The organism is Pantoea phytobeneficialis (assembly GCF_009728735.1).
GTDB lineage: Bacteria > Pseudomonadota > Gammaproteobacteria > Enterobacterales > Enterobacteriaceae > Pantoea > Pantoea phytobeneficialis.
Window position 1 is genome coordinate 57672 of the sequence record NZ_CP024639.1, and the last position, 115343, is coordinate 173014.

The window sequence follows — 115343 nt, forward strand, 5'->3', positions numbered from 1 at the left end:
AAGAGTGCGACCCCTGCCAATCCTCTGCGTTTACACATTTTTCTTCCTTATCAGACTCAGTGCTGCAACCGGCTGCCCGCGGTGCAGGCAGCACAAATCCCCCGGCATTCCGCCGGAGGTAAAGTGGAGGGTTACCAGTTATAAGCGACACCAAACCAGAACTGCCGTCCGGTTTTGTAGGTCACTGTTTTGGAGGTAGAACCGGTGGTTTGCGTCGCTTCAATGACGTTATCAAGAACGTTCAGTACATCGAGCGTCAGCTCAATTGATTGATTCTGGAACGTGGGCTGAGACCAGGCGAAGCGCCAGTCGTAGGTGATGTAGTCTTTGTATTTGGTTTTCTCATACAGACTGGCGCTGCCTTCGTAACTGCCGCAGGCGCTGTTGTCACCCGGACAAGCCACAGTACTGATGCTGTAACCGGAGTAACCTGCCGTGTACCCGAGATTCTGGCTCCAGTTAAGATTAACTGCCGGAAAGAAGGTATTGACGTTAATAAAGGCAGTCCACGGCGTGTTGAAGTCCAGCGCATCCATCTCGCCTTTTTCCATCAACTTGCCGTTAAAGATCACCATATTCTCGTCAGAGGTGGACTGATCGTAATACGTCTGCGAGCTGGATTTATTTTTAACGATGCTGGCACCCAGCTCCCAGCTAATGTCGGCTACTGCGAAGTGATACGGACTGATTGGCTGAGCGGTCAGAGACCAGGTGTTACCTTCTGTTTTCGCGCTGTTCGTGAGGATGTAGTAGTTATTACCGTTCGTATCCGTGTATCTGTCACGACCAAACTGGTCACGTCCTTTACGGTTAACCCATTTCACGGTCCACACGGTATCCATCAGACGCTGAGAAATGCCGAGAGAGAGTTCATCGCTGTAAGGCGTTTTCAGATCGGAGATGTCGTAATCGTAAGTGCTGTATTTGGTAGTATCACCGACCCACGGGCTGTTGGCATCCGTACGGGTCTGGACAATATTGGCACTGATCCCTGAGCGCAGTTTGTATGTCAGCAGGTTCTGACCGTAGTAACGGTTGGCACCACCAAACAGGCGGGTGCTGCGGTCACCAAACACATCCAGTGAGGTGGCAAAGCGTGGTGCGACAGTCAGGTTTTTCAGGAAGTCATCATACTGAAGTCGTACCCCAGGGGTAACTTCAAGTCGCTTGTAAAGCATACTGTCCTGAAGATAGAGCGCATAGTTGGTGTAGTTCCCCTCAACCGTGCGCGCCGGGTAGACCGTTCTGCTTTTGAAATATTGCTCACCATCAATACAAAAGTCATCACCTGCCTGGCAGACAACGCTGGTGTCTATCGTCGCGACTCCACGGCTCAACGCGGCATCACCAAAACGACGATATCTCGCCTGATAGAGATCGGTTTGCCAGCCTGCATCGAGTTGATGAGTGATCCCAAGAGCAGAGAATGGCGTGAACTCAGCATCTTGTTTGAGGGTCGTCGTCGTTTTATCGGTACCAAAGGTACCGTAGCCGCCCAGATAACCTAACTGAGTACTTGAACCTGAAGTACTCCCCCAGGTAATCGCATCCGAGGTAAAGTTTCTACTGTTATTAAAATGGTACCAGCTTTGATAAGTACTGGCTTCTTGTTCGATTTTGTTTTGTTCAAACTGATAACCTGCCAGACTGGTAATTTTACCCCACGGGGCAAAATGCTCCCATTCTAAATTGGCACGATAACCACCACCATTGTTAGTAAAGCCACCATTCTTTACATCAACTTTATAATAAGTTGACTTATGCGGCGCATACATTCCGGTCATGCGGAAAATATCACCATTATCCGCAAACCAGGTACCTTTTAATAAATAGGTTTCCGAAATTCGCTCCTGGTTAGTCCACATATCCAGGTTGGAATGGTACATCGGAATCTTTGATTCCTGACGGTTGTAGGAAAAGATCAAACCTGCACTGTCATTCAGGGGCTGATTAACACTGACAGAATAAAAGTTCTTGGTGAACTTAGGTTGATTAGCTTGCGAAGTCGCTTCCTCAAAACTTTCACGTTTTGACTCATCAATATGATAACGCGTCCAGCTATCTCGGGTGCTGCGCCAGGACACACGACCAGATGCCCGTTCAAGGTTGGCATCTTTAAGACGTGCATCCACCACTCCTCCGGTGAAATCACCGTATTTGGCAGCGACGTTGCTGTCAAATACCTCGAGTTTGTCCACCAGCTCCGAGTTTATCCAGAATGATTGTGTACCACCCGATGGCAGGTCAATTGGGCTGTAACCATCTGGATCATCACTGAGGTCGCCGTTTTTGTTGCCGGGATTGACAGTGTTGTTGTTGGAAAGACCGTCAATCATAAAATTGTTGTTGTAAAACTTCTCGCCGTGAAATGAGACATTTTCGGGAGCAATTTCGCCAGGGTTATTACTGGAATCCGTATTATTGGCGAATCGTACATTCGGATTATGTTTCAGTAACTCGGTGATGGTGCCATTACCCGTGGGATAACGCGCGATCTGTGCGGCGTTAATAACCTGCGTCCCCATCGTCTGACTGGTAGGTGCAGAACGAACAATAATCGTATCACCGGAATCATCTATCTGCTCAGCAGCTGATTCTTCTGTGGTGGTGTTTACGTCCTGAATTACGGTATTGGTGTCCGCTACCGTTGGCATAGCAAAAATGCTAAGCGGTATAATTATACAGCCTGTTATTTTCATGATTTTCCCAGAAGTGAAATTCAGTTTATGACCTGAATACGCCCATCTAACTTATAAATAACGGTAACAATCTGGTTTTTAACTTCACCAGTAATGTCATATCGCCAGCGTGTAATATCCCGCCGCAGATCGCTGCTAAATACACCCGCAGGATCTTCAGCCAGAATTTGAATATTTTTTATTGTTCCGGACGCGCTAATGTCAAATTGCACCTTCACTCTGCCCTCAACCCCCATAGAGCGGGCACGAGCGGGATAATTGACGCGACGGTTCAGCGCCCGCACCCTTGGTGTCGTTTCATTCCCTGCACCCTTCGCGGCGTGACCAGAAGTACTCTCTCCACCAAGAGCCGCATTTCCACCGCTGCCAGCGTTAACAGGAGCGGAAGAAGAACTGGATAATGTTGTTTGTTGCGCATGTTCAGTCTGCTGAAGCTTATCGGGAGATACTGGCAGCAAGACTGGTTTAACCACCGGACGTGGCCTGACAGGTTGGCTGTCAGCCGTGGTCGCTTTTGTTACCGGCGGCTTCTGCGAGGTGACTTTCTTCCTTTCAACAACAATATCTGCCTTGTCGACGACGATCGTTTTGGGCAATACCCCTTGCTCTTCCGGCGATGAAGATACAGGCACCGCAACCGGCAGCATCGGCTGATTTAAATTTACGACAGAGATTTCATTTCCTGTCTTACCTGCCTCGTTAGTGAGCGGCAAGGGCGTATTTCGGAAACTCGCCAGTAACACCAACAGCAGGAGATGAACAGCAACAGAGAAGCAAACAGGGAATGTTTTGCGATACAAGGACCAGGGAGACTGAGTTACAAATCCAGCCATCCCTGTAGACTTCGCAGAGGATCCAAATGTAAGCAAAACCCTTCCCCACCCTTAAATGTACGGCGTTTACACCTGCCTCAGACAGTTTTTAACCGGTGACTCAATGCCAGGATCCCCGATACGTCCCCAGTTGCACTATGGCAGATGAAAGTTGTAAAAATTTGATACGAACACTAACAATAATGAGAGTGATTTACAATTTCATTATCAATTAAGTGTGAACATTTTCTGATTCTTACGATTTTTGGGTAATGGTATCGCTCAGAACTGCCTGACTGGCGTCCATGCCCACATAACGTGCAGGGAAAGCTGAATGGTGGTCGAGCATCAGAAAAGTAGTAAAAGTGAGTTTTGGAGTAAATGAGTATTCACCCAATCAGGATGGGGCACAGATGAAAAACAGGCACCTTTTACGGTGCTTTTTTGTCGCTGATTCGTAGCGGCGCGATTTATCGCGCAACTGCCCAGTCTCCAGATGCGAAAAAGGCCGCCTTGCGGCGACCTCTTCCGGCACGTCCCTGTACGACCATCCGTTATTTGTACAGTTCTGCGGTCATGTGAACACGGTTATTGGTGTTCGCTTCGGTGATTTTGTACTGTGCACCCTGCTGTGCGGCCTGCGCGGCGATTTTCGCTTCTGCACCGTCCAGGGTTGAAGAGGTAACAGAGATGCTCTGCGCGAAGCTGGCTGCTGACATCAGGGAAAGAGCGGCTACAGCGGCGATTGACAGTGCTTTGATAGTTTTCATGGTCTTAATCCTTAATGGGTCTGTTTGGAAGGCTGTGTGCCTTCGATGAAAGTAATAATAACCATAGTTATCGTTTCATGATTGATAATTAGTGCTATAACTGTGATCTTGCTAATTATCACCTTATTTGGTCAGTTCAGCTGACAGGTAAGCACCGTTGTCCACGCGTGCGCCGGTGATTTTGTATGACGCACCTGCCTGTTTGGCCTGTGCCGCAATTTTGGCTTCTGCGCCATCAAGGGTAGAAGCGGAAGCAGTGATGCTCTGCGCAAAGCTACCGAAAGAAACCAGTGACAGGGTAGAAACTGCAACGAAAGTTTTGATAGATTTCATGGTCATTTCCTCAGAAGTTTATTTAATCGGTGAGGCGTTGTGCCTCGATGTGAGAGAGAATAGACCTGTCGGCGGGTGAGGAAAAGCTGAGGGATTTGCTGAAAGAATTCAAATATTTTGAATAAAAATCAAACAACCAGTCTGCTTCATCACATTAACGTTGCCAGGACTCAACGTAATCCCTCTGAACCCAATACTCCCACCAGCCATTCATCAAATACACGTATTTGGGTACATAGATGACGGTGAGATGAGTAGATGATGAAGATAAGATTTCAGTCTTCAAGTAGGAGAGCCTTGGCAGAGCCTGATTAGTCAACGAGATGAGCTGGATCAACCAATTGAGTCATTTCCCCCTGAGAAGGTTTTCAATCGATTGAATAGGCATGGTCACAACCCATCGTTGTCTGACATACAGCCAAGTCGTGGCATAGATCACCACGACCAATATGCAATTACCAAATTCGTTACTGTATCTTGGCAAGAGAGACGACTGCGGATTGAATGTATTTGTTCTTTGTCAGCTATGGGCAATCAGTAATTTGCACAAGGGCTCGTTGATGTAATAGTTAGCCCTACCAACTTTCTGTTTAATTAAAAATTTATGTTCAACCAGTTGTTCAAGATACTTAGTAGCCGTTATTCGTGTCACACCCAACTCTTCAACAATAAATTCAATTTTAGTATAGGGGTGATTGAAAAGATTGTTGAGTAAATCCTGACTGTATATTTTAGGCAACTGATCGCGGATGCCATGTTTCACACTCGCCATCAAGGATTTCATTTGCGTAATAAGGGATATAGTGTTTTTGGCCGTATCAATAACGCCCTCAAGCATAAATAGCAGCCAAGGTTCCCAATTACCTGTATTTCTTACCTCTTGTAAATTAGAATAATATGCAGCCTTATGATAAATAATGAAGCGACTCAGGTATAAAACAGGTAGGTTGAGCAAGTCCTTGATCACTAAGTACAGGATATTTAAGATACGTCCTGTCCTGCCATTACCATCGTAGAACGGATGTATACTTTCAAACTGATGGTGAATGATAGCCATCTTGACCAGAGGATCGGCATCACAAATGCTGTCATCATTGATAAAGGTGATGAGGTTGTCCATTAGCGATGAAATTTCATCAGCATGCTGGGGCGGCGTATAGATGATTTCACCAGTACTTGCGTTCTTCAGGTCTGTCCCAGGAAGCCTGCGAAGACCAGCATTATTACGCTCCAATTGCTGTTGCACGGCAAGAATGTCACCAAGACGAATCAGCTTGTTTTTACGGGCCATATGGAAGCCTTGCTTCAGAGCAAACGCATAGTCCTGCACCTCTTTAGTGGCTGGGTTTGTAATGGCTTCCTGAAACAAACTGGCCTTGTATAGTTCATCGTGCGTAGTGACGATGTTCTCTACTTCAGAACTGTCTTTAGCCTCTTGTAATGAGAGGGTATTAATCAAAATGGCTTCATTTGGGATACTGGCCGCAACGCCCTTCAGCTCCGCAAGATAACGATGAGCTTCAGCGGTCTTTTTGAGTACCGCACGCGTTTCCCACTTCTCAATATTCGCCAAGGGTAGATGAGTAAGAATCGCTGACATAGATAAAATTGTCTCTTTTATATATTTGAGATTGATGACGTATATAGATAATCGCAAAAATTATACATTAACCCCAACACATGTATAGTTTCTACCACTTTTTATACATGTTTCACCTGTCAGATTTCAGCGTAAAGGTACCAGACTCTGCCGATTAACGACTGATTTCTTGAAATTTTTCACATTTCTGTAGCGCCCTGTTGCTTTCAAAGAACACGGCGTAGGCTGAGGGTAGCCAGTGCGCAGTGATGGTCGGTTGATGCATTACATTCTCCTCAGAGGACTGAGAAAAAATGTCAACGCTATTCAGGACGGGTCACAGATACGAAAAAGGCCGCCCTTGCGGCGACCTTTCTCGGCACTTCCCTGTACGACCATCCGTTATTTGTACAGTTCTGCGGTCATGTGAACACGGTTATTGGTGTTCGCTTCGGTGATTTTGTACTGTGCACCCTGCTGTGCGGCCTGTGCAGCAATTTTCGCTTCTGCACCGTCCAGGGTTGAAGAGGTAACAGAGATGCTCTGCGCGAAGCTGGCTGCTGACATCAGGGAAAGAGCGGCTACAGCGGCGATAGACAGTGCTTTGATAGTTTTCATGGTCTTAATCCTTAATGGGTCTGTTTGGAAGGCTGTGTGCCTTCGATGAAAGTAATAATAACCATAGTTATCGTTTCATGATTGATAATTAGTGCGATAACTGTGATCGTGCTAATTATTACCTTATTTGGTCAGTTCAGCTGACAGGTAAGCACCGTTGTCCACGCGTGCGCCGGTGATTTTGTATGACGCGCCTGCCTGTTCGGCCTGCGCCGCGATTTTGGCTTCTGCGCCATCCAGGGTGGAAGCGGAAGCGGTGATGCTCTGCGCAAAGCTGCCGAAAGAGACCAGTGACAGGGCCGTAACTGCAACGAAAGTTTTGATAGATTTCATGGTCATTTCCTCAGAATTTTGTTTAATCGGTGAGGCGTTGTGCCTCGATGTGAGAGAGAATAGACCTGTCGGCGGGTGAGCAAAAGCTGATTGATTTGCTGAAATAATTCAAAAAAATTGAATAATAGTTAATCGGTAAATTGGACCGTTACGATCAGCGGTCTGTTTGCTGGCTAACATCAAATGGAGGTTTCCCGACAGGCGAAAAGATGACGCTATTGGGTCCTGGATGATTTATCCAGGTTTGCCATCAATAACCAACAGAAATTCACAGTCAGTATCAGCCGGATGTAAAGATGTCGGCCCTCAATGCGAAACATCAGGATAACCGTCATTACGCCGGTTTCTTTTAAAGGCTACGTTGTTTACCCCTGGCAGAAAGCTGTTCAGCGACCTTCTTTCTCTCGCTGTAGCGGTGGGTAAGACAAGTGGCCCGACAACTAAAGTTTGATATACAAGTGCCGATAGCATTTTTCTATTCTGACGTGCATGTCCTGACTACGGATAAGCACCTCGCTTCATCAGTAAGGAAACTGCCATGACGACGGCTGAAGCCCTACCCGAAAGTCTTTACCAGCAGCTACTACAACATGTCAGCACCCTGCTCAAAAGCATTGCACAAGATAGTGAAGACCCAACGCTGGCCAGTGCGCAAAGCCAGGCTCGCGAGAATCTAAACGCCATCAACACGACAATCACTGATGCAATCAATGAGCTACGTCGCAATGCAGAACATAAGACCTTCACCATCGCTTTCTACGGCGAAACCAATGCAGGGAAATCCACCTTGATCGAAACCTTGCGCATTTTACTCCAGGAACGCAGCAAACAGACGCAGCGCGAACAGTTCACGGCATTGCAGCAGGCATCAGGACTGAGTGAGGAAGCGTTGCTGGCTCTGGAGGCAGAGATTCGAACACTTGGCGACCAACACGATCAGGTACTGAGTGATATCGCCCAGGCAACCACTCGCCATGACGAACGCCAACAATATCAACAGTTGCAAGAGACTGAATTGGCTGATCAGGTCGGGAAAATCAAGGCCCGGGCGAATTTTTTGCAGCGCCTGCTCAACTTACTTCGCAAACTGCCCGAAGAGATAGCGTTGCTCCAGCTGCAAGCCAGTTCAGCAGCATTGTCCAGCCAACGCCAAGCTGAACTCGCACCATTGCATCAATTGAGTGAGACGATTCAGGGCCAACTGACAGCCGTGAACCACCGTCATGCCACAACGTTAAACAACCTGCACCAGTTATCGGCTTATGAAGACGGCAGCATTATTGGTGACGGGCGTGCGGATTTCACCCGGCAAACCCAGGCATATGAATTCGAAATGAACGGGCAAGCCTTCAAACTGCTCGACGTACCGGGTATTGAGGGCGAAGAAAGTAAGGTCAGCGAACAAATCAACAATGCAGTTAAACGCGCCCATGCGGTGTTCTATGTCACCGCCAAGGCTGCACCACCGCAAACCGGAGATGCCGGCCGGAAGGGCACGCTGGAAAAAATCAAAGCACAGCTCGGGGATCAGACAGAAGTCTGGACGCTATACAACAAACGCATCACCAATCCCCTGGCACTGCAAAAGTCAGCTTTAGCCAGTACTGATGAGCAGACCAGCCTGGGTGATCTGGACCGCACCATGACCGAACATTTGGGGCAGCACTATCAGCGCAGCGTTGTCCTCAGTGCGTTACCCGCTTTTTACGCCGCCGCGATTTGCCTGGTACCGCGTTCACCAGCAGCCACCAGCCGTCAGAAATTCCTCGCGACACAGGCACCCGAGGTGCTGCTGGAGAAAACCGGTGTCAAACAGTTCTGTCAGTTTCTGACCCAGGACATGGTCACCAACGTCAGAGAGAAAATTCGCCGTTCCAATCTGAATAAGGTGCAGCAGGTTTTCCATCACGTTTGCTCACGAGTTAAAGCGCTACAGACTGAAAACTTCGCGCCGTTGGCAGCGAAACTGGACGAAGAAGCGCAAAGTGCCAGGCATCAGCTTGCCATAGCATTCAAAGCCCTCAATTCGCGCCTGGCTAACGCTGGGGAGCAGTCGATCGGTATTTTCGAAGATGCCGTACGCACACGCATCTATGACCGCATTAGCGATGACATCAGCAATGATCAGTTCAAAGCAACGCTCGAACAACTGCTGGAACAGGAAAGTGCAACATTACAACGTGAACTTCCTGTTGCGCTCGACAAGCAGATAAGACTCTTTCAGGGGAACGTCAGTGACATCATTAAACGCTTCGAAGCTCATGCAGCCGAGCTATTAGACGGCTACGCAAAGGTGGGTAAAACCCGGCTAGCCCGCGAATTTGATCTGAAAATTGATATCGACAATGGCATTAGCGTATGGGGGATCCTGGGAAGCCTGGCAGGGGCGGCAGCAATGATCTGGAATCCGGTGACCTGGCCCCTGATGGTGCTGGGAGCGGCAGGGATCTTAATCAACCTCGCTAAAGCAGTCTGGAGTTTCTTCGACTCTGACTACAAGAAAAGTCAGCAACGCAAATCCGCTGATGAAAACCTCGAAAAAGCCTGCGACACGCTTCGTGAAGGCTTTTCCAACACCCTGAAGCAAGCACTCCCGCCGCTGCAAAAGGTCATCGACCAGCTCGACCACGCGCTTGAACAACCTGCCGTGCAAGCCCGCCACATTAACCAAACACTTGATGTCGCCCATCTCAGCCTGAAGAAGATGGCTCGCGACCTGACTGCCTGAGGAAACAGATAATGAAATCTACCCTTGACCTCTTTTTGAGCCAGAATAGCAAGGCCGTCGCATTACTTGGCAAGTTGCGTACCTTTCTTGAGCAAGGCATTGCGCTTGGCGTGAACATCGACCCTTCGCTGTTCGGTAAACTTGAACATGTGGGTGAGCATCTCGCCGACGGGAAACTCAAGATTGCCCTTATCGGTGGCTTTTCTGAAGGTAAAACCTCCATCGCCGCCGCCTGGATGGAACGCCTGGACAAGGCGAGTATGTATATCAGCCAGCAGGAATCTTCCAATGAAGTGAAAGTATACGAAGTCGGTGACAACTTCGTACTGATCGATACTCCGGGGTTGTTCGGCTTCAAGGAGCAATTCAACGCGGATTTGCAGGCGATGGAGAAGTACAAAGACATCACCCGCAAATATGTCAGCGAAGCCCATCTGGTGTTGTACGTGATGAATTCAACCAACCCGATCAAAGACAGCCACAAGGACGATCTCAACTGGTTATTCCGCACCCTTGACCTGCTACCACGTACCGTCTTCGTCCTTAGCCGTTTCGACGAAGTGGCAGATGTCGAAGACGAAGCCAGTTACGCGCAAAACCTCCAGGTCAAGCGCAACAATGTTGCAAGCCGCCTGCGTGAAGCCATTGGTGCCAGCGAAGCCGAGCTGGCAGCACTCAGTATCGTGGCTGTTGCGGCCAACCCGTTCGATATGGGTACCGACTATTGGCTTGAGCATCTTGACCAGTTTAAGGCGCTGTCGCACATCGACTCGTTGCAGCAGGCAACCGCTCTTAAGATCCAGACCAGCGGCGGTCCTGAGGCGATGGCTGAGCAGGCACGTAAAAGCGTCATTCTTGATGTGCTGCATAAGGAATTGCCATTGGCCGTAGAAAACGACCAACGCCTTGGAGCTGAAGTCGAGCGTTTAACGGTAATAAACCGCCACCTCACCCGCCAACTTGATGAAGCTAACCTGCAAATCCAGGAAGCACGCATCGGCTTACGTGATTTTATTGCCCGTTATTTTTCCGGCATGATCCTGCGTACTCAAGGTCTTACCCTGGAGACATTCGCTGAGTTCTTTGAACGCGAAATTGGCAAGGATGGTGTCATGGTGACCACTCGCTTGCAGAATGAGTTCGATCGCCAACTCAACGGCGTTAGCCAGGAGTTGAGCCGGATGCGTTTGAGTTTCGATGCAGAGATCGCCCATTACAACAGCACCGTGGTGAATTTCGGTAAACAAGGCGTCAGCTACGTTATCAAAGGTAATTTCATCAATAATGGTAGCGTGCTGGCGGCACGCGACGGCATTGTCACCGCGGCGAAAACGTTGGGGCTGGATTTAACCAAAGCACTTAAATTTAAGCCGTGGGGAGCGGTTAATCTGGCGAAAAATATCAATGGCGTGCTGGCGGTGGCTGGATTGGCTCTGGAGGCCTATGACTCTTGGAAACACCACGAACGCAAAGAAGCTGTTAACGAAGCCGTGAAAGATATGATTGCAAACTTCAATACGCAGCGCGAAGAGCTGCTGGCGATGGTTAATAGCGATACCTTCCAGGCAAACTTCTTCCCTGACTATGCCGCGTTAAAAGTGAATGCCAACGACGTTAACGATGCTATTAATACCCAAACGCAACTACGCTCCCAGTTCCAGGCGTGGCGTGAAAGCGGTGAATTGATTGAAGGGGAATTCACGCGTCTGGAAGCATGACCACAAGGGTAGCGGTGCCCACATGGCAAATCAACAAACGGCCAATGGGCACCACTTATAATGAGTTTTTGAGTAAATGAGTGTATGAGTTTCATTGCAAGGTCATACTGTCGTTAAGGTAATACCTTGCTCCAGGTTTGAGTATTGCGTCGTTCGCCAAGCTCACTCCCGGTCTCAATCAGCCTGCGGGCATTCGGTGATAGCTGTCCACTGCGCCAGAGATAATGAATTTCGGTATACCCTACCTCACCGAGCGAATGGCTGCGTACATGCTGATGTCCTGGCAAGGTTTGTAATACGGAACGCAACACCCAGGCCGCCCCCATCCCTGCTGTCACGCAAGCCAGCATCGTATGGTATGACTCAATTTCCGTCACCGGCAGATGGCTGATGCGCGCTTCTGCCAGCCATCGATCCATGCGGAAGCGAAACGAGCAATCATGGCGAAATCCATAGAGTTCGGCACACTGGAGATCCGATGGCTTTCTGACCGCAGGATGATTGAGTTCCGTGATCAGCAACATTTCGTCGACAAAGGCCAGTCGGCTTTCAAGGGCCTTTGACTGTACCGGGCCATCAGTCAGGGCAATGTCGAGTGTTCCATCTGCCACATGTTGCACCAAAACCTCCGAGGCTTCGTGCCGGATATCGAGGCCAATACCGCTGTATCGTTTACGGAAGGTGCCAATCAATGCCGGCATAAAATCGACCAGAACCACATCCAGCGCGCCAATCACCAGTTTTCCTCCCAGATCCTCTTCTCGCATCAACAGACGGGTGCTGTCGGTGAGGTCCAGAATACGTTGCGCGTGGTCCAGCAGTAGCCGCCCGTTCTGCGAGAGGGACATCCCCTGGCGGTCGCGCAGAAAGAGTTCGCAGCCTAAATCCTGTTCAAGCTGCTGGATGCGTACCGTGATGCCTGAAGGAACGCGGTTTAACACCCGAGCCGCGCCTGAAATCGATCCGGTCTGCGCTACCGCACAGAAGGCCCTGAGTTGAGAAAGGTGCATTCGGCATTCTCATTTAATGAATGATAGGTTCTATTAATTTCATTTTTCAGAATGCTGGTCAAATCCTATATTGCTTCACAGATAACCATTATCCCGGCGGATGAAGCCCGGAAAACAGGAGAAAATTATGGATTTAGGCCTAAAGAATGCCAGAGTCATGCTAAGTGGTGGCACACGCGGTATTGGTCGAGCCATTGCCGAAGCATTTTTGTCAGAAGGGGCAAGCGTCGCTTTCTGTGCGAGGAAGGGCGAAGAAATTGACGCGGCTCAGGCCGCAATGGGCAACCAGGCATTCGGTTATAAAGTTGACGTGACAGAATCAGATCAGGTACGCGCCTGGGCTGAGGATGCTGCCGAAAAAATGGGTGGTATCGACATCGTTATTCCCAACGTCAGCGCACTGGCCGGGGGTTCCGACCCGGAAACATGGCGTCTGGCTTTCGAGACCGACCTGCTCGGTTCTGTGAGCATGGTAAACGCTGCGTTGCCCTGGCTCCGCCAGTCACAATCAGGTTCAGTGGTTCTTATTTCAAGCGTATCAGGTCGAGAAGTGGATATGTTTGCCGAGCCTTATGGGGTATTAAAGAGCGCGTTAATTCATTATGGTATAACCCTGTCGGCAAAACTGGCACCCGAGAAAATTCGGGTAAACACTGTGTCTCCGGGCAACGTTTACTTCGTAGATGGGGTTTGGGGGAAAATCGAGCGCGAAACGCCCGATCTCTTTGCCGAATGTCTGGCAATGAACCCAATGGGACGAATGGCTCGTCCGGATGAAGTGGCTAAAGCCGTGCTTTTTCTTGCCAGCTCCGCTGCCAGCTTCACGACGGGCACCAATCTCACTGTCGACGGTGGACTGACAAAAGGTGTTCAGTTCTGAGTAATTTACCGCATTAAAGGGGGGCTTTGTGCGCACTCGTCCATCATCCCGGTTGATCGTTCGTTCTCCGGCAAAACAGGTTCTGCTGTTTAAATTTTGCCATAAAGATGATGCGTTAAATGGCAGGACATACTGGGCAACACCGGGGGGCGGGCTGGAGCCGAATGAATCCTTTGAGCAGGCCGCCTTACGCGAATTGCGGGAGGAAACCGGGTTGCAAAGACATTCAGTTGGCATGTCGGTCGCATCCCGAACCTTCTCCATGATGCTGCCAAATGGGGAAACCGTTTATGCTGACGAACGTTTCTTTATCATTCACGCGGATAAAACAGATATCGATTGCTCAAGGTGGAGTAAGAATGAAAAGGAAGTCATTCGGGATCACCACTGGTGGACGTTAGAAGAACTCAGACATACTAACGAAACGATCTTCCCACATGATTTGATCATCGACATACTTGCAGACAACCTGGACAAGCTCCGCGCCGTTTAGTCCTTAGCTTTCAAGTGCAGTAAGGATTGATGCTTCCATTTTCTCCGGCGTGGTGAACGGTGCAAAACGCTTGAGTGGTTTACCGTCACGTCCAATCAGGAACTTAGTGAAGTTCCATTTGATCCGCCCACCCAGCACGCCGGGTAATTCATTCTTCAGATAACGAAACACCGGGTGCGCTGCGGTTCCGTTGACCTCAACTTTCGCGAACATCGGGAAGTTCACACCGTAGTTAATGTGACATGTCTGCGCGATTTCCTCGGCGCCGCCAGGTTCCTGTTTACCGAACTGGTTGCAGGGGAAACCAAGCACCACGAAACCCCGGACGGCGTATTTCTTGTAGAGCGCTTCAAGGCCGCCGTATTGTGGCGTGAATCCACAATGGCTGGCGGTGTTAACGACCAGAACCACCTGACCAGCGTAGTCGGCCATAGAGATAAGCTGGCCGGAAAGACTGGTGGCGGTAAGTTGATAAAAGGTAGTCATCTCGGAATCCTCAAAGCATAACCCGTTCGGCCACGTAGCGCGTTGTTGCCGGGGCACAGGTCATGGGTCGTGGAGAAGCATGCCTGTTACTGATTGCGTGGCAGGTCTGGAATCTTGTGCAAAGATATCTTTGCAAAGTCGAACCAAAAGAACAACTAACAGGCGGCCCATCAGAGGGCTGTCATGAGCGAAAAGCGCACATTCGCAATTTATCGATAAAAGATGCAGGCTTGTAAAACGGTTGCGCATTTATCGTGTAGAAATAAAGCAGGCTTTTATATAGTTGGATGATGAACTTTGAAAACTCAGCAGGTAATCGCATGATATTAAGTGTTAATCACGTTGGTTTTTCAGTTAAAAACATTGAAGACTCATTATTATTCTGGACTCAGATTCTTGGAGGTAAATTATTACGCGAAGGAAAAATGTCTGGACCTATAATCGATGAGGTAACAGGTGCAAGGGGAGCTGATGTACGAATGGCTTTGCTTGAACTGGCTGATATTCAAATTGAATTACTACAATACAATAACATTGAGCAGCCAGAAGCACCTTCAGCGCCCTATATTCCAGGCTACGCTCACCTTGCTTTTATAGTTGAGGATCTTGATACGCTCTTAGGCAAAGTATCGGACTACGGCTGGAAGACGCCCGGTAAACCTCAGACAGTGTTGTCAGGACCCATGCAGGGAACCCGAGTAATATATTTACAAAGCCCTGATGGTCAGACGCTTGAATTGATGGAACGCAGTCAATGAGGCTCACATATTATGACCTGTTATTCTCTAATTAAAACAGTGATGTCTGCCAAGTCCGCTCCTGGCACAGAGAAGACCTAATTGAGGAGAATCTCTGTTATCGAGCAGCCAGCATCTCATTTACCAAAGATGAGCCTTCAGCAATGGGATTAGGTTCTGCGATACTTGCAGAAGCCGACGTGGCTCCAGAATACAAAATGTGGTGCCAGGGCGTTTTAATTTGTTAAACGGATCTTTTTATAAGTGGATAAAGAATGAGCAGTGGTACCGATAGTAATCCACAAAACAGATATACAAAAATAAAAAAATTCCAGCTGGGGCCATTTACAGTGAAGAAATAACTCCACGTTTCTTTTTTCATTATCATTAGGCCCAATTTATTTGTGACAAATAAAGAATATGGGTACGTTACTGCACTTATAGATAAATAGATGGCAACATACGGAATATAGGGTATATATGCAGGGAAAATCAATCCATCATGTAGGTCTTTCAGAATACTGTAAACAAAATAGCCAAAACCAATCAAACCCCAAAAGCAGTGTCTAAAATAATATTTGCCAGTCATTTCATGTGGTTATTTTATGATATTTCGAGAAATTTTATTTGAAATAGATAATAATGGCAAGAACGTGTTCATCCACTCTCCCCGAGGTAACATGTTAAGATGGGTCTCGCTTGTTCTCCCCATCACGGGGATTTTTCCATTTGTTTGAGGAGAAAATATGCACACTGTAGGCATATTCTGTGGCTCTTCTGAAGGCTGTACACCCGCTTACATGGAGGCTGCTCGTCATGTTGGTAGGTGGTTGGCTGAACAGAGTATAAATATCGTTTATGGGGGTGGACGTGTTGGTTTAATGGGTGCCGTAGCCGACTCAGCTCTCGCATATGGTGGTCATGTAACGGGTGTTATTCCAAAGTCCCTGCTGGAACGTGAAATTGCCCACACCGGGTTGTCTGAGCTACAGGTGGTGGATAACATGCATCAGAGAAAATCTGTGATGGCAGAATTATCATCCTGTTTTATCGCCTTACCGGGTGGCGCAGGAACTGCTGAGGAGATATTTGAACAGTGGACCTGGGCACAATTAGGCATACATGATAAACCCTGCGCGTTTCTGAACGTTAATCACTTTTACAACCCGCTTAAAGTGATGGTAAATCAGATGGTGAGTGAAGGTTTTATGAAACAGGATTATGCCGATATGCTTCTGTTTTCTGAAAATTTGCACGACATTATCGAGTATTTCAAAACCTATACGCCACCTGCTTCAAAGTGGACAACCCGGAGGGAAAATTGAGCCAGGAGAAGACGCTCATTCAGCATTGATTCGGGAATTCAGGGAAGAGCTTAATCTTGAACTATCACAAGAGGAGCTTACCCCGCCTGGCGAATTCACAGATGCACCGCTAACGTTAAACAAAAATGTCCCACACGTATGGCCATCGACATTCCAGGCAATCTGTTGCAGGGTTTGTTGAGAATCGGACAAGGTCGCGGGCTGTTGAGTTTTGTGAACACACGGTAAGGAAACACTGTGACGATATTTGTACCGCTGATTTATCTTTTTGCCGGCTGGCTGGTCGGTAAAACAGCCTGGGATTTAAAAGCAGCTGCCTCATGGGTATTAACCCGCGTAGCTATTCCGGTTGTCATCATCTTCAATATAGCCACGCGTTTTGGCAGTATGAGTACGATAATCATCGCGACAGCCATCAGCATGCTGATTATGCTGATGGCTTCCCGGTATTTCTTTCGCGATCCCATTAAAAGCCTGTGCTTCAGTTACCTGAATATCGGATGGCTGGGATTGCCTGTGGCGACGGCCCTCTTTGGCGATCAAGCCGCTACCATTGTTATCGCCGCCTATGTGGGCAGCTCAATCGTAGGCAATTCCGTCGGGGCTGGTATGCTCTCCGGCCACCATTTCAGACTGTTGAAATTAGTTCAGACTCCGCCTGTGCTGGCACTGATTGTCGGGGCCGCGCTCATTCCGTTCAGTCAGCAGATAACGCTGTGGTTTAACGATCTTTATGAAGTCGCAAAATTTCTGATGAGCTTTCTTGGTATGGCGGTGCTTGGCGTTTGGCTGTCAAAAACTGAGCTGACGCTTAAGGATCTCCGGCATGAAGTTCGCCCATATCTGATTAAATCAGCAGCGATGTTGATGATGATTTGGCTGATGATAGGGCTTGCCAGAATTGTCGATTTCAGACTGATAACGGAAAATACGCCAACACTTTATCTCTTTTGTCTTCTGCCTCCGGCAGCAAATATCATCGTTCTTGAAACGCATTATCTGGGGACAGGTCGTTCGGCCAGGATTATTACCTGTGGAACCTGCATCAGTATTCTTGCGATGAGCCTCTTTGCAGCAGCTATCACGATCGGCAAAACGATGGGCATCGTTTTCTGACGTTGTCAGCACTTAACAAACCGAGAATTATGGCCCCCGGTGCTGATGCACCGGCTATACAGCAAACTCTGCACTATTGAGCGATTGTGAAATACCCCCGAGGGAAAGTATGAGTCAATCGTTTTATTCGTCTGTATATGCCGGCTCAGGTTACTTGAGCGAATACAAAAAACCTCAACGACTTTCCTTGTTCACATCCTCCCACTTCAGATCGAAGCGCAGCAGATATTTACGCAAACGATCCGCATCGTTGGGTTGTTTTTTTTGTTGTCGTGATACGGCAAACAGCCTGCGTCCGGCATCCGACAAAGATGTCGAAGTGCGACAAACATCAATCACCGCCTCAAGCTGCTTTTGGTCGAAAATATCGATTTCCTGATTGAGCGGAAACACCGTGGTTCCGCCCTGCTCTGTCTGCCATGCCCCCAACAGCCGGGTAATCTCTTCATCCACCAGCGTAAGATTAATGCGTCCGTTCTCAGCCAGTGTCGCCATGCGCGCAACACTGGCCCCCAGCTCACGAAAATTCCCTCTCCAGCTGGCCTTGTCGGAATAAGCGAAATGCAGATAACGTTCACGCGCTTCCTTATCAAAGCGCACCTGTTGTTGATGCTGACGCCCGTAACGGTGCAGTTCATATTCAACGTTAGGTTCAATATCTTCGCGCCGTTCCGCCAGTCCGGGTAAGCGGAACGTCCACATGTTGATACGTGCGTATAAGTCCTCCCTGAAACGTCCCTCACTCACCCAGCGCGGCATATCCCTGTGCGTACCCGCAATGAGCTGAAAATCACTGCTGACTTCACGGTCGGCACCGAAAGGAAAGAAACTTTTCTCTTCGATGGCACGCAGCAGCATGGCCTGCTCATCCAGTCCCAGTTCAGCTATCTCATCCAGAAAAAGAATGCCACCATCTGCTTCGCGGAGTAACCCACTGCGAGCAGTCAGCGCACCGGTAAAGGCCCCTTTAACATGGCCAAACAACGTCGACATGGCATTATCACCACGGAGTGTGGCGCAGTTAACCGCCACAAACTTTCCTTTTACCTGATGGCGTGACTGGCGCAGTTGATAAATTCGCTCGGCAAGAAACGACTTACCGGCACCGGTGGGGCCAGTCAGCAGCATGGGGGCATCCGAACGCTGCGCAACACGTTCAATTTGCTCAATCAATGCGTTAAAGGTGGGGTTACGTGTTTCAATGCCAGATTTCAGGAAAGATACCGAATTTGCCTGCTCGCGCTGGAAGCGACTGGTTAAGGTAGCGTAGCGGCTGAGATCCAGATCGATAATCGAATAGATCCCCTTTGGTGTGGTTTCATCCTGCGGCCCCGGCCCGGTCTGAAGAAGAGTGGCGGGCAGATAACGGGCTTCTGTCAGCAAAAACCAGCAGATCTGCGCGACGTGCGTCCCTGTAGTGATGTGCACCAGATACTCTTCATTTTCTGTATCGAAAGGATAACGGCTGACGAAATCCAGAAATGCGCTGTAGACCTCTTCGAAGTCCCAGGGATCATTCAGACTGACGGCGTGAGGAACCACCTGCGTTTGGGGTGATATCTGCGCGATATCCTCCGCAAGCTGATCGGCCATGCCGCGATTGCGCGGTTGATGAAGCAGCTCAAACCGATCAATCGGCAAATCTTCATGCTGGCACAGCGCAACGCTGGGACGCCATTTCGTCCAGCGATTCTGACGCTTACCCCGTCTGTCCAGCTGAGTCCCCAAAACACCAATCACCACCCTGCGCTTCATTTCTTATCCTGTAAGATAAATTCTATTTTTAAATATAAATAATTACAGACCTTCTGACTATCCCTCGTGTCGAGGGTTTATTTTTTAATGTTATTTATCAGATGGTTATTAATTTTTTATCGATATACTTTGTTTTGGCACGCCGTTCGCAATAACAAAACGACGCAAACAAAAAAGAGAACAAGCATGAAACCTCAATTTGACATTATTCACCCCGCCGCAGGCGCACCGATAAAAATGTGGACGCAGGGCGTACCTGTCGAGCCAGAAGCGAAAATGCAACTGCTGAAAACGGCCAGCATGCCATTTATTTTTAAACATATGGCGGTAATGCCCGATGTACATCTGGGTAAGGGTTCGACGATTGGTAGCGTCATTCCGACACGCGGCGCCATCATTCCGGCGGCAGTAGGCGTGGATATTGGCTGCGGCATGATCGCCGTACGCACATCGCTGATGGCGGGCGATTTGCCGGATAACCTGCAAGGACTGCGCAATGCCATTGAACAGGCCGTGCCGCATGGTCGGGTCACCGGGCGGGGTAAGCGTGATAAAGGTGCCTGGCAGGATACTCCCGATGACGTAAACGCCCATTGGGCGCATCTTGCACCGCGTTTCAGAAAGCTCACGGACAAGTATCCACAGCTCCTGAAAACCAATAACCACCAGCACCTGGGGACGCTGGGGACGGGTAATCACTTCATCGAGATCTGTCTTGACCAGCGTGAACGCGTATGGGTGATGCTGCACAGTGGTTCGCGTGGCGTAGGGAACGCCATCGGCACGCTGTTTATCAAACTGGCTCAACAAGATATGCAGCAACATCTGGCTAATCTCCCGGACCGGGATCTCGCTTACTTCAGCGAAGGCAGCCAGCATTATGACGATTATCTTGCTGGGGTGAGCTGGGCGCAGGATTACGCGCATCACAATCGGGAAGTGATGATGAATCGCGTGTTAGCAGCCCTGGCAACCTGTATTACCAAGCCATTTGCTACCCATCAGGAAGCCGTCAACTGCCACCACAACTACGTACAACTGGAGCAGCATTTTGGTGAGCAGATTCTGGTGACGCGTAAGGGGGCCGTATCGGCACAGAAGGGACAAATGGGCATCATCCCGGGTTCGATGGGTGCCAAAAGCTTTATCGTGCGCGGACTCGGCAATGAAGAAAGTTTCTGCTCGTGCAGCCACGGTGCGGGCCGCACCATGAGCCGTACCGCAGCCAAAAATCGTTTCACCATTGATGACCATATCCGTGCGACCGCCCATGTGGAATGTCGCAAGGACACTAACGTGATTGATGAAACACCGATGGCCTATAAAGACATAGATGCCGTGATGGCCGCGCAATCGTCGCTGGTGGAAATCGTGCACACGCTGCGCCAGGTCATCTGCGTTAAAGGATAAAGGAGAACACAATGGAGATAAAAACCGGACTGCATGGCGTTGATGAGGCCATGCGTGAACGCGTCCGTGGCGTGCTGAAGGAAATCGAGGCGGAACACGACGTACGCGTGTTGTTTGCCTGCGAGTCTGGCAGTCGGGGCTGGGGATTTGCCTCGCCAGACAGCGATTATGACGTGCGTTTTCTCTATGTACACAAGCCTGAGTGGTATTTGCGGGTGGAAGCCTCGCGGGATGTCATCGAAAAACCCATCGATGACGAGCTGGATGTCTGCGGCTGGGAGTGGCGCAAAGCATTGGGACTGCTGAAACGGGCTAACCCGACGCTTATCGACTGGCTGGACTCACCCGTTGTTTATCGGCAGGAAAGCAACGTCATGGCTCGCCTTAACACCCTGAGTGGTCGTTTTTTTTCGGCGGATCGTGCCCGCTGGCACTACAAGGCGATGGCAGCCAAAAACTTCCGCCAGTATTTGCAGGAGGAAGAGGTGCGACTGAAGAAATATTTTTACGTGCTACGCCCGCTACTGGCTGTGCGTTGGATAGAGGAAAGAAACGGTGCGCCACCGATGCGTTTCGATCAACTGGTACGTGGAACGGTATCCGACACCCGATTATTGCGCGACATCGAAGAACTGCTGACCATAAAACAGCGTTCAGGCGAGGCACAGTATGGTTCGCGCCGTGAAGTGCTGCATGCGTTTATCGAAGCGGAGCTGACTCGCGACGAAATCCTCCTGCCCGCTGCACATGATAAGTCTGCTGATGCGCTGCTGGATCGGTTGCTGTTTGAAACCGTCATGAATGTGGAAAACGAATGATGAAAAGCTGGTTTGATCGTTTATTGGGTAAAAACACGGAAATGACCTTCCCTGTTGTTTGGGACGCTCAGCAACCGTCGATCTACGCATGTCTGGCTGAAAGCTATGCGCAGGCCGAACCGCTGCCTGCTGACGCCAGGGTGCTTGCCAACCAGCCGATGAGTGATTCCGATGAGATTTGCTGGGCACCGGGTGCGCTGGAAGGCACCATGATTTATCACTTTGGCGTGGGTAATGACGGCCCGGATGCCACGGAGATTCTGTCTGCCCTGCATCAGGTGCAGAAAAAGCCTGACACGAAGGCCATACATGCGCTCTATCAACTGATTAATCAGGGCTCGCCCGTGCACTACATTGACGAGCTGCTGAGCGCGATTCCGCAGTCTCAAAACCTGCGCGCAGAAGCGCTCTGTAAGCTGGTGGTCTGGCTCGCCACCGCCAGTCCGGATCGTAATGTGGTGAAGTTTGCTATGGCCCTGATGGCGTACTTCCCACAGCAACGCACCGTGGAGATTCTTCAGGTACTGGCTCGCCATGATGAATTCACGCTTTACGCGGTGGTCGCGTTGCGAGCGATGCTGGAGCCGGAAGAATATGCACCAGTGTGGTATGGCATGGCGCAGCGCGTCACTGGCTGGGGGCGTATCCATTTGATGGAGCGCATGCCGGAACAGATGGATGATGAACTTCGCCGCTGGTTACTGCGCGAGGGGTTCTCCAACTCCGTGATGAATGAATACACCGCCGTTAACTGCGCAGTACGCGGTGGGTTGCTGGCTGCACTCGAAACAGAACATGACGACGCGTTGCTTATGGGTGCCGCTGAGATGCTTTATGCCATGCTGATGGGAGGTCCGGTTCCGGGTATCTCGGTTTACGATGATGCGCCCCTGAGCTGTCTGCGCTATCTGGAGAAGGTGTTGGCTTGTAAGCCCTCTCACCCACTGCATTTTTTAACTGCCCGGCATATTGGGACATGGGTAGAGAGTGAAACCTCGCTCGACCCTGCCACTGCACAACACTTGGCTGAAAAGAGTAAGCAGGTCCAGGCGATGTCGCTGTGGGACGACCTTATCCCTCAGATCCTCGCCAGCGGTGAAGGTTATGTCTATTACCTGGCAATTCAGGTCAGCCGGGAGCGCAAACAGGATCCGTGGCCTTCCCTCTTTGAGCGCCAGTGTAAGGATTCAGCAGAAGATAACTGGTATCAACTGATGCAGACCGAAGATGCAGCTCAGGCACAGCAGGTATGTACCCTGGCACAGGCTCAGTTTGACCTGCCGGCGATCGCCTCGGGTCCTGCTCTCAGCAGCGGTGTGGGTCCAAACTGGAAGATGCATTCTAAACTTGACGCTGTCGTCCAGGAGTTGAAGCGCTTCCCGTCAATGGGATGGCCTTTACTGGAGGCCGCACTACAAAGCCCGGTGATCAGAAACCGTCAGATGGCGCTTAACGCTCTGGAAGCATGGCCAGCGCCAGTTCTGTCGGAGCATCGTGATTACCTGACGGCATGCGCGGAACGGGAACCGCATGAAGAGGTACAAGCTCGGCTGTGGGCTCTTTTAGCGGTAGATTAAGGCTCAGAACTCGCTCAGATCGTAACCAGACACCGTGGCACAATGTTCAAAAGTCGTAAACCACTCCTCCAGCGAGGCGCCTGCTTCACACAGCATACCGGCAAAATCTGCTGGAGGAATCAGCCAGATCCCGGTGCTGCCGATGTGCAGAAAGCGATCGAATGACTGATCATCAGAAACATAGCCAGCCCGAATAACGTTGGCACCCATGTGATCACGCCCAATGCAAAGCGCACTGATAAGCGCAAATTGATCCTCAAGCGGCCACAAGCTCAGAAATGCCTGTGCGTCATGGATGCGTCTGAAAGGGATCAGGGGCCTGGCAGCAAGTATCAGCTGCTGAATATCTGTCATACATAAACCTCAGTGACGTCAAGGCCCTGGGGGGACCACTGACTCGGCGGGGGCGGATTATGCCGTAGAAGCACCAAGAGTGGAAACACAAATCGTGAGGTTTGACTCACTGTCTTCATGTTAGCTCATCCTCTCTGTCAAAAAGATGAACATTTCATTGAACGCCAGCAAGTATTTCTTCGGTGATTCAGAATTATGCGTGGCTCCGATTAGCGGCTAATTGCCTGTTTTAACTCATCCGCCGTCATCGTTTGTAAAAACAAATCACTCCCAGGCTGAAACAGCGTGGCTTTGCTCAAATCGCCCACCACTACAGGGGCAAAACCAGCAGCTTTGGTTAATTGTATCACGGTATCCAGTGCCTTCCTGTCATCCCCTGCCAGAGGTACCGCCAGAGCGTCGCCGGTCCGATGTGCGTTAGATGCGAGACTGGATGCGGCGATTGAATTAAATCCGCGGACAACGCGTGCCTGCGGAAATAGACGGGCACTGTAGACACCACTCCCAACCTGTAATGCCTGGGTGGCAACATCACCGTCTCTTTGCGGATAGGGGTTGGCAACGTCCAGCACCACTTTGTCCTTCAGCGATTCCGCCAGGTTTTTTCCCAGAGCGGGCAGCGCACCGTAAGGGACTGCCATCACAACCACCTCCCCGAATTCAGCGGCCTGCTGGGGTGTACCCGCCTTTGCCAGCGGCCCGAGAGAGGCGATTAAAGGCTGCAATTCCTGCGGATGCCGGGAAGAAAAAAAGACCGGGTAGCCCGCCTTAACCCACAACCGCCCAAGCGTCCCACCCATCGATCCGGCACCGATAATGCCGATACGTGGCAGAGTTTCTGCCATCACGCTGGCGCTGGCACACAAAATAAAACAGCAAGACAGGCAAAATGCTTTCGCGATATTCAACATGGTTTTTCTCCTGTTACCCAATGCATTTTTGTGACTCAAGTCACAAAGAGTAGCTGAGAAAGACAGGATTAGTGTGAATGAGCAACTTCCCAACGGCGACTACACTTCTGATAAAAACCCTTCAAGGAGATAAGACCCACTATGCGACCCCCTGATTATCCTTCCAGCGACGCGGCAAAATGGTCACAAGTTGATGCCTGGTTGGCTGAAAAGCTTGTTTCCGAAGAACCAGACTTGAAACATACCCTCGCGAATAACGCAAATCATGGCTTACCCGCTATCGATGTATCCGCCTTGCAGGGCAAGATGCTGGCGCTTCTGGTCAAAATGACTCGCGCTGTTCGCGTTCTTGAAATTGGTACACTTGGCGGCTACAGCACGATTTGGATGGTGAAAGCGTTACCGCATAACGGGATCGTGACGACCATCGAGTTTAATCCGCATCATGCCGACGTTGCGCGCCAAAACATCGCTAATGCCGGGCTGACAGCACGCGTCGAGCTTCTTACCGGAGCGGCCCTTGATGTATTACCTGGGCTTAGCCCGCCCTTTGACCTTATTTTTATCGATGCGGATAAAGTAAATAACCCTCGTTATCTCGCATGGGCAATAAAACTGTCGCGGCAAGGAACGGTTATCGTCGGGGATAATGTGGTACGCGGCGGAGGGGTCATTGATCCCGAGAATCATGACCCGAACGTGCAAGGATTGAGAGACTTTATACAGATGATCGCAGAAGACGACCAACTGGAAGCGACGGCAATTCAGACTGTCGGTGAGAAAGGATGGGATGGCTTTGTCATGGCGCTGGTTAATACTTAATAACGTTTCATCTCAGTAACATCCTGCTTCCTGGAGTTCAGTATCATGATGTATTACGTTATGATCCAACACGATACTGAATATCCTGGTAGGCGGGAGGGCATTTGAGAAGCGACACACGATTATCGCGAGTTTTACACGTACTGGTTCATCTGGCCTGTGATTCAGGAATCTACACCTCCCAACAACTGGCTGAGATGCTGGACACCAATGCCGCGCTGGTACGCAGAACGATGGCAGGTTTACGTGAAGCCGGTTATGTCCGCTCCGAAAAAGGACACAATGGTGGCTGGTCATTAAGTTGTGACCCTGCTCAGGTGACTTTGCGGGATATCTACAAAGCGGTGGGAATAACCCATCTCTACAACCTTGGCATCAACAGGGATAATCCCCACTGCCTGATTGAAAATACCGTTAACGATGAGTTAGATGTTGCGTTAAAACAGGCTGAGTCACTGTTAATGGAACGTCTGAGCGAAATCACCCTCAGTCATTTGTGCAATAAGTTCAAAGAAAACAACAGTTAACCCAATTAACTGCTCGCAGCCCCTGTCACAGCGATGTAGCCATAAGTGCTTTAATTTTTAAGACCACAGAATCGTCGTGTTGATCTTGCACAAAATATATCGTATCTTTTGTTGTTACATGAGTTAGACAAATCACAGGAGCCTCTGTGCAACAGGTTATTGAATTATCCGCTATCCAGTCATTGTGGACATGCATCGTGCTCAGCTTCGCTGCCGCCAGCATCTCTTTTACCATCACCCAGACAGAACTCTTTGTGCCGGTGCGAAACCTGGCCAATAAAATTGGTCATATGACTGGCTATTTGTTTCATTGTTTTTATTGTATGAGCCACTGGGTCGTACTGGCTGGCGTGATCATTTATCGTCCGGTCATTATCCGTAGCGGTAATATTTTTATCGATCTGGTTATTAGTACCTTTTTCACCATCACACTGACAACTTTTACTAATGGCCTGATGTTTCGCTGCTTTATTAATGCAATGGCAAAGAAGATGAAGGAAAAAGAACTTAAGGAAACAATGAGCAACAATAAATAGAAAACCCTGGTAGGTTATGTTCATCCAGTGTGAATCTAACCCGCCATCTAATTAACCCTACCCGCCGTCGCCACTCATCATTTTCTCTAATCGCTGATGAAACATTTTAATAATGGTCGAGAGAGTCATAATTCGTAATGACGCTATTTAAGGAATGAGATATAACACGCCATGACATTAACACATCCATAACATTCTTAAGGTTAAGAAAATGAAGCATGTCGGCATTATTGGCTGGAGAGGCATGGTTGGTTCAGTTTTGTTACAGCGCATGGTAGAAGAAGATGATTTACATGACATTTCTGCGCATTTTTATAGTACCTCCAGTGCGGGCGATCCAGGTCCTGTCATTGGTGACGTCAGCTATACCCTCAAAGATGCTCATTCTATTGAAGCACTCGCGGAAATGGACATCATTATTACGTGCCAGGGCGGAGATTATACGAAATCAATCTATCCCGCATTGATTAATCATGGCTGGCAAGGCTATTGGATCGATGCAGCCTCAGCCCTGCGGATGGATGAAAAAGCCTGTATTATTCTCGATCCTGTTAATCGCGCAAATATTGACCGCGCGGTTGAAGACGGGATTAAGCTTTTTGTCGGTGGCAATTGTTCGATAACGCTCAGCCTGATGGGGCTTGCCGGGCTAATAAAAGCTGACCTGATTGAATGGATGAGTGTGATGACCTATCAGTCGGCATCTGGTGCCGGTGCGAAGCATGTACGGGAATTAATTGCCCAAAGCGCTTATATCAACCGTTATTTGTCTTCTGAAGAGTTGGCAACATCAGGATCAGTACTTCCTCTGGTCAACAAAGTTAGTGAGTTAATTAACAGTACTGACATGCCAACCCAGAGCTTTGGCGCGCCTTTAATGGGTAGCATCATTCCCTGGATTGACAGTGACCTGGGGGATGGAAATAGCCGTGAAGAGTGGAAAGGTGAGGCAGAAACAAACAAAATTCTTGGTCTGCCGGCCGGAACGATCCCGGTTAATGGCTTGTGTATTCGGGTTGGCGTGATCCGGTGCCACAGCGCTGCAATCACCCTGAAGCTCAAGCGCGAAGTTAACGAAGCAGAATTTGCAACGCTGATTACTGATGCCCACCCCTGGGTTAACTATGTGCCTAATAATAAGGAAGAAAGCGTCAGTAAGTTGACACCAGCTTATATCAGCGGCTCCCCACAAGTCGGGATAGGCCGTTACAAGAAAATGGCACTCAATAATGAACCAATATATTCGGTTCTGACGGTAGGCGACCAGCTATTGTGGGGGGCGGCGGAACCTTTGCGTCGCATGTTAAATATCCTGCTTGGCCGGGTGTGATTCATTCAGTTGAGGCCTGCAAAACGGGTACTTTGTGGGCCTTCCTTTCTGACTTTCCGGGCTGCTCACCGCACAACTTACCTATCACAATCCCACAATATCCTCTTAAATGTATACAGTCTAACTGTATATATTTAAGGGGCACCAATGTCAGAACAGAACAAAATCGTCGTACAACGCTTCAATCAACAGGTGATTGTCGAAGGAAATCGCCAGAGTTTTGACGAGTTGGTGGCTGAGAATTTCATTAACCGTTCTGCTCCCTCTGGCGCAGCTAATGATCGCGAAAGCCTTTGGTGCACCTTTGAGTTGATACTTCGGCCAGCGTTGGCTGACTTGCAGGTCAACATTGAAGATCAAATTGCGGAACGTGACTGGGTCACGACACGGAAAAGCCTGACGGGCGTGCACCAGGGGGAGCTATTGGGTGTTCCGGCTACAGGCCAAAACGTGACTATCACCGTGATTGATATGGTGCGTATTGAAGAGGGCAAATACGTTGAGCATTGGGGATTGAATACACTAATACAGCTAGTGAGCCAACTCAGGCAGATTTAAAGCAACTTATGCAGAGCGGCCAGCCCTTTTTGCAGGTCGGCACGCCCGGCCTCATCGAGCTTGTTGGCGATCTGTGCAGCTATCCACTCGGTACGTTGCCTGCGGGCAGATGCCAGCAACAGGCATGCACTTTCACTCAAGACAATCAGCTGCGCACGCGCATCCTGCGGGCTTTTTTGCCGCTCGATCAAACCTTGCTGTTCCAGTTCATTGATCACCAAGCGCATGCTTTGATGTTTTACGCCACGCAGACGCGCAAGGTCTGCAATGGAAAGTTCCTTATGCGTATTGAGCAACTCCAGCGTTTCATGCTGCGAAGTGCGAACAGTAGCCGTTGCCACGCGTACATGGCGCACGAAAGCGCTGACAACGTGGCGTAATTCATCAGCCAGCATTTGAGTTTCGTTTGACAAAGTGACGGTTCCTGCAACTTGAAAGCACCACAGTATACAAGATACCGTCAGACGGAGCGCCAGCTGCTTAAGAAATTCATCAGCAGTTGATTTACTTTTTCAGGCTGCTCCTCCTGGGGCAAATGCCCACACTGTTCAATGGCGATGGCCTGCACGTCATCGGCCATTTCAGACCAGACACTTGCCATGTCGAACAGTTTTCCGACCGCATGAAAATCCGCTCCCCACAATGACATCACCGGGCAGGCAATTTTCAACTCTGCGTCTTCGAGGTCTTGCGCAATATCCTGTGCGTTGGCCCGATAATCCGCCATAGCTCCCCGGACAGCACCAGGCGCCTGATAAGACTTCACATAGGTATCAAACGCTTCTCCACTGATGGTAGAGGGATCATAAGTCCAGTCGGAGAAGAAGTGACGCAACCAGATGTGTTCACGACCGGCGATAAGCGCCTCCGGGAGATCAGGAACCAGGTGGAACAGGAAGAACCAGTACGCTTTGGCAATCGAAGCATTCAGATCACGCGCAACAATGCGAGTTGGAACGTTATCCATCACTACCAGGCGATCAACAAGCTCCGGGTAATCCTTAGCAAAGCGGGTCGCCACGCGCGCACCACGGTCATGACCAACCAGGGCAACTTTATGGATGTCGAGTTCTCGCATCAACTCGCGAATATCAAGCGCCATGTTGCGCTTATCGTAGCCAGATGCTGGTTTATCCGTCTCACCGTAACCGCGAAGATCAGGTGCAATCACGCGAAACTGTTTAGATAAGACCGGAATTTGATGCCGCCACGCATAGTTTGTTTCCGGGAATCCATGCAGCAGAATAACAGGTGCTCCCTCCCCTTCCTCAACAACAAATTGCCGAATACCATTGGCCTGAACTGTATAGCTTTTCATAACTCACCCTTTTGGTTGAACACATTGATATTTAAGCGCTGACTAATCTTCACTTCAGCAAAGGAACGTCATCCGCGCGTTTATAGGGGCCATACAGAGCGGGTGCCCAATTGAATTTCTTACCTTCCTGCGTGACATGACCGATACCAGGGAATGGTAAGTGAGCGGCAGCCAACCATTCGCCATCTGATGCCAACTTTGAAAATTCCTTTTCGCGTGACTCTGTCGCCTTTACAGGATCGACATCAAAACGAATGGCAACATCGGGATGATCAAACTGCACTGCGGCGTTATGGATTAAGTCGCCGATAAATGTGATTGCGGCCCCCCTGGACGTAAACCGATAAACAGCACTTCCAGGCGTATGACCAACAGCGTAAGAGGCCTCGACTTCCGGGATTGGCGATGCCGGCGGAACAAAGGTCTTCAGGTGCCCACTGGCTTTGTAAGGAGCAAGAGAATGTTGAGCAATATCGAAATATTCTCTGGCACGCTCTGGCGCAGAGGCTTTCTTCTGCGGGTCCAGCCAGTAATTGGCTTCCGCCTGGGACACGTAAACCGTCGCATTGGGGAACAGTGCTTTTCCGGACGCATCAACCAGACCACAAACATGATCCAAATGCAGGTGAGTCAGGAAGATAGTGTCGACCTGCGCTGGCTGGTAGCCAGAGGCCTGAATGTTAGGCACCAACTGCCCGGCCGTCTGTGGCACACACTGCCCGGCGCCACTATCAACCATCACCAGGTGCTTCCCGGTGTTAATCAGGAATGCATTAAATGTCGTTGGCATCCTGTCCGGACCAATTGCCTGACGTGCAAGAAGCGCACGAACCTTTTCCGCAGACAGCCCTTGCAACAAACCTGGGGACAGGTCATTGTAGCCGTCAAACAAAGCAGTGACCTCGTAATCCCCCACCGCCAGACGGTAGTACCCAGGAACCTGTTGGCGGATCTGGTCAGGCGCATTTGCCACGGCATGAGCAACAAAAGCCATGCCTGCAATACCCAGAACCTTTGCAAAACCTTTCATGAGAACCTCCATTCTATAAATTTCAGCATCAGTGCGCTGACCGACCGCGTTACGCTGCGAACAATCAGACGACACGGGACAGGATGTCCATCTCCCTCCAGGAGAGGTGGGCATGAATTGAGGTAAACTATGGCGCTATCACGAAAAATAGTGTAGAGGTGGAATCTGTTACGGCAATATAACGGAAAACGAGATAATGAAGCTTGAGGACATTGAGGTCTTTGTCGAAGCCGTGCAAATTGGCAGCCTCGCAGGCGCTGCCCGACGGCTCTCACTGAGTTCAATGGCGGCGTCCAGAAGCCTGAACAACCTCGAAACGGAGCTCAATGTAAGGCTGGTGCACCGCACCACGCGGGCACTCTCACTCACCAGCGACGGCGAGACATTTTACCCCCACGCACTGTCTTTACTGGAGGGACGAGCCAACGCGTTGGCCGATCTTCGACCGGCAGGGAGTGCCCTTACGGGACATCTACGGATAACGGCATCGGCAGCATTTGGCAGAAAGGTTGTAGCACCGATGCTTCCCACATTTATGCTTCAACATCCCTCATTACGTGTCGATTTAGTTACCACTGATGAACAGGTGGATATTGTTGGCAAAGGGATTGATGTTGCGATACGCATCGCTCCACTGCGCGATAATCGATTGGTCGCGCGACGACTGGCTGATAACCCGCGCGTGCTTTGCGCGTCACCGGCTTACCTGAGCGCATATGGTTCACCAAGGTCAGTCACTGATCTGATTGCTCATCATTGCCTGCCCACTATCGGCACATCGCATTGGGCCTTCCTGGGTGGTGAGAAGAATTTCAGGCAGAAGGTGTCTGGGCGCTTTTCAGCTAACTCGGTTGAAGCCATATACGAAGCCTGTGCGGGCGGCCTTGGCATCGCCAACCTCTCCCAATGGTACGTCGAACCCTTTATTGAGGCAGGCGTGATCCAGAAAGTAGTACTTGAAGATGCCAGGCCGGAACCGTTAGGTATCTGGGCCGTTTATCCAACTTCCCGGCTTGTTCCCTTAAAGGTGAGAATGTTTGTCGAAGCGCTGGAACATCACTTCACATAACGGTTCGGACATGAAGTCACATGTAATTTGGGATTCCCCACTTACATTTCCCAATGATCATCTACCCATGAAGCAGGGCAATCATCAATTTGTACTTCCCAAACTGCCGTTGGTAATGCAGATGTTAAATGAGTAAGAGCTTTCAGCCAGTAAATAACCGACTCAACTATTATCGTTTCATCACAATAAGGAAGTTTGGTTGCCCCCTCAAGTATGTATTCTTCTGATGGCTTCCGGTAAAATGATAGCGTTTCACCTTCATTTTTATAAGGAAAACCTTGATTAAACATGTCTGCAATGGCCAAGAGACTAACATTTTCAGCCGTTGTAATGGGTGAATTTCTTTTAGCTGAATAATAAATAGATACGCTCATACTTTCCCCACAGAAATTCATATGCTTGAATAAAAAACACAACCGCGATTTAAACCGACATCCTCAGCGGGAAATGTTCCCATTTTAAATTTCATCAGCAAATCTAATAATTTCATAATTACCATTCACTGACAATATTTTTCGTTCATCTCATTAAATGACCTAATCTGCAAGCGATACTCATCAACCAGGAACCTATCATCAATTGTGTATGCAATGGGGCGACGTGAGTATTTAACGTTTAATATCAGGTGATAGCGCTCTGAGGAGATAAATCTGACACCTATTTTTCGGTTGATTTTTGTTCGGCCAGAAATGATTCCGCACACATAATCCGCACCCTCAAAGCGATGAGTGCTTATCTGAGAGAATGATATTGGCTTAGAGAAATCAATATCACTATCGCAAAACCCTAACATCATTTTCTTATTTCGTTCATTTGAAATGTCTTTTGCAACAAGATCTTTGAATAAAGAGCAACTTTCCGAGGAGCTTGCTACCTTTTCAAGAAAGCCAATCACATATGGCTTAATGTTTTCATACTGGAGATTCTCCTGGCCATACGATAATGGAACGATAGCGAATAGAATCAATGCTGTTAGAAAAATTCTCATGGGCCTTCTTCCGTGAACAGATATCCATGTTACATCGGCAAAAAATCATCTAACTTTAACCACCCGTGAGCACCAGTCACTTCAGGCACCTGAATTGCATTGTGCCGCTCCGTTTTGATTATTGAGGGGCGCTGTATGTTTACTAATCAGCAACAGGAAACCGTCAATGTGGCTTCCTAACGGGTAAAAGTTCTTTTTACACGAACTGATGTGATGAAGTATGGAATCCAGATAAGAGCCGTTATCACATTTCTAAAAACAGGAACAAGCTCATTATATCCAATTTTAGCGCTGGGGATTAACCGGTAAAGCATATAGACATTCAGTGACATCGTCGCCACGACTGATATCAAAAAGAAAATGAAAAGCTTTGGCAGCAGCTTTTTTTTCTTTAAAAAAAACGAAAGAACAGTGACTGAGAACAAGAACTCCCCGATATAAATAGCAATGGAGAGTATGAAGAATATTTTTGCATTTGCATTCAGTTGCGCATAGTTTTCTGTCAAAAATTTAAACGCATCTGTCATTACAAACAGATAAGAAGCAGCAGTAACGATCAGTCCTATGAGGGGTAAAAACAGAAACCCGCCAATTTTCCTGAAGTGCTTTTCTTCACATTTATCGCAAAACTCTCTGTCCTGAGGTATTTCCACCCCACACTTTGTGCATCCCCATTCCATATATTGACCTTAGAAATATTTATATCGTTATTATTATATTATGCGATCAGTGTCGTGGGCGCAACCGCATCGAAAGTAATGCATGCAATACTGATCATATCAGAATAAATTTGAGTTAGGGTGAATATTCACAGTGTCGGTAATCATCTTGCCGAAGGCGCTCAGATACTCGTCACCTTCTGGCAACGCATTGTGCTAAATTTTTCGCTCCTCTTGCCGATTATGTTCCAGTACCCTGGGTGAAGCTCGTATGTTGGAAATAGCATGTGGATTAATGAAATTCATCCTTGTGTTAACACAACATTATTGATAAATAAAAGCCATCATAAATGTTTATAGAGGGAGTTATCTCATGTCACTTGAGGACAGTCTTCAACAGGAAGTTATTTCTTCTATAAAAAAATCATTAAGTTTTAATAGCTTTTATCAGAGAATCAGACCCGACATCACCGCATTTATTGCCGCAACGTCAAAACTTCCACTAAAAAAATTAGATGAGTGGGAGCGTCTTATCCGCTGGACAATTTACGCGTCGGCACAAGCATCTGCAAAGCGAAATGGCGATGCAAAAAAACAGCAATTTGGTTCTCTTTCCTGGCTGGATGTATGCAATGCTGATGGTTTCAAACGGGAGAGAGCATTACGGACATTAACAGGCGGCGCACCAAACAGTTTCGTGTTCGCGTTGGCAATACGACGGCTAAATGACTGGGTTACTCAGGTAAGGGCTGCGGCATGTGACAGGTTGCTGTTAATCGCTGAGTTAACAGATCCGGAAATCATCATAGACGTCTTATTCATTACATTTCCCTATTGGGATTCATGGGGAAGAATGGGGAGTACAGAAAAAGATATTCTGATGAAAATGGTGACATTGGAGAAAATAGCCGAATCACTAAAAAAACGGCTGATAACATCCCCTTCAGGACCTGTTGCTACCATATTCTCTCAGGCAGGACGTACTGAAGCGTTAGATTCTTTTCTGGGCGAAATTGCTGAGTTATCAGTTCAACCCTCCCTGCGAGCAAAAGCATATCGTTGCCAGTTTGAAGGGAAGATTGTTTGGGTTGAAGGCATGGCATGGCATGGCAGTGGATAGACAAAGTATATGGAATACAACGCCTCACTCCGGTTTTGAATGAACGCAAGATTTCCCCAACCAGGCCTTTTCTTGAAAACTTAAAAATGGCAGCAACTGATCGCTCTCCAATGGTTCGACGCATCGCCGGTGAAATGCTAATCAGGGAGTCAAAAAATCTTGGCGAGGAGGCATGCATATTGGCAAAGATATTGGCATCCGACAGATCACCATCCGTCGCCGAGCGAGGTAAGTATGCATTAGCCGATTTAGAAAAGCAGGGATAATACTCTGTCTCGCTCCATGCCAGGCGTGTTCATGCGTTGTGCCAGACAATTTCATTCTGTCGTCCGGCAAGCGTCGTGTTGAAACATTTATGTGGTTCGGTAACCAAGATATTCAGTAAACTGTTTCACCGCCCGAGAGATTGTGTTTCTGTTTCTGAAAGCCAGCCCGATACGGCGGTAAGGTGCTATGTCTATCTCCCGGGTAATAGCCTTTACTTATTAACGCCTGGAGTAGTCTCAGAATTTTCGACCTTTGCTTTTACGGCCATTAATATCCTCTTGCGGATCCAACCACTTCCTGCACGGATTGCCAGCCAGTAAGCAGCCATTCTGCACTGCGTGGCCAGATCCGGACAGTAGATGAACGTTTCTGTACAAAGCTCATGCTGGCCTGCCATAAGCTGCCTAACCCGATAACGCAGCAGCAGCTTTGCGCTACCCGGTTCGAGATAAGCACAGGCATTCGGCACCGGTTCCAGGCCGAAATCTGCCCGCCAAAATTGCCCCCTTAAACCAAAGCACAGCTCAGATGCGGAGCTGACTAAAGGGGTAAAACTGTGCAGCCCAAAGCTGTTAAAGGCTTCATCAGGCGGATTAAATCGGAGCTTTTGCGGAAACTGTCGTACCAACATTAATGCCCGAATCACTCTATCCTGCCGAATATCAAATTCTGTCACTGCCGACAGGATTTTTTCCGGGACGGAAGTATGAATGACAGCCAGATGTTTTTCATGAAACTGGAATTCAGGCAGGTAAAAAGGAACATCTCGCCATTCAGCCAGCGCTTTACGTGTAACAAATCCCGTCTTTAACATGCTGAAATCCCTTTATTCCGCAATATCGGTACTACTTGAATCGTAGTAACTTTGCTTCACGCCATTGTTCCCATCGAGCCCTGAGAACCGTTCTATTCATGCCTGCGTATTCATCCAGCCTAACCACACTGATTAAGCGGTCGGTACGAAAATGTCGAAAATCCTTTTTATTTTCACACCAGGCAATCAGAAGGCAATGAGTAAGATCATATCCAAGCACAACCGGCCAGACGACCCTTTTAGAGACCTTTCCTTCAGCCGAGCGGTACTCAAGCAGCAGTTTTTTACTGTCGCGAATGGCGGCCCGGATTTGGCGCGTGTCGGTTTTATTCGCGCCAGTTTCCTCTGGTTTCACCGCCACCGCAGAATGATGTAAAAACTGCATCATCTTTCCGGGGATTACTGATGCTATCTTCGACAAAACATCGTTTGCATTGTTGGCAAGGGTGGCATCTGGTAATCGTTGCACCAACTGAACGCCAAGACAAACAGCTTCAAGTTCCTCTGCGGTGAACATTAACGGGGGGAGATCGTAATATTCACTGAGCCTGTATCCCGTGCCAGCCTCTCCTTCGACCGGTACACGTTGACCTGCCAAATCCGCTATATCCCGATAAATGGTGCGTTTAGAAACCTCAAGTTCCTCTGCAAGCCTGGCAGCGGTTACCGGAAGTTTTGTCCGTCGAAGTATCTGGATGATCTGAAAAAGCCGATCTGCACGCCGCATTTTTTTGTCCCTGTTGCCACCACGTTGTCAGCAGACCTGAACGATGATGCTCCCGGAGGCTGTACTTCTTGCAGCCAGGAGGGATCAACCGTGAAATTAGTATCAATACGTCTTATCGTACAAGACATCAAAGAAGTTGTTAATTTCTATGAAGTAGTTACGGGTTATCAGGCTGAATGGCATGCCCCGGTGTTCGCTGAAATCATCACTCCGGTGGCCGTTATCGCGATAGGGAGCGTGGAAACGGTCGTGTTGTTCAAAGAAGATTGCGCCCGGCCAGCCTGCAACCAATCCGCCATTCTTGAATTTATGGTCAGGGATATTGATAAGGAGTTTATGAGATTGAAGGAATATGGTCTGGAGTTTGTCCATCCACCTAAAAATATGCCCTGGGGAAACAGAACCCTGCAAATTCGCGATCCTGAAGGAACGCTGGTATCACTTTTTACCCCGATGACACCAGCTGCCATCAATCGCTTTCAACGATGACGACATGTCCGTTTCTATTCAGGGCTACGCGGCCCTGAATGCTGACCGCTTCATTTCACTGAATATGATTGGTCGTCAGCGGCTATTTTTGCCACGAAGGTAAATATCAGGTCGGGTAATGGTCCACGCATAGTTTTCTTTATTGACGGGTTCATAGCCAAACTTTTCATAGAGCCAAGGCGCGGTTGTTGTGAACAACATGATCCGGCGAAGTTTCTCAAAAACCGGGTGGCGATGAATACACTCCATAAGCCATCTTCCAAGCCCATCTCCCTGATATTCCTCTAATACGTACACATCGCAGAGGTAAGCGAAGGTCGCATAATCCGTTATCAGACGAGCAAAGCCTATTTGGGCCTCATTATGATAAATACCAAAGTTCAGGCTGTTCTTTGTTGAAGCAGTAACGGTTTCAACATCGATTCCTTTAGCCCATGTGGATCTCGTCAGGTAATTGTGTACAGCCGGTATGTCTAGCTTTTCGCTGTCTGTACTTACCAGATAATTCTTTTCTCGCCATTCATAAATCGCTGAAATGCTCATTTTTATACCTGTCCAATGGTCAGGGAGAATTTTTTCTTTTGATTCAAGCAATGCAACCAGGGCAGGGATCGATACTCTGGCCCGCTTTTGCGCACAGTTGCCCGGAGGTGTTGTCACAGGCAGCATCATGACAGAAGCGGACGTGACGGGTTCTATTTCTTCTTGTTAAGCATCGACTTTAAATCGGCAAAGGGATTATAGGTTGCAGCGCCAACATCCTTTTGGGCATCCTCCCCCGCCACAACGCTTGTGCCGTAAAGGTCAGCTTCGGTGTACTTTGAGTGTTCGTGGTCATGACAATACAGACACAACAACTCCCAGTTGCTGCCATCCTCTGGGTTATTGGTGTGGTCGTGATCGATATGGTGAACCGTTAATTCGCGTAGGTTTGAATAAACAAACTCCCGCGAGCATCGTCCACACACCCAAGGATAGATTTTTAATGCTTTCTCACGGTAACCGCTTTCGAGCCGCGAGTAGTTCTTCGGGATCAGGGCCATTGCTAATGCCTCCGGCTGTAAAGATAAAATTTTATAAATTCTATCATGGAACAGAGGGCGGCAGGTTGTTGTAGTACGCTTCACACCCTGAGACACGCAACGCGTGTTTTATTGCTTTGGCTTTTCGAGTGTCAGTCGTCGAATCATAAAAACAGCAGCTGCAAAGACCGATCAAATGACTGGCGCGAATCACGGTAGTTTAAATCCCAAAGATTTATGATGATTATCTCTTGTGGTGGCGACGCATAGTGAAGGCACAACACCGAAGCAGTCTGTTCGTTGCACTTCTCTCACCACCAAGTTATCCACAATCAAAGTGCATATCCCGCTCAATAGCCTGTGTATAAAAGCGTGCTTGCCAGATGGGCAGCCTCGTGAGCAAATGGGGGTTAATTATTAATCAGCAGACAGGTAAGTATCACCCTTGGTACAGAGCCATGACAGGAGTTAGCGCTGCATCGTGATATTTTTTACATTGTCGGTCGCCCGGTTATTCAATGTTACTCATTTGCCATGCTTGACGGCTTAGAGCAAACAGGAGACTCGGTGGTGCGTTTTCAACATCATAAATGTCCCTGACAAACTTGAGACCTGATTTTTTGAGTACATTTTGAGATACAACATGGTGGGGCCTGACAATAGCGGCTATTTCAGCCAGGTTGAGCTCAGTAAAACCATGTTTTAGGGTAAAGTGCGCAAACTCCGTAGCATAACCTTTACCCCACGCGGCGGTTTCGAAGCGATAACCCAGATTGTTGACAGAAATATCAGCATATCTCCGAATACTCAGGCCACCAAACCCTATGATTCTTTGAGGATATTGCTTCTCGGTTATCGCCCACATCCCAAATCCATAGTCTGTCCAGTGCGTTAACCATCGAGCCAGAACAGATTCCGCATATTCCCTGTCAGGATAAGGTCCTGCTGGATTGAAGGTGTTAGTCGCCGGGTCTCCGTAAATGCGAAAGAGATCCTCAACATCCCTTTGCCCTATTGGCCGCAGAGACAAACGGTCAGTTTCTGATGACATAAAATACTCCTTTTTATTTTTGTCATTCTATCGATGAGTAATGACTATCAGATTAAAACCTTACAGCAAGGATTTATCATACTGTTTCTTGGCCTATTACATCATCACATCAGACTGTTGATCACTTCCGGATAAAACCTGAGCTTTTTTTGTTTCAGATTCAGTGTTATGTGATGTCAATCATAAGACTGACGCGGAAGCGAGTTTCTCTATGTTGGCAGCGACATACTTTATCTTTCACCGGATTCCTTCAGATAACGTACCGCCCTATCGGTACTGAGATGAGGGAAGTGCAATGGATAAGCTGTTATACGGTGTCGCCTATTACCGTGAATATATGCCGGTAGAAAGACTGGATGAAGACATCCGTCTGATGAAAGCGGCAGGGATCAACGTAGTACGCATTGCTGAAAGCACCTGGAGCAGTTATGAGCGCCGGGATGGGGAGTTCGATTTCTCCGCTGTACTGACCGTACTGGAACATATGCACGCAAACCAGATTGCCGTCATTATTGGCACCCCCACTTACGCCATTCCTGCCTGGCTTGCTAAAAAGCACCCTTCCGTAATGGCGACGACACCGCAGGGCGTGAATAAATACGGTCATCGCCAGAAAATGGACATCACCAGTCCAATCTACCTGCGCTACGCCGAACGCATCATTCGCGCACTGCTCGCCGCAACAGCGCACCATCCTGCGGTGATCGGATATCAGATAGACAACGAAACCAAGTACTACGACACCTGCGGTGCACATGTGCAGCGTGATTTTGTCGAGCATCTGAAGCAACGTTTCGGCGGTGATCTGGAAAAACTCAATGCGGAGTATGGCCTGAATTACTGGAGCAACCGTATCGATGCCTGGGAGGATTTCCCGCCGCTGGAAAGCACCATCAATGCCAGTCTGGGTGCTGCCTTTCAACAATATCAGCGCAGTCTGGTCACCGACTTTCTCGCCTGGCAGGCAAGGTTGGTCAGTGAATATCGACTGGCAGACCAGTTCATTACGCACAACTTTGATTTCGAATGGCGGACCTGGTCCTTTGGTGTGCGGGGCGAGGTCGATCACTTTTCCGCATCATCAGCTCTCGATATCACCGGTGTGGATATTTATCACCCCAGCCAGCATCAGCTTACCGGAGCAGAAATTGCTTTCTGCGGGGATATTGCGCGCACCACCAAGGACAAAAACTATCTGGTGCTCGAGACTCAGACTCAGGCATTCAAAAACTGGACACCTTATCCTGGGCAATTGCGACAACAGGCTTTCAGCCACATCGCCTCGGGTGCAGCCATGGTCGGATACTGGCACTGGCATTCGTTGCACAACGCTTGTGAGACCTACTGGAAAGGATTGCTCAGTCATGACCTGGAACCTAATCCCGTATATGACGAGGCCAGAGAAGTTGGACTGGCACTGGCACGTCTGTCTCCGCAGCTTGCCGGGCTGAAAAAGCAAAACCGGGTAGCATTGCTGGTAAGTAATGACTCACTTACCGCCGTGGACTGGCATCCTTGGCAGGGGCATCAGTTCGGACGTCATAAAGAGCATCAATATAACGACCTGATTCGCAGCTACTATGACACCCTCTATCGACAAAATATTGAAGTCGATATTCTGACCGTCGATGACCCACGCCTGTCCCGATATGAGCTGCTGATCGCTCCTCTGCTCTATGCCGTTGCTGATGACTCACTGCATCGGTTAAATCAATTCGTCGCTGACGGTGGCCATATTCTCTATTCGTTCAAATCCGGCTTTGCCAATGAACATCTCAAGGTACGGCATGAGCGCCAGCCAGCAATCATTCGTGAAACATTGGGGGCCAGCTACCAGCTGTTTGTCGAACCACACGATGTCACCCTGCATTCAGACATACTGGATATCCCGCCTGCATCCGCTGCGGTCAGTCACTGGATGGAGTTACTTGAAGTCGAGAGTGCGGATACCGAAATCTGGGCACGCTATCAACACCCCTACTGGAACAAATACGCCGCCATTGTGCATAAGCGCCACGGTTCAGGTACGGCAACCTATATCGGTTGCCATACCAGCGAGGCTGTGCTGGAAAGCGTACTGACACACTTACAGCACAGGATCGAACTGCGCACCGGAGCTGACCCGTTGCGTTTTCCGCTGATTGTAAAACGCACCATCAACCGCGCTGGCAATACGATGCTGTTTTATTTCAACTATTCCAGTGAACCACAGGACATTACTTTAACCTTCAGCAGAGGTCGGGAATTGCTGAGTGACAGACGCTATCAGCAGGGCAATACGTTGACCCTGGCTGACTGGGGTGTGGCAATTATGGCACTGGAGAACCTGTGATGGCACAACCTACTGCTCATGAAGATCTGCAACGTATTGGCATCCGCGAACGGCTGGCTTTCGGTGTTGGCGACTATGGCACAAACCTGACTTACACGCTGATGGTCACTTTCCTGGCGTTTTTCTATACCGACGTAGTGGGTATGCCTGCCCTGCTGATTGGTTCGTTGATGTTCTTTGCTCGCGTACTGGATGGCATCATCTGTATTTTCGTTGGTATCCGGATTGATAAAACGCGTTCGACGATGGGAAAAGCTCGTCCGTGGGTGCTCTGGACCGCCATCCCCTTTGGCCTGTCAGCATTTTTAATGGCAACGGTCCCGGACGTTAGCTATGGCCAGAAAGTCACCTGGGTTTGTATAACCTACCTGATGGCCAATATTTTCTTCACCGCAAACAACATCGCTTACGGGTCACTGCTGGCGTTAATCACGCGCGACAACTATCAGCGCGGCATTCTCAGTGTGTTCCGTAAGGGACTTTCGACCTGTGGTTCTCTGACGGTGGGCGTTTTCACCCTGCCACTGGTTGCGTTCTTCGGTAATGGAAAAACATCCTGGATAATCGTGTTCGCTATTCTGGGTTTTTTCACGGCGTTTTTCCTGCTGTTGACGGCACTGGGTACGCGTGAGCGCGTGGAGCCTGTAAGTCGGGATAACAGTAAGCGGATCAACGCGCGGCAGGTCATGCATTCAATGATGGCGAATCGCTATTGGATAATTATCTTCTTCTATCTGCTGATTACCTTCACCAGCCTGACGGCGCTCTCCGCAGTGGGGGTGTATTACTCGAAGTATATTTTGTCTGACGTCTCACTGATTGCTTATATCAGCATGGCGCAGTACATACCGGGCCTGCTTACCCTGATGATTATTCCGGTTCTGCTAAAAAAACTGGGCAAACGACGTCTGGCCGTTCTTGGATTGCTGATCTGTGGTGTGGCCTACCTGATTCCGTTATTCAACAAACAGGACGCGCTTTTTGTCATCGTATCCACGGCTATTCGAAGCATTGGCTTTTGTGGCATAGGCGCCACCATGTTTGCGTTACTGGCTGATACCATCGATTACGGAGAATGGCGCACCGGCTTACGTATCGAAGGAATCCTGTTTAGCGCGGGTACACTGGGGCAGACGCTTGGGATGGGGCTTGGTACTGCCAGCGTAGGATGGATATTGGGTGCCGCTGGTTTTGTCAGTGGCGGTACAACTGCTCAGTCGGCAACTGTCATCCAGACTATCGAGTTTTTGTTCATCTTCTTTCCCCTGTTGCTGGCTGCCATCAATCTTGTCCTGTTGTGGTTTTATAAGCTGGATGATTTTTACGAAACAGTCGCACATGACTTATCTGCTGGTCGTTACCAACAGGTTGATGGACCGGCGGTTTCACCAGCAAGGGATAGATTACAAAGTCAGGAGTGAGCTCCGCCGCAAATCTGGCAGGCAGCGCCAGTCTGCGTCAGGCGTTGCCGTTATACTTCCCGCAATTTAATGATCGGACGGGTGATGATGGCAGAGCTGAGCGATAAAGAAATGGTGAACTTCTCTCCCCTGATGAAGCGTTTCACCTTTAATGCATTTATGGTGTCTGGGTTTACACCGATAAGTCCCGGCAGCCGGCTCGACTTTTTCATTCACCGTCCCGAAGGCATGAAAGGATACATGCTCAACCTGACACTTAAAGGTGCAGGTGTTATTCGCCATGCCAAGGGTGAGTTTCATTGCGTCGCCGATGAGATGTTGTTATTCCCGCCGGGTGTTCTTCACCATTATGGTCGGGCTAAGGAAAGCCCTGCCTGGGATCATTTATGGATTTATTTCATCCCACGCCCTTACTGGATTGACTGGCTGCACTGGGATCGTACGGAAGGGAATATTGGCCGTATGCAACTCACCCGTTCGGCTGACAGCCAGCAGGTAGCAAACCAGTTCAAGGACGTGATTCGCTGGAATGCTGCATCAGAACCTCTTTCTGAAGCAATGGCAATGAACACTCTGGAACGCATTATCCTGGAGTTATTCCAGCGTCAGCCTACCAGTAACCACCATAATCGTGATCCCCGCATTCAGACGGTATGCCATTATCTGAATGAGCATCTGGCGGAAGATGTTCGAATCGAAGATTTGGCTCGGATGACGTTCCTCTCCTCTTCCCGACTGACTCATATCTTCCGAAAGGAAATGGGGAATACTATCTTTGGCTGGCGTGAAAGCCAGCGCATCTCCCGTGCCTGTGATTTGTTGCAACAGACGCAGCTTTCGATCACACAGATTGCCCGCGCGGTCGGTTATGAAGATCCACTCTATTTTTCTCGTATCTTCAGCCAGCATCGGCACCTCAGTCCGCGCGAGTATCGTAAGAAATTTGAGCGCATACCACTCTTCTAGTCCTGGCGAATCGCGCGCCATCCCGCTTCTTGCGTGTCACTTTCCGGGTGCGATTTCTTGATTCAATGACATGTACTCATTTATTGGAGCCTCTGAGTTTTGGTTAAGTCCCCTCCCCTCTCTTCTTTTGAAAGTACAGGTTGAGACACACATCATACGCGCTGTTGTATGAAGCATTGACGATTTCGTCAGAAACCTTCCTACGCTACTCCATTATAAATATAGCAAATTCAATAATTTAAACCACTCCGTTTCCGAAGAATGTTGTCAACTCTACCAATGGCACGGACCCAAAACACACATATACTCATTTACTCATATGTTACTAAACGTATTTACACATTAACTCATATGTGTTTTACTTCATAAGAGTCATTACTCATATGAAACTTTGAGGATTTGCGCATGAAGATTATTTCTTTCCTGAACCCAAAAGGTGGCTCTGGAAAAACCACTGTTACCATTAACGTCAGCAGTTGCCTTGCAGCCAGTGGTAAAAGAGTTGCGGTAGTCGATACTGACCCACAGATGAGTCTGACTAACTGGAACAGGAATGAAAAAGCCCGGTTTGATGTCTACACCGCTTCTTCCGAAAAAGATGTCTACCAGGTACGTAAAGAACTGAGTGAGTATGACTACGTCATTATTGATGGTGCGGGTTCTCTTTCTGTCATTACTTCTGCGGCAGTGATGGTCAGTGACCTGATAATTATTCCTGTGACGCCTAGTCCACTGGATTTTTCCGCGTCAGGTTCAGTTGTCACTGTACTTGAAGCGCAGGCTTATAACCGCCCGGTTGAAGCTCGTTTCCTGATTACGCGTAAGATTGAGCAAGCGAAAATGCTCAGCGTCCTTAAAGACAGCATTGCCCAAACCGGCATTAAGGCCCTCAAGACAGCGATCAACCAACGACAGAGTTACGTCAAATCTGTGCTCGACGGGGACAGTGTGTTTGAGACATCTGATGGCGCAGCAAAAGGCGAAATCCAAATCCTTACCAGAGAGATAGAAGCATTTTTCGAGTAATCACAAAATGAGTTAATACTCATACACACCTATACTCATATGGGTATATACTCATTTAAGTAAAATGACTTTTACACAAATACTCATTCAGAAGGATGACGATTATGGCACTGCAAAAGAAGCATTCATCATCAACGATGACGTTTGGTGAACACCGTGACCTGAGTAAGATTGTCTCTGCGCCAGCACAACCAGGCTCAGATAAACAAAAGCGGGTAAACGTAAACTTCGACGAAGCCAAGCATGCTCGCTTCAAAGCGGCTTGTGCAAAGCGCGGCACGAACATTACTGTTGTTATTAATGATCTGGTAGATCAATGGCTTAGTGATAATGAGTAAATGAGCTTTTGAGCTTTTGAGCTTTTGAGCTTTTGAGCTTTTGAGCTTTTGAGACTGCCACACTACTCATATGTGTAAATGAGTTAATGCTCAAATGAATAAATACTTATTTGAGTAAGTGAGTTTCCATGTGTATGCTCGGGCCAACCGGTTATTCGTAACTCCTGTGTGATGAGCTTTTACTCAAATGAAAAAATGTGTATTTACTCATATGAGCTTATGTTGATTTACTCAAATGAGGCTATTCCTACAAGGTAGTTCTCTTCGCCCAGATTCGCTGATAGTACTACTAGTACTCTCCGCAGCACTCTGATTTCCGCGTGTGTGGACATGGTTTTTCTTGTATCTCACATGCAATACGCCCCCTTCATCAAACCTTTTGCTATCGCGTGGATGCAAAATCAGCTCGAAATCGTAGTGTCGGGCTTTCATTACGATAAGTATTTACACAAAACCTCACTTACTCACTTACTCACTTACTCACTTACTCACTTACTCATGATATTTCCCAATTTTCACACTGCAACCATTTATCCACCATACATATGTGTGTCCAGTGATGCCTCATCACGAAGATGGAATACAAAATGATCACAGCGGCCTTACGAGGTTAGATTGAATAGTCATACTCAAATGAGTAGTTGAGTAGTTGAGTAGTTGAGTAGTTGAGTAGTTGAGTAGTTGAGTAGTTGAGTGTGAACCGAGTTTTACATCACAGGAAGTAACTTGTTGTTCATTATCTGAAAATAGAATACGCATTTACTCATTTGTGTTTTTACTCAAGCATGACATCAATTGAGACCCATAAAAGATGAACCTGAAACAATCATCCTGCTTTTCTGAGGATGAGGGCCAGGGGAGGGCGGTAGCTGGTCAACAGCAGAATCAGCAGTAACCTCAATTTATAAAATTCATTCGTGGCTAGCGGAAAGTACGTCTCTGTACGAAAGAGCGAAGTGCAGCTGAGAGCTGTGGTAATCAAACATGTGACTAAGGCTTCATTGCGATCAACAGAGGAAAATTCGTGTAGTGAAAGCATAAATACGGAAAGAGTAACCAGAAGGAACACGTTAAGTGTGACAATCACATGACAATAGAACGCGAATTGATGGCTGCACTGCCATAGAAGGTCATTTAAGCACGCGGTCGTTAATTCCATACTGACCTGCTGATGTCAGCGTCTTAGATTCGGCAGCCTAAGCTCTACCAGTTGACGGCGAAGAGATTCATCCTGCGTAGTGGTAAGGTTGTGAACCGTGCTGAGTTCAGTGGATATATGGTGAAAATGAATGCGTACTACATCATCCTGTGCTGATCTCATCAGACAGGGAAAGGTGTTCACTTAGTACCTGAAAACAATTCGATCAAGTCCTGAGTTGTCAGATGAAAACCGAGAATCATATGACTACTATAGAGAGTAACTTTACTCACTACAGTGGTCTTCATTAACGGGGAATGGCGAGAACGGGTAGGGATTGGAGTGCTCTGCTGATGTTGGTAGTTTGAATCGCAGATGAGAATCAGTTTTCTATTACTCTCTATAGTAGTCAGACACTCACTACAGTGGTCATTAGTGATGTTGCTGTTGAGTCTGATGAGATGTACTTTCGATGTTGTACGGTCAAAGCGGATAAATCATCCCATCATTGAACCAGCGGATAGTTTTCGATGAACTGGCCGCCAGACAGAAGACAAATGTATGCCAGTGCAGAGACGCTTTTTCCTCATTATCCACAGGACAGATCCAATTATTCGATCCTAATATGATCCCAGTTAGATCCTAAACAGATCCCATACCTCCTGAAACCCTTGTCAGACATGGCCTGGATAGATGTTGATGACTGCTGTAGGGAGAGGAAAGACTGCTGTGTTGAGTTAATTGACTGCTAAAGAGAGTACTGATGACTGCTATGTTGAGCAAGCGATGACTGCTGTAGTGAGTAACTGTTTGATTTGGTTGTTTATAAGTCAAAATGCCTAAAATCCGCGCTAAGCTGCGTCCTTACTGTTATCAACGGACTGCCTGAGTTCTCTATAATTTGATTTCATTGAGTTATACACAGGCCAAAATCATAAAAATAATCCTCTAAAGCCATCCTCAAACTGGATCCAATAAACGATCCGCTAGTTAGCGCAGCAGTTTGACCGTTTTCGATTATCGTCAATATAATGATTTATAACAGATTACCCCCGGAAATGACTACTATAGAGAGTGAAGAAGACTGCTGTGATGAGTCAAATGACTACTATGGAGAGCAATTAAACTGCTGTAGTGAGTAGAATAACCGCTGTAGTGAGTGCTAGTATCCGAAATATCGAGTAACGGCGATCATCGCTTGTTCAGATCACGGATTTTTCAAATGCCGAAAAAAGAACAAGAAAACAAACTGATAGCTGAGGCTTTCAGTGAAACGGATAAACGAACTGGAGAGGTTGTTCACCTCACGCCGAACAGTAATAACACTGTTCAGCCGGTTGCATTAATGAGGCTGGGACTGTTTGTTCCGACCCTCAAATCCACCGCGAATGGCAGAAAAAATCAGTTATCCACTATGGATGTCACTGATGAGCTGAAGCAACTGACGATCGTTAAAGCCGAAGGGTATGAAAATATCAAGATCACCGGCGCGCGTCTTGATATGGACAACGATTTCAAAGCATGGGTTGGCATTATTCATGCGTTTGCCAAGTACAAAGTGCTGGGAGACAGTGTCACGCTGCCTTTCGTCGATTTTGCCAAACTCTGCGGGATCCCGTCACTTCGCTCTTCCGCTAAGCTCAGAACACGCCTGGAAGCCTCTTTGACGCGTATCGCGACGAATACCATCCACTTCACCAATAAAGAAGGGGAGTATTACGTTACGCATCTCGTCCAGTCAGCGAAATACAGCGTAAAAAATGACACTGTCACTTTGCAGGCGGATCCCAAGATCTTCGAACTGTATCAGTTCGATCGTAAGGTACTGCTTCAGCTTCGCGCAATTAACGAATTAGCCCGCAAAGAGTCAGCGCAGGCGCTTTACACCTTTATCGAGAGTTTGCCCCCGGATCCTGCTCCTGTGTCAATGCAGCGCTTACAGGCGCGCTTAAATCTTACTTCGCGACCAAACACCCAATACGCGACCGTCAGAAAGGCGATGGAGCAGCTCAAAGAGATTGGCTACCTCGATTACACCGAGTTTAAGCGTGCCAGCACCGTTTACTTCTCCATTCATTATCGACAGCCCAAACTCAGACCAGCAAACATCCCGCTGAGCCTGCCAGAACTCGGAGAAGACGATCTCGATAATGAGATCGATATCGTCCCGGTTAAGAAGAAGGTGAGGGCAAAAACGACGGTCAAGAAGACCAGGGAAGAGTCGGCAGGGAAGATGGTGATGCTTTCTGATGAGGAGTTGGCCATCCTGGAAACCATCAGGAAGACCAAAAAAGCTGAATAGTCCGTCAGCTGTCATGCGCTCAACATTCCCCTAACGCTGTAGTGAGTTTTACTCACTACAGCAGTCTTTTGTATTTCAGCCACTCAATAGATCCACGATCACAACTCGCTATAGCAGTCATATTCACTCACCATAGTGGTCATTTGGCACTTCTGAAAAGAAACCGCTGTAGAGAGAAAGAAGACTTCCAACTTGCCAGTAATGACCACTATAGAGAGAACGTATTGATGTTTTCAGGCCTCCCTTTGCACAACCCCCCTGGTAGTTACTAACCTGCGAGGCCTTTATATACTTGATGTTAGTGTTTACTAACAATGAGGGTTTCCTTATCAAGTGGATGTTTACTGCAAAAATTAAAACACGGGTGATATTGCTCAATTCTGGTAATTCTCTCTATAGCAGTCATACCTGAAACGGTCGTTACTCTCCATAGTGGTTATCCTGAAGAACACGCGTTACTCCCCACAGTGGTCATCAACAACAACTGACGATCTCACCTGTTCTTTGCAAGTCTTCCGGCAGGCTTCATCGTGGCTCCAATGTAACCTCGGGCTTTGAAACAAGATTCAGCTCAGGCGCGCGGGAAAGGTTCACGGGCCTTTAATTTGGGGCTTCAGCGCGTAATGCAGCCTGCACAGCAGGCCGCAAAGTAACAGAGGCCTGATAGGCCAATAGCGCAGGCCAGTTATGAAGTTCGATGGAGAACCATTTACACCAGCCCAGCACGGTGAAAAGGTAGGCATCGGCAATGCTGAACGATGAGCCTGTCAGACAGGTTCTTCCTGCGAGAGTGTCTTGCAGGAAATCGAACCGTTTGAACAGCTTTTCACGGAAGATATCTTTGGTGGTCTCGGGTAGCGTGGTATTGAACAGCGGTGCCGAGCCAGCGTGAATTTCAGTGGCGATGAAGTTCAACCATTCCTGTAATCGTAGTCGCTCCCAACTGCCTGCGGGCGGTGCCAGCTCACGCTCCGGTTTCAGGTCAGCCAGATACTGCACAATAGCCGGACCTTCTGTAAGTATCTGCCCATTTTCCAGTTCCAGCGCAGCGACATAACCCTTGGGGTTAATGGTGCGATAGTCTTGACCATCTACGGTCAGCTTACTTTTGTTGTCCACCCGGATTAGCTCAAATTCAAGCTCAAGTTCGCGCAGCACTATATGGGGTGAAAGCGAACAGGTGTTTGGGGCGTAATATAACTTCATGATATCTCCATAAATATTGAAAACAGTTTCGCAGTGCGCTACCTGCACTTGCAGTCACTGTGATTGAGTTGAGATATTCTGTAAAATTAATAGTTAATTAATGAAGTATTAGTTGAGCTACTGATCATCATGATGAATCTATTGCACTGGCGGCTACTGGTTGCTGTCGCCGATGCCAGCAATATCTCGCGTGCCGCAGAGGATGTGGGAATGACTCAGTCTGGTGCCAGCCAGGCTATCGCTCAGTTGGAATCATCACTTGGGTTCCAGGTTTTTACCCGTGAGCGACGGCAGATCACCGTTACCGCATTGGGCGAGCTGGTGGTTGAGCACGCAAGGAATATGCTGGTTCATCTGGAGGCGATCCGGGCGCTGGCCGATAACAATCGCGGTTTAAGCACTGGCCGCATTCGCCTGGCCAGTTTTCCCTCGGTCACGTCAACGCTACTACCTGGGTTGTTGCGGGACTTCAGGCGCCTGCATCCTGGAATTGAAGTTGTCGTGTTGGAGGGGACAGATGAAGAGGTGGAGGAGTGGGTGGCTGAAAGCACTGTCGAGTTGGGGATTGTCATGAACCCTGATTCTGGCCGTGCGGAAATGGTAATAGGGCAGGATGCCTGGGTCGCGGTCTTTCCAGCCAGTCACTTGCAAGCACGCCGTGTAAGAGCACAAGGTATTACGCTTGGGGAACTGGCCTCTCAACCCTTTATCCTCGCTACCGGTGGCTGCGCTGTAAACGGGAGAAGTTTGATGGAGCAAGCGGGTTTGCAGCTTTCAGACATACGCATGATGGTACGAGATTGGATCAGTGCCAGCAAGATGGTGCGCGAGGGGATGGGCGTAGCTTTGGTCCCTGAATCAACCCTTCCGGAAGATCGGCGTGGCTTGTGCGTGGTGCCATTGCTTCCTCCTGTCTGTCGTGAATTTGCGCTGGTTTGTTCACAAGCCGGAAAATCTTCCCAGGCAACTCAGGCCTTAATTGCACGGCTGCGCATATACAGCAAAGCAATGCACGATTGATCACCGTAGCGTCTTAAAGCGGTACGTGGAGCATTAGCACAACGTAAACTCCACGTACCGTGAGAACAGGGGCGTTGACAGTGGACTCAACTCCACGCAAAACACGCCATTAATTTGTTAATGGAGTTTTTCTAAAAGCTGTTCAGCCCCTTTGTCTATCCCGGTTTCAGCGGCACTCAACGAGCCAAAGGTGGCACCGACGTTCATTGCATTCGGATACTGTTCAGTGACGTAGGCCAGCAGAAGTTCGTTCGTCTCGGCGTCCTTTATCTCGACTGCATAGTTAACGTATCCGCTCATCAGCCCGCGACCGCCCCGGACAGACTGAACAATGTTGTAAGGTCCACCAGCCAGATCGAATTTCGTAAAGGTACCAACAACCTGCGGTGTCGTATCCGCACCGGTTAGCGTCAGTTTAAGCCGGAGGGAGGGGGACGTTTCTTTAGCAGCATCTACGACAAACTTTTCTGCCAGCACTTCGCTAAATTTTTTCTGCATATAGTCGGCGAGCTTACGCCGATCATCCGGAGAAAGATCGTTAAATTGTGCGTCACTTCCACCATAGATCTGCACGGGTTCTAACGTGATGCTGCGATATTTGTTCCAGTTTACCGGGGCCGCATAACGGAAAGGTATACGATCGCTATCCTCTGACGTATTTGGCGTCATCCGTGATGAAGATTCAATCCCAGAATACTTTACTGGGGAGGTGTCAGCGCAACCGACAACAGCGATAGCGGCGGCCAGAGTCACGGTACAACAAAATGGGCGGAACAATTGCTTCATATCCAGGCTCTCCAAAAATTTCTTTAAATGAACTGTACGGTATAGTTAAGATCGATTAACATGCCTAAGTCAAGAATATGTTTCAGTTCATTTCGGTATTTTTCTTTGCGGAGGTCATATGCTGAATATCCAGTCGCATCCCGTTGGTCGGTATTTAACTATCTGTTCTGCAAGCACAAAACAGCACGTTAATGCTCCAGAGCACCTCAGCACTTCGCAAGAAATTGCCGAGTCAGGATTCCATTGCGAACTGCCGTTCCGCTATATCGGCCTGCCTGTCAGGAGGAAACTCACCCGGATGATGCTCATGATGAAAAAAAGTGAGAGCAGGGCTTTGCAGCATTCAGGCAATCCCTCTTCTTATCGGCACGCGGTGGATTATGTACGCGGGGTAATGGACGCAGCCATGCTGCGAGGCGAACTGCGTTACCGGCCAACTGAAGAAGTGGTGCGTTTTTATCTTTCGCAGCTGAATGAGTTGAGCATTCTGCTGGCCGGATCATGCTGGACGAATTTCGAGTTGCGTTGCGAAGTGCGCCGCAGAACAGAGGTATTTATCGAAAAGTACGCAGCCGTTAGCCGGGGATAAAAATAATTCTGATGGTTAGCAGACTGCTGATAGTCGCCGGGGAAATGACGTACAGGGAGTGGGTCATAGATATGGCAATGATAACGGTATCCATCCTGATTCTCTGGCGAGCAGGCAGCAATGTCAGAGAGATTCGGTATATCCGTCGATTAGGCATAAAGCGGGGCAATTATTATGCATCCCGGGTCTGGGGGGCCCGTCTGCTACCCCTCATTGTTTTGCTGATGGTTGAGATCGTGGTGGTGCTGGTAGTCGGTGTTCTGACTGTCCTTAAGTTGAGAGAAGTAACGTTCTGGTGAATGACAGCCAGGGTTGCGGTATTTGCGTGCTGCCCATAAGGGTGAGTGATATTTCTTAACTCAGGAGAACCATCCAGATGAGAGACAAGTTTCTGACCTTAACGGAAGAAATGACATTCAGGGACTGGAGCATGCTGTGTGTACTTGTCACCACTGTCATTATCATGTGGTGGCGGGTGGGGAGTAACATCAGAGATGTCATCTATATCAGACGATTCAGAGCGCAGCGTGGCAGGCAATATGTATCCGGGGCCTGGGGAGCGCGCCAGAATTCCCTGATTACCCTGCTTGTTGCGGAAACACTGGTGGCGGTGGCCATCAGTATTCTCATCGCGCTGATGCTGGTTGGTGTGACATTGTAACGGTTGGACGCGATGATGTTGCCCGCCAGGTGCGGGCAACATCCGATCAAATATGACTACCGACAGACAAACAGCCAGTAAGAAGAATGACCGCCGCGCTGGTAAACAGGGGGAGAATGAAACGCATTTTATTTCCTTAAAAGAGAGAAACACACCCGCTAAGCAGCAGCGAGCCGAAAGTAATACCTGCCAATAACAGAACACGGTGCAACATAAGACAATCCTCATTAATGAACTGTACCGTTTAGTTTAATTATAATCTGTGGTCTGTCAATCGAATCATGATTTGTTGACAGACTTACATCCCTTATCTGACGTTCAGGGCGGTCCCTTGCAGAAATACCTGCACGGCATTTTCAACCATTGTGGCAACTTCTTTATCCGTATACACCGGCATCTGGCGTCGCAGAAAGAGTTCATCTGCTTCAGCCTTAACCAGGGCCGAAAACTGCTTTGCTCTTAACCCTGGGTTACTACGGGATAATTCCCCACTTTCCATGTATTTTTCCATCACCAGCGTCAGAGCGTTCATACTTTCCCGTACACCGGATTCATAAAAAAGCTCTCCGATATCGGAATGGCCGGCTTCGCCAACGACCATGCGGTAAAGTTGCATGGCCTTCCAGTCGGACGTCATGACACCCAGCATACTCTCACCGAACTGCTGTAGTTTATCCGCGAGGCTAAGAGATTGATTATCCGCACTGTACAGCTCATCAGCAGCTCGCGTGAGATAGTTAGTACTGAACGTTCTGACGACCGCCTCAAACAGGCTTTCTTTCGAGTTGAAGTAATTGTAAAGGGTGGCTTTTGAACAACCGGCGGTTTTTGCAACGCCATCCATCGAAGCCCGTTCATATCCTTGTTCAAGAAAAACGGAGGAAGCCGCGTCAAGGATCTCTTTTCTTTTTTGTTCAGTTAGCTTACGCATTGTTATCTCCAGGGTCAGAAAGACCACCTTAACAAAACCAGATGGTTCATTAAAGGATGAACTGCTCCGCGACGTTCCATCAGGCTGGCAACCAACCCATACCGCGTAACGTAATCTGGATGCGTCTTTTTATATGTTCTGCGATCACCTGTTTTTCTCTGAAGTCTGCTACACGCCGGTGTGGCATAAGTGCGCCGAAGACCACATCCATCAACATCCCGGCATAAACAGCCGCATCATCCAACGGCAAATTTTTCTCGCTGGCGGTACTCTGTAACCAGTCCATGAGCATTTCCCTGGAACTTACCGCCCTGGTTTCATAGAGATAATCGGAAAGCTCAGGGAACAGGATTGATTCGCGCGTCATCAGCCGCAGGATCGCTTCACGCTCCAGAGATTGTTCTTCGCTGACGTCGAGGCGAAAAATTCGAAACAGAGACTCGTCCAGCGCGCACTGTTCATCCTCGGGTCTGGGCAAATCAAGCAACAGATGGCGATGCTCGCTGATCACCGCGGCAAATAAGGCCTGTTTATCGCTGAATACCTCATACAGCGTGCGTTTCGAAACTTTTGCCCGCCGGGCCACTTCTGCCGTGCTGGTATTGGCAAAACCCAGTTCAACGAAGGCGCGATAGGCACTTTCAATGATGACCTGACGTCGGCTGGCGGCATCCTGGGTTCTGGGGCGACCGCGAGTAGGCAGTGAGTCACTACTTTTCATGTTAACTGTGGGTTCCGTTAATCTTCGTCACAATTATGGTACTTGATGAGTACCATAAAAAGGTACAGGATATTTTTCAGCAAAGGCAGATTTTAACGTAACCCTGGAGAACATCCATGAAAACGGAACCGTTTACTCACACCTCCTCCGCCATACGTGATCCGCAGATTTTAAAGGTGATCGCGCAGATGAATGCACGAAGGCCGCATCCGGATGCGGCCGCATTTGCCGGACCGGGCGCACCGGACCCGGACATGTTTGCCGATTATGGCTTCTCGATTCATCCCGAGCAGGGCGACCTTATTTATCTGGGTGGTTACGTGCTGAATGATAACGCGGAACCTGATTTCCTTGCGTTTATCCGTAATCCGGACAACGGATTCATCTCGGTTACGCTGCCCATTAAGCGTGGAACTGAACTGGCAGTGAAGGTCGGATAATGTCGATGTTTACCCGACGACATTTCCTTCAGGCCGGTGTAGGGCTGGGGGCTGCCGCGATGTTGACGCCTGGCTTTTCCGCTTTCCTGTCCGGCAAAAACCATCGGCTTAAGGTGGGCGTGGGACGGGCAAATGTGGTTCTGACCGGGTTATATCCGCTGGATGATTTTGTCGGTGAACACGATCCACTGGCTACCCGTGTATTGCTGCTGGAGCAGGATGGCCAGCGTCAGGCCATTGTCGTAGTGGACCTGACTTCACTGACACAGGATGTCATTGTCCGGTTCAAGTCTATCCTGGCAGAGGTCAGCGGTGTCACCGCTGTGAACACCATCATCAACGCCAGTCATTCCTTCTCAACACCGCATATTTTTACCGGAGCCTCAGCAGCGGTGCTAGCCGCCTTTGAGAATGCCGTGCGTAGCGCAGCAACACAGGCGGTCAGTTCCTTACAACCCGTACAACCGGGTATCGGTAATGGCCTGAGCAGAATCGGCGTCAATCGTAATATCAATACCCCTGCGGGCTGGTGGCTTGGCGCTGACGATGCGGGTTATAGCGATCCTCATGTGGGGCTGATAAGTCTGAATACGGCAGACGGCCATCCGCTGGCGATTCTGATCAACTATGCCGTGCAACCGGCGGTGATGGATGCATCCGAAAGAGCAACCGGGGGCCGTCTGGTCAGTGCGGATCTGGCGGGAGCGACCTGTCGTTATGTCGAAAACCATTACGGCAGTGGCACGGTGGCGTTTTATCTCGTGGGCTGTGCCGGGGATCAGGTGCCTTATCTCCAGGCCAGTCGTCATGTTGTGTATACAGATGGCAGCACCGATCGTATCGATATTCACGAAAAAGGTTTCGCGTTGCTGGATTCATTCGGACAGCGGCTGGGAGACGAAGTTATTCGAATCGCTGATGGTATCAGCCCTCAGCCAAGTGGCATCTTCAGAGTCGAACGGCAGAACATTACCGTCAAATCGCAAAACTTCTCCCCCCGGCACGCACCAACCGGTCCCGTTAAGGCATTTGATTATCAGGTCAGCGGTGTCAGCAGCCTGCCAGTGGTGATGATGCAATGGGGAGACAGCGTATTAGTCGGTGTCCAGCCGGAGTTCTCTGCCAGCCTCGGTGCACATATTCGTGCCGAATCCCCTTTCGCACAGACCTTTGTGATGACCATGGTGGATGGTGCGGCCAAATATCTCCCGGACAGCGACAGCTACGACCGCTTTACCTATGAAGCTCGCTCTTCACCTTTTGCACCTGGCGCCGGTGAAGTGGCAGCCCAGGCCATTATTAAACAGTTAAAGCAGATGCGGGCGTTACCTGCATGACGCGCAACCTTCATTCAGGAAGATAAAATATGGCAAATATGTCACGAAGAACTTTCATGGTGGCCGGAACCGCGCTGGCCGGAGCTATCTCTGCGGCAGGGATATCCCGTGAGGCGGTGGCGGCAGATAAAAATGGATTTATGGCGGCATCGGCAAATGCGACGAGCAAAGACGATGGCGTGAAAAAAGGACCCGGTTTACAACGTATTTTCGCACTTTGCGAAGTCACGGGGGGTGGGGAGAAGATTTACGGCATTGCCGCTGAATATGACGCAGATATCGATCCCACCAGCCTGGCGCTCACCACGTTTAAAGCGGGGGTAATACCGGCAGCCGAGGGATTCTTTGCCGGTATGCCCAACGAACCCGACAAAAATGCCACGCAGGCTAAGCCCTTACCACGCGCCATCACATCAATTTACACCCATGCCGAACCCGCGTTGCTGGCAGGACAATCCAGCGTAACCGGACGTTATGTGATTGTCGAATTCGCTCATGATCCGGACCTTAGCCTGTCGACCCAGGACAGCGATATCGTATCGCTGACGCAGGTTAAGAACGTCAAGACCCTCGCCGGTCATGTCTATGCCGCCAGCAATACGCCGTGGAGCAATGTCGCTGCGCGCGGCAACAACGTTGTTATTCGGGGCGTTGATGAGTGGGAGCAACATCACTGGTGGTGGGATGACACCCGCTCGGCGTGGCTTGAATACAGCATCTATCTACCGAAATCATTCCTCAAACCGGGTGGTGAGAACAAGGCATATCCGCTGGTACTGGCCATTACGCACTCCGGCACCAGCTATGATGGCACCTGTGCCCAGACGCTGACTGAGCAATGTATTGCGTCGATCTGGAGCATGCCGGAAGAGCAGGACTTACATGAATGTGTGGTTATCACACCGCGTTACGAGCGCACCACCATGAACGATTACTGGGAGCACACCAGTGATGTGGAGAATACCTGGCGGCTGGTGCAATCCCTGCTCAGTAACACCTGGGACTACGGTAATCCGAATCTCGAAGATCGTGCCGACAAGGTGCTGAAAATTGATGCATCGCGGGTGTACTGCACCGGATGGTCTATGGGGGCCATGACATCGCTGTGGCTGATGGCGAAACACCCGGAAACCTTCGCCGCCGGACTCATCATTGCCGGGCAACAGCGCCCCAAAGATGTTGCGACCCTGGCGAACCAGAAATTGCTGATCATTACCGGGTCTGACGACAACAAAGCCACGCCGTGGAATGAAAAATGTGTGCCCGTGTGGGAGCAGGGTGGCGCGAAGGTGACTCGCCCGAGTGAATTGCTGGATCCGACACTGATTTTCCCGGTTAACAATCAGCAGGCATTAACGGAGCAGGTTAATCATTATCTGGATCAAGGCGGGAACATTACGTTTTTGACCTTCAAAGGTGTTGATCATATGGCCTCGGCACGCAAATTCTTCTATATCAATGCCGCACGGGCGTGGTTGTTTAAACAACAAAAGGTGTAATTATCAAATCGGATATAGACGGTTTACTGGTCCTGCCTTATGCCGATAAGCGCCAACAGTGACAGTATGAAGCAGGATATGTACGTCATTGTGGGCCGTAAATGTAGTGGAGGTGGGCCGATAAAGAGGCTTCTGGGCTGTAAATATTGTCATGATGGGCCGAAAAGGCTACTGATGGGCCGTAAATTCTGCTGTAATGGACCGAAAACAATATCGATGGGCCGTAAATTTTATATATCGGGCCGTAAACCTATCTGCAGGAAAGGTGTGTCAGCAAAGCTGATGTCATTTAGCGGCAACTGGAGAAACAATGGATTTGAAAAATGAGATTTTGGTAGCTGTGGCTGTCAGTAACATACCTCTCAGTTCCGGTGAACTCGCGCTGTCACTAAAAATTGGCAAATCAACCGTTAAGCGTCATGTTGATACTCTGCTTAAAGAAGGCCGCCTAATAAAGGTAGGGACAGGTAGGGGAACCCGGTACAGAACTGATGTAGATTTACGGCCTGTTAACTTGCAAGATGACGCAAATGCGGGGCTTGAACAGCCATCCAAATCTTCAGTATTACTTAGTTATCTTCAGGCTCCACTCTCCGCAAGAGACATTACTGGTTATGCGAGAGAGTTTGTTGATGATTATATTCCAAATCAATCCTCTATACTGCCAGCAGCCCTTGCGGAAACCTTGAGACTGGAAGGACAGATGGGTGGGCAACAACCTGCTGGTACCTACGCTCGTAAAGTTCTTGAGCAATTACTGATAGATTTGGCATGGTCTTCATCGAAACTAGAGGGAAATAAGTATTCGTTACTAGCGACAGAAGAACTTTTTAAAAGTGGAACTGAAGGCGCTGACCTTGATGCAGTTATGCTGCTTAACCATAAACAGGCAATTGAGTTCCTGGTAGATGCGGTTCCTGATTATGGGCTTACTGCACCGGTAATTAGCAACTTACACTCTATTTTAATGCATGATCTTCTGTCTGATTCTGAAGGGTTGGGTACCATAAGAACAAAAATTGTGAATATTAGCGGTACAACATATACACCTCTACAAGCCCCTTTGATTCTTCAGGAAATGTTTGACATAATTATCGCTAAAGCACGTATAATAAAAAATCCAGTTGAGGCGGCTTTTTTTCTCTGGGTTAACATGGCTTATCTCCAGCCATTTGAAGATGGAAATAAAAGAACCAGTCGACTTGCAGCTAATATTCCACTGATGATTTATAACAGTGCCCCATTATCATTTCTCGATGCTGATGTAACTGATTATGCTTATGCAATGATGGGTGTTTATGAAAAGCAGGATGTGACACTTGCTATTGATTTATTTGTACATTTGTACAGGCGTTCGATAAAAAGATATCGTGTCACTTTGGATTCTATGGGGGTTCCGGATCCGTTCAGATTACTCCATAGGGAAGACCTTAATATCGCAATACGGGCTATTGTTGTAGAAAGACGAGATATTGAATCAGTACTCACATCGCTGGGAATAAATGATGATGAGAAAGAAAAATTCAAATCATTATTGGTTGATGAACTCCGCGTATTGCAAATTCATAATTTTGCACGCTATCGGTTGGGCATGAGAGAGGTTGAACAATGGATTAACGAGGGCCGTCCTATCATAAATCTGTGAACTGATGGTTTTTTGCGTATCAATTGCTGGCTGACGAAAGAAAAGTGTAGGGTTATGGAAAAATACTATGAATTGTAGCTGCACATAATGCTTATAGATGTAAGCTCTTAAGCACTCTCGCAAAAAGAGCGCTAAGACTAAGTGAAATAATATCCCTACTCGACATCATCTCTCTATCCATTTTATTGCTATGGATTAGGGGCGATCGCTAAAGAACTGACCCGGTTTGCCCATATCACATTTCCAGCATGAAGAATGATATTCATCTCTTACCTTGAAACGCCTTAACCTACGAAAGCTCAGCAGCAAAACCAAGCGATTGGAGAATTCGCTCACGGCCTAATGGATTTAATGTACCGGATGGTCAATTGTTCGGATGAAAATTCATATCAGCCGAACGGTTATCACATTGAATACCCCCACAAAAAATCTCAATAAAAACCAAATTAATCATGTGGTTATGTCTATTTTTTATCTAAAAAACATATTGACAGCCCTGTCCCTGCATACCTAGATTATAAAGGCATGCTGCCAAATGTTACAACAACAATCTTTTAATGTTGCAGGCATGTAAGTGTGCTGGTGGCACAAATTCTTACTTCTCGCGCCTGCAAGATTCCACACCACCAGCCTGTAATCAACTTACTCATTGAGCTTACTCATGAATTCATCACTTGAAGGAAATACCAGGATCTCAGGCTGGCGAGGATGGTGCATGTTGGGATTTGGCGTTTTGCTGATTCTCACCGGTGCCGTTCTTGCCATACCGGGTTTTAAACTGGTTCGACTCTCCGGCAGTCCCTACTACCTGGTGATGGGGGTAGTGTGGATCGTCGCGGGTTTACTGGCGGTTTTACGTCGTGCGATCGGGTTGTATCTGTACCTGCTTAGCTTTATTGCCACACTGGTGTGGTCACTGTGGGAATCGGGCCTTGACGGGTGGGCGCTGGTGCCACGCCTCGATCTGTCCCTGTTATTCCTGATTATCACTGTGGTGCTGATGCCCGCCCGCCGCACAGATGGATCACGCGCTTATCGACGCTATGGGGTGGGCTTGCTGGTGGTGACAGTGGTGGGGCTGGCAATCGCCATCCCGCTGGCGCAAAAGCCCTATCCGGTTGAAGCGGCGACTACGCCAGTTGGGAATTATTTTGACAATGTCACTACGCCAGCCGCGCAGGACTGGCCGACCTATGGTGGTGGTCAGGGTGCACAGCGCTTCTCTGCGCTAACGCAGATCACCCCGCAAAACGTCAGCCAGTTGAAACGCGTCTGGGTCTATCATACCGGTGAAGCGCATACGCCGAACTTTGGTAACGAGCTGACCCCGATTAAAATTGGTGATGTGGTGTATGGCTGTACCATCCGCCATAAAGTGTTCGCGATCGATGCCGCTACCGGTAAACAGAAATGGATGTTCGATCCTAAAACCCCGGCAGAATCCTCCCCGCCCAACTCGGCCTGTCGCGGCGTGGCTTACTATGAAAACCCTGCCGTCCCTGCCGACCAGGCCTGCTCGCAGCGCATTATCGTGGGTACCCTGGATGCCAAACTGGCAGCGGTGGATGCCCGTACCGGTGAACTGTGCCAGGACTTTGGTCATCACGGCTTTGTCGATCTGATGGATGGCATGGGCAAATGGCCTGCGGGTATCGTTTCCGTCACGGCGGCACCGACGGTAGTGAAAGGCGTGGTAGTCACAGGCCAACAGGTGATGGACGGCCAGCTCCGCCACGCACCTTCTGGTGTGGTGCGCGGCTATGATGCCGTCACCGGTCAGTTGCGCTTCGCGTGGGATATGGAGCAACCGGATATCACCACCACACCGCCGCCGGGTAAAACTTATTCACTCGGCACGCCGAATATGTGGTCCACGGCGGTGGCTGATGAAAAGTTAGGGCTGGTGTATCTGCCAATGGCCAACTCGGCGGGAGATTACTACAGCTCCACCCGCACCCCGGAAGAGCGTAAATACAGCTCCTCGATTACCGCGCTGGATGTCACCACCGGTAAACCGCGTTGGGTGTATCAGTTCGTGCATAACGATGTCTGGGACTACGATACCCCTGCGCAGCCGAGCCTGGTGGATTTCCCCACCGACAAAGGTTTGGTACCGGCGCTGATTGAAACCACCAAGCAGGGTGATCTCTGGGTGCTGGATCGCCGCACCGGCCAACCTTTGCACAAGGTTGAGGAGCAACCGGCACCACAGGGCGGCGTGGAGCCAGAAGAACGGGCGAAAACCCAGCCACGTTCGCTGTATAGCCACACGCAGAAACCCGATCTGACTGAAAAAATGATGTGGGGTGTGTCGCCTATCGATCAACTGGTGTGTCGTATCCAGTATCGTGAAGCGAACTATCAGGGCATCTTTACGCCACCGAGCGCGGATAAACCCTGGATTGAATATCCGGGTAACAACGGCGGATCTGACTGGGGCAGCATCTCGGTTGATGTGCACAATGGCGTCATTATCTCCAACTACAACGATCTTCCCAGCTATTCGCGTCTGGTGCCGCGTGCCAAAGATGACGAAATGGGCGTGTTCTGGCTGGGTGACCCGCGTTATAAGACCCCCCCACCGGGACGCAATCGTCCACAGGCTGGTCTGCCCTATGGTCAGGATGTTAACACCGGCTGGGTATCCAATATCGGTGTGATCTGTAAACAGCCGCCGTTTGGCATGATTAAAGCCATCGATTTGGCAACGGGTAAAACGCTGTGGGATCGCCCATTGGGCACCGCAGAACGTAACGGTCCCTGGGGGCTGCACTCCATGTTGCCGTTGCAAATCGGTCTGCCGAATAACGGCGGGGTGTTAACCACGCAAAGTGGCCTCGCGTTTGTGGGGGCGACCACTGATGATTACCTGCGTGCGATAGACGTGAAGACGGGCAAAACGTTGTGGAAAGATGAACTGCCGGCGGGTGGTCAGGCAACGCCAATGACTTATGAGGTCAACGGTCAACAATTCCTGCTCATCATGGCGGGAGGCCATCACGGCATGATGACGCCGGAAGGCGATGAAGTCATCGCTTATGCCCTGCCTGACAAGGTCTGAGTTTCCCTCCCGTTAAACGACCTGCTGTGAAGCAGGTCACACTTCCTTGACAGTGAAAACCCACTTACCTAGATTATCTAGGCAAGTGGGTCATCCGGCTTGATACCTGATGACATGGAATCATTATTTATCCAGGAGTCGTTATGGGCAATCAGCCGACTGAACCTGTCCGTCAGTCAAAGGTGCCTTTCTGGTTACGTCTGGCACCCGTCAAAGCAGAGGAAGTGAGTGCGCTGCTGGTTTGTATGCTCTACATCTTCTGCGTGTTATCTGCCTATTATGTCCTGCGCCCGATCCGCGACACCTTTGGGATTGATGGCGGGATGCACAATCTGCAATGGCTGTTCTCTGCCACGCTGTTGGCGATGCTGGCCCTCAATCTGCCGTTTGCGGCATTGTCACGCAAACTTCCGCGCAAAAAGCTCATTCCTTTGGTGTATCGCTTTTTTATCAGCCATTTACTGATTTTTGCCGTACTGAAGTTTTATCTGCCGGTGGATGCCCAGGTGTGGCTGGGGAGAGTGTTTTTCGTCTGGCTTTCAGTCTTTAACCTTTATGTCGTGTCGGTGTTCTGGTCACTGGTTGCCGATATCTTTTCGCGTGAGCGTGCCAGCAGGCTGTTTGCCATGATGGCTGCCGGGGCCACGTTGGGGGCGATCGTCGGATCGGCCACCACCGCGTTGCTGGTACATCGTTTCAATACCATCGGTCTTTTCGTGTTGGCAGCGGTGTTGCTGGAATGTGCCGTTGTCTGCGTCAAGCGGTTGAACAACGTGACGCACCTGGCGGATGAAGCCAATGATGGGGCAGTCCAGACGCAACCGCTTGGCGGAGGGGTGTTCTCAGGCATTGTGCGCATCGCGCAATCACCGTATTTGCTGAACATCTGCCTGTATATGTTGCTCTACTCGGTCACCTCGACATTGATCTATTTCCGCCAGGCCGACCTGGTACACCACCTTTTTCAACATGACAGCGATCGTACCGCCTTTTTTGCCACCCTGGATTTGGTGGTCAATGTGCTGACGCTGGTGACGCAGTTATTTATCACCAGCCGCCTGATGGCGCGTTATGGCACTAAGTTGGTGCTCGGTCTGTTGCCAGTTATCACGCTGCTGGGATTTGCCAGCCTGTCGATCTGGCCGGTGGCTGCTTCGATTGTGATGTTCTCGGTGCTCAGGCGCGCCAGTAATTTTGCCCTGGCGCGCCCGGCACGCGAAGTGCTGTTCACGGTGTTAAAACGCGAAGACAAATACAAAGCCAAAAACGTGATCGATACCGCTGTCTATCGTACCGGCGACCAGGTAGGGGCATGGAGTTGGGCAGCCATGAATGCGGCGGGTATGAGTGGCGGCATGCTGCTGTGGCTGGCCTTACCCCTTTCGCTGATCTGGCTGGTTAACAGTCAGTGGCTGGGCCGCAAACAGATACAGCTTGAAGAGAAAACCTTTTATCCCCTCAAAGAGACATTGCATGAAAACAGTCACTCTTAACGGTCAGACAGTTCCCGCTATTGGTATGGGGAGCTGGCATCTGGGCCAGGGCAGGCACAGCGCACAGGCGGAAATTAATGCGTTACGCGCCGGTATTGATAGCGGGCTGAAAGTGATCGACACCGCCGAAATGTACGGTGATGGCCGTTCTGAATCACTGATTGGCAAAGCGATAGATGGTTTGCGCGATAAGGTGTATCTGGTGTCAAAGATCTATCCTTATCACGCTAATCGTCTGATGATGGAGCGCAGCTGTAATGACAGCCTGAAGCGACTCAACACCGAATGCCTCGACCTCTACCTGCTGCACTGGCGTTTCAGCAGCATGCTGTCTGAGGCGGTGTCCGGTTTTGAGAAGTTGAAACAACAGGGGAAAATCAAGGCGTGGGGCGTCTCCAATTTTGATGTCAGCGATATGGAGGATCTTTTCGCTACCGAGAATGGCGATCGCTGTGCAACCAATCAGATTTTCTATAATCCGGCGAGTCGTGGCATTGAGTTTGATTTGATCCCCTGGTGTAACCAGCATCATATGCCGATGATGGCCTACTCCCCGCTGGGTGGTGAAGGGGCATCGCTGCTGCGCCATCCGTTGATCACTCAGTTGGCGGCCAAATATCAAACCGGTCCCTCCACCATTCTCCTCGCCTGGGTGATCCGTAACGGCAATATGATCGCCATACCGGAGTCAGGGGAGGCGGCACATATTAAAGAGAACGCCGCCGCGCTAAGCGTGCAGTTACAGCCAGCTGACCTTAACGTCATGGACGAAGCTTTCCCGCCCCCTGGGCGTAAAGTCCCTCTGGAGACACGTTAATGCTGTGCGGTTTTCTTCCACAGCGCGCACATACTGCGGCTGCGTAATTTCAAATGAAGCATACGTGCGGCGAGGATCACCACCGCCGCCGATTCGAAAGAATGGTAGTAAAGGGAGCTGTTGGGGGAGCTAAAAATGTTCCACAGCAGCGCCAGCAGCAGGGCGCATGACGTCGTCTGGCAGGCGATCATCGGGGTACACAGCCAGTGATAGAGGCGAACCCCTTCCAGCTGATTGCGATGAATGGCCAGCAGACCCGCCCAGGTGACACAACCGCTCAGTGCGGCGGTGATCACCGCAGGCCCACCGTGGTGATTGGTCAGGCAGGTAAACACGGCAAACACGATGGCGATAATGATGCCGAGATTGATAAACAAGGTGTTGCGCAGTTTGCGCGTGATTAATACCACGGCAAATTCAGCGGCCAGATTTTGCGGGGAACCAAAACGTTGCGTCACGCGCAGGGCCGCTTTTTCTGGCGTATCGTGGCTGCATTCCACCGCTTCATAGAAATGCTCACTGATCTCCAGACAGATGTTGTCTGCATATTTCTGCTCAAAACTGAGTTCATGCTTTAGCTCCAGCAGATAGCGTTGCGCAGGTTCTGGCAGTTCAGTCAGCGTGGACATTATGACCTCTGTAATAAAGAGGAGACAGCCAGGGAGTAGCTATCCCAGGCTTCGCGTTTTCTCACCAACTCCTGCTGACCTTCTTTGGTTAGTTGATAAACGCGACGTTTCCGTTTGGATGGTGCGATCTCCCACTCTGCGCCAATCAGGCCACGCTGTTCCATGCGGTGCAGAAGGGGGTAGACAGTCCCTTCCTGGAAGGAGAGGACGCCATCCGTCAGCTGATGGATCAATTCAATTAATGCGTAGCCATGACTGGGACCACGCTCCAGCGCGGCAAGTATGACCATTTCAATATGGCTCTTCAGATTGTCGTCAGCACTGCTTCTCATGGTCATTTTCCGCTTACAAAGATAGATACAAACTTCGCCATTATCTTAGCTTGACTTAGGCTGCCTTGATACCTAGTTTATCTAGGTATGATAATGAAACCGGATGGCTAATTTTGCAATCTGTTCCGGTACTGGCAGACCACGATATTTCAGGAAGGGATATGGCTCACTTCACCCGACGCAACTTTTTGCAGCACTCGGCGCTACTGGCTTTGTTTTTACCCTCTCTCGCCGTGCAGGCCGCAGACAGTTCAACCGCAATGCCATTGCAGTTGGTCAATCAATGGCGTCTGTCAGCTGATGGATGGGTGCCGAATAATCCCGCCTTACCCGTTATGCATTTCCGTACGACACAGCCTGAGACTACTGCGGGCGGGTTGATTAAGGCCGGATGGACGCAGCAATGGCAGGGAAAACCCTTCGCCTATCAGCATTTCCATAGCAGTACGCATGTGATTTTTGTCGTAGCGGTAGGCAATGGTCAGTTGCAGATTGGCGGCGATAACGGCGAGGTGGTGCCAGCCAGGGTTGGCGATGTGATTTTTTTACCGGCAGGGACAGGTCAGCGCCTGTTGCAGAGCAGCCATGATTTTTCGGTTCTGGCGTGCTATCCCGAGGGCAACAATTGGGATGTCTGTCGATCGGCGATCAATGCAGAAACGCTGCAAAGAGCGTCGAATCAAAAACTGGAAAATCGCACCCGCCGATTTTTTAACCGCAGCGGTACAGTGATTTAAATCATATTTATACGAGAGAAAACCTGATGAGCGGAAATATTAAGCTGGTTATTGCCAAATTTATTGCCCAGGAAGGGAAGGGAGAGGAATTATTTGCAGCCATTGAGCGCTGCATTGCTCCCAGTCGCGCTGAAGAGGGATGTATTCATTATGACGTTTATAAGAATACGGAAGATGAGAATATCTTTCTGATCCACGAAAAATGGAAAGGCGAACCGGCGATTCAATTTCACTTCGAGCAAACCCATTTTAAACGTTTGCTTGCTGATACTGATCCATTACTTGCTGCCGTACCCGATATTAAAAGCATCGATTTATAATTCAGAAGAAAGGAGAAAGCCGTGTTATCACGCGTTCATACAGGATTATTTGCAGGCCTGATGTTATGTTCTGCCGGCGCGTTGGCTGCGCCCTTTACGCTGCACTCAACCCAGTTCCACAATGCAGGGAAATTACCGGTTGCGATGGGCGGCGGTGGCCAGTGTCCTGGGCAAAACGTTTCACCGCAGCTGAGCTGGAGTGGCGCACCGGCCAACACCAAAAGTTATGTGCTGCTGATTGAAGATCCACAGGGGGCCAACGGCCTGGGCATGACACATTTCCTTGGTTACGGCATCGACAGCAGTCGTCACCAATTTGCTAAAGGGGATCTGACCGGTGTTGTTGGCTATACCCCAGGCACCAATGGGAAGAATGTTCAGGATTATTCCGGTCCTTGCCCTCCGGTGAATGGTGATATTCACAACTATAACTTCACCTTAATTGCTACCGATTATGCTCCTGATGCGCTGCAAAAAGGGCTGGCAAGAGAGGCTGTCATGTCGCAACTGAAAGGTCATGTTCTGGCATCAGCAGGTCTGGTCGGTCAGTTTATTATGCCTAAGAAATAAGGTGAAAAGATGCCAGAAATTATTGTGCACATGGTGAGCGGCCGCACAGCTGACCAAAAGAAAAAACTGATGGATGGAATTTATCAGGCAGTGAAAGACGCCTTACCGGTTAAAGAGGAATACATTGTTATTTCGCTGATTGAAACGGACAAAGAACACAAGTCCCGCGGCGGTATTTTATTTAAAGATCTTTAATTACCAGGATAGTTATCATGCTTATTCTTATTACCGGAGCCACGGCCGGATTCGGCTGGGATTTGGCGCTGCGTTATGCGCAACATGGACATCGGGTGATCGCCACCGGGCGGCGGCAGGAACGTCTTGATGATCTTAAAGCCATAGCCGGAGACAACATTTTCACCCTCAAGCTGGATGTGAGTGATTCACTGGCGGTTGATAGCCTGCTGGAACAACTGCCGCTGAACTGGCGGGACATTGATGTATTGATTAATAACGCCGGTCTGGCTTTGGGGCTGGAGCCTGCTCAGCAGGCCAGCATGGACGACTGGAACCAGATGATTGACGTCAACATCAAAGGTCTGGTGCATGTGACAAGGGTGGTTTTACCGGGGATGGTTGCACGCAATCGCGGCCATATTATCAATCTCGGCTCGACGGCGGGCAGCTGGCCTTATGCGGGCGGCAACGTCTATGGCGCGTCAAAAGCTTTCGTGCGGCAGTTCAGCCTGAATTTACGCACCGATTTAGCGGGTACCGCAGTACGTGTTACCAATATCGAACCGGGACTGGTCGGTGGGACAGAGTTCTCCAGCGTGCGGTTCAAGGGAGATGCCGGGCGCGTTGATCAGACGTATGCCAATACGCAACCCCTGTTGCCGGAAGATATCACCGAAGCCATTTGGTGGGTCAGCAGTCTGCCTGCGCATGTGAATATCAACACGTTGGAAATGATGCCAGTTTGCCAGTCATATGGCGGATTGCGCGTGATTAAAGGCGAGTAAAAAAAACGTAGCGGCGCGATTTATCGCGCGTTTTTTCCGGCAACATGCACGGAATTGCGCGATAAATCGCACCGCTACGCGGATTACATTAAGGTTTAGCCAGACTTTCCCGTACTTTTGTCACCTCTTTTGGCGTGACAGCCGGTGCGTTGTTACTCCAGCCACTACGCACAAATGTTGCCAGTTGCGCTACTTGTTCATCACTCAGTCGGGAAGCAAAGCCCGGCATCGCCATCACAGACGGTGCTTTCGGTGTCGAAGGGGTCTGTGCCCCTTGCAGGATGATGTTGATTAACCCGGTTGGGTTATCCGCGATCACCACATCACCGCCGTTCAGGCGCGGGAATATTCCTTTGGCCCCGTTGCCGTCGGTCCAGTGACAGGCTTCACAGTTGTTCATGTACAGCATCTGCCCGGCATTCAGATTATGCCCCTGGGTCAGGTAATCAGCGGTTTTCTTCGTCTCCTGCTCTGCATCGGCGCGGCGATTGATCACCGGGGTATCCGCAGGCAATGACTTGAGATACGCCGCGATCGCGTGCAGGTCCTGATCATTCATATGCTGCATACTGTGCTCAACGACACCGGTCATTTCTCCGCCCACGGAGGCAAAGTCATTACGGCCTGTGGCGAGGTAATCGGTAATGTTCTGGATACTCCAGGTTGGCATACCGCGCAGTGAAGGCACAGGCCAGCCATTTAGCTCCCCACCGGCGAGATACTTGTCGCTGGATTCATTCAGTGCCTTCTCCTGCATGCCGATGCCCCTGGGGGTATGGCAACTGCCGCAGTGCCCGAGTGTTTCCACCAGATATTTACCGCGATTGATATCGTCAGGCACGGAATGGCGCGGTGCAAACGGCTTATCCTCGGTGAACGCAACATTCCAGAACCACATGCCCCAGCGCTGGCTGAAAGGGAACATTAACGACGTTTCCGGTGCTTTTTCAGCTACCGGTTTTACGCCTTTCATAAAATAGACATACAAGGCATGAATATCTTCATCGGTAATCCCACGATAATCCGGGTAGGGCATCGCCGGATAGAGATGCTTACCATCGCGACGAATACCTTTGCGCACCGCGTCAGCAAACTCCTGTTCGGTGTACTTGCCGATACCGGCTTCGGGATCAGGTGAAATGTTGGTGGAGTAGATCACCCCCATCGGGCTGGCAATCGCCAGGCCACCACCAAACTCTTTTCCACCGGCAATGGAGTGGCAGGCGGTGCAATCCCCGGCGCGTGCCAGATATTCCCCTTTGGCAATCAACGTAGCATCCTGATTGTCAGCCGCCTGCACGGCTGTGCTCACCAGGCCCGCCATCAGCAGATAACGAAGTTGCAGTTTCATGGTCATCTCCTTATGCCTGCACCAATGGGCCGGGGTTTTTCAGATATTGTTCGCGAATCGCTTTTGCTGACCAGTACGCCAGTCCGGCAACCATCGCCGAGGGGTTGGCATAGAAGTTTTGCGGGAAGGCATTAGCCCCCATCACGAAAAGGTTGTGAACGTCCCAGCTTTGCAGATAACGGTTAAGCGCAGAGGTGCGAGGGTTATCGCCCATAATCGCGCCACCGGCGTTATGCGTGTTGACATAGTTCGGCGAGCTGGCGAAATGGCTGTCCATCTTCAGAATGTTATGCGAGTACTGCGTTGGATTGAGGTGTTTGGTAATCGCCTCCATCTTCTCTTTCATGTACTGCAACATACGCAGATCGTTTTGCACGTAATCGTAAGTCACACGCAGCAGCGGCATACCAAAACGATCTTTATATACCGGGTCGAGATCGAGGTAGTTACCGCGCGTGGCCATATTGCTGCCTTCAAGCTTCACGCCCATCGAATGGCCATAACTTTCTTTCAGCGCTTTTTTCCAGCCGCTGCCCCATGATGGCGCGCCTTTCTTTATTGCGGCTGCCATCGGCGTACCGGTCGGTTGTGAACTGTAGATCTTGGCTCCACCAATAAAACCAAGCTGGGCCGTCTCGACATTGCCGGTGCCGTAGTCGCTGATGACGGTGCCGGTCGGTCCTGCCGTGGCGAACGGGTTGAACTCAAGGTTATCGAAGAACAGGGTAAATCCACCGCCATACTGGTGGGTGTAGTTACGACCAATCACACCTTCTTCCGTGATGGGGTTGTAAGGCTTACCGATTGAGGAGTTGAGTAACAGGCGAACATTGTTCAGGCCAAAGGTAGACAGAATCACGATGCTGGCGGGCTGGAACACCTCGTCGCCATTTTCATCAATGTAAGTCACACCCGTCGCTGTTTTACCATCGGCATGTTTTTCCACGCGAATCACGTTGGCGCGGGTTTTATAGTCGAAGTTATTAAACTGCTTCAGTCGGTCGAGGATGGCAGTTTGCGGCGATGCCTTTGAATAATTCAGGCATGAGTAGAACTGACAAAAGCCGCAGTAGTTACAGGGGGCAATCTGCTGACCATAAGGGTTGGTATAAGGCACCGAAACCGCCGCCGAAGGCATGGAGTACGGGTGAAGTCCCATCTCCTGGGTGGCCTGACGAAACAGGGTTGCGTTAAGGCTATCTTCCAGCGGTTTATTGGGGAAGGGGTTGGAGCGCGCACCCTCAAAAGGATCGCCGCCCTGCTGGATCACGCCTCGCAGGTTGCCCGTCTCGCCGGAGGAGCCACACACTTTATCGAAGAAATCCATATGCGGCTCGATCTCTTCCCAGCTGACCGGGAAATCGGCGATACGCAGTTCTTCATCCAGTTCACCTCGTTTGAAGTGTTCGTCGGCGTAAGTTTTCATTTTAAGGTCGACAGGCGTTGGACGGGTGATCATCCCGGTCCAGTGCAGACCCGCACCACCCACGCCATCGCCCAGACGGAAGGCACCCAATTCACGCATGGGCAAGGCGGTTTCTGAGGCGTTGTGACGAATGGTAAAAGCCGCATCATGCGGGCTTTGCATGATTTTATGGCGTTTGGTAAAGGCCAGTTCATCAGCCGGTTTGGGATAAGCATAATCGCTGTTCAGGCGGTCTTCTCCACGCTCCAGCGCGCGCACTTTTAATCCGGCCTGCGCCAGCTCAATACCCATAATCGAGCCAGCCCAACCTAAACCGACGATGATGACATCGACGGCGTCATTGATCTTTTTCATTTATTTTCCAGGAAGAATCAGGCTTGCTCGCCGCTGAGAGAGACCGGGCCAAGGGGATATTTAACGTTATGGATCTTTATCCATTGCGGGAAACTGGCGCGTGCACCGGGGAAATTAATCATCTTCCATGCCGCCATATTCTTATTCCCGCCGTACTGCGGATCGGCCAGATAGCCTTCTTTGGTATTTTCCAGCAGTCGGGTAAAGAAATAACCGGCATTCAGGTCGGCTTCGCCAAACTGGGAAAAATCGGCGACATTCTTTTGCAGATCGGTTAACACCGCATCTTTCATTCTGGCTGGCAGGTCGCAGAAATTTTGATTGTATTTGATGCGCGAGTATTGATTGGTCAGTGAAATGCCTTTGCGGTACAGCACCTGCAACGGGAAGGGCATCTGATAGCCGAACAGCAGGCTGGCATGGCTGTCGAACGGACCTTCCATATACCAGTCTTCACCCTTGCCATAAGGGGTCAGCATCTGCTTATCAATAAAGACCGGAACATGGGTATCTAATGCCCCCGGACCTTCTCTGTCCGACGGGATCAGGCGGTCACAGGCGGCCAGCATAAATTGCCACTCTTCTGCGGTGAAAAATACCGGTTGATATTGTTTTAGCTCGTCCGCAGTGGAGGGAACGGCGGCAAAAACACTACTCACACCGCCTTTCATCCCGAGTGAGGCGATGCCAATCAGCGACCCAATAATAAAAGGACGCCTTCCAATACGACAGGGTTCATTTGCCATTTGCTTTCAGTTTCTCGTTATCGTGCGAAAATCATTCACTTGCCTGGTGGGAATACAACGCTTCATTACTGTTAACGAATCGACGTTAATATTTAAATAGCCTTAGAAATACTGTTGCCATTTTGTAACGGCGCATCATAGGCGCATTGGTAGCACATGATCACGTTATCTGGTTTATATAAACTATTTAAATAATCCATCTCGTCCTTGTTATATGATTTATAGGAAAAAACCTTAATGTACCTCATGGTACATTTACACTTTGTTTTATCTTCACAACCTTGTGAAATGTTTTAGCTCATTAGTTATCCAGGCATCCGAGATAGCGCCGTTAACAATTGGCTTTTTTTTGATCTCACAATATTTAATAAATCACGCTGGTGATTACAGAAATAACAGCTTTCCCGGATGTCCGGGAAAGCTGTTCAGGAGGGTCAGGCAATTAATATGGCGCGAATATCATTCACGTTGGTGAGGGTGGGGCCGGTCATCACCAGGTCGCCAATGGAGTGGAAATAACTGTAGCTGTCATGTCCATCCAGATACGTGGCGGCATTCAGACCATTCAGCTTCCCGCGTGTCAGCGTGTCCGGCGAGATCATGGCACCGGCTGCATCTTCCGTACCGTCGATACCATCCGTATCACCGGCAATCGCCCAGATACCGGCTTCCCCCTGTAAAACACAGGCCAGACTGAGCAGAAATTCAGTATTACGCCCGCCTTTACCCGCGCGGCCATTGGTCACCGTGACGGTGGTTTCGCCCCCTGACAGCAACACCGCTGGCCCTTTAACGGGATGACCATACTGTTTCACCGATCGGGCGATACCCGCCATCACGACAGCAACCTGGCGGCTCTCTCCTTCGATGGCGTCACCGAGGATCAACGGAGTTAAGCCGAGCTTACGTACCTCTGCGGCGGCAGCTGCAAGGGCTAATGCCGGGGTAGCAATCAGCCTGGTTTCAGCATATCCGGTCTGCGGTGGTACTTGCTGGGGATGAGTCAGCACATAACGCACTGGCTCTGCGATGGGAATGCTATAGCGTTCCAGCACTTTCAACGCATCCCCCGGAGAACTGTTATCGGCAACCGTTGGACCAGAGGCCACGTCGGTTGGGTTGTCACCCGGAACATCGCTGATAATCAGAGAAACCAGCCGTGCCGGTTGTGCCAGCAGCGCCAGTTTGCCCCCTTTAACCGCTGACAGATGGCGACGTACCAGATTCATCTCCCTGATATTGGCCCCGCTGTGCAACAACGCGCGGGTAATCGCCTGCTTATCAGCCAGAGTCAGCCCCGGAGCAGGGAGTGCCATCAGCGCCGAACCACCACCGGAAATCAACGCCAGCACCAGATCATCCGGGGTCAGTCCACGCAGCGACTCCACGATCAACATCGCGGCGGTTTCGCTCATGGCATCGGACACCGGATGGGCCGCTTCCAGAATACGAATGCGACCGGCAGGGACGGCGTGACCATAGCGAGTCACCACGACGCCACTGACATCCACATCCGGCCAGGCCGCGTCTACCGCTGCGGCCATCGCGGCAGAGGCTTTACCCGCGCCAATTACCACACAACGGCCTTTCGGTTTTTCAGGCAGTGCCGGGGGAATGACAGGCCCGGGACGGGCACTGTCAACAGCACGCTGAAAGATATCTTGCAGAATCTCTGCGGCCTGTTCATTTCTCATCGTTATGCGGTCTCAGCTACGGTGGCTTTCGAGGTGATAAATTCAACCACGGCTTTGGTCACATCCGCAGTTTTTGCCGTACCGCCCACGTCCGGCGTCAGAATGCCTTTGGTGCAGGCATACTCGATACCTTCCATCACCAGCGCGGCGGCATCATGTTCGCCGAGATGTTCCAGCATTTGCACCGCCGTCCAGAAGGTGGCGATCGGGTTCGCGATGCCTTTGCCGGTGATGTCAAAGGCTGAACCGTGGATCGGTTCGAACATCGACGGGAAACGATGCTCAGGGTCGATATTGGCGGTCGGGGCGACACCCAGGCTGCCTGCCAGCGCACCGGCCAGGTCGGAGAGGATATCGGCATGCAGGTTAGTCGCGACAATGGTGTCCAGACTCTGCGGATGCACGGTCATGCGATGTGTCATGGCATCGACCAGCATCTTGTCCCATTTCACATCCGGGAACTCCTGTGCCACTTCTGCGGCGATCTCATCCCACATCACCATACCGTGACGTTGGGCGTTGGATTTGGTGACCACGGTCAGCAGCTTACGCGGGCGAGACTGCGCCAGTTTAAAGGCATAACGCATGATGCGGGTTACACCCACACGGGTGAAGATTGCCACTTCAGTACCAACCTCTTCAGGCAGGCCACGGTGTGCACGACCGCCGTTCCCGGAGTATTCCCCTTCAGAGTTTTCACGCACGATCACCCAATCCAGGTCGCCAGGACCGCGATTACGCAGCGGCGAGGTGACGCCCGGCAGGATTTTGGTCGGACGTACGTTAGCGTACTGGTCAAAACCCTGGCAGATCGGCAGGCGCAGGCCCCACAGCGTGATGTGATCCGGCACATCTGGCGCGCCCACGGCACCGAAGTAGATCGCGTCGAATTTCTTCAGCGTTTGCAGGCCGTCTTCCGGCATCATCACACCGTGTTTTTTGTAGTAATCCGAACCCCAGTCAAAAGTTTCGATATCAAATTTCAGCTGTGGATTCTGGCGTTCCAGCGCATGGAGCACCTCAACACCGGCAGAGATCACTTCAGGGCCGATACCGTCCGCAGGGATAGCGGCAATTGAGTAGTTACGCATGTTATTTCTCCTGTTAAATCAATGTGTATGAGGATGTGGAATATCGACTGTCTGCGGTTTATTCGCCTGGGCAGACAGAATCAAAACAATCAGGGCCGACAGGGCGAGCAAGCCCGCAACGAAGTAAAGCCCCCAGGTGTAGCTGCCGGTTTGTTGGCGGATCACGCCGATCATCATCGGACCGACGAATCCACCCAGGTTGCCAATCGAGTTGATGGTGGCGATACCGGCGGCAGCGGCCGGGCCACTGAGAAACAGCGTTGGCATGCTCCACAGCGGGGGTTTAGAGGCGCTGATGCCGACCGTCACTAAGGTCAGTGCGAGAATCACCGTCAGCAGGGTGCTGACATTACCGGCGTAAATCAGCCCGGCCGCCGCGAGCAGGCAGGCACCAATCACATGCCAACTGCGTTCGTTTTTGCGGTCGGAATGGCGCGCCCACAGAATCATGGCGATAACGCCAATCACCGCCGGGAAGGCATTCAGGAAACCAATTTCCAGCGATGTTGCACCGAAGCTATGGATGATTTGCGGCGACCAGATCCCAAGTGTGTAGAGGCCAGCCGAGGTGCCGAAATAAACCAGCGCCAGCGCTAACACACGCCTATCAGCCAGCCCGCGCCAGGCGCTGGTGTGACTCTGTTTTGCTGCACGCGCCAGTTCTTCGGCCTGCATGGTATTTTGCAGCCACTCACGCTCTTCATCGGTCAACCATTTGGCTTTCGCCGGGCGGTCGGTCAGGAAGAACAGCACCACGATGCCAAACACCACGGCAGGAATGGCTTCCAGCACAAACATCCACTGCCAACCGGCGAAGCCCATCAGGCCGTGCATCTCGAGCAATGCGGCGGAGATCGGTGATCCCAGCGCGGTGGAGAGGGGGGCCGCCGCCATAAAGATCGCCGTGACCTGGGCGCGTTTCGCCGCCGGGAACCAGAAACTGAGATACAGAATGATGCCGGGGAAGAAACCTGCTTCCGCGACACCGAGCAGAAAGCGCAGCACGTAGAAGCTGGTGGTGCCCTGGACAAATGCCATGCAGCCAGACACCAGACCCCAGGTGATCATCACGCGGGCGATCCAGATGCGGGCGCCCACCTTATGCAGTATTAAGTTGGATGGGACTTCGAAGAGAAAATAGCCGAGGAAAAAGATCCCAGCACCCAGCCCAAATACGGTGGGGGAGAAACCTAAATCCTGATTCATGGTTAATGCGGCAAAACCAATGTTTACGCGATCGAGAAATGCGATGAAGTAGAGCAGCATGATGAAAGGGACAATGCGCAACGTCACTTTACGCATCACCCTTTTTTCGAGGTGATTATTCATATTAAAGTGCTCCAGATTGTGTAGGGGTGTGTTATTTTTTTGTAATCAAGTTCAGTATGCAGTTTTGGATTAGCAGATCATTAATGTACGATTATATAAATTATTTGAATAATGCTTTGGCGAGGAAAATGTGGATATAAATCAATTGCGTTGTTTTGTCGCCGTGGGCAAAGAGTTACATTTCGGTCGCGCAGCCCAAAGAATGGAAATGATGCCTGCGTCACTTTCTCGCTTCATTCGATTACTCGAAGAGGATCTGGGCGTCCGACTTTTAAATCGATCAACACGTAATGTTTCGCTCACCGCGGAGGGCGCGATTTTTTTTGACGAAGCTAACAAACTCATCGATCAATTTGATGCGCTGGCACTACGATTTAAAGGTGGGTTAAAAGATGAGCGTCGCACCTTAAGGATTGGTGCGATTGACAGTGCGGCACGCGGATTAGTCCCGGCGTTACTCAATCGCTTTGTTCCGACGCACCCTAATACGGATATTCATATCATTGAAGATAAAACCATCAACCTGCTGCCGAAATTAAAATCAGGCTGGCTGGATATGATTTTTTTTCGCGCGCCACAAATCATTGATGCATCCATTTCCGTACGTTTTATTACGCGCGAAAGTTGTGTCCTGGCAGTACCGGCGAGCCACCCGCTGGCTGAACGTAACGAAGTTTCATTAGATGATTTCAAACATGAAGCGATGATTATCCCGGAAAGACGTACTCGCCCACATAGCCATGACCTGACCATGAGCATCTACAAACTGGCGGGACTCACGCCGGTGATTGCGCAATTTGCTGAAGAAAAACAGACCATTTTAAGCCTGGTGGCAGCCGGTCTTGGCCTGGCGGTGGTGCCAGCATCCTATCGCAACATGAACAGCGAGAATGTCGCCTATATCGACCTGCAATTAAATGAACATATTAAAGGTTTGCCGTTGAGTATTGCCTGGCAGAAGGGCAACGAAGATGAATATTTAAGGGATATGTTGAAGTTATTAACCGATCACAAGAGCGAACTTACCGGAAAGTTGTGATGTTTTGCGGGTGCAGACGGGGTGTTGCTCGTCTGCAAAAGTATTGAAGTAATGAGAATCACTGTTATTCCATCCTGTTTGCATCCCCCTCCTGCCTGGCAATAATTTGAATTCGATCACATTTCTGTATATTGGTTTTTCGGTCAATTGTTTCTTAATCGTGTAATTAAGTTTGTCTCGCTGTAAAAATAAATCATTATCAGCTGAATTAAGTGATCCAGGTCAATCAAAAGGACCTGGTGGGTTTTTTCTGTGGATTGTGTGAATTATTTATATAACCAGGGCGCAATGATTGCCTGAGTTTAATTCATTATAGTTTTCCCAGTGCAATGTAAACATCAGTCCAAAACGTACCCCTGATAATACTTAAAAGGCTGGAAAATATGAATAATGATATTGAACGCATCACGTTACGAAAAATAACGTGGCGCATCGTCCCTTTTGTTATGTTTGCCTATTTTATTGCTTTTTTTGATCGAATAAATATTGGCTTTGCGGCATTAACCATGAATCAGGATTTAGGATTTTCTTCATCGGTTTTTGGTCTTGGCGCTGGGCTGTTTTTTGTGGGTTATTTTATTACCGATGTCCCCTCAAATGTTATTTTGCAAAAAGTTGGCCCACGTATCTGGCTGGCGCGCATTATGATCAGCTGGGGGGTGATTGCTGCCTGCATGATGTTTGTCAAAAGCGCCAGCGGATTCTATCTGTTGCGTTTTCTGCTGGGGGTGGCGGAAGCGGGTTTCTTCTCCGGCATCATCCTCTATCTCAGTACCTGGTTTCCAATTAAACGCCGTGCTCAAGTGATTGCCTTTTTTATGGCGGCAGCGCCTATCTCGGCGATGTTAGGTTCACCGTTAGCCGCCACCATCCTCAGCATGCACGGCGCCCTGGGTCTGAAAGGTTGGCAGTTGATGTTTCTGCTGGACGCCATTGCCGCTGTCATCCTCGGTATTTTTACCTTCTTCTACCTGAATGATCGTCCGGAAAAAAACAGCTGGCTGAATAAGAGTGAGACGGCATGGTTAATTAGCACCCTTGAGCAGGAAGGCAAGAATAAAGCACCGGGTGAAAAAACCAGCCTGTGGAAAGGACTCTCTGATATCCGCGTATTGACGCTGGCAATCGTCTATTTTGGCACCTCAGCCGGGCTGTATTCTCTGAATATCTGGTCGCCGCAGTTCCTGAAATCCTTTGGCCTGACCACCCTGCAAACCGGTTTTATTAATGCGTTACCGGCAGCGCTGTCGGTAATTGCGATGATCAGCTGGGCAAAACACTCCGATAAAACCCATGAACGTACCTGGCATGTGGTGTCTGCCTGTTTGCTGGCGTGCGTCGGTTTCATTCTGGCCGGTTCGGTGCACAGCTTAACGCTGGCGGTGGTGGCGCTGGTGATGGCCAGTGTCGGCATCTCTTCCTGCAAGCCTCCCCTGTGGAGCATTCCGTCGCTGTTCCTGAAAGGCCCGGCGGCCGCCGCCGGACTGGCGGCAATCAACTCAATCGGCAATCTGGGTGGTTTTGCCGGTCCGGCGATCATTGGCTGGCTAAAAGAAACCACCGGCAGCTTCTCTCTGGCGATGTATTGCGTGGCGGGAATGTTACTGCTGTCGGCCATCCTGACCCTCTCTATTCAAATTAACCGCAAACGGGAAGCGGTGAACAATTCCCTTGCCTGATTTAATGCTGGAGAACCCTTGTGAGCACATTAACTGCTGTTGAAAACCTGACGGACATAATGACCCGATTTACGGGCTACGTCGGTAAACGTCTGCCAACGGACGTGATGAAAAAACTGGAAGCGCTGCGCGAGCAGGAGACTGCCCCATTAGCCTGCGCTGTTTATGACTCGATGTTTGAAAACCAGAAACGCGCCGATGAACTGGATCGCCCCTCCTGCCAGGACACCGGCGTGATCCAGTACTTCATTACGGCGGGTGCACGTTTCCCTTACCTCGGCGAACTTGAAGACGTGCTGCGCAATGCCACGCTGGAAGCCACACGCAAGGCGCCTTTACGCCACAACGCGGTGGAAACTTTTGTCGAGAAGAACACCGGCACCAATACCGGCTCGCGTGTGCCCTGGCTGGACTGGGAGATCATTCCCGATGACGACGGTTGCACCATTGAAGTGTATATGGCCGGTGGTGGCTGCTCGTTACCTGGCGCGGCTAAGGTGCTGATGCCAGGTCAGGGCTATGAAGGCGTTAACCAGTTTGTGTTCGATGTGATCACCTCCTATGGCGTCAACGCCTGCCCGCCGTTACTGGTGGGAGTCGGGGTATCCACCTCGGTTGAGACGGCGGCACGGTTGTCGAAAAAGGCCATCCTGCGCCCGGTCGATTCACGCCATCCCAATGCGGATGCGGCGAAAATGGAGGAACTCCTCGAATCGGGCCTCAATCAGGTGGGACTGGGGCCGCAGGGCTTGGGCGGCAATGCTTCGGTGATGGGCGTCAATATTGAATCGTCGGCGCGCCATCCCTCCACCATCGGGGTGGCGGTGTCTACCGGCTGCTGGGCGCACCGCCGTGGAGCTATCCGTTTCTCTGCTGATTTGTCGTATGAAATTCTGTCTCACAAGGGGGCGGTACTGTGAAAAAAATCCTGACAACACCGATTAAAGATGAAGACTTACTGGCGCTGAAACCGGGTGAAGTGGTTTATCTGACCGGAACCCTGGTGACGTGCCGTGACGTGGCGCACCGCCGCCTGATTGAATTGGGTCGTGAACTTCCGGTGGATTTGCGTGGTCTGGCTATTTTCCATGCTGGCCCAATCGTCGTCGAGCAGGGGGATAACCAGTTCCAGATGATCTCGATTGGACCGACGACCAGCATGCGCATGGAGAAATTCGAAAAAGAGTTTATCGAACGAACCGGGGTGAAGCTGATTGTTGGCAAAGGCGGTATGGGGCCAAATACCGAAGAAGGTTGCCGTCAGCATAAAGCGGTACACGCCATCTTTCCCGGTGGTTGCGCGGTATTAGCCGCAACCTGCGTAGAAGAAATTGAGGATGCCCAGTGGCGGGATTTAGGAATGCCGGAGACATTGTGGGTATGCCGGGTTAAAGAGTTTGGCCCGTTAATCATCTCTATCGATACCGAAGGTAACAACCTGATTGAAGGGAATAAGCAGGTTTATAATCAGCGCAAGCTACCGGTGATTGAAGAGATTAACCAACAGGTCAAATTCATTAAATAGCCTGATGGCTGAGGGTTTATATGAAACTACTGAGTTTTATTCATCCCAACACCGGAAAACGAACGTGGGGATATCATCAAAATGATCAAGTGGTTGATTTAGGCGGTCATTACCCGGATTTAAAGTCAGCGCTAATGAGTGATTTTTTAAGCGATATTCTCCCGGTGGGTGAGCAATTTCCGACGTTCTCACTGGACGAAATCACCTTTCTGCCCGTGATCGACAATCCGGATAAAATATTCTGCGTGGGGATGAACTATCAGGATAAACGTATCGAGTTTGAACAAACCATTGATGCGCCGACGTTGTTTGTCCGTTTCCCTGATTCGCTAACGGCGCACAGCGCGGAGCTGTGCAAACCGGAAAGCAGTAATGAATTTGATTATGAAGGTGAGCTGGCGGTGATTATTGGTAAGCACGCCAGTAACGTAAGCTGCGATAACGCGCTGCAATATGTGGCAGGTTATAGCTGTTTTATGGATGGTTCTGTGCGGGATATGCAGTACACCTGGTTTACGTCAGGTAAAAACTGGCAGAGAACCGGCGCATTTGGCCCCTGGATGGTCACCCGCGATGAGATTGAAAATCCGCAGACGCTATCCATCAACACCTGGTTGAACGGGCAACGGGTACAGCATGATTCCACGCAAAACATGGTCCGTTCGGTTGCGGAGCTGATTGCTTATATTTCCCGCTTCAGCCCGCTCAACCCAGGGGATGTGATTATTACCGGGTCACCCGGCGGTGTGGGTAAAAAAAGAACCCCACCGTTATTTATGCAGGAGGGTGACACTATCGAAGTTGAAATCAGCGGGATCGGGCGTTTATCTAATCGCGTGGCGGGTTTGAGAGTGATTGAGTCACTTCATTCGTAGTCATCATCAACATCGTGACGAACTCACGTTAACTCAGAAGGGTGTGAGTTCGTCGTTATTGGCCGAAAAGAGCAGCGGATGATGGCTGAACTTACACGCGACTACGACCAAAATGGAAAATTTAATCTGATTCCCGAATGATCAGCATCGCTTTTTGTAAGTGGTGAAATTCTGACTCACTTCGCTGATACAGATGGCGGCTAAAAAACATCCCCAACTGTTTACCATTCTCTTTAGGAAAGGGATCCATCGTGGTAAGGGGCGGGCTGGCATAAGTCGCCCCCGGCGTATTACCGTAACCAATCAGGGAGATGTCTTTTCCCGGCTGTAAACCCATGAGACGACAGGCAGCCATCGCCCCAATCGCAATATCATCTGTGGCACAGACAATTGCCGTGGGCCGTGGCTGAACTTTCAACAAACGACTGGCAAGTACATACCCGTCCATTTCGGTCAGTCCTCCCATCATCTGCCATTCGTTACGATAGATAAGCTGATGATCCTGCAAACATTGCCGGTATCCTTCATGCCGCAACCGGGCATAATTGAACTCAGTGGAGGTATTTATAAAGGCAATGTGCTTATGGCCGCGGGCAATCTGTCGGGCAGTGGCCTGATAAAAGGCATCGAAGTGATCGACATCGACCCATGCATAGGGTTGCTGTGACTGTGTCCGGCCAAACGTGATAAATGACAGGTTGTTATTTTGCGCATACTCGACGCGCGGATCATTAACGCGGGTTCTCAGGATCAGAATGGCATCAACCAAATTCTGCTGCACCATATCCTGATAGCTGCGGACATCCTCATCACTTTCGTTGCTATATTGATTGGTGATCAGCAGCTTCAGCCCGGCGGCCTGGAGTTCAAACACCAGTGTGCCGAGCATTGAAGAATAGAAAGGCTCCACCAACATGCCATTCATCAGCGGAGGGGGGAGAACCACGCCAATCATGTTTGTTCGTCCGCCCTTAAGTCTTCTTGCTACGGGATTCGGTATGTAGCCCAGTTCAATCGCCCGTTGCATGACGCGCTGTCGCGTATCATAAGCCACATCGCTGTAGCCGTTGAGTGCCCGTGACACTGTTGATTTGGATAATTTAAGGTCTCTGGCAAGTTCAGAAAGCGACATGTCTTTTCCTGGTATTGATAACTGGGCTTGTATGCCTTAAGCGGTGTGTTCCAAAGCCTGAATCAGGTCATTCAGGATATCTTCAATATCTTCTATTCCGACAGACAGACGGATCATTTCCGGTGAAACACCCGCAGCGAGCAACTCGGCGTCGTTCAGTTGCCGGTGGGTTGTCGATGCCGGATGACAGGCGAGTGAACGTGCATCACCAATGTTTACCAGGCGCTTAAACAGGTTGAGTGCATCATAAAATGCCTCTCCTGCGGCAAATCCCCCTTTTAACCCAAAGGACAATATGCCTGACGGGCGGCCCTGCATATACTTAATCGCGAGCTCGTGATGGCGATGACCGGGCAATCCCGCATAATTGACCCATGAAACGGCGGGATGGTTTTGAAGAAATTCAGCGACCTTGAGGGTGTTTTCTACATGCGCCTTCATACGTAAAGTTAGCGTCTCCAGGCCCTGGAGGATAAGAAATGCATTCATTGGAGATAATGCCGCGCCTGTATTTCTGAGGGGAACCGTGCGCGCTCTGGCGATAAAGGCCGCATCACCAAAAGTTTCTGTGTAAACAACACCATGATAAGCAGGTTCAGGTGAGGTGAGGCAAGCGAATTTTTCCGGATGCAAATGCCAGGGAAATTTTCCCGCATCGACGATGACGCCACCCAGTGAGTTACCATGTCCTCCAACATATTTGGTCAATGAGTGGACCACGATGTCTGCACCATGTTGGATAGGCTTGCATAAAACGGGTGAGGCGACGGTGTTATCCACCATCAATGGGATGTGGTGCCGATGCGCAACCTCTGCCAGACCGGCAATGTCGATAATGTTACCCGCTGGATTACCAATACTTTCACAGAAAACGATTTTAGTATTTTGGTCGATCGCCTTTTCAATTGCCTCGGGTGTGTCATTCTCGGCAAAAGTCACCTTTATCCCCAGCCCCGGTAACATATGGGCTAAAAGCGTATAGGTACCGCCGTACAATTGCGGTGTTGCAACGATGTTGTCCCCTGAGCGAGCGAGCGCCAATATTGCAGCGGTAATAGCGGCACTCCCTGAAGATAATACCAAAGCGGCAATCCCTCCCTCGAGGGCTGCCATTCGTTTCTCCAGCACATCATTTGTCGGGTTCATTATGCGGCTGTAAATGTTACCCGGTACTTCCAGATTAAACAGATCGGCGGCATGCTGTGCACTGTCAAATTCATAAGCCACGTTTTGATAAATAGGAACCGCGACACTTTTTGTGACGGGGTCGCACTGAAATCCGGCATGAATGGCAAGCGTGGCATCTTTCATTATTCTCTCCTTAAAATGTGTAATGAATGGCGTAGCGGAATAAGTAAATTGTGCATTAGATGTAATGCATCTCTGGAATGACTTCAATCCCTCCTGTTTTACATATCCAGGATAAAAATTATGTTGCGATCCATGCTGGTGCACTAAAATGGTGCTAATGCACGTTATTTGATCGAGTTATTTAGGTAATACAGGGTAAAAACGCGAACAAAAACGGTTTTGTTAACTGGCATTTTGCTTGCAGCTAACTATAAATATCGACTTATTTTATTTTTAAATAAGCTTATTAATAAATTGTACTGTCATGGTGATTGATAAATGAGAGACCTTAGTGTTAAAGATGTCCTCCCGGCAATGTATGGTGGCTTGCTGCTCTCCGCCGGTGGAAGTGGTGTTAATAACTCGTTAGAAAAACACGATTTGGCTGCTGAAGTGGCTCTCGGTCTTAACACCATCCGTCTTGCAAAACTTGATGAAATAGACGATGAAGGGTATGTGTTAATTTCGACATCAGTGGGTGCACCAGGTTTTGCAAAACCTGAATTGGTGTTAAAAGATCATATTAGTGCCGCAGATTCATTAATTGAAAAACTCGGTAGTAAACCTGTCGGTATCATGTGTGGACATGTACCGGGATTTAATGGCTGGCTTGTCGCCGCGGCATTAGATGTCCCCTATATTGATGCAGCGGCAAATGGTCGTGGTCACCCGACAGTGAAAATGGGTGGGATGGGGTTAGCATCCCGACCGGATATTTCAATTGTGCAGGTTGCTCAGGCAGGATATGCCTCAACAGGATCAAAAATCTCCGTGGTCGCGGAAGGGAATTTGGTTAAAACATCCCAGGTGATGCGACATTGCGCCACAATAAGCGGGGGACTGGTTGCCTCCGCCAGAGGGCCATATAAACCTGATTTTATTGCAGAAAATGGTGCTTCTGGTGCTATTTCATTTCAAATTGAGCTGGGAGAAGCCATGTTGTCAGCGGAGCCGGGTCTGAACCGTGCCACGGCAGCAGCCTCATTTATGGGAGGCGAAGTGATTATCAGCGGCAGAGTAATAAAAAATGATGTGGATTATAAAGACGGATTCGACATCGGTTATGTCACGGTCAGTAATGGCAGTGAAACTCTCACTCTGGGTGTCTATAACGAATTTATGACGGCGGATAAAGAAGGGACTCGCGTGGCGACTTTTCCAGACATGATTGGTTCAGTTGATGCTCGCACGGGTGACCCGATTGCTATTTCAACGATGTCGGAAGGACAGGAAGTCAGCATTATTATTGCGCATCATTCTCAGTTTCCGCTTGGCAAAGGTGCTATTGACCCGGTTGTATTTACAGAAATAGAACAGGGACTTGGTGTTGAACTTTATTCTTATATTAAATCGAATTAATAGGGCGTTTTATGATCAAGTTGTATGACAGCAAACTTTCAGGCAATGCATGGAAAATTAGATTGATGCTGAACTTTTTACAGATCCCTTATGTAAGGGAAACGCTTAATCTGGCCGAAGGAAAGCATAAAGAAGACGCCTTTAAAAAAATTAACCCCTTTGCTCGCATTCCCGCTGTGGAGCTTGCAGACGGACGCTTCCTGAATGAGTCTAACGCCATACTGCTCTATTTTGCCGAGGGCACTTCTTTATTACCTGTCGATCCCGTATTACGGTGCAAAATCAATGCATGGTTGTTCTTCGAACAAGCGGATTTGCTGCGCTTTTTGGCGTACCCACGCTTTTATACCATGATCAATCAACGTGAAAAGCACCAGGATATTATTTCTCATTATATGGAATTAGGTAAACCCGCCCTTACCCATGTAGATAAGTGTCTCGAAAAGAATACCTGGATTGCGGGTGAAAGCCTGAGTGTGGCCGATTTTAGCCTCTATCCTTATATTTCGATGGCTGAAGAAGGTGGATATGTATTAAATGAGTGGCCATCGATCCAGCGCTGGTTGAAAGATTTTAAAGATATCCCTGGTTACGAAAATATTGTGAACGCCTGATGCTTATTCTGCGTCATTACTTTTTCATCAGGTAGTTAATGGGTTAACTTTTTCGATTGTTCAGGATATTAATTATGTCACGTAAGATTACTGCCCAGCGGGGTAGCGAACTCCGGTGTAAAGGATGGCGCCAGGAAGCCATTCTCAGAATGCTGGAAAATAATCTTGAGAATGCTGAGAACCCCGATCAACTGGTGATCTACATGGCCTGGGCGAAAGCGGCACGAGACTGGGTGAGTTTTGACCAGACGGTCGATGCGCTTAAGCGTCTCGAAAGCAACCAGACCCTGGTGATGCAATCGGGTAAACCTGTGGGGATTTTTCCATCACAAAACACCACGCCTGTCGTGTTAATGGCTAACGGCAATGTGGTTGGCGGATGGGCGGGGGACGATGATTATCGCAAGCTTGAGCGGGCGGGACTCACCGTTATGCCGGGGATGACGGCTGCCGCCTGGCAATATATTGGTAGCCAGGGCATTTTGCAGGGCACCTATGAGACATTCATGTCTGCGGCGCGTGAACATTTCTCGGGCAGTCTGGCGGGGCGGCTGATTGTTACAGGAGGATGTGGCGGCATGAGTGGTGCGCAACCCCTTGCCGGACAGCTCGCCGGTGCGGCCACCCTGGTGGTTGAGGTTGACGAAAACAAAATCCAGCGTCGGCTGGACAGCGGTTATTGCCAGGTCCTGACATATGAGCTGGATGAAGCGCTTGCTCTGTGCGCCAATGCTCAACGTGCAGGAAAAGGCATCTCAGTAGGGCTGGTTGGAAATATTGCTGAAGTTTTAACTGTGCTGGTTGAACGCGGTCTGACACCGGATATCGTCACCGATCAGACGATTGCTGAACCGGTAAACGGCTATTTCCCGCTTGGCGTGACAAAAGAAGACGTCGTGAGCTTACGCCAATCGGATCCTGAAAAACTGAAGGCTTTGTCCTACGCAACCATCAGGCAGCATGTTTCAGCGATGCTGACGTTGCAGGAACGTGGAGCCATCGTTTTTGAGTACGGGAATAATCTCCGAAAATATGCGAGTGAAGCCGGGGTCAGTGCGGCCTTTGAAATTCGTTCGTTTATTGAAATGTTTATCCGTCCACTTTTCTGTCAGGGGATTGGCCCCTTCCGTTGGATTGCAGTAAGTGGCGATCCTCAGGACATTTATAAAATTGATGGTCTGGTGCTGGAATTGTTTCCGGGCAACCAGCGGATTGTCGACTGGATAAAAACCGCCAGAGATAACGTTCAGTTCACCGGCCTGCCAGCGCGTATCGGCTGGATGGGATATGGCGAACGCAAGAAACTGGCGCTGGCCGTCAATCAACTGGTGGCGGAGGGTAAGATTGGACCGATTGCCTTCACGCGTGATCATCTTGATTCTGGATCTGCCACCTTGCCGCACCGTGAAACTGAAAATATGTCTGACGGTTCGGATGCGATTGCCGACTGGCCAATCCTGAATGCCTTACTGAACTGCGGGTCAGGTGCCGATCTGGTGGCCGTTCACTCTTTAGGTAACTGGGGGGTCTCGGCAGGAGTGACCACGGTAGCGACCGGGGATCAGGATGCGGCGGAGCGGTTATCGCGGGTGATGGATAATGATACCGGCATCGGTATTCTGCGTCACGCCAGTGCCGGGTATGAAACTGCGGTAGACCTTGCCCGCGAGTCGGGGCTGGGTATCTCTGCGCAGTTTAAGGATTAACGGTCATGTCACTCTCGCCAGAACGTAAAATCCTGACTTCAACCCACTGGGGTATTTACGAGCTTCATATTGAGAATTCGGCCCTCGTTGCGGTTAAACCGTGGGCGGAAGACCCGGAACCTTCACCAATTGGTCAATCACTGCCAGGGGCGATCGACGGGCCGGTGCGTATCGCCCGTCCTTTGATTCGTAAAGGGTGGCTGGATAAGACATCCAGAGAAGCTACCCCGCGCGGCAGAGATGCGTTTATTGAGGTTTCCTGGGATGAGGCGCTGGGGATCGTGGCAGCCGAACTGGATCGGGTACGGCAACAATATGGGAATCAGGCTATTTATGCGGGTTCCTATGGCTGGGCAAGCGCAGGGCGTTTTCACCATGCGCAAAGCCAGATTCATCGCTTTCTGAATCTGATCGGCGGGTACACGAGTTCAGAGAACACCTATTCGTCAGCGGCGGGTGAAGTGGTGCTGCCGTATATCATTGGCAACCAATATGGTCTGGTCAGCCACTACACCACCTGGGAACAGATCGCCAGTCACGGTGAGCTGGTGCTGGCGTTTGGCGGTCTACCAGGGCGTAACAGTCAGATTCAGGGGGGGGGCGTTGGCAGACATCTGCACAATGCATCCCTGCAACGTGCTGTGGAGCAGGGCGTGCGATTTATTAATCTCTCCCCCTGTCGCGATGATATGCCAGAGAACATCCCTTCTGAGTGGTTACCGCTGCGACCCACCACGGATAGCGCATTACTCCTGGCATTGTGCTACGAGCTGATTCAGCAGCAACGTTACGATAAGGCGTTTATCGAGCGATTCACCGTCGGATTTGAGCAGATTTCAGCTTATTTGCGGGGTGATAACGATGGCATTGTGAAAGACGCCGCATGGGCGGCGGCTATCTGCCAGATCCCGGAAGCCAAAATTAGAGAACTGGCCGATCTAATCGCCTCGCACCGTACGATGGTCATGGTTAATTGGGCGATTCAGCGAGCAGAGTTCGGCGAGCAACCTTACTGGGCGGCTGTCACCCTGGCAGCGCTATCCGGTGATATTGGGCTGCCAGGGGGGGGATTCGGCTTTGGTTATGCCTGTCTGAATGGCGTCGGACAAAATGAGCTGGGTTATCGTTGGCCCAGTCTGCCTCAGGGTAAAAATCCGGTTGCTGAAAGCATCCCGGTTGCGCGTCTGGCAGACATGCTTCTGGCTCCGGGTGATGAGTATGACTTCAACGGCATGACCCGGCGTTATCCGGACATCCGACTGGTGTACTGGGCCGGTGGCAATCCTTTTCACCACCATCAGGATCTCAATCGGCTGGTTAAGGCGTGGCAACAGCCGGAAACCATCATTGTTCAGGAGCCGTTCTGGAACGCGACCGCTCGGCATGGCGATATCATCCTGCCCGTCACGACTTCATTTGAACGCAATGACATCGCGCTGGTAAATCGTGATAACACGATTGTTGCCATGAAAAAAGCGCTCCCTGCCTTCAGGGAAGCGCGTGATGATTATCATATTTTTCAATCTATTGCGCAGCAACTCGGCATAGAAGAAAACTTTACCCTGGGCCGGACCGCTGAGGAGTGGGTGGAGGATTTGTATGAACAATCCCGTAAAAGGAATCCCCTTCTGCCGCCGTTTGACCAGTTCTGGCAGGAAGAGGTGGTGACCTTTGCCCAGCCAGCAAGCCATTACAATCTTCTGGAGGATTTCAGGGCAGATCCTGCGCGTTGCCCCCTGATGACAGCATCAGGACGTATTGAACTCTATTCACAACCGGTTGCCGATTATGGCTATACGGAGTGCCCTGGGCATGCGGTCTGGCGGGAACCCGAGGAGTGGTTGGGGGCGCCGCTGGCGCGCACCTATCCGATTCATCTGTTGTCGCCGCAGCCAGCGGATAAATTGCACAGTCAATACGACCACGGCAAGGTGAGCCAGTCAGCAAAAATCCACGGAAGAAACCGGCTGTTGATGCATCCGCTGGATGCGCAGCACAGAGGGATTGTTGCGGGTGATGTTGTGCGGATTTTTAACTCCCGTGGGCAGTGCCTGGCCGGTGTAAAACTCAGTGATGCCATGATGCCGGGTGTAGCGCAGCTCCCGACAGGTGCCTGGTTTGATCCTTTATATCAGGATGGGGAGTGTCTGGATAAACAGGGTAATCCCAATGTACTGACACAGGACAAGGGAAGCTCCCGACTTTCACAGGGGCCGAGTTGTAATTCTTTGTTGGTTGAGATTGAGCGTTATATTTCGCGATTGCCAGAAATCACCGCGTTCACGCCACCACAGATATTAAGGCGATGTCAGAATGTTAAAGAATAAATGTTCCTGCGAATTTCCATGATCTTTTTATGAGGAATTAGCCAGAGCGGGTTATTGAAACTTCAGGTTGCCCGACTACTTATAATCTTCCACTGCAATATCTTGTCCGAGGTGCAGGGAGTGATGTTTATTTAATTTACTACAGGTAAGATTAATATGTCTTTGAATGACTTTGCATGTGAAAAAATCATTTTAGGTACTGTGGTTCTTTCCGATAAAATTATTGAAGATGGCTTTGTCGCGATCAGCAATGGCCTGGTGGTTGCGGTAGGTGAAAGGGGGCAATCATTGCCCCAAACCAATGATCTCATCGATTACCGTGGCAGTTATATTTTTCCGGGTGCGATTGATGCTCAGGTTCATAGTCGTAGCCAGAAAGGCAATGAGGATTTTATCTGGTCAACCAAGGCGGCTGCCGCTGGTGGTGTGACCACCATTGTCGATATGCCATATGATGCAGGTCGACTTATCTGTAATGAAGAGCTATTCAACCTCAAAAGAAAAGAAGCAGAAGAGCAGGTAAGAGTTGATTTTGCGTTGTATGGCACTGTGCATCCGGAGGAAGGGAAGCAGCACCTGGAAGCCATGGCTCAGGCTGGCGCGATAGGCTTCAAATTCTCAAGTTTTGGTACGGATGCCCAGCGTTTTCCACGTATTGCTCCTCATATGTTGTATGAGTGTTTTAGTGAAATAGCTAAACTCGGCTTGATTGCTGGTGTGCATAATGAGAATGATGAATCCGTAAAATATCTAATTGAAAAATTAAAGCAGGAAAATATCACCGACTATCGTGCGCATAATCTTTCACGTCCACGTTACACTGAAAATATTGCCAGTGCGGAAGTGTATGAATTAGGCGCGGAAACGGGGTGTCGTGCGCATATTGTCCATTGCTCTAATGGTCGTGGTATTGAATTATGCAAAAGCTATCGCGATCTGGGGTACGACGTGACGGTCGAAACCTGCCTGCATTATTTAACTCTGAGTGAAGAAGAGGATGTGGCCCGGTTGGTGGGGAAAGCAAAAATTAATCCCCCGGTGCGGCAAAAGGCAGAACGTGAAGCGCTGTGGCAGCATCTCGAAAAAGGGAATATTACGGTCCTTTCGACCGACCACGTAAGTTGGTCACTGGAGCGTAAAAACTCTGCGAATATGTTCGAGAATGCTTCCGGTGCGTCAGGGCTGGAATTACTGGTAACCCTGGCACTTACCGGTGCTGAACAGCGCAATATCGCTTTCCATCATCTGGCCAAAGTCCTCAGCTACAATGCTGCCCGGCTGTTCCGGCTGGACAATTGTAAAGGCGCGCTGGAATCTGGCAAAGATGCCGATCTGATCATCATCAAACGCGATCCCTATATCTACTCAGCAGCTGAAAGTGGCAACAACTTCTCTCCGTGGTCACCCTATGACGGGCGCGAAATCTATTATCGCGTTGAACGAACCATGCTGAGAGGTGAGTGGATTTATGCCGACAATGCCGTGACGGCTGAGCCGGGTAATGGCCAGTTCGTCTCTCCACATTGTCGCCGTGAGGTGGCGGAAAAATGCTAATTAATGATTCCCGTATGTGGCATTGGCTGCTGACGCTGGGTCAATATACCGATCCTGCACAACCCTATACCCGACGTTCATTCAGCGAACACTTTCTAGCAGGCAGAAATTGGCTGACGCAACAGATGAAAATGCTGGGTCTGGATACGCACATTGACAGCGCAGGCAATCTAATCGGTCGTATCAATGGTACCGAACCTGATGCCGGAACCCTGGTGATTGGTTCTCACAGCGATACGGTTCCGGGCGGCGGTCGCTTTGATGGTATTGCTGGAGTCATTGCCGGTCTCGAATGCATTGCCACGATGAAGCACGCCAGTTATCGCCCCCGGCATAGCATTGAGATCATTGACTATCTGGCTGAAGAACCCAGTGAGTGGGGTATTTCCTGCGTCGGTAGCCGGGGGATTAGTGGCTTTCTGAATGAGGCCCTGCTGAAAACGCTTCATCCTGAAACCGGTGAGTCGTTACGTGATGCAATCCGCAGAATGGGGGGGAAACCAGACCAACTCAGCATCAGAAAGGACATCAAAGCCAGCTTCGAACTGCATATTGAGCAGGGACAGATCCTGGAGCAACACCATGAAGATATTGGGATCGTCAGTGGCATCGTAGGGATTTTACGTCTGTCGCTAACGCTGGTGGGTCAGGCTGCACACGCAGGGACGACGCCGATGAATATGCGACAGGATGCCCTGGTTGCCGCTGCAAATACGATTCAGCGGGCAGATAAGCTTGCTCGTGAGGTATCAGCTGCTGGCGAGCATCATATCACGGTGACCTGCGGACAAATTTTTTCTTCTCCCAATGCCAGTAATGTGGTGCCTGGTGAAGTTCGGCTGGTGTTTGATATTCGTTCTGACAGCCATCAGGTGATGGAGGATTATGCTGATGCGCTCAGGAATATTACCGGGCAGGTAACGCAGGAGTTCGGCGTTTCATTACAGGATTTCGCCATCCTTACGGATACGCAACCCACACTCTGTAACGCGCAGTTGATGTCGCTGATCCAGCAGTCATCTCAGCAGCGGGGATGGTTGTCCCGCGTTATGCCCAGTGGTGCAGGGCATGACAGCGCCTTCCTGGCGACGCTCGCACCCGCAGCAATGCTTTTTGTCCCCAGTTTACTGGGGAAAAGCCACTGCCCGGAGGAATGGACGTCGCAGGAGCAACTGGCTCGTGGCATCAGTGTCCTGCTTGATACAGTCCTCGCATTTGACAGGCAGGGATTCGAACCATCGGTACGCAACGTTTCCTGAATATCAGACAGTGCCCCTCTGAAAGCATGAGTTGAGGGGCTGCTCAAAAAATAAGGCAGTAGGCTAATCATGATTTCGTTCGAGAACGTCACAAAACATTATGAAGATGGGACCCTGGTTGTGGACCGTCTTTCTTTTACTGCGCCTACGGGGAAGTTGACTATTCTTGTCGGCCCTTCGGGATGCGGAAAGACGACAACATTGCGCATGATCAATCGTTTGATTGAGCACTCATCAGGGAAAATTTTACTTAATGATCAGTCGATTGAAGAATTGGATGTCGTCAAATTAAGAAGAAAAATTGGTTACGTTATTCAAAATGCCGGGCTTTTCCCGCATAAAAACATCGTTGATAACATTGCAGTGACCGCCATGCTTAATGGTGCAACGCGCCACGCGGCGCGTAAAACTGCCATGGAATTGCTGGAGCGTGTTGGCCTGTCTGCATCGCTGGCAAATCGCTATCCCTGGCAACTTTCCGGTGGGCAACAGCAGCGGGTCGGGGTTGCCCGCGCTCTGGCGTCCGATCCTGAATTTATGCTGATGGATGAACCCTTTAGCGCGGTTGATCCTGTTGTGCGCGAGCAGCTTCAGGATGAGTTTTTGCGTCTGCAAAGGGAAATTGGCAAAACCATTATCATGGTCACGCATGATATTGATGAAGCGATGAAGTTGGGTGACCAGGTTGCCGTTCTCATGCCAGGGGGACGACTGGCACAAGTTGCCTCACCGGCTGAACTCCTGACCTCACCGAAGAGTCCGTTTGTCGCCGATTTTATCGGCAGGGATCGCGGGTATCGTCGTTTAACCTTTAGCCCATTGCAGCCTCAATTACCCCTGCAAACAGAACCCACCGTTGATCTGGGTGAGAGCGTCATGCGGGCCAGAGCTGTGGCTCAGGGACGCTGGATACTGGTCACTGGACAGAATAAACCACTGGGATGGTTTGATCTGGAACTGGCCACTGAGTCAACGATTGAACTCAGTGATATCAATCTGGGGAGCACTTTTTCGCCTCTTTCCGGCAATTTGCGTCAGCTGACAGATGCGGTACTCAGTTCACCCTGCCAGCGTGGTGTCATTGTTGATGACGAGCAGCAACTGATGGGAACGCTGGGGTTTGATGATGTGCTGGACGTTCTGCGCGCCAGCAACAAGGCGGTGGGGCTATGAGATTTGACTGGCTTTTACGGCAAAGCGATCAGATAGCCCAGTTGTTTCTCTGGCATCTCTGGTTATCCGTGTTACCAGTGGTCATCGGCCTGGCACTGGCGCTCCCGGCTGGCGGACTGATTCAGCGACTACCCCGTCTGAAAGCGGTACTGCTTAACCTGTTGGGGTTGTTATATACCATTCCTTCCCTTGCGTTATTTATTTTACTCCCCGGCATTCTGGGCACACGCATTCTGGATACGGTTAATGTGATGGTCGCTCTGGTGATTTATGCCTTTGCACTGCTGGTGCGTACGGTATGCGATGGGCTGGATTCCGTATCACCAGATACTCGTCAGGCTGCCATCGCATTGGGATACAAGCCCTTTCATCAGTTTCTCACGATCGACCTTCCCGTCGCGATCCCTGTTATAGCCGCTGGATTTCGGGTAGCGGTGGTCTCGAACGTGAGCATTGTATCGATTGCAGCCCTGGTGGGAACGCCGCAGCTTGGCAGCCTGTTTACACAAGGGTTTCAGCTACAGTTCCTGACGCCGATCATCGCGGGTGTGGTTTTGTGTGTCCTGCTGGCGTTGTTGCTCGACAGCCTGGTGGTGTATGGCACGCACAAGCTGGTGGTATGGCAACCGGCAAGGAGAAAATCATGATTGCATGGTTTGCTGACAGTTCACACTGGCTGGGAGATGACGGCTTGCTGCTCCTGATTTGGCAGCATCTGCTTTACAGTGCGGTTGCTCTGGTGTGCACATTGCTGGTGGCTTTTCCGATTGGTTGTTATTGCGGGCACACCGGGAAAGGTGAACGCGTGTTGATAGGGTGCGCGAACGCGCTCAGGGCTTTACCGTCTTTTGGTCTGATCATTATTCTGGTGATTATCTTAGGCCCGGTTTTCACCTCGGATTTGGCTTTCATTATACCCAGCCTGATTGTCTTAATCGTACTGGCGTTACCATCAGTTATGCTCGGAGTATGGTCTGGTATCACCAGCATCGACCGTACCGTTATTGATGCGGCCAGAGGAATGGGCTATTCCCCGTGGCGTTTACTGTTAACGGTGGAATTACCTTGTGCGTTACCTTTAATTATCTCCGGTATTCGAAGTGCGACGCTACAGATCATCTCTACGGCGACCATTGCTGCTTATGTCTCTTTAGGTGGCTTAGGACGATTGATTATTGATGGGCGTGCGCAGAGTGATTACCAGCAAATGATCGCAGGTGCATTGTTAGTGGCTGTTTTAGCGTTATTAGTTGACTTTATATTTTCATTATTAATCAGGGTAGTGGTTTCGCCCGGTATTTTACGGCGTGAAACATCACAAAAATCTTCCGTTCCATCTATTCTTACACGCAACCGGAGTTAACTTAAATGAAATTGAGTCATTTATTTGCGGCATCTCTGTTATCGCTCGCTTTTTGCCAGGTCACCCATGCAGCAGAAGCGTCAGAAACGATTATTATTGGTTCAGCAGACTTCCCTGAGAGTCAGGTCCTGGCAACTATTTATGCGGATGCACTGGCGGCAAAAAATATTCATGTAGAAAGAAAAATGAATATTGGGAGTCGCGAAGTCTATATGCCCGCGCTGATTGACGGGTCGGTCAATCTTATGCCTGAGTACACCGGTGCCGCGCTGCAATATTTTGATAAAAAATCACAGGCCAAAACGACCGAGCAGGTGGCCGGTGACCTTGTAAAAGCGCTGCCCAAAGGCATCACCATGCTGACACCGTCGCAAGCTCAGGACGTGGTGACACTGGCAGTGACCGAAAAAACAGCGGAAAAGTTTAAGCTGAAAGATATTGGTGACCTGAAAACGCACAGTCAAAGTATGACACTGGGCGGCCCGGCTGAATGGAAAACGCGTCCCGAAGGGTTGCCGGGACTGAAATCTGTCTATGGTCTTGAGTTCAAATCCTATAAAACGCTGGATGTTTGTGGCCCACTGACATTATCGGCGCTGGTGAACGGTCAGGTTAATGTTGCCTGTGTATTCTCAACCGATCCCTCGATTAAGACCAGAAATTTAGTTTCTCTTAACGACACGCAGAATTTAAATCCGGTGCAGAACGTTGTCCCTCTTATTTCTTCGGCTAAGGTCAATAGCACGGTAACTGACACGTTGAATGCCATCTCACAGGCATTAACGACACAGGATCTGATTGCGATGAATGCGCGTCTCGATAATCATGATGATTACGATGTTATTGCTTCTGACTGGCTCAAAGCACACAAATTAAATTAATGCCGCCGCAGGTGGGGAGCGCGTTTCTCCACCTGCATATTTTTGGATAAAAAAATGAAAGATTTCATGCATGCTGTGCTGAAGAAAAAAGAGATGATAACTCTCAGTGAGCAAGGGTGTACGGTTGAGGATATTGTTGCCATTGCCGCCGGTGCAAAAGTGATGCTTGCCCCATGTTCTCTGGAAAATATGAGAAAAACGCAGCAGCTAATGCAGGATGCAATTACCAGTGGCATTCCCATATATGGCCTGACGACTGGCGTTGGTGACCTGTACAGTGTCAAACTTTCTCCCGAAGAAATCAGACAAACACAACTCAACATGTTACGCAGTCATGCCAGCGGCGTGGGCACCCCACTGGATAGCTGGAATGTTCGCGCCATTATGGCCACGATTATTGTCGCCATGCTGAAAGGTGCGAGCGGTGTTTCACCCGAATTGCTGGAAACAATGGCCGCCATGTTAAACAAAGGCGTGACACCGCGGGCACCATTAGGTGGATCTGTGGGCTATCTGATCGCGACAGCACATATCGGACTGAGTGTCTTTGGTTATGGAGAGTCATGGTTTGAGGGTGAATGGCTATCGGGCGCTGAAGCCATGCAACGCGCGGGTATTACGATTCGCGAACCCGGCCCAAGGGAAGGACATGCATTAATCAGCGGCACCTATGAGATCTCCGGACTCGGTGCTATCGCGTTGGTGCGGTGCGAAGCGCTGATCGCGCTTGCCGACCTTGCGGGGGCAATGAGTTTAGAATCTATGCGCGGAAATGTAAGTGGATTCGATCCCCGACTGCACCGTTTTCGCCCGCATCCCGGCCAACTGGAAACCGCGGATCGGCTTCTGAAGCTTTTAGCCGACAGTGAAATTCTTGATGCACATCGGCATTACCGTCTACAGGATGCACTGAGTTTACGCTGTATTCCTCAGGTCCACGGCGCAGTTCGGGATGCAATCACGTATTGCAGGAAAGTGCTGACTACCGAGCTCAATTCACTGACAGACAATCCTATTTTCATTGTGGAAGATGATGAGCTGGTCGCGTTACCTGGGGGCAATGGACACGGGGCACCTGTTGCGCTGGCACTGGATAATCTGGCGATTGCGGTTGCCACATTATCTACGATTTCTCAGGCCAGAAGTGACCGGCTTGTGAATCAGCACCTGAGCGGATTGCCTGCATTTCTCTCGGGCCGTGAGGGCGGAGGGTCTGCATTTTCTATCTCACCTTGTATTGCTGCTGCGCTCTCGGCGGAGAATCGTGCGCTTGCCGCACCAGCCTCCGTGCATACCCTGTCCACAGTGGCCGGACAGGAAGATCATATTTCTCAAGGCGCGTTGGCAGCGCGTAAGGTGCAGACTGCGATTGAAAATCTGGCGGATTTATTGAGTGTCGAATTGCTCTGCGCGGCACAGGCGCTGGATTTCCATAAACCGTTGCGTCCGGGAAAAGCGACAGTGGCTGCGTGGGAATTAATAAGAACTAAAGTCACCTTCCGCGTCAGTGATCGTGAAATGTACCCGGACCTTGCCGATGTGCGCCGTTTTATTGATGATGGCAGTTTGAATCATATTGTGGATAACGTACTCAGCGGTTGACAGGCTGATATGGCCAGTATGTTTAGCCTCCTGTTATCCGGGAACCATTGGGCTAGAACTGGCCATTTCGTGGCAGAGTATTATTTTGTCGAGTAGTTTCTGAAAAAATCAGTCATTAACTTCTGCACAGGATTGGTTTGATCATGATTCCAGACAAAAATTAGCTGAGTCAATGCGTTAGCATCCTCCAGCGGGCGAAAAACCACATTCCCAATACTATAGGAAATAATGTTTTCCGGAACCAGGCTGACAGCCATCCACGCATTGACCAGGCCAAGGCTATTATTTACCGCTGATACTCGCCATTCTATTCTTGGATTAAATCCGGCCTGATGGGAAAGTTGGATTAACGAGCCGCTTATGCCCTGAATATCCGGTTCCTGATAACTCACAAAGGATTCGTTTTCCAGATCCTTCATTGACAATGATTGTCGTGAGGCGAGGGGATGATTAGGTGACATCGCCACACAAAGCCTTTGCGCCGAGAATGTGCAATTGAGCGTTCCTTCCGGTAATAAAGGATAAGGCCCACGAATGATTGCCAAATCCACTTTTTGCTTACGAAGCAAGGTAAGTTGCTCTGGCATGGCGAGTTCGATCAGTTGTATTTCAATCGCCGGATAATGACTACGGAAGTCTTTTAAAAGATTGAGAAACTTCTCATCCAGCAGGGCCGTCCCCACATGACTTATCGTGACCTTTCCCATCTCTCCGGATGCGGCTTTTTTGGCCTTTTCAATGGCAAGTTTGTGATTCTCAAGTAACTCAATAACGCTCTGGTGATAATGTCTGCCCGCCGCAGAGAGACATATCCCCCTTCCGGCCGGTTGAAACAGGCGAAATCCCACTTCCAGCTCAAGTGCTTTTATTTGCTGACTGAGTGCTGATTGAGCAATTCCAAGTTTCTCAGCTGCCTTGCCATAATGTTCAATTTCGGCAAGACAGGTGAAATATTCTAATCTTTTTAACGTATCAGCCATCTTTTTCTCATAAGCATTTGCTTATCAAATTAACATTGTAGTTATCTGGATCACATTTTTTTATCAAATCATAATACTACCCACATGAAGACTAAGGGGACCATTTTGCATGAATGTGTCTGCCTGACCGACGTTGTGGGATGAAAACAATGCAATAACCAAATCAAAGCAATGTAACTTTAAGTGTCTGTTTTTTAGTTGTTTGTTCTGAATATGGACATTTATTGCTGCTCCTACAGCACATTACAATATTCAATAGATGCAAAAAGGCAAGTCTAAAAATTTAAGCAAGGCAAATTAATATGAGTATGTCGACTGACGTCAGTCCCGCTGGAAGAAGGCGATTCATCAAGCTTTTGGCAACAACCACGGTACTCGGTGCAACCAGCAGTTTACTTCCCGGACAGATGGCCTGGGCAATAGATGCTGGCATGCGTTCAAACCCCGTTTTTACCGCTTTTATGACCGTCTCTGAGATTATTTGCGGCTATCCCGAACTGGATAACGCACTTGGGCAGCGCATTTTTACCTTGATGCAAAGTCGCAATGCAGAATTAAAAAACCAGTTAGTGACACTTAATAAAATTCTGAATGCAGACATGCGTTCTGTTGATATGCAAAAGGCTTTACAGGGTGTTGATCAGAATACCCAGACGTTGTTCACCGATATTTTACGCGCCTGGCAATTAGGGATTGTGGGTAGCGGTAAAGAGGCGAAAGTGGTCGCGTATGAATATGCGCTGATGTACACCCCCATTGCCGATGTTGTGGTACTCCCGACCTACGCCAGAGGTGAACCGCATTACTGGGCCAAGCCGCCTGTCATTAAAAGCCTGTAAGAGAATAATTGATGAAAACAACGCATTCAGCCACCGTCGTCATCGTTGGCTCGGGGATTGCTGGCTCTCAGATCGCCCAAAAGTTACAGAAAGCGGGGATTGATACCCTGATGCTGGAAGCGGGCCCGCGTATCGAAAGATGGAAAATCGTAGAAAACTACCGTAATTCTCCGTTCAAAGGCGATTTTCAGTCACCTTATCCACCGACGCAACATGCACCTCACCCGCAATATTCACCCCAGGATAACGACTATTTTATTCAGTATGGTCCGGAGCCTTACAAGGCGGGATACCTGCGTGTCGCGGGCGGTACCACCTGGCACTGGTCGGCTCAGGCATGGCGTTTATTGCCCAATGATATGAAGCTCAAAACACTTTATGGTGTCGGGCGCGACTGGCCAATCAGCTACGATGATCTGGAACCCTATTACTACGAGTCAGAAGTTGAGATGGGCGTTGGTGGTCCCGACGATACCGGATCCCCGCGCAGTAAACCTTATCCGCAGCCCCCGCTGCCGTTGTCTGACTTTGACAAGGCCTTCAAGAAGGTGGTCGATCAGAATGGCTATCACCTGATCACCGAACCGGCTGCGCGTAACACCCAACCGTTTGATGGCCGTCCTGCCTGCTGCGGTAACAGTAACTGCATGCCCATCTGCCCGATTGAAGCGCAATACACCGGCGAGACGGCTTTGCGTAAAGCAGAACGTGCTGGCTCGCTGTTGGTGCCGAACGCGGTGGTTTATAAAATCGAGCACGATGAAAAGGGCAATATCACCTCGGTGCTGTACAAAGATCCGAACGGTGAAAGCTTCCGCGTCACCGGGAAAATTTTCGTGCTGGCCGCCAATGCCATCGAAACCCCGAAATTGATGCTGATCTCCAAAAGTGACAAGTACCCGAACGGCATCGGCAACACCACCGATAACGTCGGACGTCATCTGATGGACCATCCGGGGACATCCGTTTACTTCCTCAGCAAAGAGCCGATGTGGCCGGGACGTGGCCCGATGCGTCTTAGCTGCATTAACAACCTGCGCGACGGTGCGTTCCGTTCTGAATACTCCGCCATGAAGATTAACCTGGGTAACTACTCTCCGATGCTGGCCGTCAGTAATTATCTGTTAAGCAAGGGAATCTCAGGTAAAGAGCTGCCCGCTATGGTGCGCGACTATGCATCGCGTTGGGTCGCAGTGAATACCTTTTTCGATATTCTGCCAGACCGAAATAACCGAATTGTGGCGGTTGAGGACAGAAAAGATGCCCTCGGTATTCCAAAACCGGGCGTGCATTATTTTATCAACGATTACATCAATAAAGCCCGTGATGTCGCGCATCAGCACTTCGATCACATTGCCAGCCTGTTTGGTGGCACAGAAGTTCGCCACGATGATAAGTATTTCAATAACAACCATATTATGGGGACGCTGATCATGGGCAATGATGCAAATGATTCAGTCGTTGATGCGGATTTACGTACACACGATCACCAGAATCTGTTTGTCGCTTCCAGTGGTGTGATGGCAAGCGCCGGCACCGTCAACTGTACGCTGACACTCTCCGCTCTGGCGATGAGACTGGCGGATAAACTGATCGAGGAGTGTAAACACGTATGATGCGCTTATCACTCAGAGCATCGTTACTGATGGCTCCCCTGGCTGGCCTGTTTTTCTGTTCTGCAAGTTTTGCCGCTGGCGCGCCGCAGGATTTAATCCGGCAGGGCGAATATCTCAGCAAAGCGTCTGACTGTGAGGTATGCCATACCGCACCCGGTGGGACGACGTTTGCCGGTGGGTTAGCGTTCAAAACCCCGTTTGGCGTGATTTACTCTTCGAATATCACCCCGGACAAAAGCACCGGTATTGGTCGCTGGACGGAACAACAGTTCAGCAATGTACTGAAACACGGGATCCGCGCCGACGGGAAAAATCTCTATCCGGCCATGCCTTACACGTCATACTCGAAGCTGACTGACGCTGATATTCATGCGATGTATGCGTATTTTATGGCGATCCAGGGGGTTAACCATAATCCGCCGGAAAACGAAATGGGCTTCCCGTATAACCAGCGTCTGGCGCTCAAGGGGTGGAATTTAATCAATTTCCACTACAAACCTTTTGAAGACGATCCGCAGCAATCTGCCGAATGGAACCGCGGGAAATACGTCGCTACGGCGCTTGGACATTGTGAGGAGTGCCATACACCACGTAACCTCGCAATGGGACTGAGTAACAAAGCCTACGCCGGGGCGATGGTCGATGGCTGGGAGGCGTTTAACATCTCATCAGATAAAGTGTCGGGCATTGGCAACTGGAGCCATGACGATCTGATGCAATATCTACGTACCGGGGCACTGCCCGGCAAGGCTACCACCGGCGGCGGTATGGCTGATGTTATCTCGCACAGCTTGCGTTTCCTGACCCCGGAAGATATGAGCGCGCTGGCGACCTATATCAAAAGTGTGCCGGCACAGCAGACATCCTCCCGCAACCGCTCGGCTGCCGGTCAGGATGCGCAAAGCAATATCACACAGGATGTGCGTGGTATGCCGATTGATGATGCTGCGCCTTCTGGTGCAATGTTATATAACGGTAACTGTGCGAGCTGCCACGGTACTGCCGGGCAGGGTATTGGCGAAAATAGATACTACCCCTCATTGTCGCAAAACAGTGTTGTTGGTTCCGATAAGCCGAACAATCTGGTGCAGGTGATACTGCATGGGATAGACCGTGAGAATGGGGCAGGGGATCACATTGTCATGCCGGGATTCGGTGACAATCTGACCGATGCACAGATCGCCACGTTAACCAACTATGTGCGCAATCAATACGGCAACGGCGGAGATAATGTTGACGCTGCTGCGGTGAAAACCTTGCGTGACAATAATGTCACCGTTATCCCGGGTTATTTGCTGATCGCGGGTGGCGGAGTGGGCGCACTGATCGTTATTGCCCTTGTTGTTTATTTCCGTCGCAGAGGAAAACTGCGCCAGATAAGTTAATTTATCAAAATAGACGTAGCAGGTAATTGCTCACGTTAATGGGTCAGTGATATTCACTGGCCCATTTTTTTGTTCAGGAAGCGCATCTCCTCTGCGGATCAATTTAACCTGACTAAATATTTATGATGCAATATTCTTTTTTCCCAGGTTATGCTTCCTCACAGCGTCAAATGGGTATTCTTCGCTCATTTCTAAACATTCATCCATGCTGGTAAAAAATGAAACAGGATTTGCAGGCGTTAGATTTTAATCTTCTCAAAGCCCTGAACGCGCTGCTGGAACAGCGCAGTGTGACACGGGCGGCAGAACAGTTATCGCTTTCGCAGCCTGCTGTGAGCCTGATGCTGACAAGGTTACGTGAATACTTCGGCGACCCGCTTTTTGTCAGGGGGCAACGGGGAATGATCCCCACCAACAGAGCGATGGAACTCGCTTTGCCTGTCAGTCAGATTCTGTCGAATATCGCGCTTTTATCGCAGCCCGCAGAGTTCGATACCGACACCGCGAAAATGGATATCACCGTGGCAGCAACAGATTACGCGTTGAAAGCCGTGGTTTTACCCTTTATGTCAGTATTGAAAAAGCGCGCACCAGGCATTCGCCTGGCTGTCATTCCGGTTGATGCAGAACGAATGTCCGGTCAGTTTGAGCGGGGTGATATCGACATTGCGCTCGTCAGACATGATGCAACCCCAGAGGAGCTACATTTCAGAACATTATATCAGGAACGCTATGTCTGCATGATGCGAGCGGATCATCCGGTCGCCACCAAAAACGCGCTGACACTGGATGATTTCTGCGAACCTGAACATGTCATCGTGTCTTCGACCGGGCAATTCCAGGATGACATTGATCAACGGTTGGCTGAAAAAGGATACCACCGCCGGATCGGTATGGCGGTAAACAGCTATGTCGTGCTACCCGAGGTGTTACGCACGACGGATATGATTGCTGTTGTCCCTTACCGCCTGACCTGTGCTTATGACTTTCTTGCCCGGTTTGAGTTACCGTTAGACGTGCCGGGGTTCAATCTTACGATGGCCTGGCATGAACGTTCTCACCGCGATGTGGCCCATCAGTGGATTCGCGCCTTATTGTTTGAGGTTGGCCAAAGGCCGAATATCTTATCCCTGACGTCTGAACCCCACCTGGTTTCTGGCGTGTAGTCGAAAATCCCCGTTCTGATATAAGTTATCAATATAGTCGTTATAGAGAATACGATGTTTTACATATAGCAAACTCTCGCTATTCTCCTGGTCTTTCCAACTCAGAAGATGGAAACACTAATGACAAGTCTTTTTGATGGCTACCAGTTAGCGGGGAATACCCTTAAAAACCGGGCGGTCATGGCTCCCATGACCCGCGCTCGTGCGCCGGGCAATATACCGACCGAAGCGACAGCACGTTACTATGCACAACGCACCGATGCTGGATTGATTGTGACGGAAGGAACGCCGATCTCCCAGGAGGGCAATGGCTTTGTCGATTGTCCCGGTATCTGGAACGATGAGCAAATTGCCGGCTGGCAACAGGTTACGCAGCGTGTTCATGACGGTGGCAGCCTGATTTTTACGCAAATCTGGCACGTCGGTCGCATCAGTCATACTTCTCTTCAGAAGAATGGTCAGCCCCCTGTCAGCTCCACGGCGGTCCAGGCGGCGAAGAGTTCAGCCTTTGGATTTAATGATGCCGGAGAGCCGGATTTTGTTATTGCCAGCAAACCCCATGCACTCACCACGGAAGAAGTGAAACGGGTGGTTAAAGATTTCGCCCACGCCGCTGTCAACGCAGTAAAAGCTGGATTTGATGGTGTCGAAATTCACGGTGCAAATGGTTATTTGGTTGAGCAGTTTCTGAATGGTGCGGTGAATGATCGCCAGGATCGTTATGGTTCTGACACGCTGGAGAACCGCCTGCGATTTGCGCTTGAAGTTGTTGACGCCTGTATAGCCAAAATCGGTGCTGACCGCGTGGGTATCCGGCTATCACCCTTTGGGCGTTTGCATGAGCTGGGGGATTTTGCCGAAGAAGAAGAAACGTTTTTGGCACTGGCGCATGAACTCAGTCATCGCAATATCGCCTATATCCATATTATGGATCAAGCCAGCCGTGGCGCACCTGCGATGCCCGATGGTTTTCTTGAAAAATTCCGTCAGGCTTATAATGGAACATTAATCCTTGCGGGGGGTATGGACCTGAATAAAGCCAACGAGATGATTAATAATAATATTATTGATCTGGCTGCATTCGGTGCGAAATATATCTCCAATCCCGATTTGGTTGAACGTTATCGTCATGGCTGGCCAGTGAGTGAACCCGACCATAAATATTATTATGGTGGAGCGGAGCAGGGATATACAGATTATCCCACCTTCAGTGGTGCAACGACTATTAAGCTGTAACCTGATATCACACCGATTTAAATTAATTAATGACGTAATGGAGTAAACCATGTCAGCTATTAAACCCGTATTATTTGTTTTGACCAGCCACAAAGATCTGGGAAAAGGCCACGACGATTCCGGATTCTATCTGCCTGAATTAACCCACCCGCTTCATGTGCTTGATGAGGCCGGGATCGCCACCGAGTTTGCTTCAATCCTGGGGGGAGAACCGCCGGTTTATGGCATCGACCTCGAAGACAAAATCAATAAACATTACTGGGAAAACCCGGCATTCCGGGAAAATATCCGCAACACTCTCACCCTGGATAAAGCGGACAGCAGCAAATATAGCGCCATCATGTACGTTGGCGGTCATGGTGTGATGTGGGACTTCCCGGATAGCAACGCGGTTAAACATATTACAAAAGAGATGTATGAGAATGGCCAGATCGTCGCCGCCGTTTGTCATGGCCCGGCTGCTCTGGTGAATGTGAAACTCAGCGATGGCTCGTACCTTGTAGCGGGTAAAAATGTAGCGGCCTTTACCGATACCGAAGAGCAGGAAGTCGGCATGGCGGATACGGTTCCTTTTCTGCTGGAATCTACTTTGAAACAGCGTGGTGCACATCATCACGGTGTGGCGAACTGGCACGAAAAAGTGGTGGTGGACGGAAACCTGATTACAGGCCAGAACCCGCAGTCGGCAACAGGTGTGGGTAAAGCCATTCTCAACGCCTTGAAGGGTAACTGAGATTTAATCGTTATGATGAAGAAAATGCTGCTGGCTGTGGCATTAACCACGGCCAGTTCCTGGGCTTCTGCTGCTCATGTCCTTGTCGTGCTTTCAGATGCAGATCAGCTTGAACTGCAAGGTGGAAAAGTTCATCCGACGGGATTCTTTCTTAATGAGCTGATGCAGCCGGTCAAACTGCTGCTTGACGCCGGGGATACTTTGACATTTGCAACGCCCTTAGGGAAAGCGCCAACTATGGACAAAGTCTCCGTCAATGCGAAAGATTTTGGCGGGGATGAAAAGGCACTGGAGACACACCTCAAGCTGCTCGACAGTCTTAAGCTGACCGATCCGGTGCACTCGCCTGTGATCAGCTTATCCCGGGTTGAGCAGATTGGTTATAGCCACTTTGATGCGGTATTTGTTCCTGGCGGTCATGCGCCAATGCAGGATCTGCCTGGCAGCCCGGAAATGGGTAAGCTGTTACGTGCTTTCCATCAGGCGGGTAAACCGACCGTGCTGCTCTGTCATGGACCTGTCGCACTGATTTCCGCATTACCTGAGGCGAAGAGTTACCTTCAGCGCCTGGAAAAGCATTCGGGGGCAAAAGCGCAAGGCTGGATTTATTCCGGATATCGGATGACGTCATTCACTAACGCGGAAGAAGATGCCAGTGCCGCGGTGCTTGAGGAGGGGAAAATGAAATTTACCCCGCAGACAGCACTGACCAATGCCGGGGCAATATTTATCTCTGCTCCGCAAAAATGGCAAAGTCATGTTGTGGAAGACAGGGAGCTGATTACGGGTCAAAACCCGGCATCTGCACTTGAACTGGGCAAGCGCCTGGTTGCAAAACTTTCTGATGTGAAAGATCAGAAACGGTAAATCTCTCACTCATGGCACTGACATAGCCAAAAATTGAAAGCGTCCTCTCTCACCGTATCATTTTTCCCGGTATGAGAGGGGCGTTCTGCGACTGACGCACATTTCACCGGTTTCGCCCCCTCCTGAGCATCTGACCACCTTGCTGTTCCCCGCATAAAAAATCGCCATCACGATCACATTTATCACAAGTTGTTCACAAATTGACTTGCCTGATATATCAGATTTGATACTTACTATATCTAACATGTCACCTGATCGGATAATTTAGCGATGCAACTTACCGAGTCACCTCAAGTCATTCTTGACTGCCAAAACGTGTTGGGTGAAAGCATCCTCTGGGATGACCGAACCAACCAGCTTTGGTGGACGAATATTCATGCCCGTGAAGTGTGGTGCTGGGCACCCGGACAGCAAATATCTCCACGTATCTATGCTATGCAACAGCGGGTTGGGGCCATTGCGTTATGTGAAGGACCGGGGATTGCGCTGGCGCTGGAAAAAGGGTTTGGGATGATGGATACCGCTACTGGCGCGGTTGAATGGTGCGCGGATGTTGAGTCTGCCGTGCCTGACACCCGGCTCAATGATGGTCGGGTGGATCCCGCCGGACGTTTTCTCTGCGGCGGGATGCATGAAGGCTCACCACAGTTGCCGCATTCCGCGCTTTGGCGCTGGGAAGGCAACAACCAGGTCAGCCTGTGTTTGCCACATGTGTCATGTGCAAACTCACTTTGCTGGAGCCCGGATGGTAAAACCCTGTATTTCACCGATATGCCGGAGGGCACCATCAACGCCTATCCCTATAACCCGGACACCGGTGAAGTCGGTGAACCACGCCTGTTTGCCGACCTTGCCGAACAGCCTGGTCTGGCTGATGGATCAGTGGTGGATGAAGAAGGGTACTTGTGGAATGCGCAATGGGGTGGGGCGCGTATCGTGCGTTATTCGCCGGACGGTGCCATCGATCGCATTGTCTCTCTCCCGATCGACAACCCGACCTGCCTGACATTCGGTGGCCCCCAGCGGGATGTGTTGTTTATTACTTCCGCCTGGTGGGGGCTAACCGAGGATCAGCGCCAGCAGCAGCCCTTCGCTGGCAGTGTCTTTGCTTTCAGGCCTGGCGTCCGGGGGCAGCGAGAACACCGGTTTCATCGTTAACGCGCTGCACCGCGCAGCGTTCTGCCACTTTCCTTCATGAGTAACTTATCAATGAAAATAACATCAGTGACGTCTCATCTTTTGCGTGTGCCGCTGGGCGATAAAACGTTCTATTCATCGCAGGCGGCCTTTCCGGAAAGAAACAGCTATCTGGTGCGGATCGAAACCGATACCGGGTTAGTCGGCTGGGGAGAAGGGGGACAATATGGGCCAGCGCAACCGGTCGCCGCAGTGGTTGACCACGTTTTCACCCCACGGATCCTCGGGCGCGATCCCTGCGAGCCGGTACGTATCTGGGAGGAGCTGTACGCCTTTTCACGGGATTTCGGTCAGCGAGGCACCTATATAGAAGCGCTTTCTGCCATTGATATCGCGCTGTGGGATATCGCCGGGCAGGCGGCAGGGTTGCCGGTGTGGAAATTACTGGGTGGGCGCTTTCGCGACAAAATCACCGCCTACGCCACCGGGTGTTATTACCCGGAAAGTTTCCATGATTTGCCCTCAATTTTAACCTCCTTGCAGGCTGAGGCCGCAGGCTATGCCAATGCCGGATTCGGTTTGCTAAAGGTCAAGATTGGGTTGCTATCGCTGGAAGATGACATTGCCCGGCTGCGTACCATCAGAGAAGCGGTTGGCCCGCATATTGGTTTGCTTGTGGATGCTAATCACGCCTACAACGCGGCGACCGCCGTGCGTATGGGACGGATGATGCAGGAACTGGGGGTCTTGTTTTTTGAAGAACCCGTGGTGCCCGAGGATCGCGACGGTTACCGCAAGGTACGCGCTGAAAACCCGATTGCGGTAGCAGGTGGAGAGTGTGAATTCACCCGTTATGGCTTCCGTGATTTTATCGCGGGTGGTTGTGTGGACATTGTTCAACCCGATCTGGCCGTCTGCGGCGGCTTCACCGCCTTCACGCAAATCCTGGCGCTGGCTAACAGTTGGGGCGTAGCCACCGTGCCGCATGTGTGGGGTTCAGGTATCGCCGTCGCTGCCGCGTTGCAGGCTGTCGCAATTATTCCGCCTTTCCCGTTTACCGCGAATGGACTCCCTCTACTAAATCAGCCTGTGATTGAGTTCGATCGTAAACATAACCCGTTGCGTGATGACCTGCTTCACCAGCGTTTTGAGCTGGTTGATGGTTGTCTGGCCGTGCCTGATGCGCCAGGACTGGGCGTCACGGTGCGCAACGACATTCTTAGCCAGTTTTCATATTGAGGAGATCAACCATGAGATATCAGGGAAAAAACGTGCTTATCACCGGTGCCGCCGCCGGGTTGGGTCAGGTTATCGCCACCTCCTATGCGCGCGAAGGGGCCAGCATTGCCATTATCGATTTTGCCGATGCCAGTGATTCCGTGGCAAAAGTGCAGGCACTGGGTCAGAAAGCCGTGGCGTTTCAGGCCGATGTTCGTGACCAGGCTGCCGTTCAGGACGTAATGCAACAGGCGGCCGCATTCTTTGAAGGACGTATTGATGTGCTGATTAACAATGCCGGTTTTAACGGGCATTACAATCTGGTGGAAAACATGCCGTTGGCACAATGGCGTGAAACGCTGGATATCAATCTTACCGGCACCATGCTGGTGACGCAGGCGGTAATCCCGCATATGCGAGCCAGCGGTGGTGGGGCTATTGGTATCACCGCCTCTAATGTGGCTCGCCGGGGATTACCTTATCGTGCCGACTACGTCTGTTCAAAATGGGCACTGCTGGGGCTGAATCAAACGCTCGCACTGGAGTTGGTCAATGACCACATCCGCGTCAACGCTGTCTGTCCAGGGCCGATTGAAGGTGATCGCATTGAAGACGTGATGGTGCGTCAGGCCGAAGCCGAAGGTAAGAGCCTGAGTGACATGCGTAAAGCCTGGGAGGATGCGGCCCCGATGAAGCGCTTTGTCACTGCTGATGAAGTGACGGCCGCCATGATGTTTCTCACCAGCGACGCCGCCAGTGCGATGACCGGTCAGGCATTAAATGTCACCGGTGGATTCTTGATGACCTGAGAACAACTTCCCAACACCAAACCTACCCTACACCCGAGGAAGTCAAAATGAAAAATACAACAACATACGCCCTCGCTGGCGCAATGACGCTCGCCCTGCTTTCAGCTTCTGCTGCCAGTTGGGCAAAAGAACTGGTGGCGTTTTCCCAGGCTGGTATGGAAAACGAATGGCGCGTCATGGACACCAAAGATATGGAAAAAACCTTCAAGGATGCGGGTTACGACTTTGTCTGGACCAACGCAAATTCCGATCCCGCCAAACAGATCTCCGATATTGAAGATTTGCTGGCGCGCAAACCGGCGTTGTTAATCGTGGCCCCTATCGAGTATGAGCCGCTGGCACCGGTGCCGGATATGGCCACCAAGGCAGATGTGCCATTGATTGTGGTGGACAGGGCACTTCCCGGAGAACCCGGTAAAGGCAAGTGGCTCGCGCTCCTCACCACCAATTTTGTCGATACCGGTGAGCTGGTGGCGAAAGACGTGGTGAAAGGATTGACCGAGAAGAACGGCGCACCCAAAGGCAACTTGCTGCATATCACCGGCAACAAAGGCGCATCGCCGGTGGTTGACGAACAAAAAGGGCTGGATAACGTCCTGAGTAAGTATCCCGATATTAAATTCGTCGCCAGCTGCGACGGACTTTATTCGCGAGAACCCGGGCGCAAGTGTGTGGAAGACCTGTTCCAGGCTTTCCCGAAAGGCAAAATTGACGGCATCGTGTTTGACAGTGATGACATGATGATTGGCGGTATCCAGGCCATCAAAGCGGCAGGCCGAAACGAGTTACTGGGCTATCTGTGGGGCAAAGATGGCACGGTTGATGGCCTGCAAGCCATGATCAACGGTGAGGCGCGTTTTAGCGTACAAACGCCGCCGTTCTTTGGCGAAAAAGCTCTGGAGGTCTTCAAGCTGTTCCGTGCGGGCAAACCGATTGAACCGAAGACGCAATACGTGCCTAAAGAGATTTTCCAGCGCGATACCGATCAACATCGGGCGCGTTTACCGCTGCGTATCCAGGAGTTGAAGGCAATGGGTGTCGGCTGCTGCTGACCCCGTTAATGGCAGGTAGCCAAGTGGGCTGCCTGCTTTCCTCATTGGCGACAACACCTGGAACTGCACTATGCAACCTCACATGCAACCACTGGCCAGACTTGAAGCTATAAAAAAGACCTATCCTGGCGTGAAAGCGTTAAGTGGAATCAATTTTGACGTTTTAGCGGGCGAGATCCATTGTCTGGTGGGCGAGAACGGCGCGGGTAAATCGACGCTGATGCGCGTTCTGACCGGCGCAACACAACCGGACAGTGGCACCATCTTTATTGACGAGAAACCTACCGTTCTGGATGCCAAAACCCGGCTCGATCACGGGATTGGTATTGTCTGGCAGGAGCTGGACCTGATCCCTGCCATGAGCGTGGCGGAAAACATCTATATCGGCCATGAACCGATGCTGAGTATGGGGCGCGTTGATCATGCCGCCTTACGCGACAACACCCGGAAACTGCTGAGCAATTTTGACCTTAACGTGTCCCCCGATACGCGGGTGGATCGCCTGGCTCCGGCCCAGCAGCAACTGGTGCAGATTGCCAAAGCGCTCAGCCATAATAACCGTATCCTGATCCTCGATGAGCCAACCGCTTCGCTCACCGACAATGAGGTCGCGAACCTGTTTGTGCTGTTACGTAAGTTGCGGCAACAGGGATTGGGGATTGTTTATATCTCTCACCGGCTGGAAGAGCTGACCGCAATTGGCGACCGTCTCACCGTGCTGCGCGACGGACATTACATTTTGACGGCCGATGTTGCCGCGCTCAGTCACAGCGACATCATTAAAGCGATGGTTGGACGACCGCTGGCCGAGCAGTTCCCCCGAGGTTCCCGTAAAACGGCGGAGGTCGGATTACAGGTCTCCGGGTTGGGGCGCCACGGTGAATTTGCAGAGATAAACTTCAGCGTTAATAAAGGCGAAGTGCTGGCTATCGCGGGGATTATTGGTGCCGGACGTAGTGAGCTACTCGAAACCCTGTTTGGCCTGCGTAAGGCGGATAACGGCAGCATTGCCATCGACGGTAAGCCGGTCAATATACGCCATCCACGGGACGCGGTCCGGCTGGGCCTGGGACTGGTGCCAGAGGAACGCCGCGAAAGTGGTCTTGTCCTCAACCGCGCCATCAACGACAACCTTATCTATCCCATCATCAATCGGTTGGGCAATGTCCTGCATTTCAGCCGCAGCCAAATGCGCGCGGTCAGCGATCGCCTTATCAAGCAGTTAGCCATTAAAGCCCCTTCAGGGCAGGCGAAGGCGGGGAGCTTATCTGGCGGTAATCAGCAAAAAATCGTCATCGGTAAATGGCTGGCAGCCGGTGTGAAGGTGTTATTGCTGGACGAGCCGACGCGCGGGGTAGATGTGAATGCCAAAGCCGAAATCTACCGTCTGATTGACGAACTGGCGCAAACCGGCGTCACCGTGGTGGTGGTGTCCTCTGAATTACCCGAGGTACTGGGCATTTCCGATCGCGTCCTGGTGATTGCGCAAGGTCGTCAGACGGCGCTACTCAACACCGCGGAAACCAGTCAGGAAGAGATTATGTCTTTTGCGGTGGCTGCCACCAGCATGCCGCAACCGGAGGAAGCATGAATTCGACGACCTTTAACAAAAAGGAGACGCTGACCCTGGAACGTCTCCCCGGTGAAAGTATACTCAGGAAGTTGTTTTCTGCCTGGGCGCTGGTGTTTATCTGGGTGGCAATGGCGATTGTGGCTTCGATCATCTCGCCGGTTTTTCTCACCAGTATCAACCTCAGTAACATTCTCAACCAGGCGTCGATACTCGGCATTCTGGCGTGCGCCCAGTTTCTGGTGGTGCTGGTCGGCGGTTTCGATCTTTCCGTCGCGGCCATTCTGGCGCTCTCCTCGGTGATCTTTGCCAGTACGGTTCCGGTTTCAACCGGGTTGGGCATGATGTCAGGCTGCCTGGCTGGCGCAGCGTTGGGTCTGCTCAGTGGTATTGCTGTCACATGGGGCCGTGTGCCGCCAATGATTGCCACCCTGAGCGTAATGGGTATTGCGCGCGGTCTGGCATTCGTGGTGTCGGAGAAAAGCGTTGCGGTGCCGATGGCTAAACTGGCCGCTTACAAATTCAGTTTTTCCGTGCTTTCCCTGCCGGTGCTGACCTGGCTGATAGCGGCGTGCTTACTTTACTGGATGCTGCGGTCACTGCGGTTTGGCCGAAATCTGTATGCCATTGGTGGCAATGAACGTGCCGCCAGTCTGGCGGGGATCGGTGTGCGAACCCATAAAATCATTGTTTACACCCTGGCCGGTGCGCTCTCCGCGCTGGCCGGGCTGATGCTGGTGGTGCGCACTTCATCCGGGGTTCCCCATGTGGGACAAGGCTGGGAGCTGGATTCGATCGCGGCGATCGTCATCGGTGGCACACGCTTGTTTGGTGGTGAAGGCAATATCCTCAAGGCGATGATGGGGGTGATTATTTATCAAACCATCGCCAATGTGATGAACCTGGCGAGCCTCGATCCCTTCTATCAGGACATTGTGAAAGCGCTGGTCATTATCACCGTGGTCGGCGCGACGGTCATGCGTGCAGAAAAGGTGTAGGAGAAGATGATGACAACGCAAACGGCGAAAACGGGCCTGAATCTGCGCAATCCGGCCTTCTGGCAAGACAACGGCACGGTGGTGGTATTGATCGCTTTTATCATCCTGGCGACTGCGGTATCCGGGGGCGTTTTTATCCGGCCCGATAACTTAATCACCATTGCTTACCAGGCATCGATTGTGGGTGTGCTGGTTCTGGGACAATCATTGGTGGTGATCTCTGGCGGCCTGGATCTCTCTATGGTCGGCATTTTGATCCTATCAGCGGTGATCATGGGCGGAGCCGGCTCGGAACAACAATCGATGATGCTGCTGGGCGGCTTGCCTTATATCGGTTTATGGCCAGCGATTATCGCCGGATTTCTGACGGCCTTACTGTTTGGTTTGCTGAACGGGCTGATGGTCACGCGGCTGCATATTCCTGCGTTCATTGCCACACTGGCCAGCACATTGCTGCTGGGAGGCATCATTCTGCTCACCACCGGCGGAGCGCCGATTTATTACCCTGATCCTTTTTTCACCCACTTCGGCAATAGCATTTGGCTTGGGCTACCTGCACCCATTTATCTGTTTATCGCCATGACGCTGATAACCTGGTGGATGCTGAATCGCACCCGTTTTGGCAGAAAACTTTACGCTATCGGCGCGAATGCGCGTGCCAGCCATTACTCAGGCGTGGCCGTGAACAACGTGCGGCTGTGCGTGTATATGCTGAGCGGGCTGGCGGCTGGGGTGGCGGGCTTCATGTTCCTGAGTCGTACCGGGTATATTGCCGCCGCGTCGGGCGGGGATATGCTGATGACCACCATCGCCTCGCTGGTGGTGGGCGGCATCAGTTTGTCTGGCGGCTTTGGTGGCATCAAACATGCGATTTCGGGTGTTCTGCTACTGGCTGCGCTCAGTAATTTAATGAATATCCTGCTGATTTCGCCCTATGTGCAAAATGCGATCAACGGCTTTGTTATTCTTATCGCGGTGTCGGTGTACAGCCATATCCACCACGACCGCGCGTAACAGAAAATGGGTGGACTTGTTTCACCCAGAATCGCTACGTAGACTGATATATAAGATTTCAGCCGGTTTGACGGTAAGCCGCTTAATGAGCGATGTATTGGATGACAATAATGACAAAAACGCAAACTGATGCGCTTCCCGCGATTTCTCTGGAAACGCTCGGCAATCAAATTGTCGATGCACTGAGTCAGGAGATTATCTCTGGCCGATTAACCCCCGGACAGCGTGTTGATCTCGGTTACTACGCGACGCAATGGAACATCAGTATCACACCGGTACGCGATGCGGCGCGAAAATTAGAAGCGTTGGGGTTAATGGAGATCTTCCCTCGTCGCGGTGTGTTTGTGGCAACGCTGAATGCCAGAGATGTCAAAGAGTTGTTTGATGTGCGTATTGCGCTGGAGAGTGCCACCATTCGCCTGGCGACGCCCAATATTCCGCGTGCAGAGGCCGAGCAAACGCGCGCCCTCTATCTCCAGGCGGGGGAACAACTGCATCAACAGAACGTTGAGCAATCGCTGCCAGCAGTAGATCTGTTGATCCATAAGCTGGCATTACAATATTGCGACAATGCCCGATTAACCCGGATGATGCAGGAGATGTGGAGCCAGATTGAGTGGTGTCAGAATACCATCGCCTCACAATTGCAGGAGCCTTTCCTCACCACGTTACCTGAACATATTGCGATATGTGATGCCGTTATAGCAGGAGATGCGGAGGCGGCTTCGCAGGCCATGTATCGTCATCTCACGCTGACTGCTGAGCGTATTCAACACTTATTGATGCAAATGTAAGGGGCTGGAGGACGACGTTGAGCGGTCTGGATCGGAAAAGGTTCATTTGGCAGAACCTTTTTCGGCAATGGCATGCTGCCCGGAGCTGTAAACAACGCTCACGCACAACGTCTTATGTTGGGTATAAATGGATTCAGCCTTGTTAATTTAATGTCAGTCGTTTGGTGTGACAAGATGCTTAATGGCTGATATCTCACTCAGCAAGCCGATGAAAGGCTTTCGTTAGCGGTTCGCTTTAAATAAATTTCCCTCAGAAAAATTTTTCCTACCCCCAACTCTGCATTGGTACTGATTTTATATTTATCTCTAAGTCTGGGCGATAATTATATGACTGAAAAATAAGTAAATGCACAAATAATGGCAGTGGCAGGCTCAGTGTAACCAGGTAAATCTATTTTCAGGGAAACAACGCAAGAAAATGCCACTGCATTA

The 115343-nt window shown here is 50.1% G+C and carries 111 protein-coding genes (1 of these 111 only partly in view); 72 read left to right on the forward strand and 39 right to left on the reverse strand.

Annotated elements, in window-relative coordinates; translation table 11 throughout:
• From CTZ24_RS24245 to CTZ24_RS24280, 8 genes are all read right to left on the reverse strand, one after another.
• Nucleotides 1–38, reverse strand: the beginning of a protein-coding gene (locus CTZ24_RS24245; protein WP_208727002.1) for a M16 family metallopeptidase. It extends 2734 nt beyond the left edge of the window; only the first 38 of its 2772 coding nucleotides appear in the window; it begins with the start codon at nt 36–38; the stop codon falls past the left edge of the window.
• A gap of 93 nt (nt 39–131) precedes the next feature.
• Nucleotides 132–2699 (reverse strand): TonB-dependent receptor plug domain-containing protein, encoded by a 2568-nt coding sequence (locus tag CTZ24_RS24250; RefSeq protein ID WP_208727003.1) that lies wholly within the window; start codon nt 2697–2699, stop codon nt 132–134.
• 20 nt (nt 2700–2719) lie between these two features.
• Nucleotides 2720–3532, reverse strand: a complete 813-nt coding sequence (locus tag CTZ24_RS24255; RefSeq protein WP_244634103.1) for a TonB family protein — start codon at nt 3530–3532, stop codon at nt 2720–2722.
• A 533-nt stretch (nt 3533–4065) separates the two neighbouring features.
• Entirely contained in the window at nt 4066–4281 is a 216-nt protein-coding gene (locus CTZ24_RS24260; RefSeq protein ID WP_013508022.1) for a YdgH/BhsA/McbA-like domain containing protein, read from the reverse strand.
• 123 nt (nt 4282–4404) lie between these two features.
• Nucleotides 4405–4614, reverse strand: a complete 210-nt coding sequence (locus CTZ24_RS24265) for a YdgH/BhsA/McbA-like domain containing protein (protein WP_208727005.1) — start codon at nt 4612–4614, stop codon at nt 4405–4407.
• A 520-nt stretch (nt 4615–5134) separates the two neighbouring features.
• Complete coding sequence (locus tag CTZ24_RS24270; protein WP_208727006.1) at nt 5135–6214, reverse strand: Fic family protein; 1080 nt, start codon at nt 6212–6214, stop codon at nt 5135–5137.
• A gap of 381 nt (nt 6215–6595) precedes the next feature.
• On the reverse strand, nt 6596–6811 hold the full coding sequence (locus tag CTZ24_RS24275; RefSeq protein WP_013508022.1) for a YdgH/BhsA/McbA-like domain containing protein: 216 nt from the start codon (nt 6809–6811) through the stop codon (nt 6596–6598).
• A gap of 123 nt (nt 6812–6934) precedes the next feature.
• Nucleotides 6935–7144: a YdgH/BhsA/McbA family protein gene (locus tag CTZ24_RS24280; RefSeq protein WP_208727007.1), complete on the reverse strand. Its 210-nt coding sequence runs from the start codon at nt 7142–7144 to the stop codon at nt 6935–6937.
• Between the two features lie 538 nt (nt 7145–7682).
• Between CTZ24_RS24280 and CTZ24_RS24285 the strand changes: the two genes are divergently transcribed.
• Complete coding sequence (locus CTZ24_RS24285; protein ID WP_208727008.1) at nt 7683–9872, forward strand: hypothetical protein; 2190 nt, start codon at nt 7683–7685, stop codon at nt 9870–9872.
• An 11-nt stretch (nt 9873–9883) separates the two neighbouring features.
• Nucleotides 9884–11590, forward strand: a complete 1707-nt coding sequence (locus CTZ24_RS24290; protein WP_208727009.1) for a LeoA/HP0731 family dynamin-like GTPase — start codon at nt 9884–9886, stop codon at nt 11588–11590.
• 113 nt (nt 11591–11703) lie between these two features.
• On the opposite strand, the gene CTZ24_RS24295 is transcribed toward CTZ24_RS24290, so the two are convergent.
• On the reverse strand, nt 11704–12600 hold the full coding sequence (locus CTZ24_RS24295; RefSeq protein ID WP_208727010.1) for a LysR family transcriptional regulator: 897 nt from the start codon (nt 12598–12600) through the stop codon (nt 11704–11706).
• Nucleotides 12601–12727: 127 nt separating this feature from the next.
• Between CTZ24_RS24295 and CTZ24_RS24300 the strand changes: the two genes are divergently transcribed.
• Together CTZ24_RS24300 and CTZ24_RS24305 are read left to right on the forward strand one after the other, a co-directional pair.
• Nucleotides 12728–13480, forward strand: a complete 753-nt coding sequence (locus CTZ24_RS24300) for an SDR family NAD(P)-dependent oxidoreductase (protein WP_208727011.1) — start codon at nt 12728–12730, stop codon at nt 13478–13480.
• 28 nt (nt 13481–13508) lie between these two features.
• Nucleotides 13509–13973: an NUDIX hydrolase gene (locus CTZ24_RS24305; RefSeq protein WP_208727012.1), complete on the forward strand. Its 465-nt coding sequence runs from the start codon at nt 13509–13511 to the stop codon at nt 13971–13973.
• Between the two features lie 3 nt (nt 13974–13976).
• Here the strand turns inward: CTZ24_RS24305 and CTZ24_RS24310 are convergent, their stop codons facing one another.
• Entirely contained in the window at nt 13977–14459 is a 483-nt protein-coding gene (locus CTZ24_RS24310) for a glutathione peroxidase (RefSeq protein ID WP_021186221.1), read from the reverse strand.
• A 320-nt stretch (nt 14460–14779) separates the two neighbouring features.
• Between CTZ24_RS24310 and CTZ24_RS24315 the strand changes: the two genes are divergently transcribed.
• The 4 genes from CTZ24_RS24315 to CTZ24_RS24330 all read left to right on the forward strand — a co-directional run bounded on the left by CTZ24_RS24315 (nt 14780) and on the right by CTZ24_RS24330 (nt 17637).
• Nucleotides 14780–15217: a VOC family protein gene (locus tag CTZ24_RS24315; protein ID WP_208727070.1), complete on the forward strand. Its 438-nt coding sequence runs from the start codon at nt 14780–14782 to the stop codon at nt 15215–15217.
• Nucleotides 15218–15942: 725 nt separating this feature from the next.
• Entirely contained in the window at nt 15943–16521 is a 579-nt protein-coding gene (locus tag CTZ24_RS24320) for an LOG family protein (RefSeq protein WP_208727013.1), read from the forward strand.
• Complete coding sequence (locus CTZ24_RS26960; protein ID WP_208727014.1) at nt 16418–16702, forward strand: NUDIX domain-containing protein; 285 nt, start codon at nt 16418–16420, stop codon at nt 16700–16702. Before CTZ24_RS24320 ends, CTZ24_RS26960 begins: the two co-directional genes overlap by 104 nt.
• A 56-nt stretch (nt 16703–16758) precedes the next feature.
• Nucleotides 16759–17637 carry an AEC family transporter gene (locus CTZ24_RS24330; protein WP_208727015.1) on the forward strand — a complete coding sequence of 293 codons (879 nt, stop codon included), beginning with the start codon at nt 16759–16761 and terminating at the stop codon, nt 17635–17637.
• A 174-nt stretch (nt 17638–17811) separates the two neighbouring features.
• On the opposite strand, the gene rtcR is transcribed toward CTZ24_RS24330, so the two are convergent.
• A complete protein-coding gene (rtcR, locus tag CTZ24_RS24335; protein ID WP_208727016.1) occupies nt 17812–19392 on the reverse strand; it encodes an RNA repair transcriptional activator RtcR in 1581 nt (526 codons plus the stop codon).
• 186 nt (nt 19393–19578) lie between these two features.
• Here rtcR and CTZ24_RS24340 point away from each other — a divergent pair, with 186 nt between their 5' ends.
• From CTZ24_RS24340 to CTZ24_RS24350, 3 genes are read left to right on the forward strand one after another with little or no spacing between them, the layout of a single operon-like run.
• A complete protein-coding gene (locus CTZ24_RS24340; RefSeq protein WP_208727017.1) occupies nt 19579–20802 on the forward strand; it encodes an RtcB family protein in 1224 nt (407 codons plus the stop codon).
• Between the two features lie 11 nt (nt 20803–20813).
• Entirely contained in the window at nt 20814–21620 is an 807-nt protein-coding gene (locus CTZ24_RS24345; RefSeq protein WP_021186228.1) for a nucleotidyltransferase domain-containing protein, read from the forward strand.
• Nucleotides 21617–23197, forward strand: a complete 1581-nt coding sequence (locus CTZ24_RS24350; protein ID WP_208727018.1) for a hypothetical protein — start codon at nt 21617–21619, stop codon at nt 23195–23197. Before CTZ24_RS24345 ends, CTZ24_RS24350 begins: the two co-directional genes overlap by 4 nt.
• 3 nt (nt 23198–23200) lie before the next feature.
• Here CTZ24_RS24350 and CTZ24_RS26795 read toward each other — a convergent pair whose 3' ends face one another.
• Nucleotides 23201–23407 (reverse strand): hypothetical protein, encoded by a 207-nt coding sequence (locus CTZ24_RS26795; protein ID WP_021186230.1) that lies wholly within the window; start codon nt 23405–23407, stop codon nt 23201–23203.
• Between the two features lie 353 nt (nt 23408–23760).
• A complete protein-coding gene (locus tag CTZ24_RS24360) occupies nt 23761–24462 on the reverse strand; it encodes an NADPH-dependent F420 reductase (RefSeq protein ID WP_208727019.1) in 702 nt (233 codons plus the stop codon).
• A 141-nt stretch (nt 24463–24603) separates the two neighbouring features.
• Between CTZ24_RS24360 and CTZ24_RS24365 the strand changes: the two genes are divergently transcribed.
• The 5 genes from CTZ24_RS24365 to CTZ24_RS24385 all read left to right on the forward strand — a co-directional run bounded on the left by CTZ24_RS24365 (nt 24604) and on the right by CTZ24_RS24385 (nt 28235).
• Nucleotides 24604–25284: an O-methyltransferase gene (locus CTZ24_RS24365; RefSeq protein ID WP_208727020.1), complete on the forward strand. Its 681-nt coding sequence runs from the start codon at nt 24604–24606 to the stop codon at nt 25282–25284.
• Nucleotides 25285–25388: 104 nt separating this feature from the next.
• Nucleotides 25389–25811 (forward strand): Rrf2 family transcriptional regulator, encoded by a 423-nt coding sequence (locus CTZ24_RS24370; RefSeq protein WP_208727021.1) that lies wholly within the window; start codon nt 25389–25391, stop codon nt 25809–25811.
• Nucleotides 25812–25957: 146 nt separating this feature from the next.
• Entirely contained in the window at nt 25958–26347 is a 390-nt protein-coding gene (locus CTZ24_RS24375) for a DUF1360 domain-containing protein (RefSeq protein ID WP_208727022.1), read from the forward strand.
• A 211-nt stretch (nt 26348–26558) separates the two neighbouring features.
• Nucleotides 26559–27677 carry an aspartate-semialdehyde dehydrogenase gene (gene asd / locus CTZ24_RS24380; RefSeq protein ID WP_208727023.1) on the forward strand — a complete coding sequence of 373 codons (1119 nt, stop codon included), beginning with the start codon at nt 26559–26561 and terminating at the stop codon, nt 27675–27677.
• A 147-nt stretch (nt 27678–27824) separates the two neighbouring features.
• Nucleotides 27825–28235 carry an ester cyclase gene (locus CTZ24_RS24385; protein ID WP_208727024.1) on the forward strand — a complete coding sequence of 137 codons (411 nt, stop codon included), beginning with the start codon at nt 27825–27827 and terminating at the stop codon, nt 28233–28235.
• Here CTZ24_RS24385 and CTZ24_RS24390 read toward each other — a convergent pair.
• From CTZ24_RS24390 to CTZ24_RS24400, 3 genes are read right to left on the reverse strand one after another with little or no spacing between them, the layout of a single operon-like run.
• Complete coding sequence (locus tag CTZ24_RS24390) at nt 28232–28648, reverse strand: MarR family winged helix-turn-helix transcriptional regulator (protein ID WP_208727025.1); 417 nt, start codon at nt 28646–28648, stop codon at nt 28232–28234. The two genes, CTZ24_RS24385 and CTZ24_RS24390, sit on opposite strands and share 4 nt — an antisense overlap.
• A 47-nt stretch (nt 28649–28695) precedes the next feature.
• A complete protein-coding gene (locus CTZ24_RS24395; RefSeq protein WP_208727026.1) occupies nt 28696–29553 on the reverse strand; it encodes an alpha/beta fold hydrolase in 858 nt (285 codons plus the stop codon).
• A gap of 49 nt (nt 29554–29602) precedes the next feature.
• The gene (locus CTZ24_RS24400) at nt 29603–30583 is read right to left on the reverse strand and encodes an MBL fold metallo-hydrolase (protein ID WP_208727027.1); all 981 of its coding nucleotides are present in this window, start codon (nt 30581–30583) and stop codon (nt 29603–29605) included.
• A gap of 196 nt (nt 30584–30779) precedes the next feature.
• Between CTZ24_RS24400 and CTZ24_RS24405 the strand changes: the two genes are divergently transcribed.
• Entirely contained in the window at nt 30780–31652 is an 873-nt protein-coding gene (locus CTZ24_RS24405) for a LysR family transcriptional regulator (RefSeq protein ID WP_208727028.1), read from the forward strand.
• 41 nt (nt 31653–31693) lie between these two features.
• On the opposite strand, the gene CTZ24_RS24410 is transcribed toward CTZ24_RS24405, so the two are convergent.
• The 3 genes from CTZ24_RS24410 to CTZ24_RS24420 all read right to left on the reverse strand — a co-directional run bounded on the left by CTZ24_RS24410 (nt 31694) and on the right by CTZ24_RS24420 (nt 33320).
• Nucleotides 31694–32026: a hypothetical protein gene (locus tag CTZ24_RS24410; protein ID WP_208727029.1), complete on the reverse strand. Its 333-nt coding sequence runs from the start codon at nt 32024–32026 to the stop codon at nt 31694–31696.
• A 125-nt stretch (nt 32027–32151) separates the two neighbouring features.
• A complete protein-coding gene (locus CTZ24_RS24415; RefSeq protein WP_208727030.1) occupies nt 32152–32640 on the reverse strand; it encodes a thioredoxin domain-containing protein in 489 nt (162 codons plus the stop codon).
• Between the two features lie 176 nt (nt 32641–32816).
• Nucleotides 32817–33320, reverse strand: coding sequence for a DUF2569 family protein (locus CTZ24_RS24420; RefSeq protein ID WP_208727031.1), 504 nt, complete (start codon nt 33318–33320; stop codon nt 32817–32819).
• A gap of 352 nt (nt 33321–33672) precedes the next feature.
• Between CTZ24_RS24420 and CTZ24_RS24425 the strand changes: the two genes are divergently transcribed.
• Both CTZ24_RS24425 and CTZ24_RS26800 read left to right on the forward strand, forming a co-directional pair.
• A complete protein-coding gene (locus tag CTZ24_RS24425) occupies nt 33673–34419 on the forward strand; it encodes a hypothetical protein (protein ID WP_244634104.1) in 747 nt (248 codons plus the stop codon).
• Nucleotides 34401–34685, forward strand: a complete 285-nt coding sequence (locus CTZ24_RS26800) for a hypothetical protein (protein WP_244634105.1) — start codon at nt 34401–34403, stop codon at nt 34683–34685. The genes CTZ24_RS24425 and CTZ24_RS26800 overlap by 19 nt, the downstream gene beginning before the upstream one ends.
• 212 nt (nt 34686–34897) lie before the next feature.
• Here CTZ24_RS26800 and CTZ24_RS24430 read toward each other — a convergent pair whose 3' ends face one another.
• Both CTZ24_RS24430 and CTZ24_RS24435 read right to left on the reverse strand, forming a co-directional pair.
• A complete protein-coding gene (locus CTZ24_RS24430; protein ID WP_208727032.1) occupies nt 34898–35500 on the reverse strand; it encodes a hypothetical protein in 603 nt (200 codons plus the stop codon).
• Between the two features lie 31 nt (nt 35501–35531).
• Nucleotides 35532–36227 carry a helix-turn-helix transcriptional regulator gene (locus CTZ24_RS24435; protein ID WP_208727033.1) on the reverse strand — a complete coding sequence of 232 codons (696 nt, stop codon included), beginning with the start codon at nt 36225–36227 and terminating at the stop codon, nt 35532–35534.
• Between the two features lie 90 nt (nt 36228–36317).
• On the opposite strand from CTZ24_RS24435, the gene CTZ24_RS24440 reads away from it, so the two are divergent.
• Nucleotides 36318–36716, forward strand: coding sequence for a VOC family protein (locus CTZ24_RS24440; protein ID WP_208727034.1), 399 nt, complete (start codon nt 36318–36320; stop codon nt 36714–36716).
• A 75-nt stretch (nt 36717–36791) separates the two neighbouring features.
• On the opposite strand, the gene CTZ24_RS24445 is transcribed toward CTZ24_RS24440, so the two are convergent.
• From CTZ24_RS24445 to CTZ24_RS24455, 3 genes are all read right to left on the reverse strand, one after another.
• Nucleotides 36792–37259 carry a GNAT family N-acetyltransferase gene (locus CTZ24_RS24445; protein ID WP_036627902.1) on the reverse strand — a complete coding sequence of 156 codons (468 nt, stop codon included), beginning with the start codon at nt 37257–37259 and terminating at the stop codon, nt 36792–36794.
• A 152-nt stretch (nt 37260–37411) separates the two neighbouring features.
• Entirely contained in the window at nt 37412–37759 is a 348-nt protein-coding gene (gene yajD / locus CTZ24_RS24450) for a YajD family HNH nuclease (protein ID WP_208727035.1), read from the reverse strand.
• Nucleotides 37760–38249: 490 nt separating this feature from the next.
• The gene (locus CTZ24_RS24455; RefSeq protein WP_208727036.1) at nt 38250–38789 is read right to left on the reverse strand and encodes a GNAT family N-acetyltransferase; all 540 of its coding nucleotides are present in this window, start codon (nt 38787–38789) and stop codon (nt 38250–38252) included.
• A gap of 295 nt (nt 38790–39084) precedes the next feature.
• On the opposite strand from CTZ24_RS24455, the gene CTZ24_RS24460 reads away from it, so the two are divergent.
• The 6 genes from CTZ24_RS24460 to CTZ24_RS24485 all read left to right on the forward strand — a co-directional run bounded on the left by CTZ24_RS24460 (nt 39085) and on the right by CTZ24_RS24485 (nt 48312).
• Nucleotides 39085–41121, forward strand: a complete 2037-nt coding sequence (locus tag CTZ24_RS24460; protein ID WP_208727037.1) for a beta-galactosidase — start codon at nt 39085–39087, stop codon at nt 41119–41121.
• Nucleotides 41121–42542 (forward strand): MFS transporter, encoded by a 1422-nt coding sequence (locus CTZ24_RS24465; RefSeq protein WP_208727038.1) that lies wholly within the window; start codon nt 41121–41123, stop codon nt 42540–42542. The genes CTZ24_RS24460 and CTZ24_RS24465 overlap by 1 nt, the downstream gene beginning before the upstream one ends.
• Before the next feature lie 84 nt (nt 42543–42626).
• A complete protein-coding gene (gene araC / locus CTZ24_RS24470; protein ID WP_437180293.1) occupies nt 42627–43508 on the forward strand; it encodes an arabinose operon transcriptional regulator AraC in 882 nt (293 codons plus the stop codon).
• A gap of 405 nt (nt 43509–43913) precedes the next feature.
• Nucleotides 43914–44534, forward strand: a complete 621-nt coding sequence (gene parA, locus CTZ24_RS24475) for a ParA family partition ATPase (RefSeq protein ID WP_021186249.1) — start codon at nt 43914–43916, stop codon at nt 44532–44534.
• A gap of 104 nt (nt 44535–44638) precedes the next feature.
• The gene (locus tag CTZ24_RS24480; RefSeq protein WP_021186250.1) at nt 44639–44872 is read left to right on the forward strand and encodes a plasmid partition protein ParG; all 234 of its coding nucleotides are present in this window, start codon (nt 44639–44641) and stop codon (nt 44870–44872) included.
• A 2360-nt stretch (nt 44873–47232) separates the two neighbouring features.
• Nucleotides 47233–48312 carry a RepB family plasmid replication initiator protein gene (locus tag CTZ24_RS24485; protein ID WP_021183835.1) on the forward strand — a complete coding sequence of 360 codons (1080 nt, stop codon included), beginning with the start codon at nt 47233–47235 and terminating at the stop codon, nt 48310–48312.
• Between the two features lie 600 nt (nt 48313–48912).
• On the opposite strand, the gene gstA is transcribed toward CTZ24_RS24485, so the two are convergent.
• Nucleotides 48913–49518: a glutathione transferase GstA gene (gene gstA / locus CTZ24_RS24490; RefSeq protein WP_208727039.1), complete on the reverse strand. Its 606-nt coding sequence runs from the start codon at nt 49516–49518 to the stop codon at nt 48913–48915.
• A gap of 129 nt (nt 49519–49647) precedes the next feature.
• Here gstA and CTZ24_RS24495 point away from each other — a divergent pair, with 129 nt between their 5' ends.
• Nucleotides 49648–50538, forward strand: a complete 891-nt coding sequence (locus tag CTZ24_RS24495) for a LysR family transcriptional regulator (RefSeq protein WP_208727040.1) — start codon at nt 49648–49650, stop codon at nt 50536–50538.
• Nucleotides 50539–50655: 117 nt separating this feature from the next.
• Here the strand turns inward: CTZ24_RS24495 and CTZ24_RS24500 are convergent, their stop codons facing one another.
• Nucleotides 50656–51324: a DUF3313 domain-containing protein gene (locus CTZ24_RS24500; RefSeq protein ID WP_208727041.1), complete on the reverse strand. Its 669-nt coding sequence runs from the start codon at nt 51322–51324 to the stop codon at nt 50656–50658.
• 118 nt (nt 51325–51442) lie between these two features.
• Between CTZ24_RS24500 and CTZ24_RS24505 the strand changes: the two genes are divergently transcribed.
• Together CTZ24_RS24505 and CTZ24_RS24510 are read left to right on the forward strand one after the other, a co-directional pair.
• A complete protein-coding gene (locus CTZ24_RS24505) occupies nt 51443–51913 on the forward strand; it encodes a hypothetical protein (protein WP_244634106.1) in 471 nt (156 codons plus the stop codon).
• A 376-nt stretch (nt 51914–52289) separates the two neighbouring features.
• Nucleotides 52290–52574, forward strand: coding sequence for a hypothetical protein (locus tag CTZ24_RS24510; protein ID WP_208727042.1), 285 nt, complete (start codon nt 52290–52292; stop codon nt 52572–52574).
• Between the two features lie 307 nt (nt 52575–52881).
• Here CTZ24_RS24510 and CTZ24_RS24515 read toward each other — a convergent pair whose 3' ends face one another.
• Together CTZ24_RS24515 and CTZ24_RS24520 are read right to left on the reverse strand one after the other, a co-directional pair.
• Nucleotides 52882–53505 (reverse strand): TetR/AcrR family transcriptional regulator, encoded by a 624-nt coding sequence (locus CTZ24_RS24515; protein ID WP_208727043.1) that lies wholly within the window; start codon nt 53503–53505, stop codon nt 52882–52884.
• Between the two features lie 79 nt (nt 53506–53584).
• Nucleotides 53585–54226: a TetR/AcrR family transcriptional regulator gene (locus tag CTZ24_RS24520; protein ID WP_208727044.1), complete on the reverse strand. Its 642-nt coding sequence runs from the start codon at nt 54224–54226 to the stop codon at nt 53585–53587.
• Between the two features lie 116 nt (nt 54227–54342).
• Between CTZ24_RS24520 and CTZ24_RS24525 the strand changes: the two genes are divergently transcribed.
• From CTZ24_RS24525 to CTZ24_RS24555, 7 genes are all read left to right on the forward strand, one after another.
• Complete coding sequence (locus CTZ24_RS24525) at nt 54343–54666, forward strand: hypothetical protein (RefSeq protein ID WP_208727045.1); 324 nt, start codon at nt 54343–54345, stop codon at nt 54664–54666.
• Nucleotides 54666–56003, forward strand: a complete 1338-nt coding sequence (locus CTZ24_RS24530) for a hypothetical protein (protein ID WP_208727046.1) — start codon at nt 54666–54668, stop codon at nt 56001–56003. The genes CTZ24_RS24525 and CTZ24_RS24530 overlap by 1 nt, the downstream gene beginning before the upstream one ends.
• A gap of 29 nt (nt 56004–56032) precedes the next feature.
• Complete coding sequence (locus CTZ24_RS24535; RefSeq protein ID WP_208727047.1) at nt 56033–57502, forward strand: prolyl oligopeptidase family serine peptidase; 1470 nt, start codon at nt 56033–56035, stop codon at nt 57500–57502.
• Between the two features lie 310 nt (nt 57503–57812).
• Entirely contained in the window at nt 57813–59147 is a 1335-nt protein-coding gene (locus tag CTZ24_RS24540) for a Fic family protein (protein WP_208727048.1), read from the forward strand.
• Nucleotides 59148–59862: 715 nt separating this feature from the next.
• Entirely contained in the window at nt 59863–62208 is a 2346-nt protein-coding gene (locus tag CTZ24_RS24545; RefSeq protein WP_208727049.1) for a membrane-bound PQQ-dependent dehydrogenase, glucose/quinate/shikimate family, read from the forward strand.
• Between the two features lie 143 nt (nt 62209–62351).
• Nucleotides 62352–63701, forward strand: a complete 1350-nt coding sequence (locus CTZ24_RS24550; RefSeq protein ID WP_208727050.1) for an NTP/NDP exchange transporter — start codon at nt 62352–62354, stop codon at nt 63699–63701.
• Nucleotides 63682–64518 carry an aldo/keto reductase gene (locus CTZ24_RS24555; protein WP_021183849.1) on the forward strand — a complete coding sequence of 279 codons (837 nt, stop codon included), beginning with the start codon at nt 63682–63684 and terminating at the stop codon, nt 64516–64518. The genes CTZ24_RS24550 and CTZ24_RS24555 overlap by 20 nt, the downstream gene beginning before the upstream one ends.
• Here CTZ24_RS24555 and CTZ24_RS24560 read toward each other — a convergent pair.
• Nucleotides 64515–65147 carry a hypothetical protein gene (locus CTZ24_RS24560; protein ID WP_021183850.1) on the reverse strand — a complete coding sequence of 211 codons (633 nt, stop codon included), beginning with the start codon at nt 65145–65147 and terminating at the stop codon, nt 64515–64517. The genes CTZ24_RS24555 and CTZ24_RS24560 overlap by 4 nt on opposite strands.
• Complete coding sequence (locus CTZ24_RS24565; RefSeq protein WP_013512403.1) at nt 65147–65479, reverse strand: helix-turn-helix transcriptional regulator; 333 nt, start codon at nt 65477–65479, stop codon at nt 65147–65149. Before CTZ24_RS24565 ends, CTZ24_RS24560 begins: the two co-directional genes overlap by 1 nt.
• Nucleotides 65480–65640: 161 nt before the next feature.
• On the opposite strand from CTZ24_RS24565, the gene CTZ24_RS24570 reads away from it, so the two are divergent.
• From CTZ24_RS24570 to ydfG, 5 genes are read left to right on the forward strand one after another with little or no spacing between them, the layout of a single operon-like run.
• Entirely contained in the window at nt 65641–66216 is a 576-nt protein-coding gene (locus CTZ24_RS24570) for a cupin domain-containing protein (RefSeq protein WP_208727051.1), read from the forward strand.
• A 26-nt stretch (nt 66217–66242) separates the two neighbouring features.
• On the forward strand, nt 66243–66536 hold the full coding sequence (locus CTZ24_RS24575) for a putative quinol monooxygenase (protein ID WP_208727052.1): 294 nt from the start codon (nt 66243–66245) through the stop codon (nt 66534–66536).
• Between the two features lie 21 nt (nt 66537–66557).
• Nucleotides 66558–67106 (forward strand): YbhB/YbcL family Raf kinase inhibitor-like protein, encoded by a 549-nt coding sequence (locus tag CTZ24_RS24580; RefSeq protein ID WP_208727053.1) that lies wholly within the window; start codon nt 66558–66560, stop codon nt 67104–67106.
• A 9-nt stretch (nt 67107–67115) separates the two neighbouring features.
• Nucleotides 67116–67301 (forward strand): tautomerase family protein, encoded by a 186-nt coding sequence (locus tag CTZ24_RS24585; RefSeq protein WP_208727054.1) that lies wholly within the window; start codon nt 67116–67118, stop codon nt 67299–67301.
• 17 nt (nt 67302–67318) lie between these two features.
• Nucleotides 67319–68068 (forward strand): bifunctional NADP-dependent 3-hydroxy acid dehydrogenase/3-hydroxypropionate dehydrogenase YdfG, encoded by a 750-nt coding sequence (gene ydfG, locus CTZ24_RS24590; RefSeq protein WP_208727055.1) that lies wholly within the window; start codon nt 67319–67321, stop codon nt 68066–68068.
• Nucleotides 68069–68156: 88 nt separating this feature from the next.
• On the opposite strand, the gene CTZ24_RS24595 is transcribed toward ydfG, so the two are convergent.
• From CTZ24_RS24595 to CTZ24_RS24620, 6 genes are all read right to left on the reverse strand, one after another.
• On the reverse strand, nt 68157–69419 hold the full coding sequence (locus CTZ24_RS24595; RefSeq protein ID WP_208727056.1) for a c-type cytochrome: 1263 nt from the start codon (nt 69417–69419) through the stop codon (nt 68157–68159).
• 10 nt (nt 69420–69429) lie between these two features.
• Entirely contained in the window at nt 69430–71199 is a 1770-nt protein-coding gene (locus tag CTZ24_RS24600; RefSeq protein WP_208727057.1) for a GMC family oxidoreductase, read from the reverse strand.
• Nucleotides 71200–71216: 17 nt separating this feature from the next.
• Nucleotides 71217–71945 (reverse strand): gluconate 2-dehydrogenase subunit 3 family protein, encoded by a 729-nt coding sequence (locus CTZ24_RS24605; RefSeq protein ID WP_021183857.1) that lies wholly within the window; start codon nt 71943–71945, stop codon nt 71217–71219.
• 434 nt (nt 71946–72379) lie between these two features.
• Nucleotides 72380–73639 (reverse strand): glycerate kinase type-2 family protein, encoded by a 1260-nt coding sequence (locus CTZ24_RS24610; protein WP_208727058.1) that lies wholly within the window; start codon nt 73637–73639, stop codon nt 72380–72382.
• Nucleotides 73640–73641: 2 nt separating this feature from the next.
• Nucleotides 73642–74730: a tartrate dehydrogenase gene (locus tag CTZ24_RS24615; protein ID WP_021183859.1), complete on the reverse strand. Its 1089-nt coding sequence runs from the start codon at nt 74728–74730 to the stop codon at nt 73642–73644.
• An 18-nt stretch (nt 74731–74748) separates the two neighbouring features.
• Nucleotides 74749–76059 carry an MFS transporter gene (locus CTZ24_RS24620; protein ID WP_208727059.1) on the reverse strand — a complete coding sequence of 437 codons (1311 nt, stop codon included), beginning with the start codon at nt 76057–76059 and terminating at the stop codon, nt 74749–74751.
• A 130-nt stretch (nt 76060–76189) separates the two neighbouring features.
• On the opposite strand from CTZ24_RS24620, the gene CTZ24_RS24625 reads away from it, so the two are divergent.
• From CTZ24_RS24625 to CTZ24_RS24645, 5 genes are all read left to right on the forward strand, one after another.
• Nucleotides 76190–77098: a LysR family transcriptional regulator gene (locus tag CTZ24_RS24625; protein ID WP_208727060.1), complete on the forward strand. Its 909-nt coding sequence runs from the start codon at nt 76190–76192 to the stop codon at nt 77096–77098.
• A 383-nt stretch (nt 77099–77481) separates the two neighbouring features.
• Nucleotides 77482–78777 (forward strand): MFS transporter, encoded by a 1296-nt coding sequence (locus CTZ24_RS24630; RefSeq protein ID WP_021183862.1) that lies wholly within the window; start codon nt 77482–77484, stop codon nt 78775–78777.
• Nucleotides 78778–78836: 59 nt separating this feature from the next.
• On the forward strand, nt 78837–79697 hold the full coding sequence (ttdA, locus tag CTZ24_RS24635) for a L(+)-tartrate dehydratase subunit alpha (RefSeq protein WP_021183863.1): 861 nt from the start codon (nt 78837–78839) through the stop codon (nt 79695–79697).
• Entirely contained in the window at nt 79694–80302 is a 609-nt protein-coding gene (ttdB, locus tag CTZ24_RS24640; protein ID WP_021183864.1) for a L(+)-tartrate dehydratase subunit beta, read from the forward strand. Before ttdA ends, ttdB begins: the two co-directional genes overlap by 4 nt.
• A gap of 20 nt (nt 80303–80322) precedes the next feature.
• Nucleotides 80323–81177, forward strand: a complete 855-nt coding sequence (locus CTZ24_RS24645; RefSeq protein ID WP_021183865.1) for a fumarylacetoacetate hydrolase family protein — start codon at nt 80323–80325, stop codon at nt 81175–81177.
• Between the two features lie 121 nt (nt 81178–81298).
• Here the strand turns inward: CTZ24_RS24645 and CTZ24_RS24650 are convergent, their stop codons facing one another.
• Both CTZ24_RS24650 and CTZ24_RS24655 read right to left on the reverse strand, forming a co-directional pair.
• Entirely contained in the window at nt 81299–82309 is a 1011-nt protein-coding gene (locus CTZ24_RS24650; protein ID WP_036625976.1) for a substrate-binding domain-containing protein, read from the reverse strand.
• A gap of 36 nt (nt 82310–82345) precedes the next feature.
• Complete coding sequence (locus CTZ24_RS24655; RefSeq protein ID WP_208727061.1) at nt 82346–83620, reverse strand: O-acetylhomoserine aminocarboxypropyltransferase/cysteine synthase family protein; 1275 nt, start codon at nt 83618–83620, stop codon at nt 82346–82348.
• A 318-nt stretch (nt 83621–83938) separates the two neighbouring features.
• Between CTZ24_RS24655 and CTZ24_RS24660 the strand changes: the two genes are divergently transcribed.
• From CTZ24_RS24660 to CTZ24_RS24710, 11 genes are all read left to right on the forward strand, one after another.
• Complete coding sequence (locus CTZ24_RS24660; protein ID WP_208727062.1) at nt 83939–85018, forward strand: S-methyl thiohydantoin desulfurase; 1080 nt, start codon at nt 83939–83941, stop codon at nt 85016–85018.
• 11 nt (nt 85019–85029) lie between these two features.
• Nucleotides 85030–85632 carry a glutathione S-transferase family protein gene (locus CTZ24_RS24665; RefSeq protein ID WP_208727063.1) on the forward strand — a complete coding sequence of 201 codons (603 nt, stop codon included), beginning with the start codon at nt 85030–85032 and terminating at the stop codon, nt 85630–85632.
• A gap of 74 nt (nt 85633–85706) precedes the next feature.
• Entirely contained in the window at nt 85707–87338 is a 1632-nt protein-coding gene (locus tag CTZ24_RS24670) for an S-methyl thiourocanate hydratase (RefSeq protein WP_303464570.1), read from the forward strand.
• A 5-nt stretch (nt 87339–87343) separates the two neighbouring features.
• Nucleotides 87344–89665: a molybdopterin-dependent oxidoreductase gene (locus tag CTZ24_RS24675; protein ID WP_208727064.1), complete on the forward strand. Its 2322-nt coding sequence runs from the start codon at nt 87344–87346 to the stop codon at nt 89663–89665.
• A gap of 156 nt (nt 89666–89821) precedes the next feature.
• On the forward strand, nt 89822–91219 hold the full coding sequence (gene ertD, locus CTZ24_RS24680) for a hydantoin-5-propionate amidohydrolase (RefSeq protein WP_303464571.1): 1398 nt from the start codon (nt 89822–89824) through the stop codon (nt 91217–91219).
• The gene (gene ertE, locus CTZ24_RS24685; RefSeq protein WP_208726875.1) at nt 91213–92478 is read left to right on the forward strand and encodes an N-carbamyl-l-glutamate amidohydrolase ErtE; all 1266 of its coding nucleotides are present in this window, start codon (nt 91213–91215) and stop codon (nt 92476–92478) included. The genes ertD and ertE overlap by 7 nt, the downstream gene beginning before the upstream one ends.
• A 69-nt stretch (nt 92479–92547) precedes the next feature.
• The gene (locus CTZ24_RS24690; RefSeq protein WP_208726876.1) at nt 92548–93651 is read left to right on the forward strand and encodes an ABC transporter ATP-binding protein; all 1104 of its coding nucleotides are present in this window, start codon (nt 92548–92550) and stop codon (nt 93649–93651) included.
• Nucleotides 93648–94298, forward strand: coding sequence for an ABC transporter permease (locus CTZ24_RS24695; RefSeq protein ID WP_208726877.1), 651 nt, complete (start codon nt 93648–93650; stop codon nt 94296–94298). The genes CTZ24_RS24690 and CTZ24_RS24695 overlap by 4 nt, the downstream gene beginning before the upstream one ends.
• Nucleotides 94295–95014: an ABC transporter permease gene (locus CTZ24_RS24700; protein WP_208726878.1), complete on the forward strand. Its 720-nt coding sequence runs from the start codon at nt 94295–94297 to the stop codon at nt 95012–95014. Before CTZ24_RS24695 ends, CTZ24_RS24700 begins: the two co-directional genes overlap by 4 nt.
• Nucleotides 95015–95019: 5 nt before the next feature.
• Nucleotides 95020–95895: an ABC transporter substrate-binding protein gene (locus CTZ24_RS24705; RefSeq protein ID WP_021183877.1), complete on the forward strand. Its 876-nt coding sequence runs from the start codon at nt 95020–95022 to the stop codon at nt 95893–95895.
• Between the two features lie 66 nt (nt 95896–95961).
• Nucleotides 95962–97497 (forward strand): HAL/PAL/TAL family ammonia-lyase, encoded by a 1536-nt coding sequence (locus CTZ24_RS24710; protein ID WP_437180295.1) that lies wholly within the window; start codon nt 95962–95964, stop codon nt 97495–97497.
• Between the two features lie 80 nt (nt 97498–97577).
• Here the strand turns inward: CTZ24_RS24710 and CTZ24_RS24715 are convergent, their stop codons facing one another.
• Nucleotides 97578–98477: a LysR substrate-binding domain-containing protein gene (locus tag CTZ24_RS24715; RefSeq protein WP_208726879.1), complete on the reverse strand. Its 900-nt coding sequence runs from the start codon at nt 98475–98477 to the stop codon at nt 97578–97580.
• 302 nt (nt 98478–98779) lie between these two features.
• Here CTZ24_RS24715 and CTZ24_RS24720 point away from each other — a divergent pair, with 302 nt between their 5' ends.
• From CTZ24_RS24720 to CTZ24_RS24790, 15 genes are all read left to right on the forward strand, one after another.
• Entirely contained in the window at nt 98780–99316 is a 537-nt protein-coding gene (locus tag CTZ24_RS24720) for a sugar dehydrogenase complex small subunit (protein ID WP_036625989.1), read from the forward strand.
• Nucleotides 99317–99327: 11 nt separating this feature from the next.
• Nucleotides 99328–100932: a GMC family oxidoreductase gene (locus CTZ24_RS24725; protein ID WP_208726880.1), complete on the forward strand. Its 1605-nt coding sequence runs from the start codon at nt 99328–99330 to the stop codon at nt 100930–100932.
• The gene (locus CTZ24_RS24730; protein ID WP_208726881.1) at nt 100929–102317 is read left to right on the forward strand and encodes a c-type cytochrome; all 1389 of its coding nucleotides are present in this window, start codon (nt 100929–100931) and stop codon (nt 102315–102317) included. Before CTZ24_RS24725 ends, CTZ24_RS24730 begins: the two co-directional genes overlap by 4 nt.
• A gap of 218 nt (nt 102318–102535) precedes the next feature.
• The gene (locus CTZ24_RS24735) at nt 102536–103483 is read left to right on the forward strand and encodes a LysR family transcriptional regulator (protein WP_208726882.1); all 948 of its coding nucleotides are present in this window, start codon (nt 102536–102538) and stop codon (nt 103481–103483) included.
• A gap of 120 nt (nt 103484–103603) precedes the next feature.
• On the forward strand, nt 103604–104719 hold the full coding sequence (locus tag CTZ24_RS24740) for an alkene reductase (RefSeq protein ID WP_208726883.1): 1116 nt from the start codon (nt 103604–103606) through the stop codon (nt 104717–104719).
• 49 nt (nt 104720–104768) lie between these two features.
• A complete protein-coding gene (locus tag CTZ24_RS24745; protein WP_208726884.1) occupies nt 104769–105452 on the forward strand; it encodes a type 1 glutamine amidotransferase domain-containing protein in 684 nt (227 codons plus the stop codon).
• A 6-nt stretch (nt 105453–105458) separates the two neighbouring features.
• Complete coding sequence (locus tag CTZ24_RS24750) at nt 105459–106319, forward strand: type 1 glutamine amidotransferase domain-containing protein (RefSeq protein WP_208727082.1); 861 nt, start codon at nt 105459–105461, stop codon at nt 106317–106319.
• A 270-nt stretch (nt 106320–106589) separates the two neighbouring features.
• Nucleotides 106590–107477 (forward strand): SMP-30/gluconolactonase/LRE family protein, encoded by an 888-nt coding sequence (locus CTZ24_RS24755; protein ID WP_208726885.1) that lies wholly within the window; start codon nt 106590–106592, stop codon nt 107475–107477.
• Between the two features lie 51 nt (nt 107478–107528).
• Nucleotides 107529–108695: a mandelate racemase/muconate lactonizing enzyme family protein gene (locus tag CTZ24_RS24760; RefSeq protein ID WP_208726886.1), complete on the forward strand. Its 1167-nt coding sequence runs from the start codon at nt 107529–107531 to the stop codon at nt 108693–108695.
• Nucleotides 108696–108706: 11 nt separating this feature from the next.
• On the forward strand, nt 108707–109483 hold the full coding sequence (locus CTZ24_RS24765; RefSeq protein WP_208726887.1) for an SDR family NAD(P)-dependent oxidoreductase: 777 nt from the start codon (nt 108707–108709) through the stop codon (nt 109481–109483).
• 47 nt (nt 109484–109530) lie between these two features.
• Nucleotides 109531–110535 (forward strand): ABC transporter substrate-binding protein, encoded by a 1005-nt coding sequence (locus CTZ24_RS24770; protein ID WP_021183890.1) that lies wholly within the window; start codon nt 109531–109533, stop codon nt 110533–110535.
• Nucleotides 110536–110605: 70 nt separating this feature from the next.
• Complete coding sequence (locus CTZ24_RS24775) at nt 110606–112126, forward strand: sugar ABC transporter ATP-binding protein (RefSeq protein ID WP_208726888.1); 1521 nt, start codon at nt 110606–110608, stop codon at nt 112124–112126.
• Nucleotides 112123–113103, forward strand: coding sequence for an ABC transporter permease (locus CTZ24_RS24780; RefSeq protein WP_208726889.1), 981 nt, complete (start codon nt 112123–112125; stop codon nt 113101–113103). Before CTZ24_RS24775 ends, CTZ24_RS24780 begins: the two co-directional genes overlap by 4 nt.
• A gap of 6 nt (nt 113104–113109) precedes the next feature.
• Entirely contained in the window at nt 113110–114117 is a 1008-nt protein-coding gene (locus CTZ24_RS24785) for an ABC transporter permease (RefSeq protein WP_021183893.1), read from the forward strand.
• A gap of 110 nt (nt 114118–114227) precedes the next feature.
• Nucleotides 114228–114911 carry a GntR family transcriptional regulator gene (locus CTZ24_RS24790; RefSeq protein WP_208726890.1) on the forward strand — a complete coding sequence of 228 codons (684 nt, stop codon included), beginning with the start codon at nt 114228–114230 and terminating at the stop codon, nt 114909–114911.
• Nucleotides 114912–115343 lie beyond the last annotated feature (432 nt).

What these genes read in the sequence shown, in the direction of transcription:
- CTZ24_RS26800 (WP_244634105.1), top strand. Translation starts at nt 34,401, where the DNA reads ATGGCATGGCAGTGGATAGACAAAGTATATGGAATACAACGCCTCACT.
- CTZ24_RS24740 (WP_208726883.1), top strand. Translation starts at nt 103,604, where the DNA reads ATGACAAGTCTTTTTGATGGCTACCAGTTAGCGGGGAATACCCTTAAA.
- CTZ24_RS24455 (WP_208727036.1), bottom strand. Translation starts at nt 38,789, where the DNA reads ATGTCATCAGAAACTGACCGTTTGTCTCTGCGGCCAATAGGGCAAAGG.
- CTZ24_RS24600 (WP_208727057.1), bottom strand. Translation starts at nt 71,199, where the DNA reads ATGAAAAAGATCAATGACGCCGTCGATGTCATCATCGTCGGTTTAGGT.
- CTZ24_RS24530 (WP_208727046.1), top strand. Translation starts at nt 54,666, where the DNA reads ATGTCGATGTTTACCCGACGACATTTCCTTCAGGCCGGTGTAGGGCTG.
- CTZ24_RS24615 (WP_021183859.1), bottom strand. Translation starts at nt 74,730, where the DNA reads ATGCGTAACTACTCAATTGCCGCTATCCCTGCGGACGGTATCGGCCCT.
- CTZ24_RS24700 (WP_208726878.1), top strand. Translation starts at nt 94,295, where the DNA reads ATGATTGCATGGTTTGCTGACAGTTCACACTGGCTGGGAGATGACGGC.
- CTZ24_RS24400 (WP_208727027.1), bottom strand. Translation starts at nt 30,583, where the DNA reads ATGAAAGGTTTTGCAAAGGTTCTGGGTATTGCAGGCATGGCTTTTGTT.
- CTZ24_RS24485 (WP_021183835.1), top strand. Translation starts at nt 47,233, where the DNA reads ATGCCGAAAAAAGAACAAGAAAACAAACTGATAGCTGAGGCTTTCAGT.
- CTZ24_RS24535 (WP_208727047.1), top strand. Translation starts at nt 56,033, where the DNA reads ATGGCAAATATGTCACGAAGAACTTTCATGGTGGCCGGAACCGCGCTG.
- gstA (WP_208727039.1), bottom strand. Translation starts at nt 49,518, where the DNA reads ATGAAGTTATATTACGCCCCAAACACCTGTTCGCTTTCACCCCATATA.
- CTZ24_RS24420 (WP_208727031.1), bottom strand. Translation starts at nt 33,320, where the DNA reads ATGGAATGGGGATGCACAAAGTGTGGGGTGGAAATACCTCAGGACAGA.
- ydfG (WP_208727055.1), top strand. Translation starts at nt 67,319, where the DNA reads ATGCTTATTCTTATTACCGGAGCCACGGCCGGATTCGGCTGGGATTTG.
- CTZ24_RS24585 (WP_208727054.1), top strand. Translation starts at nt 67,116, where the DNA reads ATGCCAGAAATTATTGTGCACATGGTGAGCGGCCGCACAGCTGACCAA.
- CTZ24_RS24460 (WP_208727037.1), top strand. Translation starts at nt 39,085, where the DNA reads ATGGATAAGCTGTTATACGGTGTCGCCTATTACCGTGAATATATGCCG.
- CTZ24_RS24360 (WP_208727019.1), bottom strand. Translation starts at nt 24,462, where the DNA reads ATGTTGAATATCGCGAAAGCATTTTGCCTGTCTTGCTGTTTTATTTTG.
- CTZ24_RS24500 (WP_208727041.1), bottom strand. Translation starts at nt 51,324, where the DNA reads ATGAAGCAATTGTTCCGCCCATTTTGTTGTACCGTGACTCTGGCCGCC.
- CTZ24_RS24605 (WP_021183857.1), bottom strand. Translation starts at nt 71,945, where the DNA reads ATGGCAAATGAACCCTGTCGTATTGGAAGGCGTCCTTTTATTATTGGG.
- CTZ24_RS24255 (WP_244634103.1), bottom strand. Translation starts at nt 3,532, where the DNA reads ATGGCTGGATTTGTAACTCAGTCTCCCTGGTCCTTGTATCGCAAAACA.
- CTZ24_RS24340 (WP_208727017.1), top strand. Translation starts at nt 19,579, where the DNA reads ATGAAACCTCAATTTGACATTATTCACCCCGCCGCAGGCGCACCGATA.
- CTZ24_RS24315 (WP_208727070.1), top strand. Translation starts at nt 14,780, where the DNA reads ATGATATTAAGTGTTAATCACGTTGGTTTTTCAGTTAAAAACATTGAA.
- CTZ24_RS24775 (WP_208726888.1), top strand. Translation starts at nt 110,606, where the DNA reads ATGCAACCTCACATGCAACCACTGGCCAGACTTGAAGCTATAAAAAAG.
- CTZ24_RS24785 (WP_021183893.1), top strand. Translation starts at nt 113,110, where the DNA reads ATGATGACAACGCAAACGGCGAAAACGGGCCTGAATCTGCGCAATCCG.
- CTZ24_RS24480 (WP_021186250.1), top strand. Translation starts at nt 44,639, where the DNA reads ATGGCACTGCAAAAGAAGCATTCATCATCAACGATGACGTTTGGTGAA.
- CTZ24_RS24345 (WP_021186228.1), top strand. Translation starts at nt 20,814, where the DNA reads ATGGAGATAAAAACCGGACTGCATGGCGTTGATGAGGCCATGCGTGAA.
- ttdA (WP_021183863.1), top strand. Translation starts at nt 78,837, where the DNA reads ATGACCCGATTTACGGGCTACGTCGGTAAACGTCTGCCAACGGACGTG.
- CTZ24_RS24620 (WP_208727059.1), bottom strand. Translation starts at nt 76,059, where the DNA reads ATGAATAATCACCTCGAAAAAAGGGTGATGCGTAAAGTGACGTTGCGC.
- CTZ24_RS24520 (WP_208727044.1), bottom strand. Translation starts at nt 54,226, where the DNA reads ATGAAAAGTAGTGACTCACTGCCTACTCGCGGTCGCCCCAGAACCCAG.
- CTZ24_RS24730 (WP_208726881.1), top strand. Translation starts at nt 100,929, where the DNA reads ATGATGCGCTTATCACTCAGAGCATCGTTACTGATGGCTCCCCTGGCT.
- CTZ24_RS24655 (WP_208727061.1), bottom strand. Translation starts at nt 83,620, where the DNA reads ATGAAAGATGCCACGCTTGCCATTCATGCCGGATTTCAGTGCGACCCC.
- CTZ24_RS24435 (WP_208727033.1), bottom strand. Translation starts at nt 36,227, where the DNA reads ATGCGGCGTGCAGATCGGCTTTTTCAGATCATCCAGATACTTCGACGG.
- yajD (WP_208727035.1), bottom strand. Translation starts at nt 37,759, where the DNA reads ATGGCCCTGATCCCGAAGAACTACTCGCGGCTCGAAAGCGGTTACCGT.
- CTZ24_RS24250 (WP_208727003.1), bottom strand. Translation starts at nt 2,699, where the DNA reads ATGAAAATAACAGGCTGTATAATTATACCGCTTAGCATTTTTGCTATG.
- CTZ24_RS24765 (WP_208726887.1), top strand. Translation starts at nt 108,707, where the DNA reads ATGAGATATCAGGGAAAAAACGTGCTTATCACCGGTGCCGCCGCCGGG.
- CTZ24_RS24760 (WP_208726886.1), top strand. Translation starts at nt 107,529, where the DNA reads ATGAAAATAACATCAGTGACGTCTCATCTTTTGCGTGTGCCGCTGGGC.
- CTZ24_RS24510 (WP_208727042.1), top strand. Translation starts at nt 52,290, where the DNA reads ATGAGAGACAAGTTTCTGACCTTAACGGAAGAAATGACATTCAGGGAC.
- CTZ24_RS24385 (WP_208727024.1), top strand. Translation starts at nt 27,825, where the DNA reads ATGTCAGAACAGAACAAAATCGTCGTACAACGCTTCAATCAACAGGTG.
- CTZ24_RS24575 (WP_208727052.1), top strand. Translation starts at nt 66,243, where the DNA reads ATGAGCGGAAATATTAAGCTGGTTATTGCCAAATTTATTGCCCAGGAA.
- CTZ24_RS24670 (WP_303464570.1), top strand. Translation starts at nt 85,707, where the DNA reads ATGTCACGTAAGATTACTGCCCAGCGGGGTAGCGAACTCCGGTGTAAA.
- CTZ24_RS24465 (WP_208727038.1), top strand. Translation starts at nt 41,121, where the DNA reads ATGGCACAACCTACTGCTCATGAAGATCTGCAACGTATTGGCATCCGC.
- CTZ24_RS24595 (WP_208727056.1), bottom strand. Translation starts at nt 69,419, where the DNA reads ATGAAACTGCAACTTCGTTATCTGCTGATGGCGGGCCTGGTGAGCACA.
- CTZ24_RS24735 (WP_208726882.1), top strand. Translation starts at nt 102,536, where the DNA reads ATGAAACAGGATTTGCAGGCGTTAGATTTTAATCTTCTCAAAGCCCTG.
- CTZ24_RS24310 (WP_021186221.1), bottom strand. Translation starts at nt 14,459, where the DNA reads ATGACTACCTTTTATCAACTTACCGCCACCAGTCTTTCCGGCCAGCTT.
- ertE (WP_208726875.1), top strand. Translation starts at nt 91,213, where the DNA reads ATGCTAATTAATGATTCCCGTATGTGGCATTGGCTGCTGACGCTGGGT.
- CTZ24_RS24705 (WP_021183877.1), top strand. Translation starts at nt 95,020, where the DNA reads ATGAAATTGAGTCATTTATTTGCGGCATCTCTGTTATCGCTCGCTTTT.
- ertD (WP_303464571.1), top strand. Translation starts at nt 89,822, where the DNA reads ATGTCTTTGAATGACTTTGCATGTGAAAAAATCATTTTAGGTACTGTG.
- CTZ24_RS24405 (WP_208727028.1), top strand. Translation starts at nt 30,780, where the DNA reads ATGAAGCTTGAGGACATTGAGGTCTTTGTCGAAGCCGTGCAAATTGGC.
- CTZ24_RS24665 (WP_208727063.1), top strand. Translation starts at nt 85,030, where the DNA reads ATGATCAAGTTGTATGACAGCAAACTTTCAGGCAATGCATGGAAAATT.
- CTZ24_RS24780 (WP_208726889.1), top strand. Translation starts at nt 112,123, where the DNA reads ATGAATTCGACGACCTTTAACAAAAAGGAGACGCTGACCCTGGAACGT.
- CTZ24_RS24285 (WP_208727008.1), top strand. Translation starts at nt 7,683, where the DNA reads ATGACGACGGCTGAAGCCCTACCCGAAAGTCTTTACCAGCAGCTACTA.
- CTZ24_RS24425 (WP_244634104.1), top strand. Translation starts at nt 33,673, where the DNA reads ATGTCACTTGAGGACAGTCTTCAACAGGAAGTTATTTCTTCTATAAAA.
- CTZ24_RS24540 (WP_208727048.1), top strand. Translation starts at nt 57,813, where the DNA reads ATGGATTTGAAAAATGAGATTTTGGTAGCTGTGGCTGTCAGTAACATA.
- CTZ24_RS24445 (WP_036627902.1), bottom strand. Translation starts at nt 37,259, where the DNA reads ATGAGCATTTCAGCGATTTATGAATGGCGAGAAAAGAATTATCTGGTA.
- CTZ24_RS24645 (WP_021183865.1), top strand. Translation starts at nt 80,323, where the DNA reads ATGAAACTACTGAGTTTTATTCATCCCAACACCGGAAAACGAACGTGG.
- CTZ24_RS24565 (WP_013512403.1), bottom strand. Translation starts at nt 65,479, where the DNA reads ATGAGAAGCAGTGCTGACGACAATCTGAAGAGCCATATTGAAATGGTC.
- CTZ24_RS24430 (WP_208727032.1), bottom strand. Translation starts at nt 35,500, where the DNA reads ATGTTAAAGACGGGATTTGTTACACGTAAAGCGCTGGCTGAATGGCGA.
- CTZ24_RS24675 (WP_208727064.1), top strand. Translation starts at nt 87,344, where the DNA reads ATGTCACTCTCGCCAGAACGTAAAATCCTGACTTCAACCCACTGGGGT.
- CTZ24_RS24395 (WP_208727026.1), bottom strand. Translation starts at nt 29,553, where the DNA reads ATGAAAAGCTATACAGTTCAGGCCAATGGTATTCGGCAATTTGTTGTT.
- CTZ24_RS24300 (WP_208727011.1), top strand. Translation starts at nt 12,728, where the DNA reads ATGGATTTAGGCCTAAAGAATGCCAGAGTCATGCTAAGTGGTGGCACA.
- CTZ24_RS24570 (WP_208727051.1), top strand. Translation starts at nt 65,641, where the DNA reads ATGGCTCACTTCACCCGACGCAACTTTTTGCAGCACTCGGCGCTACTG.
- CTZ24_RS24365 (WP_208727020.1), top strand. Translation starts at nt 24,604, where the DNA reads ATGCGACCCCCTGATTATCCTTCCAGCGACGCGGCAAAATGGTCACAA.
- asd (WP_208727023.1), top strand. Translation starts at nt 26,559, where the DNA reads ATGAAGCATGTCGGCATTATTGGCTGGAGAGGCATGGTTGGTTCAGTT.
- CTZ24_RS24555 (WP_021183849.1), top strand. Translation starts at nt 63,682, where the DNA reads ATGAAAACAGTCACTCTTAACGGTCAGACAGTTCCCGCTATTGGTATG.
- CTZ24_RS24725 (WP_208726880.1), top strand. Translation starts at nt 99,328, where the DNA reads ATGAAAACAACGCATTCAGCCACCGTCGTCATCGTTGGCTCGGGGATT.
- CTZ24_RS24265 (WP_208727005.1), bottom strand. Translation starts at nt 4,614, where the DNA reads ATGAAATCTATCAAAACTTTCGTTGCAGTTTCTACCCTGTCACTGGTT.
- CTZ24_RS24650 (WP_036625976.1), bottom strand. Translation starts at nt 82,309, where the DNA reads ATGTCGCTTTCTGAACTTGCCAGAGACCTTAAATTATCCAAATCAACA.
- CTZ24_RS24630 (WP_021183862.1), top strand. Translation starts at nt 77,482, where the DNA reads ATGAATAATGATATTGAACGCATCACGTTACGAAAAATAACGTGGCGC.
- CTZ24_RS24505 (WP_244634106.1), top strand. Translation starts at nt 51,443, where the DNA reads ATGCTGAATATCCAGTCGCATCCCGTTGGTCGGTATTTAACTATCTGT.
- rtcR (WP_208727016.1), bottom strand. Translation starts at nt 19,392, where the DNA reads ATGAAGCGCAGGGTGGTGATTGGTGTTTTGGGGACTCAGCTGGACAGA.
- CTZ24_RS24280 (WP_208727007.1), bottom strand. Translation starts at nt 7,144, where the DNA reads ATGAAATCTATCAAAACTTTCGTTGCAGTTACGGCCCTGTCACTGGTC.
- araC (WP_437180293.1), top strand. Translation starts at nt 42,627, where the DNA reads ATGATGGCAGAGCTGAGCGATAAAGAAATGGTGAACTTCTCTCCCCTG.
- CTZ24_RS24660 (WP_208727062.1), top strand. Translation starts at nt 83,939, where the DNA reads ATGAGAGACCTTAGTGTTAAAGATGTCCTCCCGGCAATGTATGGTGGC.
- CTZ24_RS24525 (WP_208727045.1), top strand. Translation starts at nt 54,343, where the DNA reads ATGAAAACGGAACCGTTTACTCACACCTCCTCCGCCATACGTGATCCG.
- CTZ24_RS24720 (WP_036625989.1), top strand. Translation starts at nt 98,780, where the DNA reads ATGAGTATGTCGACTGACGTCAGTCCCGCTGGAAGAAGGCGATTCATC.
- CTZ24_RS24410 (WP_208727029.1), bottom strand. Translation starts at nt 32,026, where the DNA reads ATGAGCGTATCTATTTATTATTCAGCTAAAAGAAATTCACCCATTACA.
- CTZ24_RS24515 (WP_208727043.1), bottom strand. Translation starts at nt 53,505, where the DNA reads ATGCGTAAGCTAACTGAACAAAAAAGAAAAGAGATCCTTGACGCGGCT.
- CTZ24_RS24415 (WP_208727030.1), bottom strand. Translation starts at nt 32,640, where the DNA reads ATGAGAATTTTTCTAACAGCATTGATTCTATTCGCTATCGTTCCATTA.
- CTZ24_RS26795 (WP_021186230.1), bottom strand. Translation starts at nt 23,407, where the DNA reads ATGGGTGCCAACGTTATTCGGGCTGGCTATGTTTCTGATGATCAGTCA.
- CTZ24_RS24350 (WP_208727018.1), top strand. Translation starts at nt 21,617, where the DNA reads ATGATGAAAAGCTGGTTTGATCGTTTATTGGGTAAAAACACGGAAATG.
- CTZ24_RS24320 (WP_208727013.1), top strand. Translation starts at nt 15,943, where the DNA reads ATGCACACTGTAGGCATATTCTGTGGCTCTTCTGAAGGCTGTACACCC.
- CTZ24_RS24550 (WP_208727050.1), top strand. Translation starts at nt 62,352, where the DNA reads ATGGGCAATCAGCCGACTGAACCTGTCCGTCAGTCAAAGGTGCCTTTC.
- CTZ24_RS24715 (WP_208726879.1), bottom strand. Translation starts at nt 98,477, where the DNA reads ATGGCTGATACGTTAAAAAGATTAGAATATTTCACCTGTCTTGCCGAA.
- CTZ24_RS24260 (WP_013508022.1), bottom strand. Translation starts at nt 4,281, where the DNA reads ATGAAAACTATCAAAGCACTGTCAATCGCCGCTGTAGCCGCTCTTTCC.
- parA (WP_021186249.1), top strand. Translation starts at nt 43,914, where the DNA reads ATGAAGATTATTTCTTTCCTGAACCCAAAAGGTGGCTCTGGAAAAACC.
- CTZ24_RS24690 (WP_208726876.1), top strand. Translation starts at nt 92,548, where the DNA reads ATGATTTCGTTCGAGAACGTCACAAAACATTATGAAGATGGGACCCTG.
- CTZ24_RS24755 (WP_208726885.1), top strand. Translation starts at nt 106,590, where the DNA reads ATGCAACTTACCGAGTCACCTCAAGTCATTCTTGACTGCCAAAACGTG.
- CTZ24_RS24290 (WP_208727009.1), top strand. Translation starts at nt 9,884, where the DNA reads ATGAAATCTACCCTTGACCTCTTTTTGAGCCAGAATAGCAAGGCCGTC.
- CTZ24_RS24560 (WP_021183850.1), bottom strand. Translation starts at nt 65,147, where the DNA reads ATGTCCACGCTGACTGAACTGCCAGAACCTGCGCAACGCTATCTGCTG.
- CTZ24_RS24745 (WP_208726884.1), top strand. Translation starts at nt 104,769, where the DNA reads ATGTCAGCTATTAAACCCGTATTATTTGTTTTGACCAGCCACAAAGAT.
- CTZ24_RS24495 (WP_208727040.1), top strand. Translation starts at nt 49,648, where the DNA reads ATGATGAATCTATTGCACTGGCGGCTACTGGTTGCTGTCGCCGATGCC.
- CTZ24_RS26960 (WP_208727014.1), top strand. Translation starts at nt 16,418, where the DNA reads ATGCCGATATGCTTCTGTTTTCTGAAAATTTGCACGACATTATCGAGT.
- CTZ24_RS24275 (WP_013508022.1), bottom strand. Translation starts at nt 6,811, where the DNA reads ATGAAAACTATCAAAGCACTGTCTATCGCCGCTGTAGCCGCTCTTTCC.
- CTZ24_RS24710 (WP_437180295.1), top strand. Translation starts at nt 95,962, where the DNA reads ATGCATGCTGTGCTGAAGAAAAAAGAGATGATAACTCTCAGTGAGCAA.
- CTZ24_RS24270 (WP_208727006.1), bottom strand. Translation starts at nt 6,214, where the DNA reads ATGTCAGCGATTCTTACTCATCTACCCTTGGCGAATATTGAGAAGTGG.
- CTZ24_RS24545 (WP_208727049.1), top strand. Translation starts at nt 59,863, where the DNA reads ATGTTGGGATTTGGCGTTTTGCTGATTCTCACCGGTGCCGTTCTTGCC.
- CTZ24_RS24695 (WP_208726877.1), top strand. Translation starts at nt 93,648, where the DNA reads ATGAGATTTGACTGGCTTTTACGGCAAAGCGATCAGATAGCCCAGTTG.
- CTZ24_RS24790 (WP_208726890.1), top strand. Translation starts at nt 114,228, where the DNA reads ATGACAAAAACGCAAACTGATGCGCTTCCCGCGATTTCTCTGGAAACG.
- CTZ24_RS24770 (WP_021183890.1), top strand. Translation starts at nt 109,531, where the DNA reads ATGAAAAATACAACAACATACGCCCTCGCTGGCGCAATGACGCTCGCC.
- CTZ24_RS24610 (WP_208727058.1), bottom strand. Translation starts at nt 73,639, where the DNA reads ATGAGAAATGAACAGGCCGCAGAGATTCTGCAAGATATCTTTCAGCGT.
- CTZ24_RS24295 (WP_208727010.1), bottom strand. Translation starts at nt 12,600, where the DNA reads ATGCACCTTTCTCAACTCAGGGCCTTCTGTGCGGTAGCGCAGACCGGA.